Source organism: Rossellomorea sp. YZS02 (assembly GCF_033963925.1).
In the GTDB taxonomy this organism is placed as follows: domain Bacteria; phylum Bacillota; class Bacilli; order Bacillales; family Bacillaceae_B; genus Rossellomorea.
Genome location: NZ_JAXBLY010000002.1, coordinates 56,523 through 171,553, shown reverse-complemented (window position 1 = coordinate 171,553; position 115,031 = coordinate 56,523). Strand labels below are relative to the sequence as shown.

Here is a 115,031-nt window from a genome sequence, read left to right as displayed (position 1 = left end):
GCATTGACTCCGGGACGTCAGCGTGCCTATATTCTTTATATTTCCAAAGCGAAACAGTCGAAGACCCGGGAATCCAGGATTGAGAAGTATGTGCAGCACATTTTGGACGGTAAGGGAATGAATGACGAATAAGGGATGGGGATGAAGCTCTAGTGGGCTTCATCCCTTTTTCATATTCCCATAAAAAGGGCTAGCGGTTTCCACAGCCAGCTTCGACTGGAGCTGTGAGACAGTGAGGAATTCGTACCCTTCCTTTTCAAGCATGGTCAATAATCCTGGCAGTGCATCGGCCGTGGTGGAATGAACATCATGCAGGAGGATGATGGCCCCAGGAGCCATTTCTTTCTGCACCGTGGAATGAATAGCATTTACATTCTTGTTTTTCCAATCAAGTGAATCGACGGACCAGAGGATGAGGGTCGAACCGTTATCATGGGCAAGCGCCTCTACTTCATTATTGATCGCCCCATAAGGCGGACGAAGAACGGTGGGAAGCTGGCCCGTCGTGCTCATGATTTTCCGGCTTGAGGCAAGAACCTCCTGCGTCATTTCCTCTTTCCTGACTTTCGTCAAATCTTTATGATGATCAGAGTGATTGCCGATTTCATGTCCGGCTTCTGCCACTTCCTTCGCGATATCCGGATACTTCTCAGCCTGACTGCCGAGCATGAAAAACGTGGCATGGACGTCATGGTCTTTCAATACCTTAAGAATCCGTGGTGTGACGTCCGGGTCCGGCCCGTCATCAAAGGTGAGGGCGACATATTTTTCTCCAGGTTCAACCGATGTCCCGGCCACTTTCAAAGCACCTGCTGCCTTTTCTTTCAGATAAGGAAGGATCACATGAATCGGAATTTGCACTTCGGTGGGACCCGCTTCATCGATACCATTAAAGTACAGGGTGAGTGCCTCATTGTTGAGGGTCCAATTCCATGATGCCGGGTTCTGAAATGCCTTCTGTACTTTATCTCCCGGATGTTCTGGGAGACGTTTTTGTATCATATTGACGGCCTCTTCACTTGTTTCCATGATGTCAGGAAGAGTGACGATCTTTTTTTCAGCAGTATTAATCGTGAACGTTTTTACATGCTCCTCTCCCCGGACGTCATCAACCAGCTGATAGGAGTGAAGGAGGATGTGAATGGTATCACCTGCAGATTTTCTGCTGTCTGCCTGAATGACAAGATGGGCTCTGGAGCCGCTACCAAACTGACTTTTATTTTCCTTTACTTCTTGCAAAAAGGCTTTCTTCTCATCATTGATCCAACCTTGGATGGGTTTCTTTATGTGTTGATTTTCCATAACCGGAATCTTGATGGACATCGTGTATGTATCCGTATTCTCGTTATCGGTCTTAAAGTCGATGGTCAGAGGAGATCCGCTGTTGGATTCAGGCTCGAACCGAATGGCCTCGACCAGCTGCGTCATGCCATACAGGAACGATAAACCGATGGCTGCCAACACTACCCAACCGGGCCAGCGTATCCTCCGAAAGGGAATCTTCTTGAACATCACGTATCCTCTTTTCTGGTAAAAAAGTCATCCTTCTGGAATGGAGCAATTCCAATTATTTCAAATTATTCGTGATATTTCAACAATTCTTTCAGTATTTTCATAAAAATGGAAAAGAGAGGATATTTGTGAAACTTCTCTCCGGCTATAATCGTCTATTAAAGAAGAATGTTCTTTAGAAAGGCGGGGCTATGGAAACGAGTAAATGGAAGAAGTTCGATCTGGATTTAATGTTTCTTGTGTTTGTGTTTATGATCATCAGCTGCGTGTCGATTTACAGCGCGCAAAAATATTTACCTTACGAAGACAATTTCGCCATGAAGCAGAGTATCTGGTTCATTGGGGGAGCACTATTGACCTCCATCGTGTATTACTTCGATTTTGAGCAGTTGAGGAGACTGTCACCCTATTTATACGGATTTGGCGTTTTACTGCTGGCCTTCCTGATGGTGGCCCCATCGAGCATTGCGCCAATCATTAAAGGAACGAAGGCATGGTTTTCGATCCCAGGCTTCGGTTCCTTGCAGCCTTCGGAATTCATGAAGGTCTTTCTCATTCTCTTCTTGGCCCATGTCATTTCCCGCCACAATGAAAAGGTTGAAGAGAGATCGCTGTCTTCTGATTCTTTCTTATTGATTAAAGTCGTGACTATCACCTTCATCCCATTGGCGTTCATCCTGAAGCAGCCCGATGCAGGAACAGGGATGGTTATCATGTGTATCATGATCGGAATGATTTTTATATCAGGAGTCAATAAATATATTCTCATGCTCTTATCCTTCTTAGGGATATCAAGCATCGCTTCGCTGGTGTGGCTGTTCATGTACCGCCCGGGAGTATTGTTATCGTTCATGGGTCAGTATCAGCTGGATCGAATCTACTCGTGGTTGGACCCATTCGGAAACGGCCAGGGGATAGGCTATCAATTGAGATTATCCATCCTTGCATCAGGATCAGGCAAGATGACGGGAAAAGGCTTCAATGATGGACAGGTTGCCGTCCCTGAAGCACACTCCGATTTCATCTTCACGGTGATAGGGGAGGAATTCGGGTTTGTCGGATCGTCCATCGTCCTGTGTCTGTATTTCGTGTTGATCTATAAAATTGTCACCATCGTGTTACGGAATAAAGGTCAATATGAAATCCTCATCGGTGCCGGCGTCATTTCCATGCTGACCTTTCATATATTCGAAAATGTGGGGATGGTGATTGGACTGGTCCCGATTACGGGGATACCCCTTCCGATGCTCAGTTATGGGGGGAGTTCTGTACTCGGTACGATCTTCGCTTTGAGTATCATCAATAACGTATCGGCCACGACCAATGTGTATATGTTCGGGAGTAAAGAGTAAGGAGGGATACGGTGAAAAAATGGTGGATTCTATGGGTGCTGTCAATTCCCATTTTTCTTATTTCATACGTTTATTCTATCTTCATCACGAGCAAGATTGCTTATTTGTCACAGTCTGAGTGTAAACCGATGTTCATTTTCACCCCTCAGGATGTTCAATACTGCAGTGATATTTACCCGGTGGATGTGTTGCTCATCGCTCTTAAGACCAACCCGTTCACCTACATTTGGCTGCTGAGCGGTTTATATTTGGTTGGATTTATCGTGTATTTGATTATTAAAAAAATAAGGAGCTGAGCGTCATGGCCACATGGATGGTACATTTTAGAATCGCAGAGAATCTGCTGAATAGAGGTTTACAGGTAGCGGAGAAAGAGTTTGTCGTGGGGAATATTGGCCCCGATTGCGGGCTTCCCGATCCAGAGACGGGAATCTTCTATCCTGATAAAATCGCCACTCATTTTAAGGAGGATGGGAGTATAAACCCGGATTTGTTTTTGAAAAAGTACATATATGAGGATGATGATTTCACCGATCCCCGCGCCTCCTTTTATTTAGGTTACTACCTTCATCTCGTGACCGATGTAGAGTGGAGCAGGATGCATCGGGAAAAGAAGGAAGAACCGGTATATCAAACGATACTTGGAACGCCGGAATACACGAAAAAGGTAAAAGGGGACTGGTATGGGGCAGACTTTGTGTATCTACAGGAAAACAAGGATACGATTTTTCATCGGGTTTTTCAGCATATTAAAAGCTTCCCAGATTACCTGGACATCTTTCCGGAAAATCAGATTACCAGACAAATCAAGCGGATTTCGGAGTTTTATTATAGTGATTCCTATGCCTTCGCCTTGGAACCGGATTATCCATTCGACTATTTAACTCCGGATGAGGTGACCCAATTTGTTGACGGAACAACGGAGAAGCTCGTGAATATCCTAGATTCAACCTTTCGGGGAGAGACATTCAGGAAATCATATACTCTAAAGAAATGATAGGAGGAAATCTTATGAATCTACTCACACCGATCGTCGTAACGGGGGCTGTGTTAGTACTGGCCTGGATCGTGGGCAATGATGAAAAGACAAAGAGCGGATGAGAAATAATATATGATGACGCTTTTGCAACTAACTACTTTTATGACGTTCATTGTAATCGGGTATTCATTTGACTTATTACTTTAATTTAGTTGGAATTTCATTGATAATAGCGGTACCACTACATATCGAAAGAGAGGAATCACCATGACCAAAACAGAGCTTGAGTATAAAATAAACGAAGTGAAACTCGATTATATCCGCATCCAGGGGGATCTTGAAAAGCTCGAAACCTTCGGAAGAAACACGGATATTCAACAGAAGAAATTAGATGAACTGGAACAGGAGCTTTCTAACCTTAATAAGGAACTGGACGCCATCGATCCATCCTAATCATTTGTTTCATGAATAATGAGGTTCGGAGGGAAATAGGTATATAGAAAGACATATGGTACAAGTTCTTACTTGTACCAGGGGCTCTTTGATGGGAGCTGATGGCCATGTATCGAAATCGAGACAGGCAGGTCAATATCGTCATCCTGTTGCTCTTTTGCATCCTGATCTTTCACATCATCCGGATCATCCTCCATGTGAGGGTGTATTTCGTTTACAGCATGGGGATGGGGTATCTCCTGTTTCTCTTCCTGATCATTTTTCTTATTTTATTCCTTTTATTTAAAAGGTAAAGAAGCGGGTGCTTTTCTTTCTTAAAGAAAAGGACCTCTTTTTTATGGAGAAACTTCTTTGTCTATCTTCAGGAAAATTATGTTAAAGTTAAGGGGGTAAAGTAGATATAAGGGGAGGTTCACGATGGAAAACGGAAATCGGTTTGCTCTGATTGTATCATTCATCGTTCTAGTCGGTTTTCCCATTCTGTTTCTTATCGTATCCATGTATACGGGACAATGGGGATATTTATTATGGAGTCTGCCACCTTCTTTTACAGCGGGATTTACGGGGATGATTCTTACACTTCATACGGCAAAGAAAGAGAGAAAAGGGGCGTAGTCAATGGACTTATTTTTTATGTTTAATGTGTTCCGGAACATCATTTCGACTTTTTTTCTCGATGGGATTTGGGTGGTCGACTTTTTCTACTTGCTAAATAAGACGTTTGAAAGCGATCGTCTGAAGAAGTTGTCCCTGTATGCAATTGGAATGATATCGGTTTTACTGTTCTTTTATTCTGTCATGGTGAGTATTTGAGTATGTACATTTCGACAATGAGCCGGGGAAGACTTAACCATCAACAGATGGGACATCTATTATTCTCTAATATTGAAGACGATCACAAGAGTGGGGATTGTATCTTCGTGGTGGGCAGCAGCAAGGCTTTACAGTACCGATTGCCGAAAGCAGTGGAGCTTTACAAACAGGGAAGGGCGGGTAAGATCCTGTTTTCCGGTGGTGTGAAGTGGAACGGAAGTGAGTTTACAGAAGCTGAGGAATTAAAGACAGAAGCGATCTCATTAGGGGTTCCGGAACAGGACATTTTAACAGAAAGTCTTTCGGTGCATACCCTTGAGAACGTACTTGCATCCCTTCTTGTCCTTGACAGGGAATTTCATTTGCACAATATACAGCGGCTCCTTGTCGTGACGACTTCATACCATATGAGAAGGCTTCACCTGACGCTTCAAACGTATATGCCTGAATGGATATCGTTCACTTTGTGCCCGGCAGAAGATGACAATACCAATGTCGATAACTGGTTTCAAAGTGAGATAGGGATCAAACGTGTAAGGAATGAATCCGCTAAATTGATCCGATATGTGAGTCAGGGTGCTTTGAGGGATGAAGATATACATATTGATAAAATGGAATGAAAGGAGGCGAAAAAAATGACAAAAGAAAAAGTGTATCCGAAATTCTGGTTGTTTGCCACCTGCTTTACAGGCTTTTGGATTATGTATGGCTGTTTTGTCCTGATCAAGAGTGTTGTCATTGAAGATTCATTTGACTGGCAGCCCCTTTATTTAATAGGAGGGATGGGAATTATGCTCGCCCGGTCAGTGCAGGAATATAAGATGGCAAAGGAGCATTCTTCTACAACTAACACCTGAAACGATCATTATGGAGGGACCCCATGTTCGTCAAAATCTATCATTATCATATCCCAAAAGACAAAACAGAGGAATTCATGAAGATCCAGGAAAGAGCAGGGGAATTGTACGGTCGGTATGTGGAATTTGAAACGATCTTACTAAATGATACGAAGGATGAAACCAAATGGCTGGAAATATCTCGGTATAAGGATGAAGATGCATATCGGAATAGCATGGAGCTATTGGATGAAGAGACAGAGTTACATACGTTGTTTAAAGATTTTAAAGCTCTTTTAACGAGTGAAGTCAAAGAAGAAGAATTACATGAAATGAAGAAAATTACCCATGTGAATGCTGAATGATTTCCACTATAAGGTCAGGGCCAGTTCTGATTTACCATCAACTTCTGCAAAATAACGGATAAGTAGCGGTCCGAGGATTTGGAAATGACAGAGGGTTGATCCCATATATTCCTTACGACCATCAAGATCAACTGTTCCGTAGACGTCCTGCATCCTGTCACCCGGTAGCCTGTCCGGAACATAAATGCTTCATAATCCTGATAAAATTTCTTGAAAGAATGCTGGTCCCTCGATAGTAAACAGGTCATTAGATCAAGCTTTGACATCTTCATGAAAACACACCTCATTTTATATTCATAAGTCCATACCCTTCTTTAACCAAGTGATAACATTTTTTACATGATTTATTGAATAAATTCTTTTTCAAGTGGTATACATACGTTAAAAGGTGGTGCAGACATGTCTTTCAAAACAACTACGGCAGCTCTCCTTCTAGGCAATGTTTTACTCTTTACGGCCTGCAGCGGGGACGGGACTGCCTCAAATCAGAACGAAACCAATCAGTCCACGGACGAAAACCAAACGGATATGAAGGATGAAAACAGTTCAGTGGACAATACCAGTGAAGATATGAACGCCGATGATGGCAGCAGGGAAGATGACGGAGACAGCAGTGGAAAAACGGACAATGATACGAACAGTGAAAACGAGGATATTCAAAAGCAAGAATATGATTCAGCTGGAGAAGCGGCTGCTCAAATCGAAGGATACGAGAGGGTCGATCAGACGAACATCGATCTTGGTCATGGAATCAAAGGACTCCAGGAAGGGGCAGCCGGCCACGAGTATCTTTACTGGAATGAAGGCCGCTGGCTGATCAAAGTCAACTTCCCGACAGATCCGCACTATCGTATTGATGGATATGACGGGGCAGAAGACATGGCGAGAAAAGTCGTGGACTATTTAGAGGAAAATTACTTACCCGCGCCTGACGAAAAAGGCGTGATCCAGATCAACGGATTCAAGGAACATCCCGAAACGGTCGTGAAATGGCAGGAAGGAAAAACCGTCTATACGATCATTTCCAAAGAAAAAGAGCCATTCAACGCCCTTGAAACGGCCGTTGAATCATGAAAAGGTGACCGGGATCCCGGTCACCTTTCTTCTTCAACCATTCATTTCCTGAAGCTTTCTCACGTTATCCGAGTGAAAAGGCGAACCTTCCACCTCGCTCACCACACTGAACGGATTTCCGTCAGGATCAAAGAAATCGAAGAAACGCATCCCCCCGAAGTCGTCGATATCCGTCGTCACAACACCTCTGCCGTTCAATTCTCCATGAACGGCATCCACATCCTCTACAACAAAATTGAAATAGCTGTTCTTCTGCTTCCCTTTAATGACAAACTCCGTGGGCTGAGGTTTTTCAACTTGAATCAATCCGAATTGGGTCGAACCGTTGGGCAGGTAAAAACCTGCACCCCCGTCCCATGAACCAATTTTCTTCACACCTAGATGTTCCTCATACCAGGCGGATGATTTCTCAAGATTCGTCACAGGGACAAATACACTTCCGATTTTAAACATCGTATCCTCTCCTTATAAATGAAATTCCTATGTATAACGAATATAATGAAGAAAAAGTTACAAAAAATGGTGGGGTGATTCACATTATTTTTGAAGAGTTGGAACAAACGATCCACAAACTGTATCGTTATTGCTTGAAACTATCGGGCTCACATTGGCAGGCAGAAGATCTTTTACAGGAAACGTTGCTGAAAATCTACCGTTTGAAAAAGGCCGATCCTGATCGGGAGTTCACTTTCTCTTTTCTATACAAAGTGGCCAAAAACCTTTTTATCGATGAGAAAAGAAAGAAGAAAGAGTTCCTTTCTCATGAAGAGGATATTCGAGAAGTAAGCGACCTTACTGACTTTGACGCTTTGATTGAAATCCTGCTTGCTGCACTGCCCCTACAACAGGCGATGCTTGTCACCCTGAAGGATGTATTCTGCTACACGACAAAGGAAATCGCTGTGATGCTGAGGGTCAGTGACGAATCGGTTAAGACTGCCCTTCATCGAGCCAGAAAAAAGCTGTCAACTATGACGGAAGACGCGCCTGTTGCTGTGTTCAACAATCCCCAACTGATTCTGGGGTTATCGACGGCAATTAAACAGTCCGATCCTTCCCGGATATTTCTATATTATCGCCAATTGGAAACACGCCATTTTAAAGTGCAGAGAAGAGGTATGCGGTCTGTATTTCATCTCATCGATCCGGATGGGAATGTATTGGAGATTGGTTCGAGTGTTCAACTTCATTCTTGAGTTCTCTCGCTTCATTTGAAATAATTGGTAGATAGATAGAATCCCTGTCAGAGGAGGAAGCCATGAACAAAGATCGAGATTTTCTTCAGGTGGCGCTGCAGGAAGCAGAAGAAGCCTTGAGGGAGAATACATACCCAGTGGGAGCTGTCATCGTGGACGAGGACCAGAACATCATTGCCACAGGGAGAAATCGTGTTCACTCAGATCACGATGCCACGGCCCACGCAGAGATGGATGCCATCCGGAATGCGGGTTCATCCATCTTCAAAGCCAAAATAGAGCGAAAGACATATACAATCTACACGACTCTCGAACCGTGTCTCATGTGTACAGGCGGCATTCTTTTTGCCAATATCAAACGAGTGGTGTGGTTACTGAATGACAGTGAAGGATTTGGCGGTTATAAAAAAATCAGCGCAGCAGGCATCTTTGAACGGAAATTCCGGGAGGTCGATGTACAGGAAGAACCGTACGACGATTTAAAGATGAAACAACTTGAGCTAATGCGACAGTGGGAGTCCAATCCCAATCATGTGGTACATTTGCGAAATACATATAAAAAGGGAGGATGACATGGTTTATCTAATCATTGGATTGGGAGTCATAGTGATGGTGATCCTGATGATCTGGGCATCAAGGCCGGAACCATTGCAGGAAAATCGTTATGAAATTACTAGTTACGTGGTGATGGAAGTGGAGGATGAAGAGGTATTTGATGAAGCTGACTTCCCGCTTTGGAACATTGCCGAACGCTACTCCTTTCTTCACCCTGGTCAAATACTGTGCAAGATCGATCGTTCCGACAATCTATTTCAAGAAGAGTGGGACGAAGTAAGAAAGTATTCAAACTTTACAAAAGGAAAAGAACCTTATTACATCTTCTTTGATGAATATCGCGTAGACAAGAAGCGCCCCACCAAGATGCCTTGGGATCATAAAGTATTCGAAACCAATGATATTGAAGAGGTAAAGAAATGGTGTGAGGAATTCGAGGCGGAAATCTTCGAGAAGCATGATGAATACGTGGGGCAGGTGTATCGTCCAAGTGATTAATACAATCCATCAACTCTCCAAAACTATCATGAGTCACTACAAGAAACGATCTTCCCAACACCGTCCTTTCATCGTCGGAGTGGACGGGCTGGGAGGTTCCGGTAAAACAACCCTTGCGGAAGCGTTAAAAGGAGTGTTCAAGAATCATGCTTCTATCCTTCACCTGGACGATTATATAGTAGAAAAGAGCCGCCGGTACGGGACGGGGAACGAAGAATGGCACGAATACTACGCCCTTCAATGGGATATCGCATCCCTCACAACAGACCTGTTTCAAAAGCTGCATCATAACCTCGATATCCTATTACCCTTCTATGATTCTACCACAGACACCATTGTTCAAAAGAACTTCCACTACGCATATGACACCGTCATCCTGATAGAAGGTGTCTTTCTGCAGAGGGTAGAGTGGCGCAATTTCTTTGACTATGTGATCTATCTTGACTGTCCATTGGAAACGCGAATCGAACGAGTCATCAAACGGGATGTCTATCTTGGGGATGAGCAGGCAAGGATCGCCAAGTACGAAAGGAGGTACTGGAAGGCTGAAGACCATTACCTTCTCCAGAATGATCCAGTCGGACGGGCGGATGTTATTTTCAGTGAGCGATAAGGGGGCAACCGGGACATGCAAGCAACGTTTTATACAATGAAGATGCTACTCCTATTCACCGTCCCATTCTTCCTGATTGCACTCGCTTTTGTGACCGTCACCGGCATGTATATCGATAGCGTGGACATTACTCTGCCTGTCTTCTTGATGGAGTCGATCGGGATGTTCCTCTTCTTTTTGCTTATATGTTTTATCATCCACGCAGGTTTTCATCTGCTCAATCGCAGATTCAGCTTCATGAAAGCCGGTCATTATATCGCATTACGTGTAGTAAGCATTATCTGTTTTTTTATTCCTTTGGGTGGGGTCATGATCCTGTTTTTTATCTTATTTCCTTTGAGTTTTCAACTGAGGGAATGAATCTTACTCCTTCTTCTAATTGTTCCTGCAATAGTTGCAACGAAAGAGGAAACGGTCAGCGCCGTTTTCTTTTTTTATGGTTTAAGAGTGTAGGATAAGCGTGGAAATAGGTAGCCTGCTTGGGCTGCAAGCAATGTCACACAACGATTTATATTGAAAGGATTGAGTTTATATCAAAATTTTGGAATAATTGGTAGTGCAACACTCAGTCTTCCAAATCCGTAAAAAGGACCATTTCTTATTAAAGAGTTTCCTATTCTTATTCTTCTATGCTCTACTCATTTTTCTATTAAAAAAGATTTGCGCAGAATCCGAATGATTATAAATTCACCCTTTCACAATTGACCTTCCTGACGGTCATATTGGTCCTGTTTTATACAACTGGATTTTTCGGAATATTCGCCTAAAGGGGGAGCGTCATGCAGATACAGCCACAAAAGAGGATCCTGGACTACGGTGTGAAAATCGGCAAGCTGGAAACAGGCCCGCTCAACTCAATCACAGATATAGAAGGCGTCACGGTCGGTCATGTCACACTCAGCAATGGTGACATGCAGACTGGCGTCACGAGCATCCAGCCTCATCAAGGCAATATATTTAAAGAAAAACTGATTGCTTCTAGTCATGTCATTAATGGATTCGGCAAAACGATGGGTACGATCCAGATCACTGAACTCGGAACCTTGGAATCTCCCATTCTATTAACGAACACATTGAGTATCGGAACAGCTGCTGATGCCCTCATCGATTACATGCTCGAACAGAATCCTGAGATCGGGAGGACCACGGGAACCGTCAATCCAGTGGTATGTGAATGCAATGATATGTTTTTAAACGATATTAGAGCCCGGTTCGTGACAAAGGATCATGTCCGCCAAGCCCTTGAACACACTTCTGTCAAAGTGGAAGAGGGAGCAGTCGGAGCCGGTACCGGCATGCTCTGTTATTCCTTGAAAGGCGGCATCGGAACGGCTTCAAGGATCATGAAAATGAATCACGGTACCTACACAATGGGAGTGCTCGTCTTAACAAACTTCGGGATTCTGAGCGACCTGACCATAAACGGCAGAGCAGTCGGGGAAGAACTGAAAGAAGCTATTCTGGAATCACGTGAGGAACGGGACAAAGGTTCCGTCATTATCATTGCAGGGACGGACCTCCCCGTATCCGAAAGACAGCTCAACCGGATCATCAAGCGGTCGATCACGGGATTATCCCGGACTGGATCCATCATCACAACCGGAAGCGGTGAAGTGGTCATCGGCTTTTCGACGGCAACGAAGATCCCTCATGATCAGACGTCCCAATGCATGTCCGTCCCTATGATTCATGAAGAAGAGATCGACCTTGCCTTCCGGGCGATCGGCGAAGCGACGGAAGAAGCGGTCTTGAATTCATTGATCACAGCGGGGCATGTAGTGGGCCGGGATGGGAATGAAAGGCCGGCATTAAAGGATCTATTGGACTTACATAATATAAAGCTATAAACGCCAGGGAGGAACTATGGAATCTACGTTAATCATCATCCGTGGAAACTCGGGCAGTGGAAAAACCACGACGGCCAAACGTCTTCAACAACATTTTGGCCGGGGCACACTGCTGGTATCACAAGATGTCGTCAGACGCGACATGCTGAAGGTTCAGGACCGTGATGGGAACCTGTCTTTGGATTTGATCAGGCAGATTGCTGAATATGGTAAAGGGAAATGCGAAGTGGTCATTGTAGAGGGGATCTTTTCTCATCAGCGTTACGGTGACATGCTGAAGCAGCTGATCGGCTTGTACAACGGAAACGCCCATATTTATTACTATGATTTATCGTTTCAAGAGACCGTCCGTCGCCATAATGGACGTGCGAAAAAAACAGAATTCGGGGAAGAATCTCTCCGTTCCTGGTGGAATCCAAACGACTACTTAGGTGTGGACGGGGAAGTGGTTTTGACAAATGAGCTGTCGCAGGACGAAGTAGTGGAGAAGATCTTAGTAGACCTCAAAAACAAAAGGAGAGAGCAGCATGTTAGAAGTAAGACCATTAGAAGAACGGGACTATGAACTGATCAAAGAAGCAGAAAGAGTGATCGAAAAGAATTACCGGTACGGTCGTCATCATATTGGTTCCGCAGTCAGAGCCACATCCGGAGAAGTTTACGCTGCCGTTCATGTAGAAGCGAACGTCGGCAGAATCACCGTCTGCGGGGAAGCGATGGCCATCGGGAAATCCATCTCTGAAGGAGACCACGAATTTGAAACCATTGTTGCAGTCGCCCACCCTCATCCACACGAAGATATCGAGAAATGCTGGGTGGTTGCACCATGTGGTATGTGTAGAGAGTTAATCAGTGATTACGGGACACTAACCGATGTCATCCTTTCTTATAGGGGTGAGTTAGTGAAGTGTAATGTGATGCAACTGTTGCCAGAGAAGTATGGGAGTGAGATGGAATAATAAGCGATACAAGGAGGAAGTCATGAAAACACAGGATTTATTTTTTATTAACGAGAAAGAGGGATTCACATCAGAAATCGGAAAACTGGTCTCCATGATGGACTATACGAGGCATACTACGATGGATGAAATCAAAGGGCTGTCACAGGAGGATCTCGATTACCACTTTGATGAGGGTAGCAATTCAATCGGAATGCTTCTATACCATATGGCAAGCCTTGAGAAAGCCTTTCAGATTATGACGTTTGAATCCAGAGACCTCACCGATGAAGAATGGGAAGAATTAAGAGTTGGCATCGTACTAGGTGAAGAGGCTAAGAACGAAATAAAAGGGAAGGACTTGTCATTTTATGAACATTTACTCAAGACTACAAGGTCGGAAACCCTGAATTTCTTTGCCAAAACAAGCGACGATTGGTTACATGAGGTCACCCCTTATGGCTGGGATGATCCTGCCAATAACCACTTCAAATGGTTCCACGTGTTTGAAGATGAATTAAATCATCGTGGACAGATCAGGATGATAACCAAAAGATTGAAGAACAACTAGGAGGCTACCCATGATTCATTACAAAAACGACCATCTGACTGTTTTTCAGAGTTCCTTATATCAAACCACATCGGCCATTGTTGAGACCGACGCCGTGATGATTCTGACGGACCCCAATTGGCTGCCGCATGAAGTGCAGGCCATCCGGGAGTATGTGAATAGAGAGTTAGGAAACAGGCAACTTTATATCATCTACACGCACAGCGATTTTGATCACATCATCGGATCTGGTGCTTTCCCGGAAGCGAAGGTAATCGCAACGGAAGAACTCAAAAATCATAAACATAAAAACGAAATCGTTCAAAAGATTCATCAGTTCGATCAGCGATATTACATAAAAAGAGACTACGAGCCCCACTTTCCTCATGTGGATTACCCAATATCCCGCGATGGTGAAAAGCTCGAGCTGGGTGATCTTTCACTCACGTTTTACAAAGCACCGGGCCACACTCACGATGGTCTCTTCACGGTTGTAGAGCCTTTAGGTATCTTTTTATCGGGGGACTATTTATCTGATGTGGAGTTCCCGTTTATATTCAGCAGTTACATAGATTATAAGAAAACATTGAAGAAGACTGAATCCATCCTGCGAAATCATATGGTCCACGTTCATGTACCAGGTCACGGTTCCGTGACGGAGGACCCTGCAGAAGTGGAACGAAGAATGGAGGAATCGACGTATTATGTAGACAACCTTCTACATGGTAGTGAACTCGTCGAAGCCTTTTGCCGGGAGCGGTATGCTTTTTTTGAAGGAATGAAGAATATACATTCTGAGAACATCGAGATGGCGAAGAAGAATTTATAGAAAGAAAGCAGCAAAAGAGGGGGGATTTCAATGAAACTCGTTTTACTATTCGGACCCCAGGCCGTCGGGAAAATGACGGTGGGGCAGGAGTTAGAAAAGAGAACAGAACTAAAGCTATTTCATAACCATATGACCATCGAATTGCTTCAGCCTTTCTTTGGATTCTCAGAAGAAATGTGGAGAATATGCAATATGCTGAGAGTGAAAATCTTTGAATCCTTCGCCAAAACCGATCAGTACGGAATGATCTTCACCTTCATGTGGGCATTCAATGAAGAAGAGGACTGGAAATGGGTTGAGAAGGTCACAAACATTTTTGAATCCAACGGGGCAGAAGTATATTTCGTTGAACTGGAGTCCGACCTGGAAGTGAGATTACAAAGAAACACGACTCCTAACCGACTGCAGCATAAACCTTCAAAACGAAACATCGAAGACTCCGAAAAGCGATTGCTCGCTTCCCTTGAGAAACTCCGCCTGAATTCGGTTGAAGGGGAAATAGAAAGAGAGAATTATATGAAGATTAATAATACAAACATGAGTCCGGAAGAGGTTGCTGAGAAAATAATCGAGGAATTTCAGTTAGAGAGAGGGACGGACCTACTAAAATGAATCAGGAAAGGTAGGAGGACAAATGAAAAACAATCCATTTCATTCCCCGCCGATAGTAGAAAACGAGAAAATAAAATTGATTCCCCTGGAGGTCAAGCACTCCAAGGCTCTGCTGGAAGCGAATGACCCGGAGATCTGGCGTTATATGCTGCTGGAAATCACAACCCTCGAAGAAATGGAACAATGGGTAACCGCCGCCGTCAAGTTGCGTGACCAACAGACCGCCTTACCTTTTGCCGTGGTGTTAAAGGAACAAAACAAAATCATCGGGTCAACCAGATTGTTCGAAATCAATTTGACACAAAAGTCATGTGAACTCGGCTCTACCTGGTACAGCAAAGATCATCAGAGGTCCTTCGTGAATTCCAACTGTAAGTATCTGATTCTCCAATACTGTTTTGAAGTACTTGGGATGATGCGGGTTCAGCTTAAAACAGATGAACGAAATCTCCGGTCCCAGAAAGCCATTGAAAGAATGGGTGCTGTGAAAGAGGGGGTCCTGAGGAAAGAAAGAATCCTGGCAGGGGGCTATGTCAGAAATGCCGTCGTTTACTCGATCATTGATGAAGAGTGGCCATCCATAAAACAAGGTTTTACTTTCAGGGATTCGAAGTATTGAACGGCGGTGGTGTGAATCAATCCCCTTTTATTAAAGGCAAACAGGTTCTTCTGAGACAGCCGAAAGAAAGTGACATCTTGGACCGGTTTAGTTGCGGATGTCATAAGGAAATTGTCCGCATGTACGGTGGTAATACCAGAAATCTGCAATCCTTTACAATGGAAGAAGCCCGAGCATTTGTGGAAAAGATTTTAACCACCAAATACAACTGGTGTATAGAATACCTCGGTCACTGCATCGGACAGGCAAGACTGACCGTCAATGAGGAAGATCAACGCGCTCGGTACGCCATTGGGATATTCGATCCTTCCGTTTTAGGAAAAGGACTCGGGACAGAAGTCACTCAGCTTCTCCTGTCATACGCGTTTGAAGAACTCCGTTTGCACCGTGTTGATTTAAGGGTGCTGGAATACAATCACAGGGCCATTGCCTGTTATGAAAAGTGCGGGTTTGTGAAAGAAGGGGTTGAACGGGAAGGGGCGTTGATTGAGGGGAAGTTTGAGAGTGATGTTTTTATGAGTATATTGGAAAGGGAGTACAGCGCCTTGAATGACAAAGGTCAAATCTGACTTTTATCATACAGAAAGGAGATGAGGAACTTGGGATTTATGACAGCATTTTTGCTGAAAATCCTTTTTATTATTGGAGTATACATCATTCTCGTTTCCTTGTTTCATCGTGTGGCCAGCAAGCGGTTAGATGTAAAAAAGAGAAAGTTCTTCTCTTTCGATACAGTCAATGAGGAACATGAAAGAGGCGATAAGCTGTTAAGGTATCTTACCTTGGTGATATTGGCAGGCGGGTTCATTCTTCATGTCGTGAAGGACTTTGATAGCGAATACTGGTTTTTTCAGCCATATTTTATCCTAGCCTTCTTTTTCATTATGAGGCATTTATGGAAATCCTTTGTAGAAAGGAAAGCGTTCAGTGATAATAGAGAGTCTATTTACACATTAATGGACACAGGCATCAATCTTTTACTGTTCGCTGTTTTGTTCACGTAGGATTTTTGGTTGTTATGAATAAGGGGGAGAGTGTCATTCAAAAAAACTGGTTAATCAACAAGTTTGCCGAAATAAGAAACAGAATTTTAAAGGCACTCTCACAATTGACGGATGAACAAGTAAATTGGATGCCCGGAGATACCGGTCATAGTGTCTCTACGCTTATTCGTCACATCGATGGCAATATTAAAGAAAGAATCCACAAGGGAATTTGTAATGGAACATTTGTTAGGAATCGTGAAGATGAATTCAAGCCTATGTATCGTTCTAAGGAAGATTTAATACAGACGGTTCGGAGTCAATTCCAATTTGTCATTGATACAATCACTCAAATGTCGGAAGCCTCGTTTCTAAAATCTCAATTAGTCAGAGGCAGAGAACGTACAAATCTAGAAATTTTGCATCAATGCGCTGCACACTTTTCCGAACATATGGGACAAATCTTGTATATTGCTAAACTGAGTTTGAAAGATGACTATATATCTACTTCGATATAAGGAGACATCACCATGCCCAACCTTAAAAACGGTGAATTCAATGTACCTCTGAACGGAATCAATCACTGGGTGAAAATTGAAGGAAGTGAACACAAAACGATTCCTCTTATTATTCTCCACGGGGGACCAGGAGGCAATCATTATGTATTTGAAAGAACGGCTGGCCCATTATTGGGGAAAACCAGGACGGTCGTATATTATGAACAGCGCGGGTGTGGCCGTTCGGATAAGCCGGAATCTGATGGAGACTATACGATTGAGTTATTAATTTCAGATTTCAAAGAACTGAAGAAGTGGCTAGGTGTTGAAAAAATAGACCTCCTGGGATACTCATTTGGGGGAGAGCTCGCTCTTGAGATTACCGATTGCATTCCTGAAGAGGTTCGTAAACTCATTCTGTCAGCTCCGAGTCTTATCAACACGGATATTCAGCAAATGGTACAAATAACCGGTTTTATGTCTATCGGAAATTACGGTCTAAATCATGAAATATCAGAGTGCTTTCAAAAAGGATCGAACCTTGACACCATATACAATCGAGTTTGGGAGCGTGTAAGCCCTGATATCGTGGACTTATTATTATTTGAGGACCAGGAGATTGCCAGAATGAATCGTGCATTATGGGAAGAAAGCAATCTCCTTAATACCGGACTAATGAGCCGTACTCTCCTAAACAACTTAGTAGAAGTCCCCCTTCTTGATCGACTTAAGACTATTCACCAACAAATATTAGTAATCACAGGTGTGTTTGATCGAAACACAGGGATGCCTATTTCGAAATTGATTCATTCCAATCTGCCGAATAGCAAGCTGGTCTTATTCAGAAAGAGTGCTCATTTTCCAGACCTTGAGGAACCTGAGAAGTTTATAAAGGAAATCAACCTGTATTTAAATAGTTAACCACATTAAAGCGAGGTAACCACAATGGAAATTAAAGACCTCAAAATCGTTATCGGAGCAGGACCATATCACAATAACCCCGGCTGGTTACACACGCAGGAAGAAAATCTTAACTTATTGGACGAAACAACGTGGTCCAACATGTTTGAGAAAAGCTCCATTTCCGCTATATTGGCCGAGCATGTGTGGGAGCATCTTACATACGAAGAAGGTTTACAGGCAGCAAAGATTTGCCTGAAGTATTTAAAACCGTCAGGATACATCCGGTGTGCTGTGCCGGATGGGTATTTTCCCGATGAGGAGTATCAAAGAATTGTGCAGATTGGTGGCCCCGGACCGGAAGATCATCCTGCTGCGAGTCATAAGATTGTGTATACTTATCAATTGTTAGTGGAACTATTTGAAACCGCCGGATTCGAAGTAAGACTGCTTGAGTATTTTGACGAGAATGGCCATTTTCATCAAAATGAGTGGGATGGGTCGGACGGCGTCATTTTTCGGTCCAAGAAGTTCGATCCAAGAAATCACGGGGAACGTTTAGCTTTCCCTTCTCTCATCATGGATGCTAAAAAATGTAGATGATTGAAATCATCTTTTTCCTGTGATAATGTATATAAAAATAAGAGGTGGATAAAAATGACACTCATCAACAAACAGATCTCGTTTACACAATTCCATCATCATATCAAGTAACCTTGCTATCCGATTTTAAACAATCGCACATAGGAAGGTTATTTCTCATAGAATCGCATTTGATTAAGTTATTCGCTTATATCAGGTGCGGTTCTTTTTTATACAAAAAAGGAGGAGAAGAAAGATGAAAATGAAGAAGATGGATTATCAAAATGTCAAAGGGACACAAGATTATTTACCTGAGGCGGAAGTGACCAGAAGGGAAGTCAGGAGAACATTGGAGGATGTGTTCATCCAATACGGATGCAAGCCCCTTGAGACCCCCATCCTGAATTATACAGAGCTGCTCGCCTCGAAATATGCGGGTGGAGCTGAGATCCTGGAGGAGATGTACACCCTTACGGACAGGGGAAAAAGAAACATTGCCCTGCGCTATGACCTGACGATTCCCTTTGCCAAGGTGGCAGCCATGAACCCGGCCATCTCCATGCCGTTCAAGCGCTATGAAATCGGAAAAGTGTTCAGGGACGGACCTATCAAAGCGGGAAGGTTCCGTGAGTTCACCCAGTGTGACGTAGATGTTGTGGGCGTTGATTCCCAGGTGGCGGAAGCTGAGCTGATGATGATGGCTTTGGACGCGTTTGGTAGACTCGGGATGAACGTCACAATTCAATACAATAACCGGAAGCTCCTGACCGGGATGCTTAAGGTGTTCGGTGTGGAGGCGGATAAAACCAATCGGGCAGTCCTCATTCTGGATAAACTTGAAAAGGTCGGTGTCAAATCGGTTGTGACAGAGCTTGAGAACATGCAGATAACGGAATCAACCAAAAGCGCCATCGAACAATTTTTAACAGATGAAAACAATGCCAGTTTTGGTTATTTCGAGTCGTATTCCAAAGAGAATACAGATGTCAGGGAAGGATTAGAGGAGGTAAAGGAACTCTCCTCCTATCTTGACTTCCTGGGCATGACAGAACAATGTGTGTTCAATCCCTTTTTAGCAAGAGGACTGGAAATTTACACAGGAACCATCTATGAGATATTTTTAACAGACCAATCCATCACCTCAAGCATCGGGAGCGGCGGACGGTATGATAATGCTATCGGCGGGCTTCTTGGAACAGATGAAGCAATTTCGACAGTCGGTATCTCCTTTGGGCTGGATGTCATTTATGCAGCAATCGCCTCTTCCCAGCAAAACGTGAAGCAGACTTCAGGCATTGACTATTACATTATCCCCCTTGGTACAGAAAAGGAGGCTTTGCGGGTTGCGGCTGATTTAAGAAGAAGTGGTAAGACGGTGGAACTTGAGATGAGCAGAAGGAAATTAGGTAAGCTTCTGGAAAAAGCGAATAGAGAAGGGGTCAGGAATGTGATTGTTATTGGGGAAGAGGAGGTCAGGAAGAAAAAGTATAAAGTGAGGGATATGATGACTGGAGAAGAAAAATTGTGTGATATGTAATTGCTAGTTTTAATCTGGCATCTTAAAAACGATTCCAGGATGCACAGCTTGCAAGTCCCCTTTTCTCCAAGAAAAGGGGACTTGCAAGTATACTTCCGTTATCACCGCGGAATCCAAAGTTTCGAAAAATCAAAATGGCCAAATGAATGAAAGGTCACATCTTTTATCATCGGGTGAAAGGTCCTTGTCTTGATCGGGTGGTGTTGAAAGATTAATAGATTGTTCTCCCGGATATGTTCTTCGATTTCCACCATGATTTCTTCCCGTTGATCAGCTTCTTCCTGTTTAAATATCTCGAGTTTCCTATCAATCCATTTTAATGAACTCGAAGGAAACATCCTCCTGAATAAAAGCGTATCATTATAAAAAGCTCCCAGGAAAGAAAGGTGGGGATCTAAGGAAGATACCTCCCCCATAAAAATCAAATCTGCTTTCTCATCGATTTCCCGTAGATAGAAATCGTTGAAAGTAAATGGGTAGAGTTCGAAGTTGATTCCATATTCTTCTCCTTTTCTCTTAAACCAATCAGCTACTCCGAAAGCTTTTTGATAATACATATGATAAAGCGTGATAGGTTCCCCGCAGTAACCGGCTTCTTTAAGAAGTGATTGGATGGTCTGGGGGTCCTTGACTTGCGGTGTGGAGCGGGAATTCACAAAGCTGCTTGCTTCTATAAATGGTTCCAGTTTGAGGTCCATTGCCATTTGTTTAATATCCATCAGGTGGTACAAGGCTTTTCGCATGGATGGATGCCGGATGACAGTTTTCCTTCTCAAATTGCACATGAGGAATCGAAAGCCCGTTTCAATTTCATGTTTGCTCATCACCTCTTGTGTAGGAGGATGTTGGAGAGTGAAATCCACTATGTGTGCAGCATCCTGACTGACTTTGTAAAAATGGAGTTCATCCAGGAGAGGGCGTTCAAGGAAATAGCGGTCAAATGCTTCAAACACCATTTTATTGTCAGACCGTTCCTTCAATAAAAATGGACCAGTGCCAATCCATTCACTTTCATCAAAAGGTTGATTAGCCGGTAGAATGCAAAAGTTAGGTGAAGCGATATAGCGCAGAAAGAAGGGATTTTCCTTTTTTAACGAAAAGATGACTTTGGAAGGACTTGGACATTCCACACTTTGGATATCTTCTGCTAACCATTGATGGGACGACTCTGCACTGTTCTTCATTCGTTCAACCGTATAAGCAATATCTTTACTTGTCAGTTGCTCGTGGTGATGAAAATAGATGCCCTTACGCAAATGGAACGTCCACTTTTTCCCATCCTCCGTGCTGAAGTGGTGTGCGATATGAGGGAGGATCTGGTCGTTTACAGGATCATATTTTACGAGAGTGTCCCCAAGGTATTCAATTAAATGCGATTCAAATGAAATAGACACCTTTAATGGGTCAAGGGTAGTGATGTCACGTGAAATAAATGCGTGTAATATATCTTTTGATTCTGCCCCTGTCTGATATCCGAACATCTTCCGGATTTCTGAAGACACATTTGCAATCCATGATTTCGGAATCGGGAGTCTTAGGAGCTGAGCCGCTTGATCGAGCTGATCATGGTCCATGCACTCTTTCATGAATTCCTCTACTTCTTTCTGGAAGGTGTTCGTAAACCTCACCCTTGAGAGATTACCTCGTCCAGCTCCTGGTATGTAAGTGAGTCTCCCTAACTCTTCAAACTGTTTCAGAATCCTTTTAACGTTTTTTACTGAACAGAACCACCGTTCTTCAAGTTCCTTTAGTTTAAACGTGCATTCGCCGTTCTCTTCTCGTTCAAAAAAGTGTGCTCTCATGGTGAAATATCGGTCGTTCATTTCTATTCTCCTCCTAAAAGGGGACATTATTTCTCTAATTGTACCCTTTTTACCCCTTTTCTTCTAGCACATAATGGAAATATAGAGGAGATGATACTATGTTTGCAACACTACATCCAAATATCAAGGTTAGGATTTATACGTCATTTTTAAGCCGGATTGTGGGATCAGCCGTTTTCCCATTTATGGCGATTTATTTCACTAAGGAAATCAATGCATCTGTTGCGGGAGTTCTCCTGCTAGTCCAAGTCGCCGTTCAGTTCATAGCCGGTCTGTACGGGGGATATCTTGCTGATGTTATTGGAAGGAAGAGACTGATGGTAACAGGAGAAGCCATGAAAGTCGTTGCGTTTGTCGGATTACTTGTAGTTAATTCACCCCTTTTCACGTCTCCTTGGATCACCTTTATCATGCTGTTGGTGATTGGAGTTTCATCCGGAATCGTTAATCCTGCATCTGAAGCCATGCTCATCGATGTCAGCACAAAAGAAACGAGGGCCTTCATGTATTCCGTCAATTACTGGGCCGTAAACTTATCAATCATGATTGGGCTCATGATAGGGGGCTGGTTCTTTGAACAGCATTTCTTTGAATTGATTGCGGGCCTTCTTCTAATGGGGCTGCTGACACTGTGGATGACCTATTCTCTCATCATTGATACGTATCAAGTCAAAAGTCATAGAGAACAGGGGAACTACGGGATTAAGCCCCTTCTGAAAAGTTATGCCCTGGTAATGAAAGATTGGACGTTTATGGCGTTTACCTTCGGCGGAATTGCAATCCTATCGATTGAATTTCAACGGAATAATTTTATTTCCGTCAGGCTTGAGGAAGACATCATCCCGCAGACAATACACCTTTTTAATCTTTTTTCATTTGAAATGGATGGAATCCGACTATTGAGCATGCTTACCGTCGTCAATACACTTTTAATCGTTTTATTCACTGGAGTTGCCGGCAAATGGATCACTGGAAAAAGAGAGGAGCCAATCATGTACACTGGATTCATCCTCTTCGGACTCGGCTACTTCTTTATGGCCTTCAGCAATCATTTGCTCATCCTCCTCGTATCTGTGGTCGTCCTGACCATTGGTGAGCTGTTATATGTTCCAACACGCCAGTCACTCCTTGCCGACATTGTAGATGACAGCAAACGTGGTGCATATATGGCAATGAATGGACTCGTATTTCAAGTAGGGAAAATGATTGGGGCAGCGGGTCTAGTAATAGGGAATATGGTAGGAGGACTCGCAATGGGGACCGGATTTCTTTTCCTTGTCGTGCTGGGGATCTTCTTTTCCAAAATTGCTTTAGGAAAGATTGTAACCGTTAAGCAAAGAGTTGTAATTGGTAAATAAAAAAGGAGCAAACAGACATGATTGAACTCGCATATTTTCAAAAATAAGAGGTAATGATTAACGGGAAAGATGGCTTTTATACTGAAGATAAGGCTGGACATGATGTGAATTGGAAAGATGGAGCATATTTTTATATTCTAAATTACCAGACTATTGGATTGGGCACAGAAGTGACAATAGAAACAATGATAAACATAGCAGATTCTTTTAAATAAAGATGAGGTCTATCTTATTATCGTAAGCACAATATACTACTTCCCATCATTTTTTTCTTTTATTGTAAAAATTCGTAAGAAAAAAGGTCGAATTTTCTTTACACAACCTTCATCAAGACCAATAGATACCTACATACCCACTCAATACCTCTCTCCTAAAATGTAGTCGAATACATATTTGGGATTGGAGATGAAGAATATGAACAAGAAAGTATTAATCAGTACAGGAATGGCGTTTTCATTGTTATTGAGCCCATTTAGTCAAGCGTTTGCAGAGGAACCGACAACTGGTGAGGCAAAGCAGGTAGAGAATATTGCACACCGCGGGGCAGCTGCCTATGCACCTGAAAACACGATGGCAAGCTATGACCTGGCTGTTGATATGAAGGCCGATTATATCGAGATCGATGTTCAGCGAAGCAAAGATGGTGAATTGGTCGTCATCCATGATACATCAGTGGATCGCACAACCGATGGATCGGGAAAAGTAGGGGATTTGACACTCGAGGAAATGAAGAGTCTTGATGCAGGAAGCTGGAAAGGCGAACAATTTGAAGGAGAAGAGATCCCGACATTTGAAGAGGTTCTGGATCGCTATCATGGAAAAGTAGGGATCTTAATCGAAATGAAGTCCCCGGAGCTTTATCCAGGGATCGAAGAACAAGTGGCTGACGCATTAAAGGAACGACAACTTGATAAACCGCAAAATGAAAAAATCATCCTTCAATCCTTTAACTTTGATTCGATGAAGAAAATGGATCAACTGCTTCCGAAAGTTCCCGTCGGCGTTTTAGCCTGGAGCCAGGCGCAAGCGACACCGGAAGCATTAAAAGAAATCTCTACGTATGCAGAATGGTTCAATCCGAGCTATGGGATTGTAACAGAACAGGTTGTGAAGGACGTTCACTCCCTGGACATGCAAATCGGATCTTGGACAGTGCGCAGTCATGAAGCGGCGGACTTCCTGTTCGATATGGACGTGGACGCGATCATTACGGATTATCCGGATTATATCGATCCTAGAAACGAATAGATTTATAGAAGAGGAGTGGCTTATGCTGCTTCTTTTTTTATTTGTCTATTTACCTAATATAGGAAAAAATGTATAGTTAATGAAAAACTAGAGGAGGGGTCTTGTGGCAAGCTTAAGGGATATTGTTAGACGATTGGATCAGACATTTGAAATAAAAAGTTATGGGAAAGATCCCGCGTTTAGCCGATTCATTCCACAGGTATACGAAGGGAAAATGGATTGGGAGGCCAAATTCGAGCCTGCCTTCACTGAATTATTTAATGGACTCATGATTCAAGGGAAAAGTGAAGTGAAGAATGTGTTCCTCGCCGTTTTCCCGACAGAAGGTGTAATGGACACGTTCATTGAAGAAGGAGAGCCTGGTGATCTCCTGTTCATGCATCACCCGCTATTAATGGAGTGTGGCGACCCGCAAGGAGACTGGGGAAGGGGGTTCGTACCCATCAAGGAATCCCTGATAGACAGAGTGATTAAGAATGAACTTTCCATCTATACGTGCCATGTTCCTCTTGATTACCATCGGACATTAGGAACGAGTCAAGCCATCGCTGAAGCTATGAATGTGAAGATAACTGATCGATTTGTCCATGATGAGAAGCATGGGGATATCGGAATCATCGGTGAAGTGAAAGAGACGGATACAGACGAGATGATACAGAAGCTAAAAGGAATATTTGATATTCCTTACGTGGATTTCGAGGGAAGGAAACGGAAAATAGAAAAAGTCGCCATCGTAGCTGGCTGCGGCGATAAAACGGCATGGATGAAAGAGGCTGAAGACTTAGGGGTGGATGCTTATATATCCGGGGAAATCCATTGCAACATAGACAACGATTACGGAAGAAAAAGATACGAAGAAGTGATCGCATATGCGGAACATACGAAGATGTCTCTTATCGGAGTCTCCCACTCTGCATCGGAGTATCTTGTTCATGAGACATTGATGAGAAGTTGGTTTGAAAAGGAATTTGAGTTTAATAGAATTCGATTGATTCCTCAGAAAGAATGGTGGTTGTAATATGGTAATAAAAGGAGATGGAATCTTAGTTACCGGAGTTACTGGGACGTTGGGAGGAAAAGTGAAGGTAAGCTTCAATAATTCTTCTTTTCTTGGTTACAAGGACCTTGTTTGCCTCTCCCTAAAGAAAATTCCACAAACAGGATTAATTAATCAAACTATGGATTTAATAAGTGTCAAACCGGTTAAATAACAGTTTAGAAGGGAGGAATTATTTAATGAAAAATCGGTAATTCTAAGTTATCATACCCATTGCATTCAATCATTCAACTACATGTATAAACTATTATCCTATATTAAGCAACAGCCCTCTTCGTATTATAGCTCTGATCTGGTTAGCCGGGTAAACCTACGATGTTACGAAACGAGGGCTTTTTCTCTTGGTAAAGAGGGACGGACCTCCAATCCCCCATATCGACATCCCATAAAAAATCTGCTACACTATAATAGTTACCAATGATAACTATTGCCTAAGATAACTATATACAAAGGAGGAAGCAGTGAATGAAGCCGGCACAACAATTTTTTCAGGAGCTCATCAGGCTCTACAGGCCATTCGAAAATCAATTGAACGTCCAGCTGAATGAACATGGTTTGCAGAGGGCGCAGTGGACGATCCTTTACAACCTCTATCACAACGGACCTGCATCCAGTGTGGAAATCTCTCACTATCAAAGTGTGGAAAAACCGACGATTACGAGGACGGTTCATCAATTGGAGGATGCTGGATATATCGAGCGGATACCAGGTAAGGATCGAAGGGAAAAGCGGATGCAGCTTACACAGGCTGGCATTGAAGTTTATGAGGAAGCCCGTAAAACCATCGATCGCTTTGAACAGTCCATCATGGAAGGGGTCAGCGAAGAGAAGCAGCTTGAGATGATTACACTGATGAAAAGGATTAAGGAGAATATGAACAGATAAGGAGTTTTACAGATGAGTCAGACACAATCAAGGCTATGGACGAAGGACTTTACCCTTATGTCCATCGCCAATTTTTTTATCTATTTAATTTTTTACTTATTGCTTGTTACCATGGCGGTTTATGCCGTGGATGAATTCGGGGCGTCTGAGAGTCAGGCGGGTCTCGTAACGGGGATCTTCATTATCGGGACCTTGATTGGAAGACTGTTCCTCGGACGGATGATCACGGCCATCGGGAATAAGAAAATGCTGTTTGTCGGTATGATCGCCTTTATTGCGACATCCTGCCTTTATTTCGTAGAGGGTGGCATCAGTTTCCTGCTGCTCACTCGTTTCCTTCACGGGGTGGCACTCGGCATGGTCAGTACGGCTACGGGTACGATAGTGGCAGAGATTATTCCGGCGAGCCGAAAAGGAGAAGGGATCGGGTACTACAGCATGAGCATCACGCTTGCTACAGCGGTTGGCCCGTTCTTCGGTCTTTTCTTGAGTCAGCATGCAAGCTTCCGGTCGATCTTTGCTTTCTGTCTTGCTCTTGGTGTTATCAGCTATCTCATCACTTTGTTTGTAAAAATACCGGTCGTGAAGAAACCGGCAGGGGAACGAACCGAGAAACAGCGTCTTAGTCTCGCGAGCTTCATTGAACCGAAGGCACTTCCGATTGCACTTGTTGTCCTGTTCGTCTCACTTGCTTATTCAAGTGTTCTTTCGTTCATTAATTTCTATGCCATCGACATCGACCTTGTGGAAGCAGCGAGTGTATTCTTTGTCGTCTACGCCGTAGCGATTCTTGTATCGCGTCCGTTTACAGGAAGGCTCATGGATGCGAAAGGGGCCAAGGCGGTCATGCTTCCGGCTTTCGTTCTGTTCGCTGCAGGCTTATTCCTGTTAAGTGCAGCAGGAAACACGATGATTCTGCTTCTCTCGGGTGTTCTGATCGGTCTCGGATTCGGGAACATGCAATCCGTTACACAGGCAATCGCGGTCAAGGCCGTGCCACCGGAGCGGGTAGGTCTCGCAACCTCCACCTACTATATCTCCCTGGATGCGGGCCTCGGATTTGGACCGTATGCCCTTGGATTCCTGATTCCTTTGACAGGCTACCGTTCCCTCTACATGATCATGGGAATACTGGTTGCGGCAACACTCGTACTCTACTATTTCCAGGAACGAAAACAATCGCGCACCGTACTCGCGCATGAATAAGATTCACTTAAAGGAGTCCGGCCATGTGGCCGGACTCCTTTTTGAGGGACGGACCTCAAAAAGGGATCTTCACTCCGTTGGTTCACCCGATTTAGAGGTCCGTCCCTCACCTGTGTCCCCACCTGTCTATTATGAGCAAGAATGAACAGGAGGGTTTCTAAAATTTCTGATGAGTGCATGTGAGATGAAAGGCGTGAGAGAATGGAATTTGAAGAAGTGGTAAAGGAAGCTTTTGTTGTGGTCGGATATAGTGCTCCGGGAAGCTGGGGCGAAGATTTTGCGTATCCGATACCCGGCCTATGGGAGAAAGCGAAGGAGTTCGTCACAACGAATCAGGTGGATCAGATTGTAGGGGTGTGCCTTCCCCCCAGAAGTGATGACTATTATTATACCTGTGGGTTTGAGATGGACACTGTAACTTTCCGAAGAATGAGAAAGGACTTGACGGTCCACACTTTCCCGAAACAGAAATATGTCGTTTTCAAGCATATCGGCCCCTCCAAGAACATTCCTGCAACCTACCACAAGCTGTGGAAGGTCTTTGACCAGGAAGGATATTTCATTGAAAAAGGAATGCCCGAGATTGAAGTGGTGGACGCGCATTTGTTTGGAAAAGAAGATAGCGATGAATATGAAATGGATATTTGGATTCCGGTTGGAGAGCATCCCCACGAATGAGGGGGTGCTTTTTATTTATCAATAAACATATCAGTAAAAATAATAAAAATTTATTGTAAAACAATAAATAACATGATAAATTCATATTATATTATCAAGTGAGGTGCTATGAATGAAACGGGAAACGCTCTTTTTGAAGATTGCTTTATTTCTTATCGGGACTCCCATTGCTGCATTATGCTTCTACGGGTTACCCCTGCTCGCCATGAATGTGTCTGGCTCGAGCTTTGCCAATATGATTTATGGAATTCTCGCCGTCATGTACGCGTCTGCGATTCCTTTCTACGCCGCATTGTATCAAGCATTCAAACTGTTAACGTTTATTGATCGGAACAATGCGTTCTCGGAATCATCCGTCAAAGCGTTAAAAACGATCAAAACATGTGCCATCGTCATCGGCTCCTTCTACACTGTGGGTATACCGCTCTTTTATATGCTGGCGGAGGCAGATGACGCACCCGGAGTCATCGTGATCGGCATGATCTTTATCTTCGGTTCAATTGTGATCGCCGTCTTTGCAGCGGTCCTTCAGAAGCTTCTGAACAATGCCATTGAAATCAAATCTGAAAATGATTTAACGGTCTGAGGTGAAATTATGGCGATTATAATCAATATTGATGTAATGCTTGCAAAACGGAAAATGAGTGTTACGGAGCTTTCGGAAAAGGTGGGGATCACCATGGCGAACCTGTCAATTTTGAAAAATGGGAAAGCAAAGGCGGTTCGACTATCTACCCTGGAGGCGATCTGTAAGGCACTCGATTGTCAGCCGGGAGATCTATTGGAGTATCAACCTGATGAAGGCGAAGGGGAATCATAAACATGAGAGCCATCAAACAGCTCTGTCGTTTCGGCTGGGAGCAGGCATTGTCCTGCTTGTTTCCGGTGGTCATCTTTGCATCTTTGGCACTGACTCAAATCATACCGCTTCCTCTCCTGCCGAGATATGACTGGCTGCTTCTCATCTGCCTTCTGATGCAGTGGGGGATGGTGAAATCGGGTCTTGAAACCCGTGATGAACTGAAGGTGATCACGCTGTTTCACATCATCGGTCTTTGCCTTGAGCTTTTTAAGGTACATATGGGCTCGTGGTCCTATCCTGACGAAGGTTATTCCAAACTGTTCGGTGTCCCTTTATATAGCGGATTCATGTATGCAAGTGTAGCAAGCTACCTGTGTCAGGCCTGGAGGAGGCTCGATGTGAAACTGATTCAGTGGCCTCCTTTTTGGGTCGTCGTTCCTCTGGCTGCAGCAATTTATCTGAACTTCTTCACCCATCACTACTGGATTGACATTCGCTGGTGGTTGTCGGGACTTGTCATCGTTGTCTTTTGGAAAACGTGGGTCGAATATGTAATCGGTGGCACCCGTTATCACATGCCCCTTGCCCTATCATTTGTCCTCATCGGCTTTTTCATCTGGATCGCCGAGAATATCGCCACGTTCTTCGGTGCCTGGGAGTATCCGAATCAGAGGGATGCCTGGAGCCTCGTTCATCTTGGGAAGGTCAGTTCATGGCTTCTTCTCGTCATCGTGAGTTTCCTGATTGTAGCGACATTGAAGCGGGTGAAAGGACAGGGTGAGATGGCAACGGGAGCAAATCATAATCCTTCCGGACGTCGCCACTTAAGTCAGGAAGGGACACAATGAAGAAAATCGCTGTCGTATTCGTGATGGTTCACTTTATGATTTTCATTCTCTGGATCATGAACTCGGCCTACTTGTTTTCACCAATTGGTATAACGGCTTGGATTGCCTGCGTGGGTGCAGGCTTTGTCATTCAAATGAAGCTCGATAAAGTCATGAAGATAAGAACGGTACTTGCCGTTTCAAATGGCTGGATGGTGTTCTTAATGGTGGCCACAGTGTTTATTTATTTCGCTGTCAGCTCCATGCCTTAATATGTTTGTCACGGACGGGTCCATTGGTGCTCCAAAATTAAGCGCCAGCTGACCTGTCTTTTTATTTTTTTAGGAATAATATGGAACCACCATTAATCTGAATCGTACATATAATTATTCCTGATAAAATGGAGGAATCAATATGGACTACGGCTTATTGATCATCGGTATCGCTTTATTACTGGTTTCATTCTTAGTTGGTGTAAAAAAACAGACATGGCTGCTCGCGGGCTTCAATGAAAAAATGGTCAAGAACAAGTCGCTGCTTGGAACCATCACTGGACTGCTATTCTTCTTGCCGGTGGGACTGATCGTGATCATCAACAGTATCATTGATTATGCCCATGAAGGGACCGTGTTGGTGGTAGCTATCATGGTCCTGCTCACGTCCGTGTATTTATTCATCAATAGGAGGCTGTTGGATTAATGGAAGAAAAGTATCTCAAGATCAATGGAAAGACTCTATTCACTATGCAAAAAGGAGAAGGGGAGCCAATGATTTTCCTGCATGGCGGGCCAGGTGGGAGTCTTGATTATTTCCTCCCACATATGGAGCCCCTGTCAAAGGATTTCCAAATCATTTTATATGATCAAACGGGGTGCGGGAAGTCTGAAGTGAAGAAAGGTCATAAGTATTCGATTGAGGATGAAATCAGCAATCTTGAAGCGCTTAGAAAAGCCTTGAACCTGGAGAAGGTGACGCTGTTCGGCGAGTCATGGGGGAGTATCCTCGCCCTGTCTTATGCAGCAAAGTATCCGGAACACATCGCTAAACTCATACTGACCGCCGCTGTCGGCTTAACCTCTGAGGACTACCGTACGTTCAAACAAAAGCTTTTCCAAAAGCTCGGATTTTACAATAAAGTACTTCTCGGGTGGTATTCTCTTACCTCCCTGTTCAGTGCCCATGCCTCAAAGAAGCTTCAGCAACTGCTGGATCCCTATTATGTGTATTCACTCGATACATTAAGAAAGAAAAAAGAGATTTCATTTAACAAAGTTGCCCTTAATTACATAGGAAAGGAACTCGATCAAGATTACAACCTGCTGCCATCCCTTTCAGAGTTTAGTTCCTTCCCTATTTTAATTGCACAAGGATCACACGATATCTTAACGCCTGAGTACATAAAGAAACACGTCATAAACCACTTACCTAATGCCACACTCACCGAAGTGAAAGAAAGCGGGCACTGGACCATCCTTGAACAGCCCGACCAGATGGTAGCATTAACCCGGTCTTTCATGCGTTCTGAAGAAACGCCTTCCACGGGGACAGGTCCCTTGGCTCAATAAGAGCCGGGGTACCTGTCCCCGTGGCTTTTTTAGCACATCGGTCCCATCCTATTAAAGGATAAAACAACCCTCTCCTCGAATAAAAATAGATAGAGTGGAGGGATGCTCATGAATGGCAAGATCGAAGTGGAGAATTTGACGAAAACGTTTAAAAAGGGAAATGTCCAGGCGGTGAAAGGTGTATCGTTTCAAGTCGAAGAGGGCGAGTTTTTTGCTTTTTTAGGTCCGAATGGTGCAGGGAAGTCAACAACGGTTCAGATTCTGACAACGCTGATTAATGCTTCTTCAGGAAAAGTGGAGGTGGCAGGGTATGATGTCATCAGGGAGCCGGAACACGTCCGCCGCCATATTGGCGTCGCCCTTCAGGAAACCGGGGTCGATCCGGATTTGACAGGTCGCGAAATGGTGGAACTTCAAGCTTACATATTTGGCTTCGGGAAGGATGAAGGGAAGCGTCGCGCACAGGAGCTCCTTGAGATCGTGGATCTGTCGGAAGCATCCGAGCGGAGGATCGGCGGGTATTCCGGGGGGATGAGAAGAAGGCTGGATCTTGCCCTCACCCTCGTCAATGAACCGAATATTCTTTTCCTGGATGAACCGACGACGGGACTGGACCCATCCAGCCGGGCAGCGATCTGGAAAGAACTGCGGAGACTGAATAAGGAGAAGGGAACGACCATTTTCCTCACGACACAGTATCTGGAAGAGGCAGACTCCCTGGCGGACCGGATCGGCATCATCAATAAGGGCGAGATCGTCGCGATGGGATCCCCTAAGGAATTGAAGGCAGAGATCGGTCAAGATCTCATTACCCTCACATTGAAGAATCGTGACGAGATTGATCGCAGTGTGGAACTGATCCGCTCACAATTGGCGGGTGTCGACGTCCTCGCTCAGCAGGACAAGATCCTGGTATATGTAGAAGAAGGGACCAAGCAGCTGCTCGAGGTGGTCCGGATCCTCGATGCAGAGGATATCGGCATCACGGATATTCAGTTGTCTTCCCCTACACTGGATGATATCTTCCTGAAATTGACGACGGAGCCGAAGGAAGGGGTGAAGAGCCGTGGGGAATAATGTATTCAAGGATACGTGGCTCATGACAATCCGGAACATCAAGACTACTCTCCGAAACCCGTTTTCATTCATACCTAACTTGATCATTTCTGCTTTCTTCCTTCTCATATATGAGGGGGGATTGAGTGGAATATCTCAATTGCCGACCTTTGAAGGAGCCGATTATCTGGCTTTCATCCTTCCCGTGTCCATCGTATCTGCTGCCATCGGGGGAGCAGGGGGAGCGGGTCAAAGTATCGTGAAAGATATTGAGACAGGGTTTTTCTCGAGACTTCTTTTGACCCCGGCGTCAAGGCTTGCCATTGTCCTTGGCCCAATCATTGCAGGAATGCTGCAGCTCTTGGTCCAGACTTTGCTCATCATCGGGATGGCCTTTTTACTTGGGCTTGACGTTAAGACAGGATTTGCCGGCGTGTTATTCGTCCTGTTGATTGCCATCGGCTGGGGACTTGCGTTTGCAGGTTATTCCGTTGGGATCGCCCTGCGGACAAGGAACGCCCAGGACGCACAGGCAGGCACCTTTATCTTTTTCCCTCTGATCTTTTTGAGTACGACATTCGTTCCATATGAATTGATCGAAGCCCAGTGGTTGAAAATCGCTGCCACGATCAACCCGACCACGTATGTATTTGAAAGTATGCGTACAGCCCTCATCGACGGGTGGGTGTTCTGGGATCTGATGCAGGGCGTGATTGCGATTGTGATTGTCTGCGCCATCACCATTACATTCGCTGCCGTTTCTGCCAAAGGTGCGGTTTCAAGAAAATAGAGTGGTATTAGGGATTCTTCTCTTGTTGGGGAAGAATTCTTCTTTTTATAAGCTTCTTGTCGAAAAAAATTCAAATGCGTTTTCAAGTTTATCAATTTAGTATAGCGGGTAAGGAATAACAACATAGTATTCAAAAAGTATTCATAAAAAAGGTTGACATCCCTAACTGTAAATATTATTATTACAGTGTGCCCGGAAGAAGGGTAATATTTTTTAAATTATAACTGTTACTTTTTTTATTACATTTAACGAGGAGTGTGTAAACACATGGTCAATCTATTTCTGACACCAAGCTGTACGTCCTGCCGGAAAGCGAGAGCGTGGCTTGAGGAGCATTCAATCGAATACGTGGAGCGTAACATGCTGACAGAACCGTTGACACCTGATGAGATCAAATCGATTCTGCGCCTGACCGAAAATGGGACAGAGGACATCATTTCCAAACAATCAAAGGCGTACCAGGAGTTAAAGGTCGACATTGATTCGTTGCCACTCCAGGATTTATATACATTGATTAAAGAAAATCCACTTATTTTGAAAAGACCGATCATGCTGGATGAGAAAAGACTGCAGATTGGCTATAATGATGAAGAAATTCGTAGTTTTCTTCCAAGGAAAATACGTAATTTCGAATACAATGAGCTGCAAAAACTGGCCAATTAACCAAATCCGGATTCTTGACAGTCTAAACTGTAAAAGTTACCATTACAGTAATATCCGTGAAGGAGGCAGGCCATGAATAGCGACTTTACATTAGCCATCCATAGTTTAACGTACCTGGCCCTGCAAACGGACCGCATGTCGACAAGCGATGCAATTTCGGAAAGTGCAGGAGTCCATCCCGTCCGAATTCGCAAAGTCCTTAGTCTCTTGAAGAAGCAGGGATTCATCGCATCCAAAGAAGGCACAGGCGGGGGATTCATCTTTGCCAGGGAACTCAGTGACATCAATCTTTGGGATATTTATAAAATCACGTCAGAAGGTGCCCTGCAGCCTAAATGCACGGCTTCAAATGACAAGTGTCTCGTAGGGGCAAACATGAAAAATGTCTTATTTCAGATTTTCCTTGGGGCAGAAGAAAAGCTTGGGGACTATCTAAAAGACTACACGATCAAAGATATCATTGAAATGATCAATCAGGAGAAAGCGTAAAAGCTTTCTGGCCATATAAATGTAACAAATAACATTACAGTTGAAAGGGTGAAAAGATATGTCAAACGAACAAGGTATCCTACAAGTGGGAGATTGGATTAAAGGAACATTGCTTACGGGTGAACTGATCATCGGCTATGTCGAGAACCTTGACAATCAGGGTGGCGGCGTAAAAGCGAAGATCGTAACCAGTGATAATAAGACAATCGAAGGAAGAAGTCTTCCCCTACTAAACAGGCAGGTCAATAAAATCCCGGATACACATGTGAAAAATAAAGAACAAATTCAATTCCTGATCGACCTGGCACTTGAAACAGGGGATCAAGAGTGGTTCCTGGAACTGACAGCTAAATTGAACGCTATGCGGGAACTTGCCGAGAGTGTTAAATGAATATTTTATATGAAAGCTGAAGAGGTGGATTCTTCAGCTTTTTTTCTATATGTGAAAAAATGTCAGGTCCGGGATCTGCTATCCCTGCTTGAAGAAAATCATCCCCACTACCCACATCACAACGATGGTACAGCCTGCAAACTGACCTGCATGAACGTAAGGCATAATGAGGTCACCCAGATCTCGAATTGGTTCGGGAGGAAATAAAGAAATTCCAAAGGATGCAAATGTAAAATATAACAATCCTGTAATAACTGAAACCATTAGAATTTCTACTCCACCCCATTTCCTCTTGATTCCCCAGAATAGAAAAACAGCAGTGGTGATCAAGAGTGAACAGGCAAAGGATACCCATAATCCGGCTACCATCCGAGTGGCCATAAAAGCAGATAATGAGAGTAAACTGAACGACAATCCCCGAAGAAGATTCTCCATCATGATCCCTTTCTTTCTTTAAAGATTTTTACCACTGAGCCTGAAAGAAAAGCCAGAGAAGTGTAAACAAAAACCCATATCAGAAATGAATCATTGAATACAGTATACGTGGCAAAAAGCGACCCAAGAAAGACAATCAAAGGTGGCACGAATATATTTTTAAAGAGGAAATAACCAACGATACCAATGAGCAGTGAGAGAACCGGAAATCCAATTAGAACCATGAACATAATATCCATAAGGAGTCACCAACCTTTTAGTGTAATTTTACACATAAAGGATATATTTATCAATTATTTCTTTTAGATCATTTTAGGGATACTCTGACTAACAACCGTAAGTATCTGTTTGAAGCAAGCACAAAATGACAGGTAGTTTCCTATTAGGAAGGATATGATGGAATCCTGGGAGGTTTTTATATGTCTACATTTAATGTAAGGATCCTTCAACTAAGGGGGAGTTCCTTTCAAATCGGGTTACAGACAGGGGTAGAGCTTAAAAACACCGGAATTCTACACGTGTTGAATTCCATAACGAAGCAGGAGATCGACTACCTTAGCATGAAATCGATCTATACCTCCTTTGCTCCGCATTTGCTGGAGGAGCTGGAAGGTCTGGCTGAAGGATTAGGGATATCCTCAAAAAGGGCGGCTGCTTTACTGAGTGGTTACGATGTGCCAAAGACAGAGGCAATGGGTTGCTCAACGCTTATGACAAGCGACTACTATGTGAGGAATTATGATTTTTCCCCTGATTTTTATGATGGGATTTTTAGCTGTGTTCAATCGGATACCGCTTTAGCATCTGCGGGTTACAATCTTCAAGTCCTGGGAAGGCATGATGGAGTGAATGAGAAGGGGCTTTCGATGGGCTTACACTTCGTCAGCCACCAGGGGTATAGAAAAGGAGTCTCACCTTGGGCGGCCATACGGATGGTTCTGGAAACCTGCTCTTCCGTTGAAGAAGCGGTTACCATGTTGAAAGAAATCCCTCACAGTGCCTGTTATAATTTTTCCCTTGGAGATTGTGATGGAAAGATGGCCAAAGTGGAGGCGATTCCAGAGCGGGTGACGGTCCGGTCCGGTGAATACTTCCTCTCTTGCGTGAACCACTTCCAGGAGGATCAAATGACGAGCAATAATCGTCCATCCATTGAAGGTTCCATTCAGAGAAATAAGCATCTGCTGAGCTTGAAAGGGAAGAGGTGGTCTCATGATCAAATGTTCCACCATTTCAAGAGTGAGGAATCGCCTATATTCTTTACGGATTATGAACAACTTTTTGGAACACTTCACACCTTCTCTTATTCCTATCGGGATTCTAGAATCCTTACAGGCATTGCAGGGGGCAGGGACATTCTTGATGTGAACTTTCAGGACTGGGTGAATGGAAAGGACATTCTTGAAGAGAGACTCAGTGGTTTTATTAAATGAATGAAAAAAGATGATCCCAAATCAAAACGGGATCATCTTTTTTTCATTCAAAAGTCGTAGAATCCTTCTATCCAAAGGGCGGAAGATGGGAATGGAGATGGTGAATATACTGATAGTATAACGACTATTTCATGAATTCAAATTATAGTGAATATTTTCATTGGTTGGTATAAAATAGAATTTTGTGAGGGGGTTCAACATGAACTTATTAAAAACAACTTTAAACCATTTTAAACCCTATTGGAAAAAGCTATTGGTGGCAGTTCTGTTTTCCGTTATAGGCGGGCTTTTTACGATTGTGCCTTCGATTCTCGTGAAGAGGCTTGTCGATGACGTCATTGTCGGCGGGGACTTGAATTTCTTGGTGTGGGTCGTATCCGGAATTCTTGGTGCGTATCTCGGAAAATCCCTGTTCGAGACGATGCAGGAATACGTGCAGGTGAAAATCGGGCTCGATGTGATCACGGATATGCAGATCCGGGCGTTCCGAAAGCTTCACCGGACACCGATGTCCTTCTTCTCGAAGACTCCGAGGGGGGATATGCTCTTCCGTCTGACCCATGACGTGGAGTCGATCCAAAACCTGAATAATACAGTCGTTCCACGTATTCTGCAGCAGGTTGTGGGGGCGATTGCTGCTTTTTCTACGGTATTTGTTTTATTTTGGCCGGCTGCCATCGTGATGTTCTCCGTGTTTGCCATATACATCGTACCTTCCTTTACCCTGGGCAAAAAGATGCGGAAGATGAGCGCCGTCCAGCGGGAGATGAGTGCGGATATGTATCAGCACTTGCAGGAGAGTATTGAAAGTGTGAGATTGGTGCGGACCTACCAAACACAGGATGTGGAAGTGGGAACCCAGGAGAAGAAGCTTTCAGATTGGAAACAATTCTCGATTCGGGCTGCCCTGATTGGAAAGGTGAACTGGCGCCTGGGGAATCTCTTTAATATCGCTGCACCCGGTGTGGTGATGCTGGTCGGTGGTTGGGCAATCTGGGACGGGACCATCACAGTTGGTACTCTCGTTGCCTGCTTGAGCTTCATTCCAATCATGTTTTTGCCGGTAAGATCCATGGCAGAGCATGCCTTGACGATTCAGCAGGCGATTCCTGCCCTGCAGCGAATCTATGAATATTTCGATCTGCCGGAGGAACATGAGGAGGAGCTTCCTTCTTTTGGTGCAGTCAAAGGAAAGATAGACTTAGAGAATTTATGGTTTTCATATCCCGGGAGTGATAAACAGGTCCTGAAAGGGGTTTCCTTATCCCTTGATCAGGGGAATCACATCGGGATTGTCGGAACAAGCGGAGGAGGGAAGAGTACGCTGGTCCAGCTGTTACTCGGTCTCTATGAACCGCAGCAGGGTTCGGTGATGATTGATGATAAGAATTTATTTGAATATAACCGGAACAGCTTCCGTCAGCAGGTGGGTGTCGTGTCTCAGGAAACGTTTCTGTTAAATAGTACGCTGCGTCAGAATCTGTTGTACGGTAAACCTGATGCTTCAACAGAAGAACTGAATCAAGCTGTTCAGGCAGCGGGATTGAAAGAGTTGATTGATTCTCTTGATGAGGGGTACGAAACAATCGTCGGAGAGCGTGGATTGAAGCTTTCGGGCGGTCAGCGGCAGAGGGTTGCCCTTGCTCGTGCAATCCTGAGACAGCCCCCAGTATTGATCTTCGATGAAGCGACTTCATCCCTGGACGGGGAAACGGAAGAACGGGTGCAGGCTTCCTTGGAAAAGCTGATTCCCGGCAGAACAACCATCACCATCGCCCACCGTCTCGTAACGGTGAGAAATGCCGATGTGATCATTCTCCTCGATGGAGGCGTTGTAGCTGAAAAAGGGACCCATGAAGAGCTGCTTCTCTTGAATGGCAAGTATTATGAATTATACAGGGCTCAATATAGCGAGCTTGAAAAGGAGATGATCGGATGACGGCCACGACAAGTAAGAATCGTGACGGAAGAAGGGTATTAAGCTTTCTTCGTCCATATAAAAAATGGGTCATCGCAGACTCCGTCGTCATTGCCATCAGCCAGGTGTTCTCGGCACTGATCCCGACACTCGCCCTCAGCTGGCTCGTGGATACGATCATCCCGAACGAACACTATAACTGGCTTTGGGGACTTATGTGGCTTCTGATTTTATCTGCGGTACTGGATCTGGTCATGATGGTCATCGACGAGTATTTCTGCCATCAGACTGCGAAGACCGTGACGAACTGGCAAAAGCTGCGTCTGTTCCGGCATTTGCAGGTTGTTCCATATTCGTTTTATCATCATAATTCCACAGGGGAAATGCTTGCGAGGGTGTCCGATGATCCGGATACACTTCATAATTTCCTTGCTTGGGAAGGGTCGACCTTTATGGCAAGCGTGCAGGGAGTATTCATCTACAGTTTGGTGCTGTTATGGATTCATCCTTACTTGATGATTACTAGCGTCGTCCTCGGTGTGATTTTCTATTGGACTTCTAATATGGTAGGGGCAAGGACCCGGTTGGCTTCAGCGGATGCCCGTCAAGAAGCATCGAGATATCTTGAAAGATTGAGAGAATCGGTGACAGGCATTCATCTGTCACGGGTCATGGGGGTGTCGGACAGTGAAGTGGACAGTGTCATCTCCATCCGGGACAGCTTCGTAAAGCATTCGGTCAAAGAATTGAAAGCAAGGATGCAGTCGGTGGTAGTGATCGCCAGCTATAACGGATTTGCCCTTGGATTAGTCTATTTAATCAGTACATTATTAATCTGGAATCAAGGTTTAACCAGCGGACAGATGTTGACAGCAGGAGGTCTTGTAACGATTGCGGCGAATGAAATGCAGCGTCTTCTCAGGAACTGGTTGTCCGTGAGACGAACGGGTCCTGCACTGGATCGTTCTGAGATTCTGCTTGCAGAAGAAGTGTCAGAAGCAGAGGTGTCTAAGGGCATACGGGGTGAACGGGCAAGTGGAAGCATCCGACTCCAGGATGTAGCGTTCGCTTATCCGGGGAAAGAAGAAAATGTGTTAAAAGGCGTGTCCTTTACAGTGGGTGCCGGTGAGAAGTGGGCACTGGTCGGGCCGAGTGGGTCCGGAAAATCCACAATTGTCGATCTGTTATTCAAGCTCTACGATACGGGAGTCGGACGGATTGAAGTGGATGGCCGGGATATCCGTGAGTGGGATACGGCATGGCTTCGTTCACAAATGGCGATCGTGACCCAGGACGTCATGCTCCGCAGCGGAACATTAGCAGATAACCTGCGGATCGGGAAGCGGGATGCGACGGATGAAGAACTTCTGAAAGCACTGGCGGACAGTGGACTCGGTGAACTCATCGACACGTTACCAGAAGGACTCAATACTTCCGTAGGTGAAAGGGGAAGCCTGCTTTCAGGTGGACAGAAGCAGCGTTTGTCCCTGGCGAGGGCGCTATTAAAAAATGCCCCGATTTTAATCCTTGATGAAGCGAGCTCGGCCCTTGACCCCATCACGGAAACAAAGATCAATGAAGCCGTGCTACGGGCAGGGAAGAACCAAACGATCATCATTGTTTCTCATCGCCTATCAACGGTGCTGTCTGCAGATCAAATTGTCGTGCTTGAGGATGGCCGAATTGTCGAGCAAGGGAAGCATGGGGATCTGTTACAAAATCAATCCGGTGTGTACTCCCGACTATTTGGCAGGGAAGCGGAGATCGGCGGAGCGACGATTGATTATGTATCATAATGTGAAGTGCCTAAAAGGGTGCCCAGTGGGAGCGGGCATCAGGATGTAACTAAAACATAAAAAGGACAACAATCCTGCTAAACAAAGCAAGAGAGTTGTCCTTTTTTTATTCAAATGAATTTAATTATCCCGCATTCTGAATCTGCTTTAATTCCTCCGTCAAGCGCAGGAACTCTTTTTTATTTCGTTTGTGTAATGCCTGGTCAATACCTTGCGCGATTTGCTCTTTCCGAAATGTTAGCAATGCCTCGTCCAATATCATTTCTGCAAATAGGGAATCCATGTGATTTACATCAGACTGTGGTGAGTTAAGCAAATACTTCTTCATGAAAATCAGCTCCTTGACCTTTTTTCTATTATACTAACCATTTATAGAATATTCAAACATTTTATCAAAAAAATATTCTTGCCCTCAACCTTGGTTCAGGGTGTATTCTTCATTTATAATCACAAAAACGAATTAAATGGAGGAAAGACATATGACAAAATATGCTTTGGTAACAGGGGCGAATAAAGGAATTGGATATGAGGTCGTTCGACAGCTGGCGGAGAATGGGTTTGAAGTTTTCTTAGGAGCACGGAACGAGGAGCTGGGGAAGAAAGCGGTGGAGTCCCTTGGCAAATCGAATGTAACATTCGTTCAATTGGATATCGCTAGTTCACAATCCATTCAGGACTCAGTCCGTACTATTGAGGGAGTGACGGATCACCTTGATGTATTAATTAATAATGCCGGTATTGCACTTGATTTCAACATTCAACCGAGTGAAGTGGAAGTCGGGATGCTTCGTGACATCTTTGATGTGAACTTCTTTGGGACATTTCAAATGATGCAAGCGTATCTGCCCTTATTGAAAAAAGCCGAGGGAAGTAAAATGGTGAACGTCACAACGGATATGGCGTCACAGACCATGTTCGACAATGGGGATGTCCATCCACTCAATATCCTCGGATATAATTCTTCCAAGACGGCTGTGAACTCATTGACATTATCCTTCAGTAAAGAACTGGGCAGCGAAGGTCCTGATGTCTTCGGTGTGACACCTGGTTTCACTTCTACTGATTTAAACGGAAATGCCCCTGGCGGGAAAACGACGGCCGAAGGGGCAGAAGTCATAGTGAAATACGCTTTGAGTGAGACTAACTATCATGGTAAAATCCTTAATAACAACGGGGTTATTCCTTGGTAGAAGGAAGGAAGACAATGGACTATTCGATTGGGCAAGTTGCAAAGATGAACAATATGACGATCTCTCAGCTTCATTACTACGATCGGCAAGGGCTGTTACCCTTTATAAACCGGACGGAAAATGGCGATCGGACTTTCGATGAAGGTTCCCTTAAGTTCCTCGAGATGATCCTCTGTCTGAAAAATACGGGGATGCCGATCAAAATGATAAGGGAATTTGTTCAGTGGACGATGGATGGGGAGCAAACTCTGCCTGAACGTATGGAGATGATGCTCGAGCAGGAACAAAACGTCCGTCAGCAGATAAGGGACATGGAAGCAAATCTTGAGAAGATCCAAATGAAAATCAGAAGATACGAAAATGAAATGAACTAACTGGAAAACCCCGACTCTATTTAAGAATCGGGGTTTTCCGTCACTCTATTTATCAAAGAAAAGTAAGGACTTAAGAGGATTTTTGAACGTCTTCTTCGTTGCTTCATAATCGAACACGCCGCTGTTACATTCCTCTACTTCTCCAAATCCGATGAAATTCATCCTCATGTCCCTGGAGAGATTCCGTGCGTATTCCCATTCTCCCCATTTTTCAAATAGGTTCACTTGCAGTTCATGGGCCTTCAATTGGCTTTTGAGTGTTAGCGTGCTATCATCCTGTTCCTTTGTGAATTCTTCCACTTCCCCGAACTTGTTCAGGATGAAATCGATCTCTTCCTGCAGCTTATCCGGTGCGTTCTCGTATTCTTCTGATAAGTTGATTTGACAGTTAATGCGGATTTTCATTTTACCCATTCATATTCCTCCATTCTCGTTTCTCCTTATCTACTTTTACGGATGAGGGACAGTAGAGGTTTCAATCGTTTCTGCCATTCATCATAAATAAGTGTCGGAATGAATTCCAATGATATCCATTTTCATTTGTCGACCGGTGATTCGTCCGGGACAGGGGACCTGTCCCTTTGTCCCGTCTTCACCAGGTAATAGGCTGTAATGGCGGAGGTGACGGGGATTGCCAGGGCCACTCCGAGTCCGGCTGAGCCGATGAAAATCATTTCAGAGGTGAACACTTTGGAGTTGACGATGTCCCCGATGGAATAAGAAAGATCTTTGAACCAGATCAGGAGTCCCATGTATCCCCCGAAGAAGGCGAAGAATAGCGTATTGGCGCTTGTACCCAAGATATCTCTTCCAAGCTTGATTCCTGATGTGAATAAATCCTTCCGGCTGATCCCGGGATTGTGATAGGCGATTTCCCTCATGGGAGAGGAAATGGATATCGTGACATCGATGATCGCCCCAATCGTGCTCATGATGATCATGGACGCACCGATCTTGACGAAGTCCACTCCGACATACAGGGAGAAGGCGCCGATCTCTTCGGTTTCTTCCTCACTGAAACCCTGAATCATGGCGGCATCGGTCAACTCCAGTATGAAGAAGATCAAAGCACCTGTCGTCACGATCGTAGAGATGAAAGCAGTCACGGTCTTGATGTTGATTTCACTGATATAAAACAAGGAAATACAGCTGATCAAGATGCACGCGATCAACGTCAAGATGATCGGATTCATGTCCGGATCATTCATCATGATGATGGTGAGCAGGAGCACTCCTGTATTCAGGAATAATGCCACAAAGGACCTTGCTCCTTTCTTCCCGCCGACTGCGACCATCAGTGTGAATAGAATGATGGTAAGCCATACTTGGACGGTCATGCTTTCACCCGCTTTCTGTTCACAAAGAAAATGGCTGTATAAATGCCGATCGGAATGGCCAGCACAATCCCGATGCCTCCTGTGAGGGCCCTCGTCATTTCGAGGGAAAGATTCATGGAAAGGGTGAACCCGAGCGGTGAGGCATTTTTAAAATATAGGATAAGCATGGGAATCCCGCCGCTGATATAGACGAAGAACAGGATGTTGGTCATCGTCCCCATAATATCCTTTCCAATATCAAAGCCTGACGTTCTCAGTGCTTTAGTCGAAATGTCCGGATTTTTTTCGTAAAGTCCGAAGATCGAGGAAGATAAGGTGATTGCGACATCCATCACCGCCCCGAGGCATCCGACAAGTATGCCCGCCATGAATACTAGTTGATAAGGTCGGGTGAGGTACTGCATTTCCTCATACCGGAGTCCGTCCCCTGCTGTGAAACGGATGACAATATAGCTGATAAGAAGCGTCAGGAACGTACCGATCAGAGTGGCAACCACCGCTGCATACGTCTTCTCATTGAATCCATTCACGAACAGGAGGGAGACGAGGGTGAAGGCAATCACCCCAACGCTGCAAGCGAGCAGCAAGCCCACTTTTTCTGAGTTTAGGTAAACATCCAATGCATAAGAAAGAATTAGTGCATTGACCCCGAGGGTGATCAGGGAGAACAGACCTTGTTTTTTTCCTACAATCAAGAGGAACACGATGAATGCCCAGGTCATGATCATGAGATATTGATCACGCTTCACATCTTCTATATGCCCATTCAATGCTTTATTCTTTTTTCCTCCGGGATCGATGGAGACGAATAATTCATTCCCCGGTTCGTATCGCTGATCGTTGGCACCGGACATGGAGTATTTATTCGATAAAAGGATCGTCTCCCCTTTATACTGGCCGTTTTTCATTACAGCTTCCAGCTGTTGTATGTATACCCGGTCCTTATTACCGGTCGTATCTTCCATATCTGTTGTTTCTATTATCGTTGAGTCCGTCACTTCCGCAATAGGTCGGTCATACAGACCCTGATTGTGGTTGACGAAGTACAATGAAGCGAAAACACAGACTGCCAGGAAGGGAAATAATAGCAGTGTCCTATATTTTTTAATGATTATCACGTTTCATCCTCCAACTCCTGGATGAATATTTCATCCAAATCGTAATCATTATTCCATATCGGCAGGGATTACGCAAAGGTGGACATGAAAAAAAGTGTCCATATAATATGAACACTTCAGGAGAAGATTGTCACGCCGCATTACATGCGTTACGCCAATCATATGAATGTGATTTCTCACCTTCTATTTCAATATAAAGTATGAAACGGGTTTCAGAACAAGGGGAAATCAAAAAAATCGTCTTGAAGAAAAGGGAATCCGGTATGTAGGGGGACGGATCTCCTTTGATACAGGTAATGATTACAGCTTTTTAGCAAAAACGAAAGTTCCTACAACAGGTGGAACGAGCCACATACACGGAAAAAAAATCAGAACAACCTCAGCTGTTTCCGTAAAAGGGGGCAAGAACAGAAAGACGATTCCGGCAAGGAATAAAGGGACGGACCATACGATCATCTGCAAGGCCCCATACCGATTAACCTTATACCAGGCTTCATCAGATTCGAATGATTTTGAAATCCTGATACCATAATACGTATTCATCTTGATTTTTCCTAAAAGTAATGGGATGCTGATACCGATAAACAGGAGGGAAGCACTCATATTTGTGAGCGATACGCCAATATTACTCATTTAAAAAAGCCTCTCTATCTTTGGAGGCGGCACTCATGATCTGCCTCCACCAACCCATCCAAAAATCTGCGGATTTCTTCGTTAGCCCGCATTTCATTCTTTTTCTTAGAAAAACCATGACCTTCGTCATGAAACACAAGATACTCAACAGCGACCCCTTTGTTTTTTAATTCATTCACAATTCTCTCAGACTCCTCAGTCTTCACCCTCGGATCGTTCTCGCCGTGGATGATGAACATCGGAGAATTCATATGGTCGATATAAGTAATAGGTGAATCTCTTACAAGCTTCTCATAGTCTGATTCGGGATTTCCCACCATTTGATCCATCAGGGTTCTCCAACTAGCCGGGACATTGTTCAGGAAGGTTAATAGATTCGATATGCCGAATAAGTCGACAATTCCACAGAAATACTCAGGATGTCGTCCAGCGAGAAGCAGACTCATATAACCGCCATAGCTTCCACCCATCGCCACGATCTTGCCCTTTTCAGCGATACCCTCCTGTATAAGCCATTCCATCCCAGCCACACAGTCGTGTCGAGGTCCGTCCCCCCAGTCCTGTTCGACCATCTTCTCGAATGTTGCTCCGTAGCATTTACTGCCCCTGAAATTGGGGGCGAAGAAGGTGTAGCCGCTTTGGACGAGGTACTGAATGACAGGTCTGTATATCATACGCTCTGCTTTCTGGGGTCCCCCATGCGGCCAGAGGATGGTGACTCCATTCCCATTCTTCGGTTTGTACAGCAGGGCTTCGATTTCCAGGCCATCATGGCTTTCGTAGTGAACGATTTCCGGTTTAATCATGTTTCCTTCAGGAACGCCAAGCACTTTGGTATTCGTCACCTGTGTCCAGCTTCCGTTCGTATCCCTTTTGAAAATGGTATCCGTTTTGTCAGCTGAAATTCCAAGCACAAAGAGGTTTCCGTTTTTAGTGACCATAATTTTTTTGACGACATCGCAGGGGGTATCGAGTCTCTCTCCCTCACCTGTCGACAAATCATAGACATAAAGATGATCCTTTACGCCTTTTTCCGACGTCATGACAATCGTATTCGATTGTTGATGGAACTGGATTGAAGTGATTTCTTCTTTATCTAATGTAAAAAGGGGGTGGAATTCATAGGTTGAAAGGTTAAAAGAAGCCAGGTATGAAAATTCTCTTCCATAGTTCGTTGTGAAATAAATAACATCCTTGGTCATGTGTACATCCTTGATTGTATGTGTGGTCTTAGTATCTGGTACCAGGGGCAATTTCGTTTCACCAGTCTGGTAAAAAGCAGTGGCATGGGTGTTGGAGTAGGTCTCTGTAAATACATAAGATCCATCCGACGAGGCAGCGGCCACGACAATCGGAACTTTTTTACCTTGTTGGATAAGGGAGGTGTGGCCCGTTTGTAAATCGGTTTTGTAGATATTCAACAAAGGGTTTTCATGATTGGAAGAGTAATACATTTCCTGATCTGTAAAACAGGCGTGATAACACGTTGAACCAGATTCCTCCTCGTGGAAGGGGATAGGGGTTCCGCCTGATTTGGGCAAATGATGCAATTGGTGATTTTCATCACCATCCTTCTCGAATGTGGCGACGATTTGATTTTGATGGATATGGATGAGACTGCTATTCTGATTGATGGTCGTTAACCGGTAAGGGAACAGGTGGGGAAGATCCATGGCCCAAAGATTAAAGGTCCCGTTAAGGTTCGTGCTGAACACGAGGATGTCTTCGTGTTCATTAATGGTGAAGGTGCTGATTTCAGTAGTGTGGAAATAATGTTCGACTTCAGTTGCAGTGCGGATAGGTCATTCCTCCTTGGAAATTCATTTAGTTATAGGTATATTATTCCATTTGGTGAGGAGGTAGGCAAGATAAAATAAATGAGGGAATGAATCAACCCTGTTACAAATAGTCTGGCTGGACATTCGATGATCAAAAATCTTACATACTTCTACAACTATTTCCCCGGAAATTGATAAATACTTATACAATTCGACGCATCTTCAGCTCCAATGAACAGAAAAAGGAGCCAGGGGACCTGTCCCATGGCTCCTCCAGATTATATCGCCACTTTAATGCTGTACTCTTTCAACCACCCATTTACTTGGATTAAATAATCCAGTAAACCTTTTGCACTGGAATCAGGAAGGCTGCTTTCTCCTGCCGCAATTGTTCTGACTGCCTCTTCATCGATCAACTGGAGAATCGGCGAGGTTGAATCATTCAATATGGAGGTCATCCACTTCTGGACTCCCGCGAGATACGCATCATCCTTTGTACTAGGATAGGCGCTCTTCCGTCTGTTCCGCACATCATCCGGCAAATATCCTTCGAATGCCCGGCGGAGGATACCCTTCTCGACGTCATCGATATTTTTCATCTCGAACGGGATATTCCATAGATATTCGACGAGTCGGTAATCACAGAATGGTACGCGCACTTCAAAGCCCGTCATCATACTCGCACGGTCTTTCCGGTCGAGCATGAACGGAAGGAAGCGGGTGATGAACATATACGACATCCGCCTTTGCTTTGCTTCAACATCAGTTTCGCCTTTTAACAAAGGTAGCTCTGCGAGTGCTTCCTGATAGCGCTGCTTTTGATATTCCTTGATATTCAGTTTATCTTTCAGGTCTTCCTTCAGGACGGCGGCGATTCCTCCGATATTCAGGAGCCATGGGAATACATCGGCATCGAGGAACTCCTGCTGATGGAACCATGGATAACCTGAGAACACTTCATCTGCGGATTCCCCCGACAATGCGACGGTGGCGTCCTTTTTCATTTCCTTAAACAAAAGGTAGAGGGAGGTCTCGATTTCGCCGACTCCCGGCAGGTCCCTTGCACGCATAGGGGTGAGGAGGTTATCCACGAGTTTCTCCGCATCAAATACAATCGAAGTATGATCCGTTCCGACATGTTCGGATACCCGCTTAACCCATGGTTCATCAAGGTCACGTCTCAGGAAATCTTCCTTGAAGCTTTCTTCATTGTTCACGAAATCGATGGAGTAGGTTGGAAGCACCTTGTTTTCCTCCTGGAACTCCTTTCCTGCAATCGCCGTGAGTCCACTTGAATCAAGGCCGCCAGACAGCATGGATACGAGTGGCTTATCCGCGATCAGCTGTCTCTTGACCGTATCTTCAAGTAGTCCGCGAATGGTTTGTACAGTCGTTTCGACATCCTCCGTATGCTCTTTGCTTTCAAGTTTCCAATACTGAACGGTTTCTCGATCATTTCTCGAGACGGTCATGTAATGGCCGGCGCGAACTTCATGTATATCTTTGAAAATGGCTTTCCCAGGTGTCTTCATCGGTCCGAGCCCGAATACTTCAGATAAGCCTTCTGTATCGATTTCTGCCTGGACTTCAGGGTGGGCAAGTAAGGCTTTGATTTCGGAGCCGAACAAAACCTGGTCCTCTTTTATCGTATAAAATAAAGGTTTTACCCCCAAATGGTCACGACCGAGCATAAGCCTTTCTTTTTCCTCATCCCAGATCCCGAAAGCAAAGATGCCGTTGAAATGACGGACACAGTCTTCGCCCCATTCAAGGTAGGCATGCAGTAGCACTTCTGTATCGGAGCTCGTTGTAAATTGATGATTCCTCTCCGTCAGCTCTTTACGGAGCTCCAGATAGTTATAAAGCTCTCCATTATACGTTAAAGCAATCGTGTTCTTACCGTTTTGATAGAGCATGGGCTGTTTACCGCCGTTGGGATCGATGACAATTAATCTGCGATGTCCTAAAGCAGCATGTCCCTTGAGCCAGCTACCCTCTGCATCCGGTCCACGATGTTCAATGGCATCAGTCATATTCTTCAAGGTCCGTCCCTCATTGGTAAGGTCTCTTGTCCAGTCAATCCAGCCTGCAATTCCACACATAATTCATACGCCTTCTTTCTTAGAATAGATTCATGTTGAGCGCTCAACCATGAATTGGGTTTGATGTGTTTGTTTTATGATCCCTGTTACGGGTTCACGTTAAATGGTAAATCTCTTTTCTGGGGAACGTCAAAGAATTATGGTTGGTTTCTGAGAAAAAATGTAAAAGGTCGTTCTTCCTTTCCAGTGAACTCCTAAAAAGACATGTCCTTTGCCTTATTAAAATTGAAGTGGACTTTAGAGCATACTTTTTTCTTTCTTTTATAGGAGGGACATAGTACATTACTCGTATAAGGATAAAAATGATGACTTAAGAGCGGACTATTAAACTATTGAACATCCTTAAAAGAGAGTAGGTCGAATATGCAAGTATCGGAAGAGTTTTATAATTTTATGAGCGAACGAACGTGGCAGTTGACGGAGAATTGGTACGAATCATTGGATAAAAGCGATCCCACTGGCGTATATGCCTCCCAAGATCTTAAAGTGATCCAGACATTGAAGGAACAGAATCATGCGTTCCACGAACGATTCTGTAACCTTTTTAAAGATGTGGATCAGGATACACTATGTAACTTTGAACACTGGATCGAAGAGATTGCCAAGGACGAAGAACACTTGCAAACTCCTACACATTTCATTCTGAGGGAGTTTTTCAGGACCCAGGATCAATATTTAGATATTTTAAAGGAATTCATTCGTTTGCATGGCAATGATTATTCACTTGATGAACTTGAGTCATTAAGAAATATCATCATCAAAACCTTCAGTCTTGTCATCTCCAAATTTGCAGAAGAAAATTACGAGTATTCCCAAAGACGGTTGAATGCCCAGCAGGAAATGATCAGAGAATTGAGTTCTCCGGTCATTTTGTTGAATAAAAAAACCGGTGTCCTGCCTTTGATCGGTGACATTGATACGGGAAGGGCAAGGTACATCCTTGAGAATACTCTGGCAGAGTGTCTCGATAAAAATGTCGAACATCTCTTCATTGATCTATCCGGGGTCATTATGGTAGACACGATGGTTGCCCATCAGCTGTTTCAAATCATCGAAAGCCTGAATTTAATCGGAGTGAAGAGTACGATTTCAGGAATCCGTCCTGAAATTGCCCAAACGGCCATTCAATTGGGGATCTCTTTTGAAAATATTTCCGTGACCTCCACACTTGAACGAGCGTTGAACGAGCAGGGATAGGGAAAGGAACGAGGGACTACATTCCCTCGTTTCTTTCTTTTTTTATTCTTTTTTAGTTTGAAAGCAATTTATATAGGGAATTACCACCATTATAGAGTGAATTTGGTAAGGTAGTCCCTTAGAGGAATTCACCCCAGAAGGAGGGGACACCCATGAAATACGTTAAAGTGATCAGGTATCATCACTATGGGTTTAAATGTGGATCACCGAAATCTGACTGCGTGGATGAACAAAGAAACCCGTTTTTTATCAACCGCGAGGTGCAAAACCTCTTTCATACGGATCAACCGGTTTACACAACCGAAATAGTGCTGCCCAAAGATGCCGACATGGAGTGGTCCGGCTGTTTCTGTTATTTAGAGGAATACAAAACGCCGACTACAGAGAAGCGGAACATCGGTTTTTTGCCCGAGGAGAGTGTCATATGGGTGAGGAACATGAGCCATATGGATGGAGGAACCCCTTACTACAGCCGATCCGTCCATCCTCTTGTGATGGAAGAACAAGGGGATGAAGGGAGCATGATGACGGATACCTGGGTGAAGATGCGTGTAAAAGATGCATTGGAGCGAACCCGTCTATGGAAGGAGAAGAATACCAAACTACCTGATTGGGTCACAGAATGTTACCTGTTAGAAGATCAGGTAAAGAACCTGATCTACCCTTCTGTACAAGAGAAAGCCATGGAATTTTGGTTGACTAAAAATTAGCACACCGAATTGTCTACCTGAATCACTTTTTTGTTATACTACATAGTAGGGAATCTTATAGTTAAGATAAGATCGAAGTGTAACATACATGTACACTTTCAATGTAAAAGGGGAATTCACTTGAAATTTGAAGAATTGAATCCAGAACTCGTGACACTATGTCAGACAGCCGACCACTTTCATATGGCTGAAACCGTTATCGGCAGTCCCCTGAGAGGCTTGGACATCCTCTCCCTGAAAGGGATCGAGCGCAAGAACGCCCTTCCGACTGATGTGACCAATCTATTGATCATCTACTTCTTCTCAGAGGTGAAGGGAACGGTCTACCACCGTAATGCATTGTCTAAATTATATAATCACTGGGTATCCAATGAGGTGTTTACCTTTACCAAAGCACAACAAATGGTGGAACTGGATATGCAGTCACAGCTGGGTGAAATTGATCGTATATAAAACCGGAAAGAGGTCGGGATCCAAATCGGATCCTGACCTCTTTTGATTATTGACTTGTGCTGATGCTGTATCCAAGCCCCTTCAAAGCTTGAATCAGGGTAGAGTGGATGTTTAGGGTGCCAAGTGGGATGCCAAGCTGAACAGCAGTTTGGGCGATGGCCGGCCGGATTCCCGTGATCACTGGATGGACGCCGATTAATGTGAGAGTATTCATCAATTCAAAGATTTTCTGTGCGACCATGGTGTCAATGACAGGAACGGCTGACAGGTCCACCACCAGATGATGGATTTCTTTTTGTACACATTCCTCGAGGGCATGTTCCATAATATATTTGGCCCGGGTTGTATCGATGTCCCCGACAATGGGAAGGATGGCAATGGTTTCAGACAACGATATGATGGGCGAACTTAACTCATTGATCAATCCCATTTGGTCCTTCAGCCTATTTTCATAATGGGTTTTGTAAGAAAGGACGAACGTCTTGATTACTTCATCAAAGATAGAATGATAGGCTCCAATCAATTCATATTGTTCATCCAGATGGAGATCTCCATGATCCATCAGCCAAGTTTTCATAGATTGGTAATAGAGGGACCTGAACCGCTGGAACTGATCGAGCACTTTATCGATACTTGTTCCATCATTCACCCGATCTTTTGCAATTGCTTCCGACCAATCCAACAATTTTTGGGAAATCCTCTTATCACTCTGGATCAATGCTTCTGTTATACATAGGATGAAACTTCCCGACTCTTTCTTTAGCTTATCCTCTGTCTCTTGTGACCCATTCACATTGAAAATCGAAAAGGGATCGACTTCACGCATATCCAGCCATTCCCGGATGATCTCATCCGACTGCAGACGAACGTAATCCATCAACTTGTCTTTTGTTTTCATTTCCACGCCTCTTTCACATCCTAATAAATGACACTTCAGTAAAAAATTATAGATGAGTCTGAAGAGATCCGTCAATCAGATTTCAGAGATTCAATGTGGAATTTTATAGAAAAGGATTGTGGATTTTTGGGAATTTTGAAATAATTAATAGTAGGTAAATGGTAGGGGGGAGAGACAGCTATGGCAAAAGTAGAAACCAGTACCGTAACGGCCAAAGTGATCAACGACAGGGAACTGGAAACGACCCTTGCCCGTGTTGAAGGGGAGAAGCATTCATTGTATGCTCTGGGTCGGGTGTATCTTCAACATCAACAGGAAATAGAAGATGTATTCTACCGAACAATCATCCGATTGTTGAAGGAATCAAAGAAACGTAAGAAGAACCACTCTACCACATCCATCTTTATCGAGGAATGTCTGGAGATGACAGCGGATGCATCGAGTACGAAAGATGATCAGCCCTTTCACATTTTTCAACAGCTTAAGGGGGCGGATAGAGATGCTGTGGCATTGGTGTATGTAAAAGGATGTTCCAAGGAAGAAGCTGCCAATATCCTTGACATCACGGTTGATGAGGTGGAATCCCGCTTATTCTCAGGTATACGGAAGCTTCGGGGGATAATGGGGTTTGGCACGGGATTTTCAGGCTGTGCCAACTATCAGAAGGATTATCTTGATTACTTAGGGAAATCGATGGAACGCCCTGATAAGGTCGAATTTGAAATACATATTTATCACTGCCCGGAGTGTCAAGAGGACCTTGCCTCGTTCCAGGAAGTGACTCTTGCACTTACCGGATTGGCAGAAGGTGAGCATGCTCCTGGAGTGCTTATGGAAAGAGTGAGATCGAGGCTTAAAGAAAGGGAGGAGCGCAGCCAGAAACGTAAGAAGAAACGGAAATCGATCCTGCTTTCCTTTGCAGGTGTATTCTTCCTCCTCATTATGACAGGATTCGTGACTGGAGGGTTTGCCCGCCTCTATTATTCTTATACGGAAGAGAATGAACAGCTTCGCACCTATCTTCAGGAAGGCATAGGGGAAAGGTTGAACCTGGAGGCGGAGAGCGATGGTGTGAAGATCACGATTAAGAGTGTTGTGGCTGATGATGTGCAGACGCTGGTGTTTTATGAAGTGGAGAATGAGAAGAAAGATGAACGATATATGATGAATGCGTATGAAGGCATATACATCGAAAATGAGCGTGACGTTTTGGATATGGATTCGAATACCCAATATTATTCCCCTCCAATTGATCAGAATGACATACATAATGACGAAGAAAATGTGTATAGAGGAACGATGAGCTTAATGCCGGTTTCCATAGACAAGGGAACCATTAAGCTTAATGTGGCAAGGCTCATGCAAGTGCCAAGCGAACCCGAAGAGGGAATGGCCGGAAGGATGGAGTTGAGATTTGCCGAGGGGGATTGGAGTTTCGAGATTCCATTTGAAAAGCAATCATCCCGGGTCCATCAGCTCGATCAGGTGGTGGAAGTAGGCGGGATTCCTGTCCGTTTGGATCAATTGACGATCGCACCCACCACTACTGTCCTGCAATACAGCATTCAAAATGGTAGGAAGAAAGAACGGATAGACAGAATTAACTTCGACTCCATTTCTGTAGACGGAGAAAAGAAAAAAGCAGATATCTTTGGAGCGAATATGTATGTTGAATCCTATGAGCAACAAGAGTGGAACTCCTTTACTTCAAGCTTTGATACTCTCTATTTTGAAAATCCAGGGGAAGTGACTGTTCATTTCGACTCCATACATCTTACAGTCGACGACCGAAAAACGATCGAATTAGGATCTGTCAACGAACTTCCACAAACCTTTCAGTATCAAGGGAACACCGTTACCATCGATAAAATCCAGGTTGGGAATCCTGCACATGTGGAATTGACCCACGATATAAACAAGGAACGGACATATGAAAATATTCAGTACGGATTCTCTAATTTTAATGAAAGAGCTGATGACAATATCTCCGTCGGTATAAGCGGGGGAGACGGTATGCTGATGGACAAGGAAGGGAACTTCCACAAGCCTGAGGAATTTGTCTTCGATCAAGAGGAACAACCCCGCTATTTTGATACAGAACAGACGATTGAATTTTATAATCAGGCTTCCGACGAAGACATCGTGCCGAAACAGCTTGTCATCGAAGGGTACAGCACTACGAAATACGTAGACGATTCGGCTAATGTGGACCTTGAGAAGGATTAATGGTGAAATCGCCTTGCAATCTCTACGAAGGTGAAATTTCCGATGATGAATTCTATCTCAAAGATCAGCCCAAAAAGATACCGTACAAAGAGAACAGTGACATGCTGTTCTCTTTTTATCGTGCGCTTCATCATTGGAATATCTGTCAGCAACAGAGAAACAATAGGTTTGTCGCCACCAGGGTGACAAAGTTAGTTTTCATCATGATTGAATCCCACATGCTTTAAGGCCTATCATTAACATAAGAAATCATTATCTATTTATGAAAGGGATGAGAGAAGTGGCGCAATCCAATATGAAAGTTGCGGTACAAAAGTTTGGTAACTTCCTCAGTTCTATGGTTCTGCCGAATATCGGTGCATTTATCGCTTGGGGTTTAATTACAGCGTTGTTTATACCAACTGGGTTCTTTCCAAATGAAAGCCTTGCCAAACTGGTAGGGCCGATGGTTACGTACCTATTACCATTATTGATCGGGTATACAGGAGGTAAGCTCGTACACGACCAGCGTGGTGGGGTCGTGGGTGCCATCGCGACAATGGGTGTCATTGTCGGTGCACCGGATACACCGATGTTCTTAGGGGCCATGGTCATGGGACCACTTGGAGCATATGTCATCAAGAAATTCGACGGAATGATCGAAGGGAAAATCAGAGCAGGATTTGAAATGCTTGTGAATAACTTCTCGGCAGGTATCCTAGGTGGAATCCTTGCGATTCTGGCATTTTTAGGTGTCGGGCCTGCAGTGGATGCATTCACTAGTCTACTTGTGGAAGGTGTTGACTGGCTCGTAGCAGCAGGACTGCTTCCTTTAACCAGTATCCTGATCGAACCGGCAAAGATTCTATTTTTAAATAATGCCATTAACCATGGTGTCCTTTCACCAATCGGACTGGAACAGGTTCAACAGGGTGGAAAATCGATTCTTTTCCTATTAGAAGCTAACCCGGGACCAGGTTTCGGTGTACTCCTTGCCTTCATGTTGTTTGGAAGAGGAACAGCGAAACAATCGGCACCAGGAGCAGCCATCATTCATTTCCTAGGTGGGATTCATGAGATTTACTTCCCATATGTACTAATGAAGCCGAAGTTATTCATCTCCGTTATCCTTGGTGGAATGAGTGGGGTCTTTACCCTTGTATTATTAGGCGGCGGACTGGTATCACCAGCATCACCAGGAAGTATCATCGCGATTACAGCGGTTACCCCTCCTGAAGGAATGGCGTATCTGGCAAACTATGCAGCGATCCTTGTGGCAACAGTTGTGTCCTTCATCGTGTCTGCCATCATCTTGAAATCAAGTAAAGCGACAGACGATGATATTGAAGGTGCAACAAAGAAAATGCAGGAAATGAAAGGCAAGAAGAGTTCTGTTGCCGGTCATGTGAGCAATGGAACACTGCCTGAAGAAGTAAACAAAATCGTCTTTGCCTGTGATGCAGGTATGGGCTCAAGTGCCATGGGTGCTTCCCTTCTGCGTAAGAAAGTGAAAGCGGCAAATCTCGATGTCAGTGTGACGAATACATCGATCAGTAATCTTCCATCAGATGCCCAAGTTGTCATCACTCAGGAAGAACTGACGCCTCGTGCGAAAAATAAACTTCCGAATGCGTATCACATCTCTGTGGATAACTTCCTATCCAGTCCTGAGTACGACAAGCTGATTGCGAGTCTTCAAGACGGAATCACGGATGAACAGGCAGAGGTTGTGGAAGAAGCAGAAGAGGAAGCCGTTAACGCTGAACCGAATGCAGATCACGAAGATGACCTTCTACTTGAAGAGAACATCTTCATGAATCAGTCATTCTCCACAAAAGAAGAGGCAATCCGTTTTGCCGGAGAAGCTCTTGTCAAAGCAGGATACGTGGAAGAAAGCTATGTAGATGCTATGATTGACAGAGAAGGAATCACATCTACGTATATGGGCAATAATGTAGCCATTCCACACGGTACGGAAGACGCGAAGAAAGCCGTCATCAAATCCGGTTTCACGGTCGTTCAAGTTCCGGACGGTGTAGACTTCAACGGTGAAAAGGCGAAGATGATCTTCGGTATTGCCGGTAAGGATGGAACACATCTTGAAATCCTTTCAGGTATCGCCGTTGTCTGCTCCGAGCAGGAAAACGTCGACCATATGGTTCAGGCGAAAACGGCCAAAGAACTGAAAGACATCATCAACAGCAACTAGAACAATACTTCAGAAAGGCGGGATCCCTGCCTTTCTGTTCTACTTTGTATAAATAAAAGTTATGTAAGGGAAAGAGGGGAAAGGATGTTTATTACTTCAAGAGAAAAATCCATTATTGAATTGATTGTAAAAACATCGGGAAAGCACACCGTATACTCTCTTTCCTCATTTTTGAATGTGAGCGGCAGGACCGTTCAGCGTAATCTGAAATCCATTGAAAGCATATTAAAGGAATATCATTTAGAACTGAAGCGGACGGCCAATGAAGGGCTGTTCATTGACGGAAAGAATGAACATATTTATAGGTTAATCCAGAACCTGGCGGAAGTGAGTCCAACAGACGAAACACCCGAGGAGCGAAAGTTGAATCTCTTGATCATTCTCCTTCATGAAGGACCTTCGTTTAAAAAACAGGTACTGGCAAACCAGCTGGGAATCAGTGTTACCACTCTCACTTCTTATTTGGATGAGCTTGCCGATTGGCTGCAGAAATACGGTATCATCCTCACACGGAAGAGGGGAGTCGGAGTGGAGATCGAAGCGGATGAGGCGGATAAACGACATGCTTTGGCCAGCTTCTTCCTTGTTTATTTTTATGAAGATATCATCGAGACTCTGTATGGGATGCAAACGGGGAATCAACCTGATGAACAGGTGCTCGGGTATTTCAATCCGGATTATCTAATCGCAGTCGACCAGGTGGCCAGTCACTATCTGGCCCTCGAGCAGACCACGCTCACGGACAGTGATTATATCGGGCTTGTCGTATATACCTGCCTGTCCTTCCAAAGAACGGAAGCAGGCTACAGGCTTCTGTCGTATGATTCTTTGGAGAATCATGAAGCCAATGAATACAAGTTGATGGACTCGATTTGCACGGAGCTGAAGGAAAGACTGTCGGTTCAGATATTCAGTAGCGACGTCCAATTTTTGACGGTCATTCTGAAAGGCTCCAAGGTGCAGGACCCAGATGCCGTATATTATGACAGCATCCTCCTTGGTCATCTCATCAAGAATGTCATCAGAGATGTATCGGAGGATCTCCATGTGGATCTGTCCGATGACTTTTCTCTGTTCCAGGGCCTGCTTGCCCATATGGGACCGTCCATCTTCCGCTTGCAGCAGGAGCTGGATCTGTTCAATCCATTAACGGATGAGATTAAGAAAAAGTATCCCGTCTTATTTTTAGCTGTGAAAAAGAGTCTGGAAAAAGAATTCAAGGATATTTCGTTTCCCGATGATGAAGTTGCATTCATCGTTCTGCATTTCGGTTCGGCCATGCTCATGAATGAAGAAAAGGTCCATATCCAGGCCGTTGTCGTCTGTCCGACGGGAATCGGGACGTCCAAGATGCTCGCAAGCCGGATCCAGCGGGAGCTGACCATGATCAACAAGGTTGAAATCCTGTCGATCAAGGACTTTCAGACGGCGGATCTGGATGAGTATGATATTGTCATCTCAACTGTCAGGCTTCCATTTACGGAAGTGGAGTATATCCTTGTCAGTCCGTTATTAAGTGAAAAGGACATCGGTTTCATCCAAAGCTATCTGCAGAGCAATGTAGAAAAGCTGACGAGGAAGAAATACTTGAAACCTACACAGAAGCAATCGGGAACCGAAGTCAGGGTACTCCTTCAGGAAATCAAGGACGTTCACGCTAGCATGGAAGCCATTCTCACCAATTTCAAGGTGCATCGGAAGCACTCAGCAGGTACTCATGTCAAGATCCTCACTGAAATGGTGGAAGAGGCTGAACGGGATGGCCTCCTTCAACATACTAAAGAAGTTGTGCACAAGCTGATGGAAAGGGAAGAAAAGGGCGGACTTGGAATTCCGAACACGAATATGGGTCTCTTCCATTGTCGGGATGACAAGGTGAAGAAACTGATCTTCCAAGTGGCCCATCTTGATGAACCTTGTAAGATCAAAGGCATGGACGGTGAGGAAATGGAGATGAAAAGCCTCCTCCTCATGCTCGCCCCTGAAGAATTGAGCAGGCGGGAACAGGAAATCCTGAGCCTGATCTCGACAAGCTTAATCGAAGATCACCGGTCGATGATGATCTATTCGTCCACGAACGAAGCGGTCATTTTAAAGAAATTAGAAGAAATTTTTCTGGACTACTTACAAACTAATTTGATAAAGGAATGATGATGGTGAAACAAACCGTACATTTTGGAGCAGGAAACATAGGCAGAGGGTTTATCGGAGCATTATTCTCACAATCAGGTTACCACGTGACCTTCGTGGACATCGCCGAGCAGGTGATCAACAAGCTGAATGAAGAAGGACGCTACGAGGTGAAACTTGCAACGGAAACGAAGGAAACGGAAACAATCGAACATGTATCAGGTCTCAACAACCTTCATCAGGAAGAGGAAGTCATTGAGACGATCGGACAATCCACCTATCTGACGACTGCGATCGGACCGAATATCCTCCCACGGATCGCTCCCCTGATCGCCAAAGGGATTGAAAAACGCGTGGCATCTTCGGATGAACCGTTATACGTAATCGCATGTGAAAATCAGATCGGCGCAACGGATATTTTGAAAAAACATATTATGGACAATCTTAAACAAGAAACGATAGGTCAACTTGAAGGGAAAGTCTACTTCTTCAATTCAGCCGTCGACCGCATTGTGCCGATGCAGGATCAAGGTTCATTGGACGTTCTCGTTGAACCGTACTATGAGTGGGTGGTAGAGACGACGGAAGATATCCCTCATGTTCAAGGAATGACGATTGTCGAAGACCTTGCACCGTTCATTGAGCGTAAGCTGTTCACGGTGAATACAGGTCATGCGGTCATTGCCTACCTCGGTTATTTAGGAGGGAAATCAACGATTGACCAGACATTAGCCGATGAGAACATCGCTGCTCAAGTGAAGGAAACCTTGAAAGAAACAGGGGCTTATCTTGTGAAGCAATATGGTCTTGATGAGAAAGAACATCTGGCTTATATTGAGAAAAACATCGGTCGGTTCAAAAATGCGTACCTGAACGATGATGTGACTCGTGTCGGCCGTGCGCCGATCCGTAAGCTTGGTCCGGATGACCGTTTGATCCGCCCGACGACTGAAGCTCAAAAAGTGGGACTTTCTTATTCATATCTTGCTAAAGCGATTGCCGCAGCCCTGTTGTTCGACAATCCGGAAGACGAGCAGGCTATGGAAATCCAGGGCATGATCAAGGAAAACGGACCTGCATATGTGTTGAAAGAAGTGAGTGGCCTTCCTGTGGATAGTGAAATCGTGAAGGAAGTATTGGATCAGTACGAAGGATTGAAGAAATAATATGGTGGACTGCCGAGTGGGATTCGGCAGTCTTTTTTTATGGAGAAACATACGTGTCCTTTCTGTGACACCTCCGAAAAGCACGCCAATCCTACAGTTATCGCGGGTCCCGTCAACTCCCTTATTTTTCATCATGAAAATGTGAAAATAAAGATAGAATTCCCCACATCCCGGGTGTAAAATAGGTAAAAATAGATTCTCATATTTTGACATGCAGGAGGACACAACCGAATAAAATCTACAGTTATGCCGATTGTTGCTATCGTTTTTTCTAGTTTGGAAGAGTGCATGGATGCTTCCACCAATAAAAGAATTCAGAATGTTAAAAATACGATAAGAGGTTGATGAAAGTTGGCAATGGATACTACTGAAATAGCTGTAAAGGAACAAACGATTTTCCACCATACAGGGAATAAGATCAAGACGGAAGACAGGGAGATCCAGATCATCGCAAAAATGGAAGAGCCACTGGTTGTCGTGCTTGGCAATGTGCTGAGCCATGAAGAATGCGATGAACTCATTCAATTGTCTATGGACCGGGTCGAGCGTTCGAAAATTGGAAATACACGTACAGTCGATGGATTGAGAACGAGCAGCTCTGTTTTTCTGGAAGAAAGTCACGATGTTGTGACACGCGTTGAAAAGCGAGTCTCTCAAATTATGAATATACCTGTCGAGCACGGGGAAGGCTTGCAGATCCTGAACTATAAACCAGGTCAGGAATACAAGGCCCACTTCGATTTCTTCTCGGCATCGGCAAGACCGGTGAAGAACCCGAGGATCAGCACCCTCGTCATGTACTTGAACGACGTAGAGGAAGGCGGAGAAACGTATTTCCCGAAACTCGGTCTGTCCGTCTCCCCGCAAAAAGGGATGGCCGTTTACTTTGAATATTTCTATGATAATCAGGAACTGAACGAGTTGACGCTGCATGGCGGAGCACCGGTTGTCATCGGGGATAAATGGGCTGCGACTCAGTGGATGAGAAGGCAGGTATTTAAATAAGTGAAAAAGGAGGAGTGTCCCAGAGGTGGGGTGCTCCTCCTTTTTAGCTTGCCGATTTTACTTTGTTCATCAAGCTGGTATTCATCCGTTTCACATTTAGGGTATGAAGGATCATCCCTGTGATGATCAGGAGAATGCCAAGCAGGGCGGACCCTGATGGAAAAGGAACAGAAAGGATCGAAGCTTCTCCGATGATGACGAACAGAATCTGGGTGGATTGAGTTGCTTCCACTGCTGCAAGCTTCCCAGGATGCTGTCTCGCCATGTTCGTCGCAAGAAAAAAGAGCGAGGTCGCAATCACGCCGGAGCAAATGGCCACGATAAAGGACTGTGTCACTTGAGACGAATCGGGTGCGCCCGTTTTGAAAAGGGCAAAGCATCCGAGGATCAGCCAGAACGGGGTAGTGGCAATGGTCATGCCCAATACCCGTTGAAACGTATCCAGCCTGCCGCCGCAAACCTCCATCATTTTACGGTTGCCGAGGGGGTAAGCGAACGCTGCGATGATGACAGGAAAGATCCCCGTGAGCATTTCTGTAAGAGACGAGTCGTAAGCATTCTGAAGTTGGATGAACAACACGCCGATAAGAATGATCGAAGAAATGGCGAGAGCCTTTCTTTGAATGGATTGCCTCTTTTTGTTCGGCCCCGTTGTGTAAAAGAGGGGAGCGAGAAGGATCCCCGCCACGATCGTAAATTGCCACGTCCCGGCTACGAGCCAACCCGGTCCGTAAGCAGCCGCATAGGTAAGAGGACCATAAAAAAGAACAAAACCAACAAAGCTCCACATCAGCCATTCAATCGGCTTCTTCTTCATCTCAATCCACACTTGATTTATATTCTTCCTAAAACCTACAATAAGGAAAAGGAAGGGAATCATGAATAGAAATCTCAGAGAGGAACTCCACATCCAGCTTCCCCCGGCCAGTTCCATGGAGCGGTTCAGGATAAAAGTGACAGCAAAAAACATCGATGAAATGATACCTAGAGTCAGTTCTTTCATGAGAAGCACTCCTTTCTGTTGAATATACTATATTTTATTTTATATATATTATAATATACTTTAAATCGTGTTTTATAGAAAGAGGTAGAAAGATGAACAATGATGGTTTATCGTGGCAGGACCCTGAAAAATTAGCGCAGCATGTTGGATTGACATTAAGGAATATACGCAAAGATCGTGGTCTTCATTTACAGGATCTGGCCGCGATCACTGGTGTCAGCACCTTGACTCTTGGAAAGATTGAAAGAGGGGAGGCCAATCCTTCTTTAACGATCATCTGGAAGATTGCGAACGGCCTATCGATTCCGATTTCTGCTCTGCTTGTGGAGAAACAAGAAGTACAGATTTCAAGGGTGAATGAAGGAAGCAAAGTAATCAGTGCCAATGACGCACTGACCCTTGAGCCCATGTTCACTTCCTCTGGATATAGCTCATTAGAAACACATCGTGCGTTTTTGAAGCCTGAAAGTGAATACTGTGCCGATGCACATCAGCCTGGTGTGATTGAGTTTGTCACGGTCATGGAAGGGAGTGTTTGTGTGAAGGTGCAGGAGGAACGATTCGAGCTTGGTCAATACGATTCGATTAAGTTCCATAGTGATAAGGAACACAGTTATATCAATAAAGGTGATACGGAAGCGGTGCTCCATTTTGTGATGATCTATACAGGACGGGTAGATTGAAGCTTATCGATTGGCGATAAGCTTCTTTTTTAGAGGAAGATGATGAATATTTTAGAGGAAGATGATGAATATTGTTTTTACATGTTTTATTTTAGTAGCATTTGGTACCAGGATTCCTTGCACTTTTAAGGAATTGCGTCATTTTTCATGGGTGATTGCGTCATTTTTCAAATAATTGCGTCATTTATGCCTGGGATTGCGTCATTTTAACGATAATCGCGTCATTTTCCCCCTTGATTGCGTCTCTTTGAAAAAAATGTAATTTCCTCATACGGCCACCCCACTCCAAAAATTCTCTTGAAACTTTTCCCACCCCACCCGACTCTAATGAATGACAGGAGGTTAACCAATGGATGTAAAACTCGTGAAAAAAGCCATCAAAGGGAATGAACAAGCATTCGAAAAGCTGATCCACGCAGAAAGCGAGAAGCTTTACCGGACGGCATTCCTATATGTAAGAAATAAAGAGGATGCACTCGATGTGGTGCAGGAGACGGTTTGTAAAGCCTTCACTTCCATATCCCGGTTGAAGAATCCGGAGTACTTCAGCACCTGGCTCATCAAGATTCTGATTCATACAGCGTACGCCACGCTGAAGAAGAAAAAGAGAATCGTCCTTACGGGTGATGAATTTCTCGACAGTGCCATCACTTCAGCTGAAGAATCGGATATAGAAGGCCGGATCGATCTGGTTACAGCAGTGGCGTCCTTGAACAATCACTACCAAACCGTCATTATCTTATTCTATTTCCAGGGGCAGTCCATTAAGACCATTTCGGAAACAATGGGTACGCCGGAGGGCACGGTAAAGACGTACCTTCGCCGGGCAAAATTAGAGCTGAAAAAACTGTTGGAAGGAGTGAATCAGGTTGGACAGAAAATGGTTTGAGGAAGAATTGGATAAGATCGAAGTGCCGAAAGACGACCTGTACAGGTCCATTTCTACAGGTATTCAAAAAGGCAGGAAGCATAAGGTACGTAGAAAAAGGCTCAAGGTGAGTGCCGGCATGACCACAGCTGCTGCCTCTATGATTCTCGTCTCTGGATTTCTCTTCTCCCCGGTGAATAATGCATTAGCCAAGCTTCCGGTACTTGGTGGGATCTATGAAAAAGTCGGATCCGGAGTCGGGAAAGAACTTTATTCAAGTGATAAAGTCACCGAGGTCAACCAGGCAGCCACTTCCAATGGTGTTGATATCACGATCACAAGCACCTATTACGATGGGAACGTTATTGGGGTCACGTTTAAGGCGAAGGGAGATGACCTTTCCATCGAACATATGGATGAAGGCAATCGTCCCGTGAGTGGTTACAGCTATCATCTTTTTGATGGGAAAGATCAGAATCAATGGGGTGCAGGAAGCTCGGGTCTGAAAAAAGAGGGAGAAGAATTCATAGGTTCCATCGAATTTTATAAGGATGGAAAAGAACTGCCGGAGGACTTCACCCTTCCATTGACGTTCACCCATATGGCCGATGTGAACGGCACATGGTCCTTTGATGTACCAGTGAAGAGGATTCCTTCCGAAACCATTCAAACAGATGCAAGGACAGTATCACCGGATGGGGAATTTGAGCTGCAGATGACTTCTGTTACGAAAGGAAAAGCGACGACGATACTGGAATATACGTATACGGTAGAGTCCGAGAAGGATAGCTTAGATCTGATCGTGTTTGATGACCTTGGGAACAGGTTGTCGAAGTCGAGTGCGGAGGTACTTCAAACCAAAGAAGTCCATGGGAAAGTAGAAAAGACGGTAAGGGAGCTCTTTACGAGTAAACTCAATGATAAGGCCCATTCGCTGAAAGTACAGGCAGACATGAAGCGAGTGGATGATGATGCCCTCCACTCATTGAAATCAACCATTCCATTTCACATAAAGAGTCCACGTTTCGGTTATCAAATCACAGTAGAAGATATCCAAAACACTAAGGGGAAGGTGACAGTCAATTTCACCATAGACGATATCAAAGAAAAACAATTTCGATATGACATTCTAGAGAATATTGCTCAATTCGTTCAGATGATACCATCTAGCGATATTCACAGAGATGACAAAGATGAACTAGACTATAATAAGATGTTGAATCATATGATCAGAAGTACTGAAACGAAAACAATTGATAAGGCTGCTCTCCGTTATCAAATCACTTTTGACTTACATAAGGATGCCGATCTGGATGACTATTCATTAATCGTTCCATTCGAAAGCTTAAGCCGAAACGATAAGCCGATTGAAATGGCGCCCTTCGAAATTAAATTGAAGTAAACTGAATCCCTGGATACAATTCCAGGGAGTTTCTACTAAAACCAATTGACAACCATTTCAACAGAATGATATAGTTATGCCAATCAAATAAACAGTCACTCTCTGATAATAGAGGCGCGAGTATGAAGAGTACCTTCTTTGAGAATATTGGATTCCGGGATAAGTAGGGAAAGGCAGATCGCCGAAGCAGAAAATAGCCAATTCTATTTTTTGTTGGGCCAGCATTGAAGAAATGTTGGACTGTCACAATGCAAAGGTTGTGGAGCACTATTGAAGAGATGTTAATACAGAGTCTTCATCATGTTTCCGTTAACTTTGGTGAAAAACCGTATGAGCATCTGCTTCATACGGTTTTTTTGTGTTTTTTTAGAGAGTCTAAAGGAGTAAAGGATATGAGTACAGTTGATGTGAATGTTCAAGGTGATTTAACCATCGGTGGGATGGGTACAGGTGAGCTGGTCGAAAGATACGGCACGCCGTTGATGGTGTACGATGAAGGGATGATCCGCGGGAATGCCAAGTTGTTTCGGGATGCGTTCAATGAAAGTGGTATGAAATATCAAGTTGCCTATGCGAGTAAAGCGTTCCTTTGTAAAGAGATGGTGCGACTTGCAGCACAGGAAAATCTTTCACTGGACGTCGTGTCTGGCGGGGAATTGTATACGGCCCTTGAGGCGGGATTCCCTGCTGACCGGATTCATTTCCATGGGAACAACAAATCCGAAGAAGAGCTCCTTATGGCTCTTGAAGCGGAAATCGGCTGCTTTGTTGTCGACAGTTTCCTTGAGCTTGAATTGCTGCATGACCTTGCAAAAGAGCGTGAACAGCAGGTTCAAATCCTGATCAGGGTCACCCCAGGAGTGGAAGCCCATACCCATGAGTACATCACAACAGGACAGGAAGATTCGAAATTCGGATTCAGCATTTCGAATGGACAGGCAAGTACAGCGATTCAACTAGCCATGAGAAAACCGTACTTCACCTTACTTGGGCTTCACTCTCATATCGGATCCCAAATTTTCGAACAGGATGGATTCGATCAGGCGATTAAGGTACTTGCTGATTTCATGCAGCGGATGCGCATCGAATTCGATATGACGATGCCGGTGTTGAATATTGGTGGAGGGTTTGGTGTCCGCTATACGGAAGAAGATCGCCCACTGCCGATTCCGACGTATGTAAAGGGCATTACGGATAGTGTGAAAACGTACTTTTCGAAGAATGAATATCCACTTCCGGAAGTTTGGGTGGAGCCGGGCCGAAGCATAGTGGCTGAGGCAGGTACGACGTTGTACAAAGTGGGATCAAAGAAAATCATTCCAGACGTGCGGACATATGTGGCGATTGACGGAGGGATGACGGACAATATCAGACCTGCACTGTATCAGGCAAAGTATCATGCGATGCTAGCCAACCGTCCTAATGAGGAATGCACGGAGCTTGTGAGCATTGCCGGGAAGTGCTGCGAGTCAGGGGACATGCTGATCTGGGATTTGATGCTCCCACCGACGAATTACGGGGATATTCTGGCAGTGTTCAGTACTGGTGCTTATGGGTATTCCATGGCGAGTAATTATAACCGGATCCCAAGGCCGGCTGTCGTGTTTGTGAAAGACGGTGAATCCCGTGTCGTGATCGAGCGGGAGACATACGCGGATCTTGTACGGAAAGACCGATAGGCAATGGAGAGTGGAATCCTTAGGGTTCCACTTTTTTATATGGGATTTTATGGTTTATTATGGTAATCTGGTAGAAATATGTTTTCTATTTCTTGGGAGGATCAATCTATGTATCTCGAATCTATCGGTTCAATGGTGTTGAAATTTCTCTTCGTTCTGGTCGGCATCATCCTGTTGACCGGCCTCATCGGGCTGTTCAATGAGGGAGTGGATCTTAGCTTGAAGCAATATCTGATGAACCTTAAGGATATTACAAGCTCTCTGCTTCATTCAAATGCAATGACGATCACCAATGAAGTGAACAACTCGTATCCGATGTTCCCTGCTTTCTGGGAACCATATTTCTATTCAGTTTCCATCTTCATCTCTGCTATTCTACTATCTGTTGTCATGGGTATCCTCCTTGCATACCTCACACATTTACTGCCGAGTGCCTGGTCGAAGTTCATCACCCGGGCCACCAACCTGCTGGAGTCCACACCCGATATCTTCATTTTGATCGTCATTCAATACAGCGTCATTTTGGTGTTGAAAGAGACGGGGATTTTATTGTTTCCCATCGTCGGATCACAGGAGAAGGTGTATCTGATCCCTGTCCTGACATTGTCCATCTTACCGACGATCATGTTGTTCAGAATTACCTATCTGCTGGTGAACGATGAGTACGGCAAGCCCTATGTAGATCTGATCAGAGGAAAGGGAATGTCCAGGCATTTCATTTTCTTTGTCCATATCCTGCGGAATATCACGTTCAGTTTATTGAATCACTCCAAGTCCATCATTCTCTTTCTCTTGTCATCTCTTATCGTATTTGAGAGATTGTTCAATATCTATGGGATCACTCATTTTATCCTGTCATTTTCCCAAATGGATGTGATTTGTTTTAGTCTGATTATGTTCTATGTGCCGGTATTCCTGCTGCTCATCCTGATCCGGCTAATCATTGTTAAAAAAACCGGACAAAGGGTGGTCATATGATGCTGAAGAAATTAATGAAAAATCCGGCCTTTTTAACAGGTTTTCTTTTTCTGTTTGGTATGTTTGCTGTAAGTTTGATTTATTACGTGGTATGGGGAAATGAAGTGCCAAAACTCGACCTTTTGAAAAATGAAGAGGGGGATTTTCTTAGCCCTCCATACTCCCCGTTAGAGTATCCCCCGCTTGGGACGGATAATTTTAACCGGAATGTCCTTCTCCTTATCATCGTTGGTGCGAAATATACGATAGGCGCGGCTCTTGTCATCATGTTATGCAGAGTGCTGCCTTCGGTTGTCCTTGGACTGGTGGTTCATTTTTATTTCAAGCCGTTCAGGAAAATCATCGATAACATAGTGGATGCCGCCAATTATTTTCCTCCCACTTTACTATCGTTCTTATTATTGAATTGGATGCTGCTTGAGGGGCCTTTATACAATCCCGATCATTTCCCCTATGACTTTTCAGATAAAACGATTTTTTACCTGGTCATTCTCATCGGCATCTCGATCCCGAGTTTGACCCTGTTATTTTCAAACGAATATGACAAGATCATGAAAGAAGAATTCATCGATAGCTCCAAAGTGTTGGGGGCTACAAAGCGCCATTATATTCTGAATCATATCAGGCCTTTCATTCTGCCCCAGATCCTTCTTGTATCGATCCGTGAATTCATGATTATCATGTTGTTGATTGCGCATCTTGGGGTGTTGAAGATTTTTATCGGTGGTGCTGTGATTGATGAGGACATTTTTCAAAACGCGGTGCTTGTGTCACTTTCTTACGAATGGTCGGGCCTTCTTGGAGGGTGGTGGCAATATCTGTGGACCACCTATCCGTGGATCTCCTTCATTCCAGTAGTGTTCTTCACGTTGACGATTCTGTCTGCGAAGCTGATGCTGATCGGTGCGACACGTGTCCTGGAATCGGTGGGGCAGGATAAGCGGGAGACTCATAAAGATGAGGTTCATACTTTTGAAGGAAAAGAATCATTTGATTTCGTGCATAGGGCTTGATGATAGGGTAAAGAAGCTGCTTCGGAGTATCCGGGGCAGCTTTTTTGGATGGAGGTATAACGTTTGATTATACCTCCATTCCTTTTTGGTCATATGCAGGAACGGCATCGCCCCTTACACTTTACTTATGAAAAATTTGTTTCAGGACGTCCAGAGTATGCTGGTCCCGGGTGAATAAATACATTTCCCTTTTCAAGGGGGTGTTTTGCAGGGGGATGAATACGACCCCTTTGTAATCGACTTTCTTGACCATGATGGACGGAAGGTAGGATACACCCTGGTTCTGTGCGACATACCCGATGAGTGCATGGTAAGGAAGTTCTTTGATAACAGGAGGAGTGACTCCATGCTGCGTCATCAGTGCCCTTATTTTCTTACTGAGAGGGGTCGTGGCATCAGGCAGTAATTGTGTATAAGGGAAACAGTCCTGTATCTCAATGGTTTCACGTATGGCAAGCCGATGGGTGACGGGTACGGCCGCATAGAATTCATCACTGAATAAATGGCTGCTGAAGCATCCTTTTTGATTAGGGTGGTCCTGGATGATGGCCGCATCAATATCACCTTTTTCTAATAAAGGAAGAAGGTCGATTGTGTCATCCCGTATCATTGTCAAATGAATTTGAAAGGGATCGATCCCTTCAATATAGTCCGGAAAGAAATAAGAAGCCAGCAAGGGGTCACTTCCCATGCGGATTACGCTATTCGTGGTGTATTTCTCCATTACCAGGTGCAGCTGACTAAGGATTGGTTCAAGCTCCTCTTGCAGATCTTTGCCCTTATTGGTCAGGGTCATTCCACTGGCCGAGCGGATGAAAAGGGGAAAGCCCATCGTGTCTTCGAGCTTCTTCATTTGTTTACTCAATGCTGGTTGGGATATGAAAAGGGATTGGGCAGCCCTTGATAGGCTTTTCTCCCTGGCTACCGCCATGAAATATTCAAATCGTTGAAGGTTCATCGTGATCACGTCCAATTCAAGGAGGGGTATATATGCTGAAATATTATCTTTTATTAAGTTTAGCGATTATTCTCGAGGTAATCGGAGCCTCATTTATGAAGCTTTCCGATGGGTTCAGCGAGCCCGTTTCTACGTTGATTGTATTATTTTCCTATAGTGTAGCACTTGGGAGCTATATATGGCTAACGAAGGAGCATGAGATCGGGATTGTCAATGCACTATGGGCAGGTGGAGGGACGGTATTAGTATCGGTCATGGGACTATTCCTCTTTCAAGAATCCCTTTCTGCACTTAAACTATTCGGGCTCTTATGCATCATTGCAGGAGTCATTGGGCTGAACCTGCCTGAACAAAAGAAGGAGGTGGAAGCATAAATGGGAACCCTATTCCTCCTCATCAGTCTGCTCTTCGCAGTGGCGGGAAATACATCCGTTAAATTATCCAAAGGTTTTCAGAAAAGGATGGCGAGTATCGCCTCATTCCTTCTTTATGGGGTTTGTTTATATTTCTTGACTTTGAGTGTTCGATACATGGCTATAAGCATTGCCTATGCGATTTGGTCAGGTGTGACCATTGCTTCAACCACATTGATCGGAGTTCTATTTTTTCAAGAAAAGATAAGTAAAGGAAAAATAGGATCGATTGTATTGATTATCGTTGGGGTTATCATAGTAAAGCTGTGACAGTCATCACGGGTTATATGGGATCCTATGTCCCGTGCGATTCGAACTATAAGGGGGGAGGTAATTAGAATTGAAAAAAGAAATGCATCTGAGTATAAGAAAAATCTGGACTATCGATCTGATTGCTTTCGCGCTGAACCGGTCATAATGATCGATTATGCCGGTTCTCTTTATTTGTTCCTGAGAAGATTAGATTTTCTTAGTGGACATTTTTTTATGAAATATGTCAGGTGCTTCAGAAGGGAATATCAATGTTTACGAGGCTGATCATTCACTGTATACATCTGAACTGTGTCCAATGACATATGTATATTTCCCGTACCCTCTTTCCTCCAACTATATCGGGACTCCTTTCCTATAATATAACCCCCATTGAGAAGGGGATATGCAGAGCCTTACAATGCAAGTAACCACATAATCTTTCAAACTTCCAAGAGCAAGTCTTCAAAACTGGGACAACTCAGAATCTCTTTAACAGGAGGTGTAGACCGAACTACAAGTAGTGCTGTGAAGGACTACATACCATCTTCCATTATTTCATCCCTACAACTTAATAGAATAGGAGAATGTTCATGAAAAAGCTAAATGTGAAACCCCTGCTCGTCGGTTCAATCGCTGCAACGATGATATCAGGCTCTATGGTTCAGGTCGGAGCACAGGGGGTCCCTGGTAAAGAAGTTAATGCGGAACCGTCATCAGTAGATGTAAATGCGGCCATCAAGGGAGAGCATACGATCACCCTTATTACAGGTGATGTAGTGAAAGTCTCTATGCTCGACAATGGAAAACAGATCATCAATGTAGAGCAGGCAGATAAAAACGGTGATGGCGTCAGGGTGATGAAGATCAAGGATGAAACCTTCGTCTTCCCGAATTCAGCGATGCCTTATATGGCAGCCGGTAAGCTGGATGAGGATTTGTTTAATATTACAAAATTAATCGAATATGGCTATGATGACAAAAACACCGATTCCGTACCGGTCATCGTCGAGTACCAGGAAACGAAGGCGAGATCCATCTCGGCTGCTCCAAAGGGGTCAAAGAAAGTACGGGAGCTGGAAAGCATTAAGGGAGCTGCACTGGCAGCAGAGAAAAAGCAGGCAGACGTTTTCTGGAATGACGTGACGGTTCAAAGTGATGAAAAGCAAGCGGCATTAGAATTTAAAAACGGTGTAGACAAAATTTGGCTTGACGGCCGGGTAGAAGCGGCGCTCGATCAGAGTGTGCCGCAAATCGGTGCAGATGAGGCTTGGGAACAAGGGTATACGGGAGAAGGTGTCAAGGTGGCGGTCCTGGATACAGGGATCGATTCGGAACATCCGGATATTGACGGCCAAGTAGATGAGGCCATCAGCTTTGTACCTGGAGAAGAAGTAAAGGATGCCAACGGTCATGGAACCCATGTGGCCTCTACGGTGCTCGGGACTGGAGCGGGCGACGGGAAGCATAAAGGGGTTGCACCAGATGCCCGTTTGTTAGTAGGTAAGGTGTTGAGTGATCAAGGATATGGACAGGATTCCTGGATCATCGACGGTATGGAATGGGCATCCGATCATGCCAAGATCGTTAACATGAGTCTTGGAAGTGATATGCCGAGTGACGGTACGGATCCGATGGCGGAAGCCGTGAATCGACTGTCAGAAGAAAATGGAACCCTATTCGTTATTGCTGCCGGTAATAGAGGGGGAGAAGGGACGATCGGTTCTCCAGGAGCGGCAGATTCAGCATTAACGGTTGGAGCTGTGGATAAATCGGACAAATTGGCATATTTCTCTTCCAAGGGGCCAAGATATGGAGATATGGGATTGAAGCCGGATCTTTCAGCGCCTGGTGTCGGAATTGTAGCTGCACGCTCTCAATATTCAAGCGGGGAGGGATTGTATAAAAGCTTAAATGGTACATCAATGGCTACACCCCATGTTGCGGGTGCTGCTGCGATATTAGCAGAGAAACATCCTGAATGGGATGGGGAAACATTGAAACAGGCTTTAATGAATACGACCAAGAAACTTGATGGGTATCAGCCTTATCACGTGGGAACAGGGCGTGTGGACCTACCGGCAGCACTTGATGCGGATGTAAGAGCGACAGAATCCGTATCATTCGGCTTCTTCAAATGGCCGCATGATGAGGCTCAACCTGTTGAAAAGGTGGTCACTTACACTAACGACAGCGAGGAGGAAGTGACGCTCGCATTAGAGGCCACTTTTACGAATGCGGAAGGAAAAGAAGCTCCTGGCGGTATGCTGACTCTATCTCAGGATACAGTGACGATACCAGCAGGTGGAAAAATGGATGTCAACGTGACCCTCGATTCCACACTTGGTGAAGCGGGCTCCCGCTACCAGGGGTTCCTGACAGCGAAGGCAGACGGAACAGAGCTTGTCCGGACGACGATGGCCATGATCAAGGAGGAAGAGCGTTATCCACTTACCCTGAATGCAACCGATCGTGATGGGGAGAAAGGACTTGCTTATGTAGTGCTGTTTAGTGAAAAGATGGAGCCTGAAGCGGTTGCTGTCGATGGAACTCTCGAGCTTCGCTTGCCGCCTGGCACGTATTCGGCTATGTCATTGATGGATGTGGATGTCGATACAGATCATGCTGGTGTGGCTCTTGTCGGAGATCCGGAAGTGAAACTGGATGGACCGAGGACGGTTGAGCTTGATGCACGTAAAGCCAAGGAAATCAAAGCGGTCGTGCCGAAGAAAACCGAAGCGAACTATACGCGACTGGAATATCATCAAACCATTGGAGATATGCCGATGACAAGTCTTTATTTAATGCCTGTCTGGATTGATAAAATGTATGCTGTACCAACGAAAAAACCGAAAAGTGGGTATTTTGAGCAGCTGACCCGCTGGCGTCTGACGAAACCGGCATTGACGATTGATTTCAAAGGGAAGGAATTGGATGATATCCCATTTGCGGGTAGTACGAGGTTGGATGGGAAGTATAATCTGTCCACAGTTTATGCTGGTAAAGGGAGCGCTACTGACTTTGACCGCCTCAAAGCGAAAGGGAAAGCTGTGGTGGTCGATCGTAATGCAGAAGTGAGCGTGTCCCAGCAGGCGACGAATGCTGCCGCTGCGGAAGCGAAACTCTTGATCGTGGTAAACAGTGAAGACAAGGAATTCAGTGTGTATGCTGGAACGGCAGACTATACGGATAACCCGGTAGCCGTTGCAGGTATTAGTAAAAGTGAAGGAGACAGGCTTGTTAAAGCGGTTCGCTCAGGAAACGTAAAATTGAAGGTAGAAGGAACAGTCGATTCCCCATACCTCTATGATTTAATGGATGTGCATGAAGGCTCGATCCCGAAAGATTTGACCTATGAGCCAAAAGGAAAAGAACTGGCGAAGATCGAAACAAACTACACATCACCTGTTGAAACCGATGGAGGGGAATTCCGTTATGATCTCCGTCCACATACCTTTAGAGCTGTAGGTTTCTTACAAAAAGTATCATTGCCAAGCGCCCGTACTGAATACGTATCTGCGATCGAAGGTACAGGTTGGTATCATCAGGCAAACGTCCTCGATGAGACCTGGCAGGTGAGACAACCGCTGATGACATATGATGGAGGAGAGAAAATCTCTGAGAACTGGTTCTCACCAGTCGTTCGTCCAAGTCTTGGAGATGGATACTGGCCTCCGAGAAGACAGGGTAACTCGCTTCAAATCAATGTTCCTGCATGGGCTGACGGTGGGAAAGGGAACACCGGCGGGACGGATTGGGATGTTTCAAACGAAAACCAAACCACCCAGTTATATAAAGGAGATACGTTACTGAAAGAAGGGAAAGGGCAGGCCTTGAATGTTTGGGATATCTTACCGCAAGAACGCACTCAATACCGATTCGTCACAGATGCGAAACGGGATGAGAACCGCTGGAATACCTCCACACGCACACACACGGAGTGGACGTTCTGGACTGAAGCAACAGAGAATTGGATGGAAGACCTGCCATTCCTGATCCTTAATTATAAGGTGGATACAGATGTGAACGGAGACGCCCTTTTGAATCGTCCAACCGAACTCGAACTTACTGTTGATAAAGTTGAGGGCGCAATTGGTTATGGAAATGTAAAAGGTGCAGCTTTAGAAGTGTCCTTTAATGAAGGGAAGTCATGGAAGAAAGTGAAGCTTGAGCGGGACGGAGATACGTTCAAAGCTGTCATCCATAATCCTAAAAATGCCAAGAGTGTCTCATTGAAAGCAAGTGCCTGGGATGATGAGGGGAATAAGATCAGTCAGGAGATTGTGAAGGCTTATGGATTGAGATAGCGAGAATGATAGGAGAAGATGCCGGGGGTATGGGCATCTTCTTTTTTTATAGCATTAAATGGCTATGCCTCTAAGAACATTTCTTCCAGAGAAGGTTCTTCCACTTCTACCCTCAATATATCTACTTTTATTATATTTAAAGCTCGGATAATATCCGCAATCTTTTTCTCAGAAGAAACACACATTGTGAAATGATTGTCGGCTGATTCTAAATCGGTGCCGGTCGAATCAAGCCATTGATAGAGATTCGTTTTTTCATCGACTGGAATAGCGGAGTGCTTTACTTTTACTGTAATCGTTGATCGGTAATATGCTCTTAATTCATCGATGGTGCCGATTTGAACGATTTCTCCTTCCTTCATGATGGCCATTCTAGTGCAAATCTTTTCTACTTCGTCTAAATTATGGGACGTCATAAAAATGGTCTTTCCACACGATTGCAATTGTTGTATCAGTTTTTGGATCATAATGACGGATTCGGCATCCAGTCCTGACGTGGGTTCATCCAGGAAGATCAATTCCGGGTCGTGAATGATAGCCAGGGCAATGCCGAGCTTCTTCTTCATTCCAAAAGAAAACTTAGAGGTTTTTTTATTGGCGTGCTTTTCCAGCCCCACTTTCTTCAAGGTGTCCATGCACTGTGATTTCGTTACAGGTTTTCCTGACAGAGCAGACAATAGTCGTAAATGCCTGATTGGGGATAGGGAAGAATAAAACGTTACATAATCAGGCATTACCCCAATCCGCTGCTTTACTTTATCATGGGTTCCTTTCTCTCCGAAAAGGAAGTACTCCCCCGAAGTAGGGTGTATGATTCCGGTGAGAGTATTGATGAACGTGGATTTACCTGCCCCGTTCTTTCCTAAGAAACCAAATACCTCCCCTCTCTTTACATCCAGGGTAATACCTTTTACTACATCATTTTTTCCATAAGATTTCGTTATTTGATGTGTTTCGATGACATTCATTTAACATTCCCTCTTTCTAAACAGTAAGTGAGTAAATCCGACCAACATTCCAGCAAGCAACAGGATGACGAGAAATGTCAGGTCTTCCCGGTTTAGATAATAATAAGGATTGAAGAACTTCATCCAGCTGAACCAATCATTGGATGTGAGGGTGAGCCAGAACGATAGTGCCGGGAACAATAATCCCAGGATGACTCCAAGAAACATCGTTAAAGCGGGTTTCGGGATCAGAATGGAAATGAAAAGGGTTAATGCGATTTGATAAGCAAGCAAGCTCATCATCTGAGAGAATATAAACAGATCGAATCGATGAGAAAAAATCAGGATAATGATGTGAGATACCGTTATACATACAAACCAAAATGAAAAGATGCCTATGAATTTCCCTATAACGATCGAGGTCCTTGATGTTCGTGAAACGAGGAATCTCATCGTGCGTTCATGTAATTCCCTGTTTAATGAATCGTGAGAAAGTCCCATGATGAATAACTGCCCAAACAATACGACAAGCACCAATAATCCAAAGACATGGATGTCTTCGGTTTCCTTTGCTGTGAGATCTATCCCACTTACCAACAAGGTTGAAAATTTCGCTGAATAATAGGATGTAATCAAGAGTAGAGCGATAATAATCAGCGACTTCACTCCTGTAAACAATTGAAGAAATTCTTTCTTAGCTATTACGTACATTTATTTCCCCATCCTTTTTATGTGTCATTTCTTTCTTCCGTTCTATCGACCATTATAACGCTCAAATCTTAATCTCAATGAAAGACAACCTTAATTTTTCCTTAATTATTAAAATTTGTTAAATGGGGTGATATGATATGAGGGAGAACAGAGAGAACAGGAGATAGAACATGAATGAACCGAGACTTTTGATTGTGGATGATGAATCTGCCCTTATCCATATGCTTGAAACCATTTTGAAGAAAGAGGGTTTCAAGCATATTGATACTTCACATTCAGCTGAGGGTGCCCTGGACCTATGTAAAAAAAATACATACGATCTTCTATTATTGGATGTCATGCTTCCGAATCGGAGCGGCTTTGATATTTGTCCATTACTAAGGGAGTATACGGATGCCGCCATCATTTTTCTGACAGCCAGATCTTCTGATTTGGATAAATTATCGGGGTTCGCGCTGGGAGCGGATGATTATATTACGAAACCTTTCAACCCGCTCGAGGTCGTTGCTAGAGTTAAAGTTCATTTAAGGCGGCAAAATGCTACGCCACCAAGTTCAGATCAGAACACATACCGATGTGGACCGATTGTAATCAATACTGGTTCAGGAGAAGTATCGGTGAACGGGAAGAGAGCTGATTTACCGGCACAGGTATACCAGTTATTGTTATTCTTCTGTAAACATCCGAATCAGCTATTCAGTAAAGGCCAGCTTTATGAAAATGTGTGGGGGAGTGACTACCTTGGGGAAGAAAACACTGTAATGGTCCATATCCGCAAACTTCGTGAAAAGATTGAAAGCAATCCGAGCAATCCCAAGCATCTTGTTACTGTGAGAGGGCTCGGGTATAAGCTGCTATCAAACGGAGACAGTCATGAACATTCATAAGCGGTTTATGGTCCATTTCTTCGGACAACTTCTATTATCGGTATCGTTGTTGGGAGCATTCGCCTGTACCTTGTTCGCAACAATTGGTTTTGTTGTTATGGAAGAAGAAATAAAGGATGATCTCTCCAGCGCAGAAAGTCATTTTTTTGCAGGTGAAATAGAGGTGAAAGAGGGAAAACTACTTTTAAAAGAGGAGTTAAAGTCATTGGTGCGTAAGCAAAACGGGTGGCTGGTCGTCTATAATTCCGCTGGAGATCCGGTAGCCTCCTATTTAACTCCAAAATTTACGGAGAAAGAGATTCTCAAACAAGAGTCAAGCGATGACTACCATTATTGGAATACTGAACTGTCGGACTCACAGTCGTATACGCTTTTGTTTGGAAAGCATCATCCAACCGAGAAATTGATTCAACAAGCAAAAGAAAATATAGAATGGAGTCGGGGAATGCTTTCTTTCTCAGCAAACACCATTCAAATAATGGAGAAAGAAAAAGGGTGGTCACAGCTAGTCGACTCCAATGGGAAGGTAATCGATGCATTCAATGCTGAAGATGAACCAGCCTCCTATTCATATAGAAATCTGATCAGGATGAAAAATAATAAAAATGTCTCTACATTCACAGACGAAAGTTCAGATAGGACGCTGCTTGTTGGTACCCAAATCCCTCATCCATCCCCGACACCGGATGCTAAAACCCTAAGTGCATTTAGTAATGGTGGTTTTATAGTATTATTGATCATTCTTTCTTTTTTACTTATCGCCACGCTATTACATGCGAGGAAGTTTGGAGTGCCTTTGCTTACTATGATGAAATGGATTCAGAACTTAAGTGACGGGATATATGAAGAGCCGCTTGATGGTTACGACCGCCCGATTATGTCGAGGAAGAATGGAAGGCTCAAGCGGAAATATAGATTTTACAAAGATTTCATCGCCAATCTTAGCTATTTGACAGAAATTCTCCGACAAAATAAGCATCATGAGAAACAAATGGTTGTTACACGGGAAGAATGGATCAGTGGAATTTCACATGACTTGAAGACCCCTCTCTCCTCCATATCGGGGTATGCACATATGCTTCGATCAGATACATATAGTTGGACGGAAGATGAAATAAGGAAGTTTGCAGCCATAATCACTGAGAAATCGGAATTTATGAAAGAACTTCTAGACGATTTAACCTTGACATATCGCCTGAAAAACCATGCACTTCCCATTTCAAAGGAAAGAACTGAAATGAATGAAGTCCTGCGCAGGACAGTCATACAGTTTATCAACAATCAAGACAACAAGGATAAGCAATTATCATACAAGCCGTTAGGTACTATGTTATATGCTGAAGTCGATCGGAAATGGTTTCAGCGCATCCTTGATAATGTTCTGTCCAATGCCGTCAAATACAATCCAGTTGGTACGGAAATCGTCGTGTCACTTCGCTCCATAGAAAATCAGCTGATGGTCATCACGATCAAGGATGATGGTAAGGGGATGGATAATGAATCCCTGAATAAACTGTTTCAACGGTACTATCGTGGAACTAGTACCACAGAAAGGACCAGTGGATCGGGGTTGGGAATGGCGATCACCAAGCAGTTAATCGAGTTGCATGGTGGCTCCATCAACGTCACCAGTGTTCCTGGGAGGGGTACGAAGGTAAGGATTATGGTTCCGATGTGATATGAGGTTTGAAGGTTATGGGGAATGGGAGAATTATTGAAACTTTTTCTATTTTAATCAGTATAAAAGGGTTGACTATATGTATTTATGGAGGTGTGGAATAATTGAAGGTTAGTATAGTTAGAAGCTTGTCAGAGACAGGTTTAAATAAAAAAGTAAATCAACTTTTGGGGGATAAGAAGGTCTAAGTCATAGATATTAAATTTTCACTGACTATTTTCGACTGTGAAGCGCTCGTTATGTATAATGAGAAGGATTCAGTGGGGTGAGTAGCTTTACTGTCTTAATGGGACTCTATTGATGGAAAGAGGGTTTAGATGAATAACCGGTTCAGTCGTATTTTCTTCTTTCCGGCTTTGGTGGGGAAATGGATTCAGAAAAGGCTGGGAAAAGGGAGAAAAGGAATGATCAGTTATATAATCTTCTATTTTATAGTAACAGGTCTTCTTTTTATCATAACGAATAAAGCAGATACTTTTTTTGTTGATCAACTGTTTTATTTCTTCAATACCTATTTACTTTTGGGTATGTATTACGTCATTTTTTATTATTGGAAGATATAAAAAATGATGAAAAAGAAAGAGAAATCATTGATGAAAATATAGCTCTTATAACTTACCATGCTCAAGGAGGAGAAAATGCTTAATGAAATCTGAAATTGTAAAGATCCAATCCAAAAAGTTACTCGGAAAATCCAAAGTCATGTCCCTCTCGGAGGATTCGACGAAGGAACTCTGGCAAAGCTTCATGCCACACCGGAAGGCTATTTCTCATCGTGTAGATGAGATGCTTTATAATATGAAAATATTTGAACCAGGTTTCGATGTAAAGCAATTAAGCCCTGTGACTCCATTTCGTAAATGGGCAGCAGTAGAGGTGGAGTCATTTGAAAGCAGACTCGAAGGAATGGAGATTCACACCCTGAAAGGCGGACTATACGCAAAATTCCTTCACCATGGACCCGCCAGCACCTTCCACAAAACCCTGGAATACATCCACACCGAGTGGATGCCAGAATCAGAATATCAACTCGACGACCGCGAACACTTCGAACGCTTCGACGAACACTACAACCCTGCCGATCCCAGCTCCGTAGAAGAGGTATGGATCCCAATCCGAAGAGGGACGGACCTATGATTTTGAGGTGAAACCCAGTAGGGACGGGCCTTCATTTGCGAAAATGAAGGTCCGTCCCTTTAAAGTTGAGTCAGTTTCATGCCAATGGTGCGGAAGTAGTTGAGCATGAATGGGTGGAATTGTTTGGCGGTTTTGGTGAAGTGTCTTCTTTTGGAGTAGCCGAGTCCGATGGTGCGTTGACAGGTTGGCGTGTTGATCCTGATTTTGTGTGGGAAGGGTGTTCGGCGGTTCATCCATGAGATGGCGGGAATGAAGGCGATGCCAAGACCTTGCCTGACCAGGTCCCCGATGACGCCGGGTTCATCTCCTTCGAAGGAAATCAGGGGTGAGAACCCTGCCTGCAGACAGATTTCATCTGTCAGGTTTCTCAGGCCGTAGCCGGTGTTCATGCTGATGAACGCTTCATCCTTCACTTCGATCAGATCGATTTCCTCTCTGTCCTCCAGCCAATGACCAGGAGGGACGATGAGGAAGATCTCCTCCGTCATCAACGGCTCCCAAACAATTTCATCATCCCCTTGATCCACTGGAATGGAGGAAATGCAGTAATCCACTTCACCATTCTTTAACTGCTCCTTCATTTTCGACATGGAGTGGACAAATTGTTGGAACCGGACGTGGGGATTTTCCTTCAAGAACGATCCGACGAGTTCTGGAAGGACCCTTGGGATCGTCACAGCCATCCGGATGGTATTCTCCTCGAGGTTGATCGCTTCCCTAATCTCTCTTTTTCCTTCATAGATTTCCATGAATATGCGCTCCACCCGGTTAAGGAACAATTCCCCGAAGCGATTCAGTTTGATCTGTCGATGTTGTCTCTCAAATAAAGGGACTCCCAGGTCTTCTTCCAAGCGGGCAATCGTTTTGCTTAGGGAGGGTTGAGCAATCCTTAGTTCCTCCGCAGCCCTGGTCATATGCTCTAAACGGGCGACGGTCTGGAAGTAATGCAACTGTTGCAACTCCATATCATCCTATCCTTTCATAGACTGAAAGCTATATGTGTATAACCTATTATATATTATACATTATCATTTTAACCACGTATGATAATTGAATGTAAATGATTAAAAGAAGGAGTTTGTTTATGAAAGGATTCGCACTAATACTACAAGATTTAAAGGCGATGGTTAGCCATAAGCACAGAAGAATCGCCCTCGGGTTTCTTCTTTTAGTTCCATTAATCTATTCTGGATTATTCCTGTCAGGCTACTGGAATCCATACGGCAAGCTTGAACAATTACCTGTTGCCATCGTCAATGAAGATGAGGGAGCCATCATGGAGGATGAACCGATAGAGGCGGGGAAAGATTTTGTAAAGGAACTGAAAAAGTCAGAAGATCTGAATTTCAAGTTCGTTTCCACTGCTAAAGCCAAAGAAGGTCTTAAAGAAGGAACATACTATATGATCGTTACGATTCCAGAAGACTTCTCGGAAAAGGTGAGCACCCTGATGGACGAACATCCCGAGCCTGCCGAACTTCTGTATAAGGACAACCCTGGTAAAAACTTCGTAGCCTCTCAAATTAGTTCCAGTGCTACAGAAAAAATGAAGAGTAAGCTGTCAGATACCATTTCCAAATCCTACGCGGACGGCGTTTTTTCCAAGTTTGAAGAAATGGGGAAGGGATTAACGAAAGCAAGTGACGGGGCAAGTAGTCTGCATAATGGAATTAAAGATGAAAAGGCAGGAATGAATACTCTTTCAGCTGGGATCAACGGACTCGGAGAAGGTTCCGAAAAGCTTCAAGCTGGAAGTGAAAAACTGTCAGCCGGAGCAGGTTCCCTTGAGAGTGGCCTCCAGCATCTACATTCAAGTTCTGTGCAATTAGCCGGTGGAATGAAGAGCCTCACGCAAGCAGGTGAGCAAATGAATACGGGCACTGAACAACTCACGGATAAAACAAACAAGCTCGCTGGTGCAGAGGTTCAGCTCCAACAGCAACAATCAGAAGCAAATGTTACGGCGGAGAAGCTGTCGAGTCAGATTCAAACGTATAAGGAATCCCATCCAGAGGTGAAAGATGATCCTGAATTCAAACGCATTCAAGAGCTTTCGGATAAACTAACAGCTTCTACATCGGAGCTTGAAAACGGACAATCGGAACTTCATCAGCAAACAGAACAGCTAGCGGGTGGACAGAGTCAGCTGTATGCAGGGTTCTCCCGGTTCACAGACAAACTGAACCAGGCATCCGAAGGAGCTTCTGAACTAGCTACAGGTTCCAAAGCGGTCTCTTCAGGCTTTACTGACTGGAACAAGGGATTCACAACCCTGACTGCCGGGATCGATTCTTTATCAACTGGAAGTGACAAGCTTTCTTCAGGGGTCAGTGCTTTAAATCAGGGACTGACAGATCTTGAATCCGGTTCAGGGGAATTATCGACGAAGCTCGCCGATGCAGCAGAAAAAACATCAGAGGTTCATTCAACGAATGAGTTATCGTCCATGTTCTCAGATCCAGTACATCTCGTGAAATCCAATGTATCCAAGGTGCCGAACTATGGAACCGGAATCGCACCATACTTCTTGTCATTAGCCCTTTACGTAGGTGGGATCATGGCGGCGAATATACTGCCCCTTGGCAGACGTAATGATCTTCGCGTGAATGGTACAACTCATTTCATCAATAAATTGGGATTGGTGTTTGCCATCGGATCTATCCAGGCACTCATCGTCGACGCGGTCCTTCTCTTTGGATTCCATTTAGAAGTCGTGAATATACCGTTGTTTATTCTATCGAGTATCATTGTTTCTTTCACATTCATGACCTTTATCTTCATGTTGATTACCGTATTCGGATTCGTCGGGAAGTTTCTGGCTGTTACCTTCCTCGTCCTGCAGCTGGCGACATGTGGAGGGACATTCCCTAGGGACTTGAATACGCCGATACTGCGCATCATCGGGGAGAATTTACCGATGGCCCATTCGTTAAGCAGCTTCCAGGAGGTCATTACATTAGGTGACTTCACTCAGCTTGCGCATCAGTTATGGGTATTGTTTGCCTATTTGGCTGTGGCTGGCGGAATCGCCTGGTTCACCACTCATATGCAGCATGCGAAAACGGTTGAAGTAGCAAAATGATCATAAAAATGCCTGTCTCCCTTTTGAATGGGGGACAGGCATTTTTTTATGATAGGGCATCTGTTACATATTTCTTCGTCACGGCCTGATAAAACCCTGCCTGGACCGTCAGCACCGACACAATCATGACATTTAGGACTTTACTTACATTCTCTTCCATGATTCCGTCAAACGTCGAAAGCATGTCCCGGCACTCATCTTTGATGAACCCGTCGATATGCTCGTTTACCGAACCATCAGCTGTCTTTATGGAAGGTAAGGATTGGTGATGAATCTGATCGAAGACGGATGCATACGCAAGGTAAAGGTCCATGGGGTTGATGATATCATCCGTACGGTCATCGATATTGTTGAACACGAGTGTAAGGATTTTCCGGATGGAATCGAAATCAAGTGTTGCCTTGAGGTCTTCCACGATAAACAGCATGGCAGCCTGTTCAGTGGTGTATTTTTTTCCTAGCTGGGGGGAACCGATCAAGCCTCTGACATCCCGCTTCACCCAATTCTGAACGGTGCTCTGCGGAAAGTTGGTGAATTCAATCAGATTTCCCAAGGAGACGATCTCATTGAGTGAAAAACCGATTTCGCCCTTGGCGGGTTTGAGTATTTTTTGAATGATTGGTGGAAGTTCATCCTCTTTATGTAAATCACCCCACGCATCGTGAAGCGCACCTTGTGGGGTCCTGCTGTTTATGCCGTTCAGTGAGAGCAGGAGGTGGGCCATATGTTTGCGCGTCAATTTAATCGTTTCCATCGTGATTACCCCGTCCCTTTTACAATTATCTTCTTCTATACTACTGGTTCGTCAGGTCCTCGTCAATTTCACCTTTTGCTTGTATTTCAGTCTAAAAGGAATTATAATATATTCAGATACAGGTTCATATGAACTTGAAATAGGAGTGAGGAAACAAGATGGGGAAACGTATATTTTACTTCCTGTTAACGAACGTTTTAGTATTACTGACGATTAGTATCATTTTTTCCGTCACAGGAGCGGGGAACTACATCACGGCTTCAGGCGGGCTGGATTTAGGTGCACTACTCGTATTCAGTGCCATTATCGGTTTTTCCGGGTCATTCATCTCTCTGGCGATGTCACGCTGGATGGCGAAGCGGATGATGGGTGTCCAAGTGCTGAACCCGGATGGAGCCCTGTCTTCTGAGGAACGTGCGGTTGTGGAGAAAGTCCATCGTCTTTCAAGAGCGGCAGGACTCACACATATGCCGGAAGTGGGAATTTATCATTCTCCTGAAGTCAACGCATTCGCAACAGGTCCTTCGAAGAAACGCTCACTTGTGGCCGTTTCAACTGGATTGCTACGTGAAATGGATGACGATGCAGTGGAAGGCGTTATCGCCCATGAAGTGGCCCACGTAGCGAACGGGGATATGGTGACAATGACCTTACTTCAAGGTGTGGTCAACACATTCGTTGTCTTCCTGGCACGGATTGCAGCATGGATCGCGTCGCGTTTTGCAAGGGAAGAAATGGCACCGATCGTGCATTTCATTGCCGTGATTGTATTCCAGATCGTATTCTCGATCTTAGGTAGTCTGGTTGTCTTCGCTTATTCCCGTCATCGTGAGTACCACGCTGACAGAGGCGGAGCGGACCTTGCCGGTAAGGATAAAATGGTTCATGCCCTACAGATGCTGAAAGCTTACTCAAGCCGCATGAAGGGTGAAGATGATACGGCCATTTCTACATTGAAAATCAATGGACGACGTAAATCGGCGATGTTTTCGACTCACCCTGATTTGGATGAGCGGATCAGTCGTTTGCAAGCGAAATAATAGAAGATTTAAAAGGTGTCTGACTCCGTTAAGGGGAGTCGGGCACTTTTTTTATGGACTTTTTTAAGCATCTCAAATCATCCTAATCCCTGTCCTTTACATCAAATTAACATTATTTCAGAATAGTTTAACGTTTGATTAATCTCTTATTTACTTTGGTTTCCTATGATGAATGTGTGAAACAAAAGAAAACAAAAATGATTCAAAACTAGGAGGAGACATCCATGAAGAAGAATGCATTGTTGAAGGTATTAACTGTTGGGGTGACTTCCGCTTTCCTTATGGCGGGCTGTTCAGGGAACGATAACGCAGAAGAAAGCAAAATCGATACTAGTAATCTATCATTGGATCAAATAGAAAAGAAAGCAAAAGAAGAAGGGGAAGTGAACTCAGTCGGAATGCCGGACTCATGGGCGAACTGGGGACAGACTTGGAAGGATATCACTGAGAAATATGATATCAAGCATACAGATACAGATATGTCGAGTGCTGAGGAGCTTGCTAAGTTTGAAACCGGAGATGCCGATGTAGGGGATGTTGGTGTGGCATTCGGACCTCTTGCAGAAGAGAAGGAACTGACTCTTCCGTATAAACCATCGCACTGGGATGAAATCCCTGATTGGGCAAAGGACGACAATGGAGACTGGGTGGTTGGTTATACAGGAACACTTGCTTTCATTACCGACAAAAATAATGTGAAAAACCCTCCTACTTCATGGAGTGACCTGTTGAACGGTGACTATAAGGTGGATGTAGGTGACGTGATGAAGGCCAATCAAGCACAATTCGCAGTGCTTGCAGCTGCTTTTGCCAACGGCGGGGACGAGAAAAATATTGAGCCGGGAATCGAGTTCTTCCAGAAGCTTGCGAAACAGGATCGCCTGCAGACGACGGATCCTTCCCTGACAGCTCTTGAAAAAGGGGAGACTGATGTTGCCATTGTATGGGATTTCAATGCATTGAACTACCGTGATCAAATTGATAAAGATCGCTTTGAAGTGGTCATTCCATCTGATTCATCGGTTGTTTCCGGGTATGCGAATGTCATCAATAAGAATGCCAAGGATCCACACGCAGCGATGCTGACACGTGAGTACATCCTATCAGATGAAGGTCAGGCAAATCTTGCACGTGGTTATGCAAGACCGATCCGTGAAGATGTGAAACTTCCAGAAGATGCGAAGGCAAAGCTTCTGCCTGATAGCATGTATAAGAACGCAAGACCGGTCGAGGATGCCAAAGCATGGGAAGAGGCAACAAAATCTCTTCCACAAAAATGGCAAGAGGAAGTGTTAGTCCATGTCAACTAACGACAAGCTGATTTTCATCATGATTGATGGACTGCGCTTTGACACGGCCGTCGATAACATGGGGTATCTGCATCACTTGGTGGAAAAGGGACAGGCTTCAAGATTCAAGGTGATTTCAGAGATGCCGAGCATGTCCCGGCCCCTGTACGAAGTCTTGTTGACGGGAACGCCTCCCTATCAAAACGGAATCACGTCCAATCAGATTGTACGTGGTTCAAAGGAAGAGAGCATCTTTCATTTGACAAGTAAAAATGGGTTGAAGAATGCAACGGCAAGCTACCACTGGGTGAGTGAACTCTATCATTCTGCCCCTTTCAATCCCATGACGGATCGCATAAAGCTTGATGGGAATGGTGCCATTCAGAACGGTATGTTTTACTGGGAGGATCACTATCCCGATACGCATCTTTTTGCCGATGCCAACTATTTGAAAACGACGAAAGATCCTGACTTTCTCTATATTCACAGCATGAATATAGATGATGATGGACACAAATATACCGCAGATTCTGCCGGTTACAGAAATCGTGTGATTGCTGTCGACGTTATGCTTGCTTCCATTCTGCCGGACTGGATCGAGGAAGGTTATCAAATCATCATCTCAGCCGATCATGGAATGAACAAGGATGGTCAGCATGGAGGGACGACGAAGGAAGACCGGGAAGTCCCGTTATTTGTGATCAGTTCGAAACTAGAGGCGGGAATCTATGAACAGGAAGTCCCGCAGCTTCAAATCGCACCATTACTTTGCAAACTATTAAACATTCAACCGTCACCTGCCATGCAGGAGTTAACGATTCCAGGCCTCACTGAGGGTTTATAGTCCTTCTCAGGGTGGATGGGCGTATATCCCCTTCACCCTGAACATGAGGACAATGGTGTAAAAGGAGTGAATACTCATGAAAAAGAGGAAATCCGGTATATTTCTTACGATGGTTCCTTTAGTGGTCTTTATTCTATTATTCTTAATCGTTCCATTGGTATCGATGATTCATGCAAGTTTTACAAAAGGTGGGGAAGGGTCATTCTCCCTGGCTAACTACATGGAGATCTTTACGAATCCCTATTACTATCAATCATTCGAGAATAGTATCATCATTTCGGTTTCGTCTACCGTTGTGGCGATGATCCTGGCGCTTTTTGCCTCATACGCCATTACGTTTTTTCACAAGAGAACACAGGACCGGATTCTCGTACTGGCAAATTTAACGTCAAACTTCGCCGGAATTCCGTTATCCTTCGCATTTATCGTCTTATTGGGGAATAGCGGCGTGTTTACGATTTTAGCGGAAAAACTGGATGTCGCGCTGTTGAATCATTTTAACCTGTATTCTTGGACAGGTCTCATTCTTATTTATATTTACTTTCAATTGCCCTTGGCCGTCATGCTTATGTTCCCTGCGTTTCATGGCATCAAGGAGCAGTGGCGGGAATCGGCTTATCTTCTTGGTGCGTCCCCGCTAACATTCTGGAAACGGATCGGCATTCCGATCCTCCTGCCGAGCGTCGCAGGTACAGCGAGTATTCTGTTTGCGAATTCAATGGGAGCCTATGCCTCGGCCTATGCCCTGACAGGAAGTACGTATAATCTGGCTACGATCAGGATTGGAGCCTTGATCTCAGGTGATATCTATGCCCAACCGGAACTTGGAAGCGCCCTTGCTGTGCTACTGGGAGTAACGCTGATTGTCTCGATGCTGATCAATGAATGGCTCACAAGAAAGGTAAGGAGGGATGTCGGATGAAGAAAAGTCGGTTATCGTTCGTCCCCTTGGTCATTGTGTTTGCTTATCTTATTGTTCCATTAGTAGCGACGTTCTTATATTCGGTCTCGACTAAATGGAATCAAACGGTTCTGCCGGAAGGAATCACCTTTAAGTGGTATACGGAGCTATTCAGTGATGGAGCGTTTACTTCAGCTGTCCTCCGTTCCCTTGTGCTTTCAGGAGGGGCAACCGTTCTTTCAGCCCTCTTCATGGTGCCAGCGATCTTTGCCATTGTAGTCTATGCCCCGCGTTTGGAAAAAGGGCTGCAGGCGATTGTGCTCCTTACCTATGCCATGCCGGGAGTTATTATGGCAGTGGGACTGTTAAGAGCCTATTCGAAAGTCGGAGTTCCCATGGTACTGGTCACGGTCGGTGCATATTTCATCGGAATCATGCCTTATATGTATCAGGGTACACGCAATAGTCTCAGAAACATTCATGCTGTGTCCCTGATGGAATCGGCTGAACTATTGGGGGCATCTAAAGTATCGGCCTTCAGGAAAATCATCGTTCCCAATATCATGACGGGCATACTGGTGTCAGCCCTCCTTTCATTCTCGATTCTCTTTGGAGAATTCGTCCTGGCGAACTTATTGGTCGGTGGCAGTTATGAAACCGTACAAATTTACTTGTATCAGCAATTAAAGAAAAGTGGTCACTTCTCCAGTGCCATCGTTGTGTGTTATTTCGTATTCATCAGTATCCTATCAAGCTTGGTTGTGAAATTTGCCCAGCGTAAAAAGGAGTCGTTCTAACATGAGCTTTATCACATTGAATCAAATCCAGAAATCCTTTGAAGGCCAGACGGTCATTCAAGACATGAACCTTGAAATCGAGAAAGGGGAGCTTGTGACGTTCCTGGGTCCGAGTGGGTGCGGGAAAAGTACGCTCCTCAGGATGATTGCAGGTCTTGTCACACCGGAAGAAGGCTCCATTTTGATTGATGGAAGAGATGTGACCAATGTCTCACCGAAGGACAGAGGAGTGGGAATGGTGTTTCAATCGTATGCTCTGTTTCCCAATATGAATGTGTATGAAAATGTCGCTTTCGGATTGAAGATGAAGAAAATGGAGAAGAGCGAAATCCATGACAAAGTGATGACTATCATTGAACTGGTAGGACTGACAGGGAAAGAAAAGGCCTTTCCACATGAATTATCGGGCGGTCAGCAGCAGAGGGTCGCTTTGGCAAGAAGTGTCGTCGTGGAACCGAAAGTTCTTCTGTTGGATGAACCATTAAGTGCCCTTGATGCACAAATCCGTAAAAATCTTCAAAAGCTGTTACGTTCGATTCAGCAAAGACTTGGGATCACGATGATCCTTGTGACTCACGATCAGGAAGAAGCCATGGTGGTCAGTGATCGAATTGTCTTGCTGAACAAAGGTGAAATGGTTCAAAGCGGTCATCCTCACGATATCTATATGAATCCGTCTACGGAATTTGCCGCCAGATTCATCGGTCATTACAATGTCCTGGAGGCAGATGAGCTCGATGCCTTACTTGGGCCGACAGCCCTTCCTGAACACAGTCTGTACGCCATCCGTCCTGAAGCGTTTCAGAGAACGGAATCAGGACATTCTTCTGCGGTTACAGCCGTGGTGAAAGACATCGCTGTATTGGGAAGCATCGTACGCTATACGTTGGAGTCGAACTCTGTGACTTTTTCTGCCGATTTGCTGCAGCAAAGAGAGACAGGACTGAAACCTGATGGTGAAGTCATTCTATATATTCAAAAAGAGGATGTGATTCCACTGACATGAGTGCATTTGCAGCTGACCGGCACAGATTAATAGAAGACATCCTTCATGAGGATGAGAAAATATACGTCACACAGTTAGCAGAAAAAATGAATGTGACACCTGAAACCATTCGGAAGGACCTGGCAATCCTAGAGAAAGAAAATCGCCTCACCCGCGTCCATGGAGGAGCGGTGAAATACGTTCCGCCCGTGCAGGAGCCATTGTTCCGACAAAAGATGAATGTCCACCTCGAGGCCAAGCGGACAATCGGGAAACTTGCTTCCCGCTATATTCAGGACGGGGATACGATCATGCTTGACGTCGGCACCACAACCTATCAACTGGCCTATGCTCTGGCAGGACTTCAGCGCCTCACGATTGTCACCAATTCCCTGGCTTCAGCAGAAATCATCAATAAGAATCTTGAAGCAAAGATCTTTGATGGAAAGCTTGTCATGCTTGGCGGGATGAGCAACCCTGAACAGAAATCCGTGTCAGGGGCCATGACCATTCAGATGCTCCGGCATTTTCAATTTGACAAAGTGTTTCTGTCTTGCGGAGGAGTCACAATCACAGATATATTCGATTATGATTTGGAAGAATCCCTCGTTTCTGAAACCGTCATGAAGCAGGGAAGGGAGACCTATCTGCTGGTTGATTCCTCTAAATTGAACCGGACCTCCTTTTGCAGGATTGGTTCAATGACAGAACTTAACTATGTGGTATGCGATGCACCGATGCCGAGGGAGTGGCAGAAGAGTAAACGCACCACATTTAAAAAATGGATTTCGCCATAAGGAGGAGACACCATGACTGTCGATTATCACGTACATCTGGAAGAAGGGCCCTATTCATTTCGCTGGCTTGAACGCACAAGCCGCGCATTGCAGCACTTTCAACCGCTTAGTGAGGGGTTCCATCATAGAGAGTGGATTCAAGCCAGCCACAACCTGCTGATTGAGCGGCTAGAAAAAGGTCCATATTCATCCCAATGGCTGGATCTATACTTACAGAAAGCCAAAGAGAGAAATCTCAAGGAAGTCGGTATTGTCGATCATTTATATCGTTTCAGGGAAACCAGAGACTATTTCGAGAAGCACATGGATATCAGTGAGTCAGACTTGGGGAAAAAGCAGCATCAATGGTTGAAGCAGGTGATGACCGAAAACATGGGGGACTTTGTCGACTTCATTGAAAGTCAGAAAACAAAATGGGCGGAACATGGTATCAAGTTACGGCTTGGGATGGAAGCTGACTTCTTTCCGGGTTGCCATGATCAGCTAAAGGAATTGTTATCCACTCATCAATGGGATTATGTGATTGGTTCGGTTCATTTCATTGATGGATGGGGTTTTGACAACCCTGAAACGAAAGGGCGATTTGAACAATATGATCTGCAAGATTTATATGGACGCTTCTTTCAAATCGTCGAAGAGGCCATCCGCAGCGGCTTGTTTGACTTCGTCGCCCACCTTGATAATTTGAAAGTTTTTAATTATAGACCGGATGAAGAAACTCTTAGGCCTCATTACCATAAGATTGCACGTGCATTAGTGGAAACGAATACAGAAACGGAAGTGAATGCGGGTTTATTTTATCGTTACCCGATCAAGGAAATGTGCCCAAGCACAAGCTTTCTGAAAGTGCTTGCTGAAGCAGGGGTGAAATTCACCACCTCGTCGGATTCTCACTTTCCGGATGATATTGGATGTTATGTGGAGGAGAATACAGAGAGATTAAAGGAACTTGGTATCCTGCATGTGGCCACATTTTAAGATCGAAATTGGGAAAGGATCCATATTGGGACACCCTTATTAATAGTAAACTAATATTATTATTTCTGATTTAATAGATGGAGTGTCTGCCTAACGATTTTATGATCGTGTATGGCGGGCACATTTTTCTTCTGTTGCCGTGACCAATTCTCTTATCTATGAATATTTTACTAGTGAAGGAGGATACAAAATATGGTAAAAGCTAGTGATTATTTAATAGCATTAGATGATGGTCATGGTCTTGGAACAGCTGGTAAACGAACACCTTATATTCCGTCGATTGGAAGACAGATCAGGGAGAATGAGTTCAATGAAAGAGTGACTTACTTTTTGAAGCTTGAATTGGAAAGGTGTGGATTCCGGACCCTTCTCACGGCACCGACAGATGCAGATACTCCGTTGAAGGCAAGGACGGATGCAGCGAATTCCCTGGGGGCGGACGCATTGGTGTCCAATCATTATAACGCCTTCGATGGAAGGTTTGATGGTCCCGGAAAGGATGCTGAAGGACATTCGCTACATGTTTATTTCAATGATGCACAAGACAGACGTCTCGCAGAAAATATCGCGAAGTATTTGAAGCAGGGAACAAAGCAAGTGTACCGTGGGATCATTGAACAAAATCTTCATATGACAAGGGAGTTCAATGGACCTGCCGTCCTCGTGGAGAATGGTTTCATGGACAATGAGAGAGAAGCGTTACTCATGATCAATGAGGATTTTCAACGTGAGACAGCTAGGGAGCAGGCCCTGGGGATCTGTGATTTCTTCGGAGTGCCATATGTAGCCGCAGGGAGTGGCGGGCAGGTGGGAACGCCGCCGGTTTCAGGTGGGACAAGCGGTGATAGTGTTGCGGGCAAGCGTGTTGAGAGCATCTATAAAGGGGCGGAAGGTCTCGATTTTTACAGCCGTCCGACATTCGATGATAAGTACCGGGCAGGGACATTGAAATTTGGTTATGGATTTCCGACGATTGTCAGGAAGTTAAAAGTAGAGGGAGCAGAGATGTATGAGGTGAAGAACTCCAGAGGATATGCTTACTACGTCACGGCCTCTCCGCAATTTGTGAAGGTGGAAGGAAGTGGACAACCATCGGGTGGATCTGCATCACCTCCACCTGTATCAGGAGGCCCGATTGCCATCGGTGAAATCACGATCATAGGGGTGGCGAATGCTGCCATCATACAAGATCGTCCGGATCGTCTCGCATCTCAAAACCTCGGGACTATCAGAAAAGGCAGGACCATTCCTGTCACCGGATCTGTAAGGGGCAGAAACAGCAGCTCAGGCTATTGGGAAGTTGTTTATAATGGCAAAAGAGCGTATATCACAGGAGATTATGGCCGGTACAAGGCCTATTAAAGTGGGACAGAGGGACAGGTCCACTGTTCCGTTTTCAGGATTAATCACGTAAGGAGCCTTGATATTAAGGCTTCTTTGTTGCGTCTCAATCCCTAGATCCTTGTTGCATTCCGCCTTCATTTTTAATAAAGTATAGAGTTAGAGAGCATTTTGAAGGAGGACGTAGATAGTGTCGAATATAAAACCAGAAACAATGGTTGCTACTATAGAAGAATTAGATCAAAAAGGATCGGGACAGGCTGTCATTTGGCGTGAAAATGAGCTTGGGAATCCGAAGAAACTGAGACTTACGATCCCTCAGACCCTGCTCGGGGAAAAGGTGAAAGTGACAGTCGACCAGCCGGACCGCAGAAGGCGGAAGGCGATGGCTGATGAAATCCTGGAGGAGAACCCTGAACGTGTTGCCCCGCCCTGCCCGCATTTTGAGCGATGCGGAGGATGTGTGTGGCAGCATTGGGATTACGAAGGTCAGTTGAAGCACAAGACCGATCATGTAAAAGAAGCGTTGATAGGGCAGGGATTTGATCCTGAACTCGTCCGTGACACGTTGGGGATGGACAACCCGTGGCGTTACCGGAATAAGATGGAGTTTACGTTTTCACCTGAAGGAGAGCTTGGTTTGCATGAACAGGGGAACTTCCGTAAAATCATCTCTCTTGAAACGTGTCTGATCGCAAGTGAAGAGATGGTCGAAGCGACCATGGAAGTCGCTGATTGGGCGAAGGATCATGCCTTGCAGGGGTATGACAAGGATAAGCATGAAGGATTGTTACGCCATTTAATGGTCCGTCAATCGTTTGCAACAGGCGAATTGATGCTTGCCGTATTCTCTACGGAAGCACCTGATGCCCATCCAAAAGCTGTCGATGATCTAGTGAACCGTGTCAGCGAGAAATTTCCGCACGTTAAGAGTCTCTTATGGCTTGAGAACACGGCATGGGCTGACCGTACACAGGCAGAAGAAATTCATCTGCTTTCCGGCCGTGACTTCATTTATGACGAGATGGACGGCTATCGTTTCCGCCTTTGGTTTGATACGTTCTTCCAGACGAATCCGACTCAGGCACAGAAACTTGTAGATTTGGCGATTGAAATGGGACAGCCTAAGGAGACGGAAAAAATGATCGATCTTTTCTGTGGAGTAGGGACGTTCTCCCTTCCGTTTGCTAGCCGTGTTGGAGAGCTTTCCGGTATTGAAATCGTCGAAAGCTCCATTGAATCTGCGAAACGGAACGCCAGTGATAATGGCATAGCCAACACGACATTCCTTGCAAAGGATGCACGTAAAGGAATCGATCAGATGCTCGAGAGCTTCGGTCATCCCCAGCTGTTGATGCTGGATCCTCCGCGTTCCGGCGCCGGCGGGAAAGTGATGAGACGGATCGGGCGTGCGAAACCGGAGCGCATTGTGTACGTTTCATGTAACCCGGATACATTCGCGACGGATATCAAGGAGCTCGAACCATTCGGGTACACACTTGATGCCGTTCAACCTGTCGACCTGTTCCCTCATACCGTTCACGTAGAATGCGTAGCGACATTGACATTAAATGCATAACAAGGACTGAACCGGTTTCATACCCATATGAAAATCCCTGCCCATCATGAATGGGGCAGGGATTTTTTTGAGGGACGGACCTCAAATTCACACTCCAATATAAATTTTTAGTCCAGTTTAGAGGTCCGTCCCTCAAGTTATTTTAATGGCCTTGATTTTTTGGGGATGTTGGTGAGGTTCCACTTGGCACCGTCTCCGTTTGGGTCTGAGATGCTGACGATCGGGGCGATGAGGATCATTCCAGATACGGTGTTTTCGTTGTGTTCAAAGTCAAGGTATCCGATGTTGAATGCGATGTCCTCGCCCCAAAAACCATAGATTTCCTGGATTTTTGATTTTTGGATGGCGGGGTTGAAAAGGACTTCGAGCTTGTAGCGGGAGTCCGGATTGATCCGATTCAGTTTGATCGTAAAGTTGCCTTTTTCGTCCACTACCCCTGTACTTTCAGTGACGTATTCTTCACTTTCTTCCCCCTGCCAGTTGATCACCCTTGCGTAGGGCTCGAATTCCCCGTAATCCTTGAGCCCGGCAAACATGATACTATCTTCTGGCAGGTTGGATTTTCCTTCAACGATAAGTTCATCCCCTTGCAGAAGGACGTTACCAGATAAGTCAATCCTGACCCCTGAAGGAGTAGCCGATTTTTGAGGGAGTTCGGTTGCCATTTCAACACGGCAACCGGTCAGTAAGATAAGACATACAGACAAAATGAACATCAGCCGATTTCTCAATGGAACCCCTCCTTTGAGTGGTTCGTGAACGTAAATGGATCTTCCAGCCTAGAAGGAGGTGCCGGCTTGTCAGGAGAGGTCCGTCCCTCACTGACAGGGATTGTATCTTCCAACAGAACTTCCTTCAAAAACCTGGTGATTTCATTGATGCAAAAGATTGAAACGGCGAAAAAGGCTAGAGGTGTCAGCACGAGCCATGTATGAAGAAAGACCATCTGAATATTGATGCTCATCGTCGCCGCCCATTCATTCGTAAAAGAGAAGTATTCTGGTACATGCTCCATGATCCCGAATTCCACTGTTTTCAGTCCGCCGAGGCAGATGTGAAGAACCCCGAGTTGAATGAGTAAGTATAAAGTCTGGGATACCTGTTCAGAAAACATGACCAGGGCATGGCGGCTGAATTGAGGGCGCAGGTGCCGTTTGATGATATGGAACCTGGTTGCCCCGATTTGCCTGGAGACAGAAATAAAATCATTCTTCAAATATTCCTTCATTTCCTCTCCCAGATACATTCCGAGTGATGGGATGACAATGATGGCAATTACTATGACCTCAATGATCAAAAATTGAAACGAATACATCGCTCCTGCTTCAAATGCAAGCTGAAGGGGAGTGAGGAGAACGAAGGCAATGATGGCTAGGGGGATGAAATTGAATGTATCCCCGACTCCCTTGATGATCTGTCTCACCCAATTTGGAAGAAACGCGTAGAGTATCCCGAACAGAAAGCCGCCGACCATGCGGAGAAGCGCAATGACGATTGCCGATAAGAGTGTATATTTCGCTCCTGCGAGAAGTAAATAAAATAAATTCCTCCCAAGTTTATCACTGCCAAGAGGAGACATTTGCTCCATTGTATAAGGAGGATCCGCGTAAACCCTGCCGGAATCATCCTTTAAATACGCGGGACCGGGCTCAAGGAGATCCGGGAAAAGGTAAGGTATGATGAAGCTTGATGAAAGCATGACAAGCAGAAAGCCCAGTGGCAGCCAAAATCTGATTGATCTCAAGACCCTCATGAACCGACCTCCTCTCCGGACAGCCATTTCTTCAGAATGACCGATCCTAATGTAAACACGACGAAAAACGGTATGTAAATCATCATCATCCCGATGAAGAACGCAATGGGAGTATTGATCGACATATCCAGAAGTACATTCATAAATCCGTTGATATTAAAAAGGATTTCAATGATCAACAGATTCGAAAGCATCAGCAGGAAGATTGGCTTGATATGATAATAGAAATGGACCCATACATTTCGGAACAGATGAACCCATATCGTATAAGCTTTTGAAAATCCTTTAGAATAAGAATACTCTACATATGGTTTCTCTTCCTCTTCCCTAAGCTGAAACAAGAAATTCTTTGTTAAAAAAGCAATCGGCATGATCGCAAGACAAACAATGGGGAGCAGATAGATCTTTTCATCGCCAAGGGTATAAATGTCGAATAACAAAATATCGGTCTTCTTGAAAAACCAGACAATGAACAGCTGAATGAAAACGATGATCATGACATCCGGCAGTGAGTCCAGGGAATCCAGTAGTCGAAAGCATATGCGATAGACTTTCCTTGGCAGAAACATAAACAAGTAGCTCAACAGAGAAGACGCGATGGCAGCAAGGAAGAAGGAAAGTAGCAAGAGAGAAAATGAATAACCAAACAGTTGAAAGAATATCGGATAAATCGGATAGCTTTTGAAGTCCATGGGATCGCCTATCCTGATGATGATGGAGCCGGGATCCAGTAGTTCAAGACCCATATTCTGCAGGGTTTGAAGATATTTTCCCAGCATGATCACTAATTCATCATCGTAATCGAGCAATGAACCTGCTCCGCTGAAAAGGAATAACCCGATGCATGTGAGCACAAATTGCATGGGAAGACCGATAAAATGAAGTTTTCTCAGTAGAGACACCCCCAACCTCTTTTAGATTTAGTATAACTTTATGTTACAAAAATTTCAAAATAATTTTAATTTTTACAATAATGTTAATTGACTGGGAGGTGGCTGGTTGCATAGTTATTCGGGTCAATGAAAACCCTATGAGTATGTGAATCATATGAAAGGGTGATGGAATGAAAGACGAGCATTTATTGACCCAGACCGTTGCACATCATCAACACAAAAAGCGTAAGAGACGGGAGGGGACCAAGTTAAGCTGGTGGCAGCTTTCCCTGATCGGCATCGGGTCGGTCATCGGGGCCGGATTCTTCCTTGGAACGGGATTATCAATCAAGACAGCCGGACCTTCCATCCTGATCGATTATGTCATCGCCGGTGTAACGGCTTATTTTGTGTTCAGTGCCCTGGCGGAAATGATTACAAATGATCCCCAAAAAGGGACATTTCGTATCTATGCAAAGAAAGCATTTGGTCATTCCTTCGGGTTTGTATCGGGATGGATGTACTGGATTTCCGGCATCCTGATCATGTCCAGTGAAATCGTGGCATTATCGACGTTTACTCAATTTTGGTTTCCGCACATTCCGTTATGGATTTTTTCCATCATGTATGCTGTCCTGGGATTTGGTATCAACCTCTTGGGTGCAAGTAACTTTGGGAGAATAGAATCGGTTTTTGCTGTGATTAAATTATCCACGTTGCTGATTTTTATTGTGTTCGGTGCCCTGCTATTATTACATATCATTTCGCCATCCGAGCTTGCTTCCGCTAAGAACGCAGGCATCTCTCCTTTTATGCCCGAGGGGATTAAAGGCACGTGGGCTGCGTTGATATTTGTATTCTTCTCCTTTGGGGGGATTGCGGTCCTCGGGATTGCGTCCAATGAATTGAGGGAGAAAAATGACGTCCCGAAGGCAGGGAAGGGGACACTCTTTTCACTTGTGACGGTCTATGTACTTTCGTTGTTTTTTGTCATGAGCATGGTGTCCTGGACGAAGATCAACGAAACGGAAAGTCCTTTTGTAACGGCACTTTCGGCTTATCATATCCCGTTCCTCGATTCGATTTTCAATATCATCATCATCAGTGCAGCATTCTCGACGATGGTGGGGGCGCTTTTTTCAATCACGAATGTGATGATATCCCTTGCTGTAGATGGGGATGCACCGAAAGGATTTGCTGAAAAAAATGATCGGGGAGTGGCGGTGAAATCCCTGATGATCACAGCGATCGGACTTGGCGTATCGATTCTGTTTTCATTCCTCTTGCCCAATGAAGTGTATGAATATATCACCACAGCGGCAGGGGTCATGCTGATCCTGAACTGGGTGATTATCCTTGTGTCCCATATAAAGCTTCATCCTTCCTATGATGCTTCGAATGGGAAATTCAAGATGTTCGGCTATCCTTTTACATCATATATTGGCATCGGTCTGATTCTTCTTGCGATTTCAGGAGCTATGGTCCATGCTAATCAACGAATCGGATTGTTCATATCATTAGGGTTGATCCTTGTGATCTATCTGTCTTATTGGGGCATTTTCCGCAAGGGTCATAAAGGACATTAAAGGATAGTAGCAGTATAATGGAGGAGAGAAAAGAGAGCTTCACAGAAAATCATAGAAGGTCTATGATTTTCTGTTTTATTTACGAATAGGAGGAGATGACACGATGGAAAATGAAGCAGGTTGGAATCTCGAAAACAGTTTTACCAGTCTTCCAGGGGCATTATTTACCCGTCAGGATCCGACTCCTGTGCGTTCACCTGAGCTATTGGTGTTGAACGAGGAGGTGGCGGAATCGTTAGGGTTGGATGCAACGAAGCTTGAAGCCGGTGTATTATCAGGCAATGATATCCCAACGGGTGCGGACCCCCTTGCCCAAGCCTACGCCGGGCATCAATTTGGTCACTTTAACATGCTGGGGGACGGGCGTGCGGTCCTGATTGGTGAACAGATTACGCCGAGTGGTGGGCGGTTCGATATCCAGTTGAAGGGTGGGGGAAGCACCCCCTATTCCCGTGGTGGTGACGGTCGCGCAGGACTCGGTCCCATGCTCCGGGAGCACATCATCAGTGAAGCCATGCATGGCCTTGGTATCCCTACAACCCGCAGTTTAGGGGTGGTGACGACGGGAGAGCCGATCTATCGTGAAACGCAACAGCGGGGAGCGATTCTGACAAGGGTTGCAGCCAGTCATCTCCGTGTCGGGACATTCCAGTTCGCTTCAAGATTTGGGGACGTGGAGGATTTGCGTGCACTGGCGGATTATGCCTTGGAGCGTCATTATCCTGAAGGTTTGGATGCGGAGAATCCTTATCTCTATCTGCTGGAGGGAGTCATCAAACGCCAGGCTGCCCTTATTGCTAAATGGCAGATGGCCGGGTTCATCCACGGCGTCATGAATACGGATAACATGACAATCAGCGGGGAGACGATCGATTATGGCCCATGTGCCTTCATGGATACGTACAATCCGAAGACGGTCTTCAGCTCGATTGATCGAGAGGGAAGATATGCATACGGAAATCAGCCGCCGATCGCCGGCTGGAATCTCGCCCGATTTGCCGAGAGCCTGCTGCCAATCCTTCATGATGAACAGGAAGAATCCCTGAAGCTTGCGCAGGATGCAGTCCTTGAATTTCCGAAGCTTTATGAGGAGCACTGGCTGAACGGCATGAGAACCAAGCTTGGATTATTCAATCGTGAAGAAGGGGACCGTGCACTTGCGGAAGAATTACTGCATCTATTGAAAGAAAATCAAGCAGACTATACCAATACGTTTCGCAGTTTGACCTTGGGGCATGAAGACGCTGCCCTTTTCAAGGACCCTGAATTTGCCCAATGGAAAATGCGATGGAATACAAGAAGGGACAGGCAGGAAGAATCGGGGGACGATTCACTTGAGCTGATGAAGAATAGCAATCCCTCGGTCATCCCAAGGAATCACCGGGTGGAAGAAGCTTTACAGGCTGCTGTCGATCATGATGATCTCAGCGTAATGGACCGGTTCCTTGCAGTGTTGAAAAATCCGTACGCCTACTCACCGGAACAGGATGAATATTGTTCACTTCCTGTCCCATCCGGTCGACCATATCGCACGTATTGTGGAACGTGATCAGCTAAGAAACTACAATAAAGGAAGATGATGACCAATGAAGGCAGTTCAAGTGACAGGTTATGGAGATGTCGACAAGCTCTCAGTTGTGGATATTCCATGTCCAATCCCAAAAAGGGGGGAGGTCCTAGTCAAAGTAAAGGCATGTGCCATCAACAATACCGAGATCTGGATGAGAGAAGGGGCTTATGGAACCGAAGAGAAGTCGGGCTGGCGTCCCGAGGGAGTTCAATTCCCTAGAATCCCCGGATCGGATATCACTGGTGAAATCATTGAAGTAGGTGAAGATGTTCCTGAAACCATGGTGGGTAAGGCGATTGTTCTTTTCCCTTTTACTTCAAGCGGTGGTGAAGGCAGTGAACACATCTCAGATGATATGTCATTCATTGGTTCAGAATATGACGGAGGATATGCAGAGTATGTCGTCTGGCCCTCTGAACTCTGTTATGACATGCCTCTGTCTACATTTGAAGAAAGTGCTGTGTTTTCCGTCAGCGGATTGACGGCGTGGCATATGGTGGAACAGATTCAGGCGAAACCCTCCGAAACGATCGTCGTTACGGGCGCCAATGGTGGTGTAGGGTCTTTGAATGTTCAGATCGCTTCAAACGTATTCGGTTCAAAGGTCATTGCAATCGTTGGGGATCTGGAGTTAGAAGATAAAATGAAAGAACTTGGCGCCAACCATGTACTGTCCTATAAGTCACCAAACCTTGCCGAAGAGATTCTTGAAGTGAATGATGGTCCGGTAGACTCCGTCTTGGATGTTGTCGGAGATGCGCTGTTTTCAACGTCCCTCGAAGTTTTGAAAAAAGGCGGTAAGTTCTGCATATCGGGGTCTGCCGGTGGTCAGAAAACCGAACTCGACTTCAGGATCCTCTATTTGAAGCACATCACGTTTTATGGCTCGGTCCTTGGCACGAGAGAAGAGTTCAAACAGATGCTTGAAGCGATTTCTGAAGGCAAGATCAAGCCGGTCATCGATCGGACATTTCCCCTGGAAAAAGCAGGGGAAGCACAAACGTATTTTAAACATTCAGGAAAACTGGGGAAGATCTTATTACTTCCGTGAATTTTAACTGAAATCCGGAGTCTTTATGGCTCCGGGTTTTTTTATGGTTTTTCAGCGGGGGATAAAGGATTGTATATGTGCTAAGACGAACTATAAGGAAGTAGTACTTAAAAGGGGGCGGTTCATGATGAAAAAGATGAAGGATCGACGACCAGATGACAGAGGACTAAAATCGTAAAGGGGTTTTTCAACGTGAAGCAGGCATTACTTGTTATTGATGTTCAGCAGGAATTAGTGGAAGGAAATGAAAAGGAACAGGCGGTCTTTCAAAAGGAGAGGCTGATAGAAACGATCAACGGAGTGATTGAAAAAGCGAAGGAAGCGGATGCCCACATTGTCTTCATCAGGGATAAAGATGTCGCAGGCGGTACCGGTGAAGGGTTCCAAGTGCACCGGGACCTTGTGATTCCGGATCATGCAGAGGTTTTTGATAAGCTTGCCACCAACTCGTTTTACGGGACGCCGTTACTCTCATTTTTAAAAGATAAAGAGGTGGAGCATGTCGTGATTGCAGGTTGTCAGACCGAGTACTGCATCGACACAGCGGTCAGGTATGCCACCGTCAGCGGCTTTGACGTTACACTGGTGGCTGACGGTCACTCCACCAAGGACTCGCCGGTGTTAAAAGCGGAACAAATCATTGCCCATCATAATGGTGCCCTCAGAGGCCATTATAATGTGGATCATTTTTCCGACGTTCGGCCATCTGAAGAGGATCTGTTCCAGCCGAAGCATGATGAGTATCGAAAGGAATATGGTATGTAATACGTGTAAGCCCATTTCATTGACTGAAATGGGCTTTTTTGTGGGCAAACCTCATTTGACAATCAATTATTTTCCAGTTAAAATATGAATGTATTCATAAATGAACGCGTTCATATTTTTGCAAGTAGAGGAGTAAGCGATATGGCAGGATTACGTGAAGATAAGAAACGGCAAACACAGCTGAACATCATGGAATCAGCGAAGAACATCTTCTCCGAGAAGGGATTTGAATCGGCTTCCATGGCTGAAATTGCGAAGGATGCAGGGGTTGGGACCGGTACCATCTATAATTATTTCCCCTCTAAGGGAGCCTTACTGCTCCGGATCTTTACTGAAGAAGCGGAGGAGATGAAAAGCGCACTTCAAGACCCGTTTTCTGTAAAAAAAGATGGAGATCTCGTAGGAAGTGTGGTTGGGGCCATGCATGGTTTTGCGGAGTTTTTTCAGCATTACCCGAAACCATTTTGGCGTGAACTGTTTCACGTGATGACCGCAGAGGTGGAGGAGAGTATCCGGCTGAGGCAGGGCTTATTCGGCATTGATGAAGAAATGATGAAGTGGGTCATGTATATGATCGAAAGCCATTCAGACAGATTTCTTGTCAGCGTTGATCCACAGGAAGCCGCCTATGCCATCTATAGTGCAGCCATGTCCGATACGATGTTCTATATGTATAACGAGGATATGAGTCACAAAGCATACAAGGATCAGCTATCGAGGCATATACGATTTCTGTTTGAGGGGAAAATGAAAACTGGAAAGAAGGAATGAACATGAGCATCTTGCGTATAGAAGGAGTTCATAAATCCTATGAGAGTAGCCAAACGACATTTCAAGCCCTCACGGATATACAGGTGAAAGTGGAGAGAGGAGAAATTGTCGTTATTCTTGGTCCATCGGGTTCCGGGAAATCAACGCTATTAAATGCGATCGGTGGGATAGATGTCGTTGATTCCGGAAGTATCATCGTCAATGACCATGATATCACTCAATTGAATGACCGGAAGCTTGTGGATTATCGCCGGGAGGAAGTTGGATTTGTCTTTCAAATGTATAATTTGATCCCAAATCTCACAGTCTACGAAAACATTGAATTGACGGCAAGCATCAGCCCCAATGCATTATCTATTTCAGAGGTGATCGATGCTGTAGGTTTATCGGGTATGGAAGACCGCTTCCCCCGTGAATTAAGCGGTGGGCAGCAACAGCGTGTCTCCATCGCCCGTGCTGTTGTGAAGGCTCCGAAACTATTGCTGTGCGATGAGCCTACCGGCGCACTGGACTCCGCCACTTCGAAAGAAATTCTGCAATTGATTGAGAAAGTGAACGAAGAATTTGATACGACTGTCCTCATCATTACCCATAATCAGGCGATTCAAAGCATGGCGAACCGTGTCATTACGTTAAAAGATGGAAAGATTGAATCTGACCAGGTCAACAAACATCAAACCTCTGCAGAAGGGGTTGAGTGGTGATGCCCCTGCGAAAAAAACTTTTGCGGACCATAATGGAAAAGAAGGCACAGTTTTTTTCTGCCTGGTTACTCATCGTGATCAGTTCCACCGTGTTTTACTCGTTCACGGCAGCGGGAGCGAATCTCATCGACAATCTGAACATTTTTTATAGTGAGAATAAGGTGGAGGATGCCCAATTCGTTACACAGGAACCATTGAAGGATGTAGAGGGGATTGAGAGTGCGACCGGCACGGAATTGGAGGAACGATATCTATCGGATGTTCCTTACGGGAGCGATGCGACACTCCGGGTTTTGGATGCCACTCAGGACGTCAATCTCTATTCCATCGTGGAGGGTGAAAGGCTGAGTTCAGATCAAGATATTATGGTGGATAAAGGGTTTGCCGGAGCACATGATATTTCCATTGGAGAGGATGTTCAGCTGTATGGCAGAACGTTTCTTGTTTCTGGATTCATGGCCATACCGGATTATATTTATCCACTAAAAGACGAATCGGGATTCCTAAAGAATCCTGATGCATTCGGGGTTGCGGTCGTGAACCAGGATGTCTTAGAAAAGTGGGATACGCAACAGGTATACTATAGCGTTCGATTTTCAGGTGAGTCACGAGATGAACTGAAGAAACAGCTGAATCAAATCACTCAGATCATCAAATGGACGGACAAAAAGGAAAACAATCGGATATCGTTCATTAAAGGAGACATTGCCGGAGTCAAAAAAATGGGTGAATTCCTCCCAATCGGCATATTGCTGATCAGTATGGTCATCATCCTGATATTGTTGTGGAGATTAATGAAAAAGGAATATGTCCAAATCGGTACTTTGTACGCACTGGGGTTTCGAAAAGGAGAGATCATACGTCATTATCTATCCTATGCCGGGTTGCTGGCCGTCTCAGGTAGCTTCGCAGGTACCGTTCTTGGATGGGCATTACTGCACCCATTATTATCGACGTTTGCTGCATATTATAATTTACCGGTATTAGAAGTGGACCCACATGGGGCGTACTTGCTCACGAGCCTGCTGCTGCCACTGGTCCTCTTCATCCCATTCACGTACTACTTGGTGCAGCGTGTATTGAAAACCCCTCCTGTTAGTTTAATAAAGGGCGGGGAACTTAAGGTGAAAGTAAGCAGGCTGGAACGATTGTTTAAATTAAAGAAGATCACGTTCAAGCGGAAATTCGTGATCAGGGAAATCGTAAGAAACGTCCCGAGAGTTCTGTTTCTGCTCACTGGAGTGGTGTTTGCCACTGTATTATTATTGTTTGGCTTTGTCACGAAAAACTCCATGGAATATCTGGTGAGTGATCATTTTCAACAGGTGTATAACTATGAATATAGTTATTTGCTAAAAGCTCCCGAGACCGATCCACCTGAATCGGGGCAGGTCGGATCGACGGCTCCTTTTACCATCGAAGGGAAAACGGGTGAGGAGATGGCTACGATTACAGGTTTGAAAGCAGAAAATACGGCTATCCAATTAAAGGACTCAAAGGGGAATAAATTGACATTCACTTCAGTGATCATGAACCAATCCTTATCCGATAAGATGGGGATTGAAGAAGGGGATACCATTGAAGTGACGAATGAATTGTCCGGCCGCTCCTTTGAAGTGACCGTTGATCATATCGCAGTATCATATCTTGGAAATATGATCTATATGCCCCTTAAGGAATACAACCAATTAAACGGGTACCCTGCTGGAAGCTATACGGAGATATATTCTAATAAGGAACTCACAATGCCTGAAGAAAATATCGTAGCGACGACTAAATTATCGGAGACTGTTTCAGGATTCAAGGAAATGATCAAGCCATTGAACTATGGGGTAGCGGCGATCGCCTTTGTCGCAGCGATCATTGCCGTTATCATTATTTACATTTTGATCTCGTTATTGATTGAGGAGAATTCATTTAAAATCTCCCTTATGAAGGTGATCGGTTATCCTGAGAAGTCGATTGCGGGAATGATGATCGGATATAATAGGTGGTTTATTATCCTTGGATTTCTCATCGGGATCCCTGTTACGCTTCTTTCGATCTCATCGTTTATGAATTCGATTACGGCTGAGATGAATGTGACGATCCCCGTCCAGCTCGATTGGATGAGTGTCCTGATCTGTTTTGTCATCATCATGGCTTCGTATTATGTCTCCCTATGGCTGAATCGGAGGAAATTAAACGGAATCTCCATGACGGAAGCGATCAATCGCAGTACGGAATAGAATGAAATGAAAAGGTGTCTGACCCGCAAACGGTCAGACACCTTTTTTGTCAGGAAGTGCCTGACATACCGGACAGAAATACAGCCGCCTTGAAGCTGCAACGGTCTTCTCGATTTCACTTCCGCATATGAAGCATGATGCCTCTTCACGATTAAATACCCAGTGCCGATAACGGGAACGCTTTACACCTTCTGCTTTCAACTTCTTTGCAAGCTCAAGATCATTCGTGATCCCGCCCGTTTCATACGACTGCTTCGCTAAGTGGATGATGCTTTCAGCCGCTATCTTTAACTGATCCGGTGGGCAATCGATTGGTCGAAGGGAAGGGTGGATACCTGAGGTGAACATGATCTCGGATCTCAAATAATTTCCGATTCCGGCTACGAAGCCTTGGTCCAATAATAGAATTGCCCATTTTCGGTTTCGAAATCTCTTGTCCTTCATACGCTCGAACAGATCATCGACTGTTACCTTTTCGCTTAATAGATCAGGGCCCACCTTAGAAATGAAGGGATGTTCCGGCACTTCTTCATCCCGTAGGACTTCAATATCCGATGCACTGTAGAGAAGAGCCGATTTCTTCTCGTTGTGAAGTGCGAGGCGGAGCTGTCGGTTGGTTTTTGGATAGTTGTAAAGGTTCCGGATATACCATTTTCCGTAAAGTTGATTGTGGGAGTAAATCGTGAAACCATTATCAAATTTAATGAGCATGGCTTTGCCCTTCGTATCGACACGTGTCACGATGGCCCCCCTTAACAGATCTTCGTACCCTTCTAAATGAGGGAAGGCAAAATAGATATCCTGTACGGTTTTATTTCTAAGAGCACTCTCAATGTTATCGGCTGCTCTTCTGATTTCGGGACCCTCTGGCATGATACTATACTCCTTTTTTACTTTGGCTGTTTTCGTAAACATTGTTGCTTTTGGATGTAGCGAGTGGCGGTTGATTTCCGCTACAGGTGCTCGCTTTCCGCGGGGCTGGCGGTGAGCCTCCTCGGCTACGCCTGCGGGGTCTCACCTGCCCAGCGTTTCCCGCAGGAGTCGAGCACCTTCCGCTCCAATCAACTATCCAGAAGAAGTGTTTTACAAACACAAAGGAAATGTGAAGATCGCGTATGCCACTGCTTTTTATTCTTTGCAATGACTGATTTAATTTAGTAGTCCGTTACTCTTTTTAAACTGTTGGTCACAAACCATTTTGCTCTGTCAACTACTTACTACGTTAGAGGGTGAAGGGAACTACGTAGACTCCTACGGAAAACGGGCGTGCCGAGACCCCGGAAGCGGTATTTGCTGAGGAGGCTCGGCCGAACGTCCGTGGAAAGCGAAGTAGTTCCCTTCACCCTCCTGCACCACAACTTAAATGACGGAGCATCGTAAATCTTAGTTTGTAACCGAATAGCAACAATCTTTGTGAAAACAGCGTTTACTTTAGATGTTCCCTGATTGAAGGCGATGTAATCGTTGGAACTGTTTGTGCTTTGGATAAAGTAAAAAGTCCAAGCAATATCGCTTGGACTTACAGTGTTTTTACAGGACCTATTTTATAGAAAATGTTTCTTTTATCAACAGATCCTCTGGTGATTTTCCTATAGAATCTTTGTGGAAGTAATCCCTGATGACTCCATCCTTTAAGTAGTTGACGATTGAGATCATTGTCATCCCTTGATCTAACGCAAGATAGGCATTGGTCACTTCTCCCGTTTCTACGTTAACGGAATCAAGGAATCCGTATTTGCCGTACATATCGAAACGTTTCAACGCCTGAATGTTTTTAAATGCTTCCATCGGGGCGTACTCCAGTGCCAGGAAAGTGGCATGTGGAGTGACCGTACCATCTGACTTATAGCCATCCATCCCAAGTGGTGTAGCGGCGAATTCAGAGTAATTATCCGGTGTCGCAGCTGGTGACATGCCCCAAGCAGCATAGCCCTGCTCTTTGGCATATTGAATCTGAATATCGACATGACGCTTATTATTCAATCCGAGTGCATTTTTTCCGAGTTCCTTTTCCTTCAGTACAAGCTGTGGCATCAAAGCTTCGAACATGCTTCCACCCCAGCTCGGCACATACTTGGTGCCCTTGTAGCTGTAATGTCCTTCGAAGACATCTACACCATCATACGTTTCAGTGTGACCTTCAGGAATCTGTGCCTGCCAATCCCAGCTTTCAGGCATGGTGCGGAACATTCTCCACCAATGCTCTCTCGGCACATCTTCTTTCCCGATGGCGATATAGCTCGCCACCCTTGGTTCTGTATAGAAAGCACCATAATGGTGAGCGGTATAGCTTCCGGCCGCTACATCATATCCGCCCCTCATTTGTCCTACTTCAGGAGTGTACAGGGTCGAATAATCCATCTCTTTAACAAGAGCATGGGTCCGGTCATAGAGTTCAGGATAAGCCTGACCGACTACAATCAATCCGGCAGATAGCCATCCATTGTCGACGGTAGAAATGAATTGTCCCCAATCCGTCATGAGGGACGCATCCTCCGTATAATACCAGTTGTAAAATAGTCCGTTCCATTTCTCCATGCCCTCTAAGGATGTCAACGTTTTATTAATATTCTTGACAGCTGTTTCTCTTGAAATGATGCCCACTTCCGCTGCTGAAATAGTACTCATCATATACATCGAAATGTTGGTTGGTGAAGTGAATTGCTGGGAAGTGATTTCCCCATTCTCCATTCGTACCGCATCGTACGTAAGGCCGGTTTGTTTATCGGTGAAATCTTCGAAGTATCGGTAGGTATTTTTTGAAATCGCTTTCAATTGTTTGGATATAGCGATCTCTTTTCCTTTGGTTTGATACTTGGCTGAAGCGGCCGCTGGAAGGGCGGAACTGACAACCAGAGCAATGAGGAGAAGCAGTGACATTATTTTTTTCAATATCCTTCACGTCCTTTCAATTTAGTGAAACGTTTCGATTAAAGTATACAAAAGGAAAAGGAAAACGTATATCACTCAATAGTAACAATTGTCTGAAAAATATATTGTCTCAAATGATAAATACTCATTCTTTGGAACTAGTACTTCTGTTGGTTTGGAATGGGAAGTTGAGGAAACATCATAACCATATGAAGAATCTCGAATAAAGTCTATTCAATGATTAGAGGAGGATTAACCCTAGAGGGAAAAAGGGGAAGGGAGAGGGACAGTGAATACGTCCCTTTGTCCCAACTACTCAATCATGCCAACAATTCGTTCGCAAATCTCATGGGTAATCAATGAGTCCTCAATGGAGGGGGCAGGTTCTTTCCCAGTTTCCACACACTCAATGAAGTGATCGACAAGATCATAAAATCCCCGCTTGAATAGAGTAGGTTCCCAATCCCCAAAAGAAGAAATGCTCTTTTCCTTGTTATGATAATGGGTCGTCTCCACGAGGCTGTTGACGACATATTTGTGATGATCCGCAGAGTATTCGATGATTTCTTCCGTCACACCGCCATCACGGTTCATGATCCCGACAGCCGTACAGTCCTCACCAATGAGCTGGATGATGAGATGATGAAGGAGGTCCCCTTTTTTCAAGGACTGAACCTGTACATCCTTCACCTTTGAATCCATCAGGAAACGGAGTGTATCGACTACATGAATGAAATCTTCAACGACGAATCTTCTTGGCTCGTCGGGAGCAGCAAATCTATTTTTTTGCATTAATAGGAAGCTCGGTTTTCCATGTTTTTTAAGTTCCTTCACCTTCGGAATGAAGCGTCGGTTGAATCCAACCATGGCAATCTTCCCGCTGTCTTTCGCGAGTTGAACGATTCGCTCGGTTTCTTGTAAGTTAAGGGAAATCGGTTTGTCTATGTACACATGTATGCCGTTTTCTATGAGCTTTTCCGCTATCTCAAAATGGGCCTCTGTAGCCGTACTCACGAAGGCTGCGTCGATATCCAGGGCAATCAATTCTTCCACTTGTTGAACCCGGTGTTCGATTCGATATTGCTCAGCCAGTTTATGAAGTGTTTCTTCGTTTCTAGTACACAGAACCAGCTCGACACCTTCTTTTTCTGAAAGGACGGGCAGGTACGCTTTTCTTGCAATATCACCTAATCCGATAAGTCCGATTTTCATATTTTGCACCTCATCGTTTTTCTTTCATTATAGTATTCTGTCTTTAGATTTCAAATGATTGGCTTAACTTGCAAAAGTAAGAGAAAACACAAAACACGAACATTAAAAATAAAATTTAAAATAAAATTCGTATTTTTGTTGAATTGGTAAATGGGGTTTGTTATAGTAACACCGTAGCACAATTACATAGTGTCACTCGTATATCCTCGGTAATATGGTCTGAGCGTTTCTACCTGGTTCCCATTATAAGAACTAGACTACGAGTTAAGGTGTTCGGTTTTTGGCGTGTTTTGCCATTTACTTATACTTTGACTTCGGGAGGTCTGGAAGGTAGGATTCACTCTATCATTTCAGGTCTTTTTCTTTGGACCAAGACAGACTAGGGATTCCAACTAGAAAAGGGAGAGATTCAAATGAAAAAGAAAATGGCCTCATTTGCAGCATTATCTGTACTTGCACTATCTGTATTCACTGGCTGCAGTTCAGCCCCAACGGAAGCAAAGGAAAAAAAGGAAGAGCAACCGATCATCATACAAGGTCCAATGCCGATTGAAGCTGAAAAGTTCGCAGGTAAACTTGAACATGTGAAAGAAGAAACATCCGGATCGTTCGTTTTTTACAAAGGAACGCTGGATGGCTACCCTGTCATCGTGACGAAGACAGGAAAAGGAATGGAAAATACGGCAGCGGCAACGGCTGTAGCCATTGAAAGATATAACCCCATCGCCATCATCAATCAAGGGACATCCGGCGGTCATGACCCGGAACTGAACGTGTTTGATATCGTTTTAGGTGAAAGAACCGTGAATCTTGGTTCGTTAAAAACAGGCAATCTGGCAGATGAAGAAGGGATCGAGCCGACTGCCTGGAAGCCGATGGATCTGATGGCATCTGAGGGTAGTGCAGGGGAAGATCCGAATGCTGAAAAAATCCGTTACTTCGATGGAGATGAAGAGTTACTTGCTGCGGCCAAAGCCGTAAAGGACATGTACAAAAAAGGGAAAGTCGTGGAAGGGACGATCGGTTCTGCCGACGTGTGGAATAACGAAGTCGATCGAATCCAATGGTTTCATGAGAAATATGGTACGTCTGTAGAAGAAATGGAAGGCGCATCGGCAGCACAAATCGCCGGTGCCTATGAAGTCCCATTCCTTGGAATCCGCGTATTGTCCAACAACAAAACGAACGGTGGAGCATACAACCCGGACACCGCCGCTGCTAATCAGGAATACGTATTTGAAGTAGTGAAAGAGTATATTTCAGAAATGAAGTAATACATTCTAGAGGGACGGACCTCCGAAACGGAGGTCCGTCCCTCTTTTATGATACAATGGTGAGGTGCAATAGTTGAACATCATACGGAGTTGATCATAATCGAAACGAAAAACTATTTATATACGTATTCATGGGAACCGAATGAAGCCTCCCTATGTGCTTTGGAGAGACGCATCCTGTTTGGTGAGGATTCTGAATCTAGCATTCTCGAAAGCAGTATTGAAATCGATCCGAGTAGAAGTCCTTTCATTCGTGAAAGACTTGAAATCATATGTGAAGCTGGCGAGTTCGTTGAATTACTGAATCATATACATCAATTAGAAGCAGTGGATGGATTCAAGGTTGTATTCGTCCAGAATCCTGATGCAGAGAAAGTAGGCTTTAAGAAGCTGCGCAAAATCGAAAAGGAAGTCGGTCTGCACCTGAAAGGGGAGGCAGAGCTAGTCGAGCCGCATATCTGGTACGGGATCATCCAGGCTCATGACCGATGGGTGTTTGGAAAGTATGTAAGAAATGAAGCCGTATGGCTGCACCATGTGAAAAAGCCCCATAGTTACTCAACGGCACTGAGTACCCGTGTTGCCAGGGCTGTCGTAAACATTGCGGCTCCTGAAACGAGTGGAGTGAAAATGATTGATCCTTGCTGTGGAATCGGGACGGTCCTTGTTGAGGCTTTATCCATGGGAATCGATATCGTCGGCAGTGATCGCAATCCGCTGATCCTCGATGGGGTCAGGGAGAATATCGCTCACTTTGGATTGGAAGGAGATGTGTCATTAAGGGACATCAATGATATAACAGGAAGCTATGATGTAGCCGTCATTGACCTTCCTTATAACCTTTGCTCCGTCATTTCAGATGATGAGCAGCTGGAAATGCTAAGGAGTGCGAGACGATTTGCTGATAAGGTCGTCATCGTGACCCTTGAAGATGTGGATGCCAATGTGACCAAAGCGGGCTTCGATATTATCGACCGCTGTGAAGTGAGTAAAGGAAGATTCGTCAGACAGATATTGGTATGTGCGTAAAGAGTGTGGAAGAGAGTTTCCACGCTCTTTTTTTATTATAGTCATCCACTCAGTTACTTCAAGGTGCCTATCCCACAAATAAGTGCCTACTTCTCAAGTTCCCGATCATGGTTCATACTGGGTACATGTTTCTTCAAGAAGCATATTACTTTCATGTAAAAGGAGAGGATAGGTATGACCATCAAATCTATCACTTTAAATAATGATATAGAAATGCCCGAAGTAGGATATGGTGTATTCCGTGTCGAAGACGGTCCTGCCTTGGAGCAAGCGGTGCAAACAGCAATCAAAATCGGCTACCGCAGCATTGATACAGCGGCCATTTACGAAAATGAAGCAGCTGTAGGAAAAGGAATCAAGAGTGCTATTGAAGCCGGTCTCGTCACACGTGAAGAATTGTTCGTCACTTCCAAGGTATGGAACAATGGTTTGACGTATGATGAAACGATTGCCGCCTATGAAGAAAGCCTGGAGAAAATGGGTCTTGATTATCTTGATCTCTATTTGATTCACTGGCCAGGGAATGACAAGTACATGGAACCATGGAAAGCACTTGAATCCCTATATAAAGATGCTCGTGTAAAATCGATTGGAGTGAGTAATTTCCAGGTGAATCACTTGGAGAGGTTACTAAGTGAAGCGGATATCAAACCAGTCATCAATCAAATCGAGTTCCATCCAAAGCTGACTCAATCAGAGGTTCGAGCGTTTTGTGAGAAGCATGACATCCATGTGGAAGCCTGGTCTCCATTGATGAATGCGGAACTATTGAACAATGAAACAATCAAGGGAATCGCTGATGATCACAATAAATCAGCGGCCCAAGTGATCCTTCGTTGGGATTTGCAGCACGGTGTCATCACCATCCCTAAATCCATGACCGAGTCGAGAATTCTTGAGAACATTCAATTGTATGATTTCACATTATCTGAAGAGGAAATGAACCGATTGGATGAACTGAATGAGAATCTGCGCAGTGGTCCGGATCCGGATGAATTTAATTTTTAACTGAAAATATCTTCAATTGGTTTGAGGATCTAAGTGTGAGCTTCGGTTTATTCCGGAGCTCCTATTTTTATGCTTTTTTTCAGGGGAATAAGAATATTTTTCATTTCTTCAAAAATAATAATACCGATTGAAATGGAACTAGTTGTTCAAAGAAGTGAGTGATATCAAGGATTCCCCTTAATGAAAGCGCATGACAATTTCTCCCTTATGACATTTGTCATGCCCAGCATATGACACCTACTACTAACACGTTGAACACACCTATCCTATAATGAATTCAACGCCTTAAACGAAGGGAATAATGACATGACAAATATAAAAACGTTGAAAAAAGAAGTGGCTCCTTATGAAAAGTCAACCACGAAGGAAAGTATCTGGCAGATGATCAACACGCTTGGGCCGTTCTTTCTATTATGGTTCCTTGCCTATCAAAGTTTATCTGTGTCGTATTGGCTGGCACTCGTTCCAATCGTGATAGCAGCAGGATTCTTAACGAGGATCTTCATTATCTTTCATGATTGTACCCATTTTTCTTTCTTTAAAAGCCGTAAAGCCAACCGGGCAGTCGGAACGGCCATGGGTGTCCTGACACTGTTCCCGTTTGATCAGTGGGGGCATGATCATGCTGTGCATCATGCGACAAGTGGAAATCTGGATAAACGTGGGACGGGTGATATTTGGACCCTTACCATTGATGAATATGTAGCAGCACCTTTGAAAACTCGTTTAGCGTATCGCTTTTACCGTAATCCGTTTGTTATGTTTGTACTAGGACCGATTTATGTATTTCTTTTAAAGAATCGTTTCAATCGCAAGAATGCACGGAAGAAAGAGCGCAATAACACATATTTAGTGAACGCGATCATCGTCGTTCTTATCACCCTCCTTTGTCTTCTGCTTGGATGGCAGGAATTCTTGCTCGTGCAAGGTTCGATCTTCATGGTATCAGGCTCAATCGGAATCTGGTTGTTCTATGTTCAGCATACATTTGAAGACTCTTATTTCGAGGAAGACAAAGAGTGGCAGTATGTACTGGCAGCGGTGGAAGGAAGTTCTTACTATAAGCTTCCGAAAATCATGCAGTTTTTGACAGGAAACATCGGATATCACCACGTTCATCATTTAAGTCCGAGGGTACCGAACTACAAGTTGGAAGAAGCTCATAACAATACAGAGCCATTACAAAATGTGCCGACCATCTCGTTATGGACCAGCTTAAAATCGCTCCGCTTCAAGTTGTGGGACGAAGAGAATAAGACATTCGTAAGCTTCAGAGGCGTCAAGTCCTCAGCGAAATCAAATTCCCGCATCTCAGCAGAAGCCAAACCTGAATTATAAAAACACAGCGACTCTCCTTATGCAGAATTCATATAAGGAGAGTCTTTACTTGATAAGGAGAGAACCTACATGATCCGCATAGTGATGACTCAAGATGAAGAATTATTACTGGGGACAATCGCCACTCTTCTCAATCTCGAAGAAGACATGGAAGTCGTAGGAAGAGCCACGAACAGGGAACACACACTTGAGCTCATTCGAAAGCACCAGCCCGACCTCCTCATCCTCGACATTGAAAACCTCTTGAGGGACGGACCTCTTGAGGTTGAAGATTGCCGTATCCTCGTCCTTGCGACATTTGCGAAAGAAGGATATCTCGATAAGGTGCGCGAAAGCAGGGCAGATGGTTATGTATTGAAGGACAGTCCGAGTGATGAATTAACTTTCACGATACGCAGGATCTTAGAAGGGAACCAGATCTATTCCCCGAACCTTCTCGGGGGAAGACATGAAGCTGCTAATGATATTCCCCTTGACCCAGGGCCGGTGAAGAAGAATTATTTTACGATGATCTTGGACAAAATGAAGCACCCGACAGGCTGATCCCCCTTTAGTCTGGCCCGATCCAAAACAGTGTACCTGTTTCTGATCGGGCCTATTTGTGTCATCTATTTCATCAATCCCACATAATGGT

The 115,031-nt window shown here is 44.6% G+C and carries 122 protein-coding genes and 2 riboswitches (1 of these 124 only partly in view); of the genes, 96 read left to right on the top strand and 26 right to left on the bottom strand.

Features of this window, described 5'->3' with window-relative positions:
• Positions 1-132, top strand: partial view of a YdeI family protein gene (locus SLH55_RS03135; protein ID WP_320322608.1) — the final stretch only. Its footprint begins 465 nt before the window's first position; the window shows 132 of its 597 coding nt (coding positions 466-597); its start codon lies off the left edge, out of view; its stop codon occupies positions 130-132.
• A 27-nt stretch (positions 133-159) separates the two neighbouring features.
• On the opposite strand, the gene SLH55_RS03130 is transcribed toward SLH55_RS03135, so the two are convergent.
• Positions 160-1,512 carry a polysaccharide deacetylase family protein gene (locus SLH55_RS03130; protein WP_320322607.1) on the bottom strand — a complete coding sequence of 451 codons (1,353 nt, stop codon included), beginning with the start codon at positions 1,510-1,512 and terminating at the stop codon, positions 160-162.
• Between the two features lie 191 nt (positions 1,513-1,703).
• On the opposite strand from SLH55_RS03130, the gene SLH55_RS03125 reads away from it, so the two are divergent.
• From SLH55_RS03125 to SLH55_RS03080, 10 genes are all read left to right on the top strand, one after another.
• Positions 1,704-2,864, top strand: coding sequence for an FtsW/RodA/SpoVE family cell cycle protein (locus tag SLH55_RS03125; RefSeq protein ID WP_320322606.1), 1,161 nt, complete (start codon positions 1,704-1,706; stop codon positions 2,862-2,864).
• Between the two features lie 11 nt (positions 2,865-2,875).
• Complete coding sequence (locus tag SLH55_RS03120; protein ID WP_320322605.1) at positions 2,876-3,160, top strand: DUF4306 domain-containing protein; 285 nt, start codon at positions 2,876-2,878, stop codon at positions 3,158-3,160.
• 5 nt (positions 3,161-3,165) lie between these two features.
• Complete coding sequence (locus SLH55_RS03115) at positions 3,166-3,861, top strand: zinc dependent phospholipase C family protein (protein ID WP_320322604.1); 696 nt, start codon at positions 3,166-3,168, stop codon at positions 3,859-3,861.
• A gap of 249 nt (positions 3,862-4,110) precedes the next feature.
• Positions 4,111-4,296, top strand: coding sequence for an SE1832 family protein (locus SLH55_RS03110; RefSeq protein WP_320322603.1), 186 nt, complete (start codon positions 4,111-4,113; stop codon positions 4,294-4,296).
• Positions 4,297-4,403: 107 nt separating this feature from the next.
• Complete coding sequence (locus SLH55_RS03105) at positions 4,404-4,589, top strand: hypothetical protein (protein WP_226672362.1); 186 nt, start codon at positions 4,404-4,406, stop codon at positions 4,587-4,589.
• 124 nt (positions 4,590-4,713) lie between these two features.
• On the top strand, positions 4,714-4,911 hold the full coding sequence (locus tag SLH55_RS03100) for a hypothetical protein (RefSeq protein ID WP_320322602.1): 198 nt from the start codon (positions 4,714-4,716) through the stop codon (positions 4,909-4,911).
• 3 nt (positions 4,912-4,914) lie between these two features.
• Entirely contained in the window at positions 4,915-5,109 is a 195-nt protein-coding gene (locus SLH55_RS03095) for a hypothetical protein (RefSeq protein ID WP_320322601.1), read from the top strand.
• Between the two features lie 2 nt (positions 5,110-5,111).
• On the top strand, positions 5,112-5,729 hold the full coding sequence (locus tag SLH55_RS03090) for a YdcF family protein (protein ID WP_320322600.1): 618 nt from the start codon (positions 5,112-5,114) through the stop codon (positions 5,727-5,729).
• Positions 5,730-5,744: 15 nt separating this feature from the next.
• A complete protein-coding gene (locus SLH55_RS03085; protein WP_320322599.1) occupies positions 5,745-5,966 on the top strand; it encodes a hypothetical protein in 222 nt (73 codons plus the stop codon).
• A gap of 23 nt (positions 5,967-5,989) precedes the next feature.
• Positions 5,990-6,310, top strand: coding sequence for a hypothetical protein (locus SLH55_RS03080; protein ID WP_320322598.1), 321 nt, complete (start codon positions 5,990-5,992; stop codon positions 6,308-6,310).
• A 14-nt stretch (positions 6,311-6,324) separates the two neighbouring features.
• On the opposite strand, the gene SLH55_RS03075 is transcribed toward SLH55_RS03080, so the two are convergent.
• Positions 6,325-6,582 carry a hypothetical protein gene (locus tag SLH55_RS03075; protein ID WP_320322597.1) on the bottom strand — a complete coding sequence of 86 codons (258 nt, stop codon included), beginning with the start codon at positions 6,580-6,582 and terminating at the stop codon, positions 6,325-6,327.
• Positions 6,583-6,709: 127 nt separating this feature from the next.
• On the opposite strand from SLH55_RS03075, the gene SLH55_RS03070 reads away from it, so the two are divergent.
• A complete protein-coding gene (locus tag SLH55_RS03070; protein WP_320322596.1) occupies positions 6,710-7,384 on the top strand; it encodes a hypothetical protein in 675 nt (224 codons plus the stop codon).
• Positions 7,385-7,417: 33 nt separating this feature from the next.
• Here SLH55_RS03070 and SLH55_RS03065 read toward each other — a convergent pair whose 3' ends face one another.
• On the bottom strand, positions 7,418-7,837 hold the full coding sequence (locus tag SLH55_RS03065; protein WP_320322595.1) for a VOC family protein: 420 nt from the start codon (positions 7,835-7,837) through the stop codon (positions 7,418-7,420).
• A gap of 74 nt (positions 7,838-7,911) precedes the next feature.
• Between SLH55_RS03065 and SLH55_RS03060 the strand changes: the two genes are divergently transcribed.
• The 18 genes from SLH55_RS03060 to SLH55_RS02975 all read left to right on the top strand — a co-directional run bounded on the left by SLH55_RS03060 (position 7,912) and on the right by SLH55_RS02975 (position 20,140).
• On the top strand, positions 7,912-8,580 hold the full coding sequence (locus SLH55_RS03060; protein WP_320322594.1) for an RNA polymerase sigma factor: 669 nt from the start codon (positions 7,912-7,914) through the stop codon (positions 8,578-8,580).
• Between the two features lie 62 nt (positions 8,581-8,642).
• Complete coding sequence (locus SLH55_RS03055) at positions 8,643-9,152, top strand: nucleoside deaminase (protein WP_320322593.1); 510 nt, start codon at positions 8,643-8,645, stop codon at positions 9,150-9,152.
• A 1-nt stretch (position 9,153) separates the two neighbouring features.
• Positions 9,154-9,633, top strand: coding sequence for a hypothetical protein (locus tag SLH55_RS03050; protein ID WP_320322592.1), 480 nt, complete (start codon positions 9,154-9,156; stop codon positions 9,631-9,633).
• Positions 9,626-10,246 (top strand): kinase, encoded by a 621-nt coding sequence (locus SLH55_RS03045; protein WP_320322591.1) that lies wholly within the window; start codon positions 9,626-9,628, stop codon positions 10,244-10,246. The genes SLH55_RS03050 and SLH55_RS03045 overlap by 8 nt, the downstream gene beginning before the upstream one ends.
• A gap of 15 nt (positions 10,247-10,261) precedes the next feature.
• Complete coding sequence (locus SLH55_RS03040) at positions 10,262-10,606, top strand: hypothetical protein (protein ID WP_320322590.1); 345 nt, start codon at positions 10,262-10,264, stop codon at positions 10,604-10,606.
• A gap of 419 nt (positions 10,607-11,025) precedes the next feature.
• A complete protein-coding gene (locus tag SLH55_RS03035; protein WP_413787077.1) occupies positions 11,026-12,093 on the top strand; it encodes a P1 family peptidase in 1,068 nt (355 codons plus the stop codon).
• A gap of 16 nt (positions 12,094-12,109) precedes the next feature.
• On the top strand, positions 12,110-12,658 hold the full coding sequence (locus SLH55_RS03030) for a kinase (RefSeq protein WP_320322589.1): 549 nt from the start codon (positions 12,110-12,112) through the stop codon (positions 12,656-12,658).
• Positions 12,621-13,052 (top strand): cytidine deaminase, encoded by a 432-nt coding sequence (locus SLH55_RS03025; RefSeq protein WP_320322588.1) that lies wholly within the window; start codon positions 12,621-12,623, stop codon positions 13,050-13,052. The genes SLH55_RS03030 and SLH55_RS03025 overlap by 38 nt, the downstream gene beginning before the upstream one ends.
• A gap of 22 nt (positions 13,053-13,074) precedes the next feature.
• Positions 13,075-13,602, top strand: coding sequence for a DinB family protein (locus SLH55_RS03020; RefSeq protein WP_226672391.1), 528 nt, complete (start codon positions 13,075-13,077; stop codon positions 13,600-13,602).
• Between the two features lie 10 nt (positions 13,603-13,612).
• Positions 13,613-14,410, top strand: a complete 798-nt coding sequence (locus SLH55_RS03015; protein ID WP_320322587.1) for an MBL fold metallo-hydrolase — start codon at positions 13,613-13,615, stop codon at positions 14,408-14,410.
• A 30-nt stretch (positions 14,411-14,440) separates the two neighbouring features.
• Positions 14,441-15,022 (top strand): AAA family ATPase, encoded by a 582-nt coding sequence (locus SLH55_RS03010; RefSeq protein WP_320322586.1) that lies wholly within the window; start codon positions 14,441-14,443, stop codon positions 15,020-15,022.
• Positions 15,023-15,044: 22 nt separating this feature from the next.
• Positions 15,045-15,641, top strand: coding sequence for a GNAT family protein (locus SLH55_RS03005; protein WP_320322585.1), 597 nt, complete (start codon positions 15,045-15,047; stop codon positions 15,639-15,641).
• The gene (locus tag SLH55_RS03000) at positions 15,638-16,210 is read left to right on the top strand and encodes a GNAT family protein (RefSeq protein WP_320322584.1); all 573 of its coding nucleotides are present in this window, start codon (positions 15,638-15,640) and stop codon (positions 16,208-16,210) included. The genes SLH55_RS03005 and SLH55_RS03000 overlap by 4 nt, the downstream gene beginning before the upstream one ends.
• Positions 16,211-16,249: 39 nt before the next feature.
• Positions 16,250-16,645, top strand: a complete 396-nt coding sequence (locus SLH55_RS02995; RefSeq protein WP_320322743.1) for a DUF4181 domain-containing protein — start codon at positions 16,250-16,252, stop codon at positions 16,643-16,645.
• A gap of 14 nt (positions 16,646-16,659) precedes the next feature.
• Positions 16,660-17,142, top strand: coding sequence for a DinB family protein (locus SLH55_RS02990; RefSeq protein WP_320322583.1), 483 nt, complete (start codon positions 16,660-16,662; stop codon positions 17,140-17,142).
• A gap of 12 nt (positions 17,143-17,154) precedes the next feature.
• Entirely contained in the window at positions 17,155-18,042 is an 888-nt protein-coding gene (locus SLH55_RS02985) for an alpha/beta fold hydrolase (RefSeq protein WP_320322582.1), read from the top strand.
• A gap of 24 nt (positions 18,043-18,066) precedes the next feature.
• Positions 18,067-18,624 carry an SAM-dependent methyltransferase gene (locus SLH55_RS02980; RefSeq protein WP_320322581.1) on the top strand — a complete coding sequence of 186 codons (558 nt, stop codon included), beginning with the start codon at positions 18,067-18,069 and terminating at the stop codon, positions 18,622-18,624.
• Positions 18,625-18,865: 241 nt separating this feature from the next.
• Complete coding sequence (locus tag SLH55_RS02975) at positions 18,866-20,140, top strand: histidine--tRNA ligase (RefSeq protein WP_320322742.1); 1,275 nt, start codon at positions 18,866-18,868, stop codon at positions 20,138-20,140.
• A gap of 101 nt (positions 20,141-20,241) precedes the next feature.
• Here SLH55_RS02975 and SLH55_RS02970 read toward each other — a convergent pair whose 3' ends face one another.
• Positions 20,242-21,963: an ABC transporter substrate-binding protein gene (locus tag SLH55_RS02970; protein ID WP_320322580.1), complete on the bottom strand. Its 1,722-nt coding sequence runs from the start codon at positions 21,961-21,963 to the stop codon at positions 20,242-20,244.
• 98 nt (positions 21,964-22,061) lie between these two features.
• On the opposite strand from SLH55_RS02970, the gene SLH55_RS02965 reads away from it, so the two are divergent.
• From SLH55_RS02965 to SLH55_RS02880, 18 genes are all read left to right on the top strand, one after another.
• Positions 22,062-23,321, top strand: a complete 1,260-nt coding sequence (locus tag SLH55_RS02965) for an MFS transporter (protein WP_320322579.1) — start codon at positions 22,062-22,064, stop codon at positions 23,319-23,321.
• A 414-nt stretch (positions 23,322-23,735) separates the two neighbouring features.
• Entirely contained in the window at positions 23,736-24,569 is an 834-nt protein-coding gene (locus SLH55_RS02960) for a glycerophosphodiester phosphodiesterase (RefSeq protein WP_320322578.1), read from the top strand.
• 103 nt (positions 24,570-24,672) lie between these two features.
• A complete protein-coding gene (locus tag SLH55_RS02955; RefSeq protein WP_320322577.1) occupies positions 24,673-25,587 on the top strand; it encodes a Nif3-like dinuclear metal center hexameric protein in 915 nt (304 codons plus the stop codon).
• 1 nt (position 25,588) lies between these two features.
• Complete coding sequence (locus SLH55_RS02950) at positions 25,589-25,780, top strand: hypothetical protein (RefSeq protein WP_320322576.1); 192 nt, start codon at positions 25,589-25,591, stop codon at positions 25,778-25,780.
• Between the two features lie 311 nt (positions 25,781-26,091).
• Positions 26,092-26,511, top strand: a complete 420-nt coding sequence (locus SLH55_RS02945; RefSeq protein WP_320322575.1) for a MarR family transcriptional regulator — start codon at positions 26,092-26,094, stop codon at positions 26,509-26,511.
• 12 nt (positions 26,512-26,523) lie between these two features.
• Positions 26,524-27,717 (top strand): MFS transporter, encoded by a 1,194-nt coding sequence (locus tag SLH55_RS02940; protein WP_320322574.1) that lies wholly within the window; start codon positions 26,524-26,526, stop codon positions 27,715-27,717.
• A gap of 201 nt (positions 27,718-27,918) precedes the next feature.
• Complete coding sequence (locus SLH55_RS02935; protein ID WP_320322573.1) at positions 27,919-28,395, top strand: GyrI-like domain-containing protein; 477 nt, start codon at positions 27,919-27,921, stop codon at positions 28,393-28,395.
• Positions 28,396-28,507: 112 nt separating this feature from the next.
• Positions 28,508-28,981 carry a DUF2975 domain-containing protein gene (locus SLH55_RS02930; RefSeq protein WP_320322572.1) on the top strand — a complete coding sequence of 158 codons (474 nt, stop codon included), beginning with the start codon at positions 28,508-28,510 and terminating at the stop codon, positions 28,979-28,981.
• 9 nt (positions 28,982-28,990) lie between these two features.
• Entirely contained in the window at positions 28,991-29,215 is a 225-nt protein-coding gene (locus tag SLH55_RS02925) for a helix-turn-helix domain-containing protein (RefSeq protein WP_219167222.1), read from the top strand.
• Between the two features lie 2 nt (positions 29,216-29,217).
• Positions 29,218-30,045 carry a DUF817 domain-containing protein gene (locus SLH55_RS02920; protein WP_320322571.1) on the top strand — a complete coding sequence of 276 codons (828 nt, stop codon included), beginning with the start codon at positions 29,218-29,220 and terminating at the stop codon, positions 30,043-30,045.
• Positions 30,042-30,296 carry a hypothetical protein gene (locus SLH55_RS02915; RefSeq protein WP_320322570.1) on the top strand — a complete coding sequence of 85 codons (255 nt, stop codon included), beginning with the start codon at positions 30,042-30,044 and terminating at the stop codon, positions 30,294-30,296. The genes SLH55_RS02920 and SLH55_RS02915 overlap by 4 nt, the downstream gene beginning before the upstream one ends.
• 142 nt (positions 30,297-30,438) lie before the next feature.
• Complete coding sequence (locus SLH55_RS02910) at positions 30,439-30,723, top strand: DUF3784 domain-containing protein (RefSeq protein ID WP_320322569.1); 285 nt, start codon at positions 30,439-30,441, stop codon at positions 30,721-30,723.
• Positions 30,723-31,589, top strand: a complete 867-nt coding sequence (locus SLH55_RS02905) for an alpha/beta hydrolase (RefSeq protein WP_320322568.1) — start codon at positions 30,723-30,725, stop codon at positions 31,587-31,589. Before SLH55_RS02910 ends, SLH55_RS02905 begins: the two co-directional genes overlap by 1 nt.
• A gap of 108 nt (positions 31,590-31,697) precedes the next feature.
• Positions 31,698-32,666 carry an ATP-binding cassette domain-containing protein gene (locus SLH55_RS02900; protein ID WP_320322567.1) on the top strand — a complete coding sequence of 323 codons (969 nt, stop codon included), beginning with the start codon at positions 31,698-31,700 and terminating at the stop codon, positions 32,664-32,666.
• The gene (locus SLH55_RS02895; protein WP_320322566.1) at positions 32,656-33,435 is read left to right on the top strand and encodes an ABC transporter permease; all 780 of its coding nucleotides are present in this window, start codon (positions 32,656-32,658) and stop codon (positions 33,433-33,435) included. The genes SLH55_RS02900 and SLH55_RS02895 overlap by 11 nt, the downstream gene beginning before the upstream one ends.
• Before the next feature lie 267 nt (positions 33,436-33,702).
• On the top strand, positions 33,703-34,098 hold the full coding sequence (spxA, locus tag SLH55_RS02890; RefSeq protein ID WP_219167215.1) for a transcriptional regulator SpxA: 396 nt from the start codon (positions 33,703-33,705) through the stop codon (positions 34,096-34,098).
• Positions 34,099-34,170: 72 nt separating this feature from the next.
• A complete protein-coding gene (locus SLH55_RS02885; RefSeq protein WP_219167214.1) occupies positions 34,171-34,587 on the top strand; it encodes an RrF2 family transcriptional regulator in 417 nt (138 codons plus the stop codon).
• A 58-nt stretch (positions 34,588-34,645) separates the two neighbouring features.
• Positions 34,646-34,978 carry an IDEAL domain-containing protein gene (locus SLH55_RS02880; protein ID WP_219167213.1) on the top strand — a complete coding sequence of 111 codons (333 nt, stop codon included), beginning with the start codon at positions 34,646-34,648 and terminating at the stop codon, positions 34,976-34,978.
• Positions 34,979-35,056: 78 nt separating this feature from the next.
• Here SLH55_RS02880 and SLH55_RS02875 read toward each other — a convergent pair whose 3' ends face one another.
• Both SLH55_RS02875 and SLH55_RS02870 read right to left on the bottom strand, forming a co-directional pair.
• Entirely contained in the window at positions 35,057-35,413 is a 357-nt protein-coding gene (locus SLH55_RS02875) for a hypothetical protein (RefSeq protein ID WP_320322565.1), read from the bottom strand.
• Positions 35,413-35,637, bottom strand: a complete 225-nt coding sequence (locus SLH55_RS02870; protein ID WP_320322741.1) for a DUF2651 family protein — start codon at positions 35,635-35,637, stop codon at positions 35,413-35,415. The genes SLH55_RS02875 and SLH55_RS02870 overlap by 1 nt, the downstream gene beginning before the upstream one ends.
• Before the next feature lie 195 nt (positions 35,638-35,832).
• Between SLH55_RS02870 and SLH55_RS02865 the strand changes: the two genes are divergently transcribed.
• The 3 genes from SLH55_RS02865 (at position 35,833) to SLH55_RS02855 (ending at position 40,560) form a co-directional block, all read left to right on the top strand.
• Entirely contained in the window at positions 35,833-36,846 is a 1,014-nt protein-coding gene (locus tag SLH55_RS02865) for a C45 family peptidase (RefSeq protein ID WP_320322564.1), read from the top strand.
• Between the two features lie 199 nt (positions 36,847-37,045).
• Entirely contained in the window at positions 37,046-38,785 is a 1,740-nt protein-coding gene (locus SLH55_RS02860; protein ID WP_320322563.1) for an ABC transporter ATP-binding protein, read from the top strand.
• Entirely contained in the window at positions 38,782-40,560 is a 1,779-nt protein-coding gene (locus SLH55_RS02855; protein WP_320322562.1) for an ABC transporter ATP-binding protein, read from the top strand. The genes SLH55_RS02860 and SLH55_RS02855 overlap by 4 nt, the downstream gene beginning before the upstream one ends.
• Positions 40,561-40,684: 124 nt before the next feature.
• Here SLH55_RS02855 and SLH55_RS02850 read toward each other — a convergent pair whose 3' ends face one another.
• Positions 40,685-40,888: an IDEAL domain-containing protein gene (locus SLH55_RS02850; RefSeq protein ID WP_320322561.1), complete on the bottom strand. Its 204-nt coding sequence runs from the start codon at positions 40,886-40,888 to the stop codon at positions 40,685-40,687.
• Between the two features lie 151 nt (positions 40,889-41,039).
• On the opposite strand from SLH55_RS02850, the gene SLH55_RS02845 reads away from it, so the two are divergent.
• On the top strand, positions 41,040-41,750 hold the full coding sequence (locus SLH55_RS02845; protein ID WP_320322560.1) for an SDR family NAD(P)-dependent oxidoreductase: 711 nt from the start codon (positions 41,040-41,042) through the stop codon (positions 41,748-41,750).
• A gap of 14 nt (positions 41,751-41,764) precedes the next feature.
• A complete protein-coding gene (locus SLH55_RS02840) occupies positions 41,765-42,124 on the top strand; it encodes a MerR family transcriptional regulator (protein WP_320322559.1) in 360 nt (119 codons plus the stop codon).
• Positions 42,125-42,169: 45 nt separating this feature from the next.
• Here the strand turns inward: SLH55_RS02840 and SLH55_RS02835 are convergent, their stop codons facing one another.
• The 6 genes from SLH55_RS02835 to asnB form a co-directional block, all read right to left on the bottom strand.
• The gene (locus SLH55_RS02835; protein ID WP_219167206.1) at positions 42,170-42,538 is read right to left on the bottom strand and encodes a hypothetical protein; all 369 of its coding nucleotides are present in this window, start codon (positions 42,536-42,538) and stop codon (positions 42,170-42,172) included.
• Positions 42,539-42,660: 122 nt separating this feature from the next.
• The gene (locus SLH55_RS02830; RefSeq protein WP_219167205.1) at positions 42,661-43,461 is read right to left on the bottom strand and encodes a YibE/F family protein; all 801 of its coding nucleotides are present in this window, start codon (positions 43,459-43,461) and stop codon (positions 42,661-42,663) included.
• A complete protein-coding gene (locus tag SLH55_RS02825; RefSeq protein WP_320322558.1) occupies positions 43,458-44,579 on the bottom strand; it encodes a YibE/F family protein in 1,122 nt (373 codons plus the stop codon). Before SLH55_RS02825 ends, SLH55_RS02830 begins: the two co-directional genes overlap by 4 nt.
• Before the next feature lie 300 nt (positions 44,580-44,879).
• The gene (locus tag SLH55_RS02820; protein WP_320322557.1) at positions 44,880-45,212 is read right to left on the bottom strand and encodes an SdpI family protein; all 333 of its coding nucleotides are present in this window, start codon (positions 45,210-45,212) and stop codon (positions 44,880-44,882) included.
• 14 nt (positions 45,213-45,226) lie between these two features.
• Entirely contained in the window at positions 45,227-46,927 is a 1,701-nt protein-coding gene (locus SLH55_RS02815) for an alpha/beta fold hydrolase (protein WP_320322556.1), read from the bottom strand.
• 341 nt (positions 46,928-47,268) lie between these two features.
• Positions 47,269-49,092 carry an asparagine synthase (glutamine-hydrolyzing) gene (gene asnB / locus SLH55_RS02810; protein WP_320322555.1) on the bottom strand — a complete coding sequence of 608 codons (1,824 nt, stop codon included), beginning with the start codon at positions 49,090-49,092 and terminating at the stop codon, positions 47,269-47,271.
• Positions 49,093-49,485: 393 nt separating this feature from the next.
• Between asnB and SLH55_RS02805 the strand changes: the two genes are divergently transcribed.
• The 3 genes from SLH55_RS02805 to SLH55_RS02795 all read left to right on the top strand — a co-directional run bounded on the left by SLH55_RS02805 (position 49,486) and on the right by SLH55_RS02795 (position 51,452).
• Positions 49,486-50,289: an STAS domain-containing protein gene (locus SLH55_RS02805; protein ID WP_307513799.1), complete on the top strand. Its 804-nt coding sequence runs from the start codon at positions 49,486-49,488 to the stop codon at positions 50,287-50,289.
• Between the two features lie 152 nt (positions 50,290-50,441).
• A complete protein-coding gene (locus tag SLH55_RS02800) occupies positions 50,442-50,999 on the top strand; it encodes a hypothetical protein (RefSeq protein WP_320322554.1) in 558 nt (185 codons plus the stop codon).
• Between the two features lie 120 nt (positions 51,000-51,119).
• A complete protein-coding gene (locus SLH55_RS02795; protein WP_219167198.1) occupies positions 51,120-51,452 on the top strand; it encodes a hypothetical protein in 333 nt (110 codons plus the stop codon).
• A gap of 46 nt (positions 51,453-51,498) precedes the next feature.
• Here SLH55_RS02795 and SLH55_RS02790 read toward each other — a convergent pair whose 3' ends face one another.
• The gene (locus SLH55_RS02790; protein WP_320322553.1) at positions 51,499-52,350 is read right to left on the bottom strand and encodes an STAS domain-containing protein; all 852 of its coding nucleotides are present in this window, start codon (positions 52,348-52,350) and stop codon (positions 51,499-51,501) included.
• A 180-nt stretch (positions 52,351-52,530) separates the two neighbouring features.
• On the opposite strand from SLH55_RS02790, the gene SLH55_RS02785 reads away from it, so the two are divergent.
• From SLH55_RS02785 to SLH55_RS02765, 5 genes are all read left to right on the top strand, one after another.
• Complete coding sequence (locus tag SLH55_RS02785) at positions 52,531-54,576, top strand: DUF4179 domain-containing protein (protein WP_320322552.1); 2,046 nt, start codon at positions 52,531-52,533, stop codon at positions 54,574-54,576.
• 280 nt (positions 54,577-54,856) lie between these two features.
• Entirely contained in the window at positions 54,857-56,764 is a 1,908-nt protein-coding gene (locus SLH55_RS02780) for a PTS mannitol transporter subunit IICBA (RefSeq protein WP_320322551.1), read from the top strand.
• An 84-nt stretch (positions 56,765-56,848) separates the two neighbouring features.
• On the top strand, positions 56,849-58,915 hold the full coding sequence (locus tag SLH55_RS02775) for a BglG family transcription antiterminator (RefSeq protein WP_320322550.1): 2,067 nt from the start codon (positions 56,849-56,851) through the stop codon (positions 58,913-58,915).
• A gap of 5 nt (positions 58,916-58,920) precedes the next feature.
• Complete coding sequence (locus SLH55_RS02770) at positions 58,921-60,060, top strand: mannitol-1-phosphate 5-dehydrogenase (protein ID WP_320322549.1); 1,140 nt, start codon at positions 58,921-58,923, stop codon at positions 60,058-60,060.
• A gap of 357 nt (positions 60,061-60,417) precedes the next feature.
• Entirely contained in the window at positions 60,418-61,065 is a 648-nt protein-coding gene (locus SLH55_RS02765; RefSeq protein WP_320322740.1) for a 2OG-Fe(II) oxygenase, read from the top strand.
• Positions 61,066-61,108: 43 nt separating this feature from the next.
• On the opposite strand, the gene SLH55_RS02760 is transcribed toward SLH55_RS02765, so the two are convergent.
• Positions 61,109-62,068: a multidrug resistance efflux transporter family protein gene (locus SLH55_RS02760; protein WP_320322548.1), complete on the bottom strand. Its 960-nt coding sequence runs from the start codon at positions 62,066-62,068 to the stop codon at positions 61,109-61,111.
• A 92-nt stretch (positions 62,069-62,160) separates the two neighbouring features.
• On the opposite strand from SLH55_RS02760, the gene SLH55_RS02755 reads away from it, so the two are divergent.
• The 6 genes from SLH55_RS02755 (at position 62,161) to SLH55_RS02730 (ending at position 68,691) form a co-directional block, all read left to right on the top strand.
• On the top strand, positions 62,161-62,751 hold the full coding sequence (locus SLH55_RS02755) for an XRE family transcriptional regulator (RefSeq protein WP_320322547.1): 591 nt from the start codon (positions 62,161-62,163) through the stop codon (positions 62,749-62,751).
• Positions 62,752-63,100: 349 nt separating this feature from the next.
• Positions 63,101-63,640, top strand: coding sequence for a sigma-70 family RNA polymerase sigma factor (locus tag SLH55_RS02750; RefSeq protein WP_320322546.1), 540 nt, complete (start codon positions 63,101-63,103; stop codon positions 63,638-63,640).
• Entirely contained in the window at positions 63,621-65,021 is a 1,401-nt protein-coding gene (locus tag SLH55_RS02745; protein WP_320322545.1) for a DUF4179 domain-containing protein, read from the top strand. Before SLH55_RS02750 ends, SLH55_RS02745 begins: the two co-directional genes overlap by 20 nt.
• Before the next feature lie 101 nt (positions 65,022-65,122).
• Positions 65,123-65,299, top strand: a riboswitch (Lysine riboswitch).
• A 114-nt stretch (positions 65,300-65,413) separates the two neighbouring features.
• Complete coding sequence (lysA, locus tag SLH55_RS02740) at positions 65,414-66,700, top strand: diaminopimelate decarboxylase (RefSeq protein WP_320322544.1); 1,287 nt, start codon at positions 65,414-65,416, stop codon at positions 66,698-66,700.
• A gap of 108 nt (positions 66,701-66,808) precedes the next feature.
• Positions 66,809-67,678: an ABC transporter permease subunit gene (locus tag SLH55_RS02735; RefSeq protein WP_320322543.1), complete on the top strand. Its 870-nt coding sequence runs from the start codon at positions 66,809-66,811 to the stop codon at positions 67,676-67,678.
• A complete protein-coding gene (locus SLH55_RS02730; protein WP_320322542.1) occupies positions 67,678-68,691 on the top strand; it encodes an ABC transporter permease subunit in 1,014 nt (337 codons plus the stop codon). The genes SLH55_RS02735 and SLH55_RS02730 overlap by 1 nt, the downstream gene beginning before the upstream one ends.
• Positions 68,692-68,812: 121 nt before the next feature.
• Here SLH55_RS02730 and SLH55_RS02725 read toward each other — a convergent pair whose 3' ends face one another.
• Positions 68,813-69,649 (bottom strand): LysR family transcriptional regulator, encoded by an 837-nt coding sequence (locus SLH55_RS02725; RefSeq protein WP_320322541.1) that lies wholly within the window; start codon positions 69,647-69,649, stop codon positions 68,813-68,815.
• Between the two features lie 32 nt (positions 69,650-69,681).
• On the opposite strand from SLH55_RS02725, the gene SLH55_RS02720 reads away from it, so the two are divergent.
• From SLH55_RS02720 to SLH55_RS02710, 3 genes are all read left to right on the top strand, one after another.
• Complete coding sequence (locus SLH55_RS02720) at positions 69,682-70,023, top strand: multidrug efflux SMR transporter (RefSeq protein ID WP_320322540.1); 342 nt, start codon at positions 69,682-69,684, stop codon at positions 70,021-70,023.
• Positions 70,024-70,332, top strand: coding sequence for a DMT family transporter (locus tag SLH55_RS02715; RefSeq protein ID WP_320322539.1), 309 nt, complete (start codon positions 70,024-70,026; stop codon positions 70,330-70,332).
• Positions 70,333-70,904: 572 nt separating this feature from the next.
• A complete protein-coding gene (locus SLH55_RS02710) occupies positions 70,905-74,618 on the top strand; it encodes a S8 family peptidase (protein WP_320322538.1) in 3,714 nt (1,237 codons plus the stop codon).
• Between the two features lie 62 nt (positions 74,619-74,680).
• Here SLH55_RS02710 and SLH55_RS02705 read toward each other — a convergent pair whose 3' ends face one another.
• Together SLH55_RS02705 and SLH55_RS02700 are read right to left on the bottom strand one after the other, a co-directional pair.
• On the bottom strand, positions 74,681-75,586 hold the full coding sequence (locus SLH55_RS02705) for an ABC transporter ATP-binding protein (RefSeq protein ID WP_320322537.1): 906 nt from the start codon (positions 75,584-75,586) through the stop codon (positions 74,681-74,683).
• The gene (locus tag SLH55_RS02700) at positions 75,587-76,276 is read right to left on the bottom strand and encodes an ABC transporter permease subunit (protein ID WP_320322536.1); all 690 of its coding nucleotides are present in this window, start codon (positions 76,274-76,276) and stop codon (positions 75,587-75,589) included.
• Between the two features lie 170 nt (positions 76,277-76,446).
• Here SLH55_RS02700 and SLH55_RS02695 point away from each other — a divergent pair, with 170 nt between their 5' ends.
• The 3 genes from SLH55_RS02695 (at position 76,447) to SLH55_RS02685 (ending at position 79,978) form a co-directional block, all read left to right on the top strand.
• Complete coding sequence (locus tag SLH55_RS02695) at positions 76,447-77,163, top strand: response regulator transcription factor (RefSeq protein ID WP_320322535.1); 717 nt, start codon at positions 76,447-76,449, stop codon at positions 77,161-77,163.
• Positions 77,150-78,841 carry a HAMP domain-containing sensor histidine kinase gene (locus SLH55_RS02690; RefSeq protein ID WP_320322534.1) on the top strand — a complete coding sequence of 564 codons (1,692 nt, stop codon included), beginning with the start codon at positions 77,150-77,152 and terminating at the stop codon, positions 78,839-78,841. The genes SLH55_RS02695 and SLH55_RS02690 overlap by 14 nt, the downstream gene beginning before the upstream one ends.
• A gap of 645 nt (positions 78,842-79,486) precedes the next feature.
• A complete protein-coding gene (locus SLH55_RS02685) occupies positions 79,487-79,978 on the top strand; it encodes a GyrI-like domain-containing protein (RefSeq protein ID WP_320322533.1) in 492 nt (163 codons plus the stop codon).
• 59 nt (positions 79,979-80,037) lie between these two features.
• Here the strand turns inward: SLH55_RS02685 and SLH55_RS02680 are convergent, their stop codons facing one another.
• Positions 80,038-80,943: a LysR family transcriptional regulator gene (locus tag SLH55_RS02680; RefSeq protein WP_320322532.1), complete on the bottom strand. Its 906-nt coding sequence runs from the start codon at positions 80,941-80,943 to the stop codon at positions 80,038-80,040.
• Positions 80,944-81,062: 119 nt separating this feature from the next.
• Here SLH55_RS02680 and SLH55_RS02675 point away from each other — a divergent pair, with 119 nt between their 5' ends.
• Complete coding sequence (locus SLH55_RS02675) at positions 81,063-83,060, top strand: YhgE/Pip domain-containing protein (RefSeq protein ID WP_320322531.1); 1,998 nt, start codon at positions 81,063-81,065, stop codon at positions 83,058-83,060.
• 46 nt (positions 83,061-83,106) lie between these two features.
• Here the strand turns inward: SLH55_RS02675 and SLH55_RS02670 are convergent, their stop codons facing one another.
• Complete coding sequence (locus tag SLH55_RS02670) at positions 83,107-83,814, bottom strand: DUF1836 domain-containing protein (protein ID WP_320322530.1); 708 nt, start codon at positions 83,812-83,814, stop codon at positions 83,107-83,109.
• 158 nt (positions 83,815-83,972) lie between these two features.
• Between SLH55_RS02670 and htpX the strand changes: the two genes are divergently transcribed.
• The 10 genes from htpX (at position 83,973) to rlmD (ending at position 94,365) form a co-directional block, all read left to right on the top strand.
• Positions 83,973-84,854: a protease HtpX gene (gene htpX, locus SLH55_RS02665; RefSeq protein WP_229593269.1), complete on the top strand. Its 882-nt coding sequence runs from the start codon at positions 83,973-83,975 to the stop codon at positions 84,852-84,854.
• Positions 84,855-85,078: 224 nt separating this feature from the next.
• Positions 85,079-86,164, top strand: coding sequence for an ABC transporter substrate-binding protein (locus tag SLH55_RS02660; protein ID WP_320322529.1), 1,086 nt, complete (start codon positions 85,079-85,081; stop codon positions 86,162-86,164).
• Positions 86,154-86,987, top strand: a complete 834-nt coding sequence (locus SLH55_RS02655) for an alkaline phosphatase family protein (protein WP_320322528.1) — start codon at positions 86,154-86,156, stop codon at positions 86,985-86,987. Before SLH55_RS02660 ends, SLH55_RS02655 begins: the two co-directional genes overlap by 11 nt.
• 76 nt (positions 86,988-87,063) lie before the next feature.
• Positions 87,064-87,909 (top strand): ABC transporter permease, encoded by an 846-nt coding sequence (locus SLH55_RS02650; RefSeq protein WP_320322527.1) that lies wholly within the window; start codon positions 87,064-87,066, stop codon positions 87,907-87,909.
• Positions 87,906-88,685 carry an ABC transporter permease gene (locus SLH55_RS02645; RefSeq protein WP_219167178.1) on the top strand — a complete coding sequence of 260 codons (780 nt, stop codon included), beginning with the start codon at positions 87,906-87,908 and terminating at the stop codon, positions 88,683-88,685. The genes SLH55_RS02650 and SLH55_RS02645 overlap by 4 nt, the downstream gene beginning before the upstream one ends.
• A gap of 1 nt (position 88,686) precedes the next feature.
• Positions 88,687-89,691 carry an ABC transporter ATP-binding protein gene (locus SLH55_RS02640; protein ID WP_320322526.1) on the top strand — a complete coding sequence of 335 codons (1,005 nt, stop codon included), beginning with the start codon at positions 88,687-88,689 and terminating at the stop codon, positions 89,689-89,691.
• Positions 89,688-90,467: a DeoR/GlpR family DNA-binding transcription regulator gene (locus SLH55_RS02635; protein ID WP_320322525.1), complete on the top strand. Its 780-nt coding sequence runs from the start codon at positions 89,688-89,690 to the stop codon at positions 90,465-90,467. Before SLH55_RS02640 ends, SLH55_RS02635 begins: the two co-directional genes overlap by 4 nt.
• Before the next feature lie 12 nt (positions 90,468-90,479).
• On the top strand, positions 90,480-91,445 hold the full coding sequence (locus tag SLH55_RS02630; protein WP_320322524.1) for a histidinol phosphate phosphatase domain-containing protein: 966 nt from the start codon (positions 90,480-90,482) through the stop codon (positions 91,443-91,445).
• Between the two features lie 192 nt (positions 91,446-91,637).
• Positions 91,638-92,807: an N-acetylmuramoyl-L-alanine amidase gene (locus tag SLH55_RS02625; protein ID WP_320322523.1), complete on the top strand. Its 1,170-nt coding sequence runs from the start codon at positions 91,638-91,640 to the stop codon at positions 92,805-92,807.
• A gap of 193 nt (positions 92,808-93,000) precedes the next feature.
• Positions 93,001-94,365 carry a 23S rRNA (uracil(1939)-C(5))-methyltransferase RlmD gene (rlmD, locus tag SLH55_RS02620; protein ID WP_413787078.1) on the top strand — a complete coding sequence of 455 codons (1,365 nt, stop codon included), beginning with the start codon at positions 93,001-93,003 and terminating at the stop codon, positions 94,363-94,365.
• A 137-nt stretch (positions 94,366-94,502) separates the two neighbouring features.
• Here rlmD and SLH55_RS02615 read toward each other — a convergent pair whose 3' ends face one another.
• Genes SLH55_RS02615 through SLH55_RS02605 form a run of 3 tightly spaced genes read right to left on the bottom strand, consistent with a single transcriptional unit; the run spans position 94,503 to position 97,020 of the window.
• Positions 94,503-95,096, bottom strand: a complete 594-nt coding sequence (locus SLH55_RS02615) for a hypothetical protein (protein WP_320322521.1) — start codon at positions 95,094-95,096, stop codon at positions 94,503-94,505.
• Complete coding sequence (locus tag SLH55_RS02610) at positions 95,093-96,118, bottom strand: ABC transporter permease subunit (protein WP_219167171.1); 1,026 nt, start codon at positions 96,116-96,118, stop codon at positions 95,093-95,095. Before SLH55_RS02610 ends, SLH55_RS02615 begins: the two co-directional genes overlap by 4 nt.
• Entirely contained in the window at positions 96,115-97,020 is a 906-nt protein-coding gene (locus SLH55_RS02605) for an ABC transporter permease subunit (protein WP_320322520.1), read from the bottom strand. The genes SLH55_RS02610 and SLH55_RS02605 overlap by 4 nt, the downstream gene beginning before the upstream one ends.
• Before the next feature lie 161 nt (positions 97,021-97,181).
• Here SLH55_RS02605 and SLH55_RS02600 point away from each other — a divergent pair, with 161 nt between their 5' ends.
• The 7 genes from SLH55_RS02600 (at position 97,182) to SLH55_RS02570 (ending at position 105,665) form a co-directional block, all read left to right on the top strand.
• Positions 97,182-98,576, top strand: a complete 1,395-nt coding sequence (locus tag SLH55_RS02600; RefSeq protein WP_320322519.1) for an amino acid permease — start codon at positions 97,182-97,184, stop codon at positions 98,574-98,576.
• A 103-nt stretch (positions 98,577-98,679) separates the two neighbouring features.
• Positions 98,680-100,125 (top strand): protein adenylyltransferase SelO, encoded by a 1,446-nt coding sequence (locus SLH55_RS02595; protein ID WP_320322518.1) that lies wholly within the window; start codon positions 98,680-98,682, stop codon positions 100,123-100,125.
• A gap of 37 nt (positions 100,126-100,162) precedes the next feature.
• Positions 100,163-101,197, top strand: coding sequence for a zinc-binding dehydrogenase (locus SLH55_RS02590; protein ID WP_320322517.1), 1,035 nt, complete (start codon positions 100,163-100,165; stop codon positions 101,195-101,197).
• Positions 101,198-101,389: 192 nt separating this feature from the next.
• The gene (locus tag SLH55_RS02585; RefSeq protein ID WP_320322516.1) at positions 101,390-101,962 is read left to right on the top strand and encodes a cysteine hydrolase family protein; all 573 of its coding nucleotides are present in this window, start codon (positions 101,390-101,392) and stop codon (positions 101,960-101,962) included.
• 141 nt (positions 101,963-102,103) lie between these two features.
• A complete protein-coding gene (locus SLH55_RS02580) occupies positions 102,104-102,733 on the top strand; it encodes a TetR/AcrR family transcriptional regulator (protein WP_219167165.1) in 630 nt (209 codons plus the stop codon).
• Positions 102,734-102,735: 2 nt separating this feature from the next.
• Positions 102,736-103,437, top strand: coding sequence for an ABC transporter ATP-binding protein (locus SLH55_RS02575; RefSeq protein WP_320322515.1), 702 nt, complete (start codon positions 102,736-102,738; stop codon positions 103,435-103,437).
• Entirely contained in the window at positions 103,437-105,665 is a 2,229-nt protein-coding gene (locus SLH55_RS02570) for an ABC transporter permease (protein WP_320322514.1), read from the top strand. Before SLH55_RS02575 ends, SLH55_RS02570 begins: the two co-directional genes overlap by 1 nt.
• Before the next feature lie 33 nt (positions 105,666-105,698).
• On the opposite strand, the gene nei is transcribed toward SLH55_RS02570, so the two are convergent.
• From nei to SLH55_RS02555, 3 genes are all read right to left on the bottom strand, one after another.
• Positions 105,699-106,538: an endonuclease VIII gene (gene nei / locus SLH55_RS02565; RefSeq protein ID WP_320322513.1), complete on the bottom strand. Its 840-nt coding sequence runs from the start codon at positions 106,536-106,538 to the stop codon at positions 105,699-105,701.
• 666 nt (positions 106,539-107,204) lie between these two features.
• Entirely contained in the window at positions 107,205-108,557 is a 1,353-nt protein-coding gene (locus SLH55_RS02560) for a glucoamylase family protein (RefSeq protein WP_320322512.1), read from the bottom strand.
• Positions 108,558-108,848: 291 nt separating this feature from the next.
• The gene (locus SLH55_RS02555; protein ID WP_320322511.1) at positions 108,849-109,748 is read right to left on the bottom strand and encodes a Gfo/Idh/MocA family oxidoreductase; all 900 of its coding nucleotides are present in this window, start codon (positions 109,746-109,748) and stop codon (positions 108,849-108,851) included.
• A gap of 176 nt (positions 109,749-109,924) precedes the next feature.
• A riboswitch (purine riboswitch) is annotated at positions 109,925-110,028 on the top strand.
• A gap of 133 nt (positions 110,029-110,161) precedes the next feature.
• Between SLH55_RS02555 and SLH55_RS02550 the strand changes: the two genes are divergently transcribed.
• From SLH55_RS02550 to SLH55_RS02530, 5 genes are all read left to right on the top strand, one after another.
• The gene (locus SLH55_RS02550) at positions 110,162-111,022 is read left to right on the top strand and encodes a 5'-methylthioadenosine/S-adenosylhomocysteine nucleosidase (RefSeq protein ID WP_219167160.1); all 861 of its coding nucleotides are present in this window, start codon (positions 110,162-110,164) and stop codon (positions 111,020-111,022) included.
• A gap of 90 nt (positions 111,023-111,112) precedes the next feature.
• Positions 111,113-112,051: a TRM11 family SAM-dependent methyltransferase gene (locus SLH55_RS02545; protein WP_320322510.1), complete on the top strand. Its 939-nt coding sequence runs from the start codon at positions 111,113-111,115 to the stop codon at positions 112,049-112,051.
• A gap of 174 nt (positions 112,052-112,225) precedes the next feature.
• The gene (locus SLH55_RS02540; RefSeq protein WP_226672526.1) at positions 112,226-113,059 is read left to right on the top strand and encodes an aldo/keto reductase; all 834 of its coding nucleotides are present in this window, start codon (positions 112,226-112,228) and stop codon (positions 113,057-113,059) included.
• 306 nt (positions 113,060-113,365) lie between these two features.
• Positions 113,366-114,397: a fatty acid desaturase gene (locus SLH55_RS02535; protein WP_219167158.1), complete on the top strand. Its 1,032-nt coding sequence runs from the start codon at positions 113,366-113,368 to the stop codon at positions 114,395-114,397.
• Positions 114,398-114,466: 69 nt separating this feature from the next.
• The gene (locus tag SLH55_RS02530) at positions 114,467-114,940 is read left to right on the top strand and encodes a response regulator (protein ID WP_219167157.1); all 474 of its coding nucleotides are present in this window, start codon (positions 114,467-114,469) and stop codon (positions 114,938-114,940) included.
• Positions 114,941-115,031: the final 91 nt, after the last annotated feature.

What these genes read in the sequence shown, in the direction of transcription:
- SLH55_RS03130 (WP_320322607.1), bottom strand. Translation starts at nt 1,512, where the DNA reads ATGTTCAAGAAGATTCCCTTTCGGAGGATACGCTGGCCCGGTTGGGTA.
- SLH55_RS03125 (WP_320322606.1), top strand. Translation starts at nt 1,704, where the DNA reads ATGGAAACGAGTAAATGGAAGAAGTTCGATCTGGATTTAATGTTTCTT.
- SLH55_RS03115 (WP_320322604.1), top strand. Translation starts at nt 3,166, where the DNA reads ATGGCCACATGGATGGTACATTTTAGAATCGCAGAGAATCTGCTGAAT.
- SLH55_RS03110 (WP_320322603.1), top strand. Translation starts at nt 4,111, where the DNA reads ATGACCAAAACAGAGCTTGAGTATAAAATAAACGAAGTGAAACTCGAT.
- SLH55_RS03105 (WP_226672362.1), top strand. Translation starts at nt 4,404, where the DNA reads ATGTATCGAAATCGAGACAGGCAGGTCAATATCGTCATCCTGTTGCTC.
- SLH55_RS03100 (WP_320322602.1), top strand. Translation starts at nt 4,714, where the DNA reads ATGGAAAACGGAAATCGGTTTGCTCTGATTGTATCATTCATCGTTCTA.
- SLH55_RS03095 (WP_320322601.1), top strand. Translation starts at nt 4,915, where the DNA reads ATGGACTTATTTTTTATGTTTAATGTGTTCCGGAACATCATTTCGACT.
- SLH55_RS03090 (WP_320322600.1), top strand. Translation starts at nt 5,112, where the DNA reads ATGTACATTTCGACAATGAGCCGGGGAAGACTTAACCATCAACAGATG.
- SLH55_RS03085 (WP_320322599.1), top strand. Translation starts at nt 5,745, where the DNA reads ATGACAAAAGAAAAAGTGTATCCGAAATTCTGGTTGTTTGCCACCTGC.
- SLH55_RS03080 (WP_320322598.1), top strand. Translation starts at nt 5,990, where the DNA reads ATGTTCGTCAAAATCTATCATTATCATATCCCAAAAGACAAAACAGAG.
- SLH55_RS03075 (WP_320322597.1), bottom strand. Translation starts at nt 6,582, where the DNA reads ATGAAGATGTCAAAGCTTGATCTAATGACCTGTTTACTATCGAGGGAC.
- SLH55_RS03070 (WP_320322596.1), top strand. Translation starts at nt 6,710, where the DNA reads ATGTCTTTCAAAACAACTACGGCAGCTCTCCTTCTAGGCAATGTTTTA.
- SLH55_RS03065 (WP_320322595.1), bottom strand. Translation starts at nt 7,837, where the DNA reads ATGTTTAAAATCGGAAGTGTATTTGTCCCTGTGACGAATCTTGAGAAA.
- SLH55_RS03055 (WP_320322593.1), top strand. Translation starts at nt 8,643, where the DNA reads ATGAACAAAGATCGAGATTTTCTTCAGGTGGCGCTGCAGGAAGCAGAA.
- SLH55_RS03050 (WP_320322592.1), top strand. Translation starts at nt 9,154, where the DNA reads ATGGTTTATCTAATCATTGGATTGGGAGTCATAGTGATGGTGATCCTG.
- SLH55_RS03040 (WP_320322590.1), top strand. Translation starts at nt 10,262, where the DNA reads ATGCAAGCAACGTTTTATACAATGAAGATGCTACTCCTATTCACCGTC.
- SLH55_RS03035 (WP_413787077.1), top strand. Translation starts at nt 11,026, where the DNA reads ATGCAGATACAGCCACAAAAGAGGATCCTGGACTACGGTGTGAAAATC.
- SLH55_RS03030 (WP_320322589.1), top strand. Translation starts at nt 12,110, where the DNA reads ATGGAATCTACGTTAATCATCATCCGTGGAAACTCGGGCAGTGGAAAA.
- SLH55_RS03025 (WP_320322588.1), top strand. Translation starts at nt 12,621, where the DNA reads ATGTTAGAAGTAAGACCATTAGAAGAACGGGACTATGAACTGATCAAA.
- SLH55_RS03020 (WP_226672391.1), top strand. Translation starts at nt 13,075, where the DNA reads ATGAAAACACAGGATTTATTTTTTATTAACGAGAAAGAGGGATTCACA.
- SLH55_RS03015 (WP_320322587.1), top strand. Translation starts at nt 13,613, where the DNA reads ATGATTCATTACAAAAACGACCATCTGACTGTTTTTCAGAGTTCCTTA.
- SLH55_RS03010 (WP_320322586.1), top strand. Translation starts at nt 14,441, where the DNA reads ATGAAACTCGTTTTACTATTCGGACCCCAGGCCGTCGGGAAAATGACG.
- SLH55_RS03005 (WP_320322585.1), top strand. Translation starts at nt 15,045, where the DNA reads ATGAAAAACAATCCATTTCATTCCCCGCCGATAGTAGAAAACGAGAAA.
- SLH55_RS02995 (WP_320322743.1), top strand. Translation starts at nt 16,250, where the DNA reads ATGACAGCATTTTTGCTGAAAATCCTTTTTATTATTGGAGTATACATC.
- SLH55_RS02990 (WP_320322583.1), top strand. Translation starts at nt 16,660, where the DNA reads ATGAATAAGGGGGAGAGTGTCATTCAAAAAAACTGGTTAATCAACAAG.
- SLH55_RS02985 (WP_320322582.1), top strand. Translation starts at nt 17,155, where the DNA reads ATGCCCAACCTTAAAAACGGTGAATTCAATGTACCTCTGAACGGAATC.
- SLH55_RS02980 (WP_320322581.1), top strand. Translation starts at nt 18,067, where the DNA reads ATGGAAATTAAAGACCTCAAAATCGTTATCGGAGCAGGACCATATCAC.
- SLH55_RS02975 (WP_320322742.1), top strand. Translation starts at nt 18,866, where the DNA reads ATGAAGAAGATGGATTATCAAAATGTCAAAGGGACACAAGATTATTTA.
- SLH55_RS02970 (WP_320322580.1), bottom strand. Translation starts at nt 21,963, where the DNA reads ATGAACGACCGATATTTCACCATGAGAGCACACTTTTTTGAACGAGAA.
- SLH55_RS02965 (WP_320322579.1), top strand. Translation starts at nt 22,062, where the DNA reads ATGTTTGCAACACTACATCCAAATATCAAGGTTAGGATTTATACGTCA.
- SLH55_RS02960 (WP_320322578.1), top strand. Translation starts at nt 23,736, where the DNA reads ATGAACAAGAAAGTATTAATCAGTACAGGAATGGCGTTTTCATTGTTA.
- SLH55_RS02950 (WP_320322576.1), top strand. Translation starts at nt 25,589, where the DNA reads ATGGTAATAAAAGGAGATGGAATCTTAGTTACCGGAGTTACTGGGACG.
- SLH55_RS02945 (WP_320322575.1), top strand. Translation starts at nt 26,092, where the DNA reads ATGAAGCCGGCACAACAATTTTTTCAGGAGCTCATCAGGCTCTACAGG.
- SLH55_RS02940 (WP_320322574.1), top strand. Translation starts at nt 26,524, where the DNA reads ATGAGTCAGACACAATCAAGGCTATGGACGAAGGACTTTACCCTTATG.
- SLH55_RS02935 (WP_320322573.1), top strand. Translation starts at nt 27,919, where the DNA reads ATGGAATTTGAAGAAGTGGTAAAGGAAGCTTTTGTTGTGGTCGGATAT.
- SLH55_RS02930 (WP_320322572.1), top strand. Translation starts at nt 28,508, where the DNA reads ATGAAACGGGAAACGCTCTTTTTGAAGATTGCTTTATTTCTTATCGGG.
- SLH55_RS02925 (WP_219167222.1), top strand. Translation starts at nt 28,991, where the DNA reads ATGGCGATTATAATCAATATTGATGTAATGCTTGCAAAACGGAAAATG.
- SLH55_RS02920 (WP_320322571.1), top strand. Translation starts at nt 29,218, where the DNA reads ATGAGAGCCATCAAACAGCTCTGTCGTTTCGGCTGGGAGCAGGCATTG.
- SLH55_RS02915 (WP_320322570.1), top strand. Translation starts at nt 30,042, where the DNA reads ATGAAGAAAATCGCTGTCGTATTCGTGATGGTTCACTTTATGATTTTC.
- SLH55_RS02910 (WP_320322569.1), top strand. Translation starts at nt 30,439, where the DNA reads ATGGACTACGGCTTATTGATCATCGGTATCGCTTTATTACTGGTTTCA.
- SLH55_RS02905 (WP_320322568.1), top strand. Translation starts at nt 30,723, where the DNA reads ATGGAAGAAAAGTATCTCAAGATCAATGGAAAGACTCTATTCACTATG.
- SLH55_RS02900 (WP_320322567.1), top strand. Translation starts at nt 31,698, where the DNA reads ATGAATGGCAAGATCGAAGTGGAGAATTTGACGAAAACGTTTAAAAAG.
- spxA (WP_219167215.1), top strand. Translation starts at nt 33,703, where the DNA reads ATGGTCAATCTATTTCTGACACCAAGCTGTACGTCCTGCCGGAAAGCG.
- SLH55_RS02885 (WP_219167214.1), top strand. Translation starts at nt 34,171, where the DNA reads ATGAATAGCGACTTTACATTAGCCATCCATAGTTTAACGTACCTGGCC.
- SLH55_RS02880 (WP_219167213.1), top strand. Translation starts at nt 34,646, where the DNA reads ATGTCAAACGAACAAGGTATCCTACAAGTGGGAGATTGGATTAAAGGA.
- SLH55_RS02875 (WP_320322565.1), bottom strand. Translation starts at nt 35,413, where the DNA reads ATGGAGAATCTTCTTCGGGGATTGTCGTTCAGTTTACTCTCATTATCT.
- SLH55_RS02870 (WP_320322741.1), bottom strand. Translation starts at nt 35,637, where the DNA reads ATGGTTCTAATTGGATTTCCGGTTCTCTCACTGCTCATTGGTATCGTT.
- SLH55_RS02865 (WP_320322564.1), top strand. Translation starts at nt 35,833, where the DNA reads ATGTCTACATTTAATGTAAGGATCCTTCAACTAAGGGGGAGTTCCTTT.
- SLH55_RS02860 (WP_320322563.1), top strand. Translation starts at nt 37,046, where the DNA reads ATGAACTTATTAAAAACAACTTTAAACCATTTTAAACCCTATTGGAAA.
- SLH55_RS02855 (WP_320322562.1), top strand. Translation starts at nt 38,782, where the DNA reads ATGACGGCCACGACAAGTAAGAATCGTGACGGAAGAAGGGTATTAAGC.
- SLH55_RS02850 (WP_320322561.1), bottom strand. Translation starts at nt 40,888, where the DNA reads ATGAAGAAGTATTTGCTTAACTCACCACAGTCTGATGTAAATCACATG.
- SLH55_RS02845 (WP_320322560.1), top strand. Translation starts at nt 41,040, where the DNA reads ATGACAAAATATGCTTTGGTAACAGGGGCGAATAAAGGAATTGGATAT.
- SLH55_RS02840 (WP_320322559.1), top strand. Translation starts at nt 41,765, where the DNA reads ATGGACTATTCGATTGGGCAAGTTGCAAAGATGAACAATATGACGATC.
- SLH55_RS02835 (WP_219167206.1), bottom strand. Translation starts at nt 42,538, where the DNA reads ATGGGTAAAATGAAAATCCGCATTAACTGTCAAATCAACTTATCAGAA.
- SLH55_RS02830 (WP_219167205.1), bottom strand. Translation starts at nt 43,461, where the DNA reads ATGACCGTCCAAGTATGGCTTACCATCATTCTATTCACACTGATGGTC.
- SLH55_RS02820 (WP_320322557.1), bottom strand. Translation starts at nt 45,212, where the DNA reads ATGAGTAATATTGGCGTATCGCTCACAAATATGAGTGCTTCCCTCCTG.
- asnB (WP_320322555.1), bottom strand. Translation starts at nt 49,092, where the DNA reads ATGTGTGGAATTGCAGGCTGGATTGACTGGACAAGAGACCTTACCAAT.
- SLH55_RS02805 (WP_307513799.1), top strand. Translation starts at nt 49,486, where the DNA reads ATGAGCGAACGAACGTGGCAGTTGACGGAGAATTGGTACGAATCATTG.
- SLH55_RS02800 (WP_320322554.1), top strand. Translation starts at nt 50,442, where the DNA reads ATGAAATACGTTAAAGTGATCAGGTATCATCACTATGGGTTTAAATGT.
- SLH55_RS02790 (WP_320322553.1), bottom strand. Translation starts at nt 52,350, where the DNA reads ATGAAAACAAAAGACAAGTTGATGGATTACGTTCGTCTGCAGTCGGAT.
- SLH55_RS02785 (WP_320322552.1), top strand. Translation starts at nt 52,531, where the DNA reads ATGGCAAAAGTAGAAACCAGTACCGTAACGGCCAAAGTGATCAACGAC.
- SLH55_RS02775 (WP_320322550.1), top strand. Translation starts at nt 56,849, where the DNA reads ATGTTTATTACTTCAAGAGAAAAATCCATTATTGAATTGATTGTAAAA.
- SLH55_RS02765 (WP_320322740.1), top strand. Translation starts at nt 60,418, where the DNA reads ATGGATACTACTGAAATAGCTGTAAAGGAACAAACGATTTTCCACCAT.
- SLH55_RS02760 (WP_320322548.1), bottom strand. Translation starts at nt 62,068, where the DNA reads ATGAAAGAACTGACTCTAGGTATCATTTCATCGATGTTTTTTGCTGTC.
- SLH55_RS02755 (WP_320322547.1), top strand. Translation starts at nt 62,161, where the DNA reads ATGAACAATGATGGTTTATCGTGGCAGGACCCTGAAAAATTAGCGCAG.
- SLH55_RS02750 (WP_320322546.1), top strand. Translation starts at nt 63,101, where the DNA reads ATGGATGTAAAACTCGTGAAAAAAGCCATCAAAGGGAATGAACAAGCA.
- lysA (WP_320322544.1), top strand. Translation starts at nt 65,414, where the DNA reads ATGAGTACAGTTGATGTGAATGTTCAAGGTGATTTAACCATCGGTGGG.
- SLH55_RS02735 (WP_320322543.1), top strand. Translation starts at nt 66,809, where the DNA reads ATGTATCTCGAATCTATCGGTTCAATGGTGTTGAAATTTCTCTTCGTT.
- SLH55_RS02730 (WP_320322542.1), top strand. Translation starts at nt 67,678, where the DNA reads ATGCTGAAGAAATTAATGAAAAATCCGGCCTTTTTAACAGGTTTTCTT.
- SLH55_RS02725 (WP_320322541.1), bottom strand. Translation starts at nt 69,649, where the DNA reads ATGAACCTTCAACGATTTGAATATTTCATGGCGGTAGCCAGGGAGAAA.
- SLH55_RS02720 (WP_320322540.1), top strand. Translation starts at nt 69,682, where the DNA reads ATGCTGAAATATTATCTTTTATTAAGTTTAGCGATTATTCTCGAGGTA.
- SLH55_RS02715 (WP_320322539.1), top strand. Translation starts at nt 70,024, where the DNA reads ATGGGAACCCTATTCCTCCTCATCAGTCTGCTCTTCGCAGTGGCGGGA.
- SLH55_RS02710 (WP_320322538.1), top strand. Translation starts at nt 70,905, where the DNA reads ATGAAAAAGCTAAATGTGAAACCCCTGCTCGTCGGTTCAATCGCTGCA.
- SLH55_RS02705 (WP_320322537.1), bottom strand. Translation starts at nt 75,586, where the DNA reads ATGAATGTCATCGAAACACATCAAATAACGAAATCTTATGGAAAAAAT.
- SLH55_RS02700 (WP_320322536.1), bottom strand. Translation starts at nt 76,276, where the DNA reads ATGTACGTAATAGCTAAGAAAGAATTTCTTCAATTGTTTACAGGAGTG.
- SLH55_RS02695 (WP_320322535.1), top strand. Translation starts at nt 76,447, where the DNA reads ATGAATGAACCGAGACTTTTGATTGTGGATGATGAATCTGCCCTTATC.
- SLH55_RS02690 (WP_320322534.1), top strand. Translation starts at nt 77,150, where the DNA reads ATGAACATTCATAAGCGGTTTATGGTCCATTTCTTCGGACAACTTCTA.
- SLH55_RS02685 (WP_320322533.1), top strand. Translation starts at nt 79,487, where the DNA reads ATGAAATCTGAAATTGTAAAGATCCAATCCAAAAAGTTACTCGGAAAA.
- SLH55_RS02680 (WP_320322532.1), bottom strand. Translation starts at nt 80,943, where the DNA reads ATGGAGTTGCAACAGTTGCATTACTTCCAGACCGTCGCCCGTTTAGAG.
- SLH55_RS02675 (WP_320322531.1), top strand. Translation starts at nt 81,063, where the DNA reads ATGAAAGGATTCGCACTAATACTACAAGATTTAAAGGCGATGGTTAGC.
- SLH55_RS02670 (WP_320322530.1), bottom strand. Translation starts at nt 83,814, where the DNA reads ATGGAAACGATTAAATTGACGCGCAAACATATGGCCCACCTCCTGCTC.
- htpX (WP_229593269.1), top strand. Translation starts at nt 83,973, where the DNA reads ATGGGGAAACGTATATTTTACTTCCTGTTAACGAACGTTTTAGTATTA.
- SLH55_RS02660 (WP_320322529.1), top strand. Translation starts at nt 85,079, where the DNA reads ATGAAGAAGAATGCATTGTTGAAGGTATTAACTGTTGGGGTGACTTCC.
- SLH55_RS02655 (WP_320322528.1), top strand. Translation starts at nt 86,154, where the DNA reads ATGTCAACTAACGACAAGCTGATTTTCATCATGATTGATGGACTGCGC.
- SLH55_RS02650 (WP_320322527.1), top strand. Translation starts at nt 87,064, where the DNA reads ATGAAAAAGAGGAAATCCGGTATATTTCTTACGATGGTTCCTTTAGTG.
- SLH55_RS02645 (WP_219167178.1), top strand. Translation starts at nt 87,906, where the DNA reads ATGAAGAAAAGTCGGTTATCGTTCGTCCCCTTGGTCATTGTGTTTGCT.
- SLH55_RS02640 (WP_320322526.1), top strand. Translation starts at nt 88,687, where the DNA reads ATGAGCTTTATCACATTGAATCAAATCCAGAAATCCTTTGAAGGCCAG.
- SLH55_RS02635 (WP_320322525.1), top strand. Translation starts at nt 89,688, where the DNA reads ATGAGTGCATTTGCAGCTGACCGGCACAGATTAATAGAAGACATCCTT.
- SLH55_RS02630 (WP_320322524.1), top strand. Translation starts at nt 90,480, where the DNA reads ATGACTGTCGATTATCACGTACATCTGGAAGAAGGGCCCTATTCATTT.
- SLH55_RS02625 (WP_320322523.1), top strand. Translation starts at nt 91,638, where the DNA reads ATGGTAAAAGCTAGTGATTATTTAATAGCATTAGATGATGGTCATGGT.
- rlmD (WP_413787078.1), top strand. Translation starts at nt 93,001, where the DNA reads ATGGTTGCTACTATAGAAGAATTAGATCAAAAAGGATCGGGACAGGCT.
- SLH55_RS02610 (WP_219167171.1), bottom strand. Translation starts at nt 96,118, where the DNA reads ATGAGGGTCTTGAGATCAATCAGATTTTGGCTGCCACTGGGCTTTCTG.
- SLH55_RS02600 (WP_320322519.1), top strand. Translation starts at nt 97,182, where the DNA reads ATGAAAGACGAGCATTTATTGACCCAGACCGTTGCACATCATCAACAC.
- SLH55_RS02595 (WP_320322518.1), top strand. Translation starts at nt 98,680, where the DNA reads ATGGAAAATGAAGCAGGTTGGAATCTCGAAAACAGTTTTACCAGTCTT.
- SLH55_RS02590 (WP_320322517.1), top strand. Translation starts at nt 100,163, where the DNA reads ATGAAGGCAGTTCAAGTGACAGGTTATGGAGATGTCGACAAGCTCTCA.
- SLH55_RS02580 (WP_219167165.1), top strand. Translation starts at nt 102,104, where the DNA reads ATGGCAGGATTACGTGAAGATAAGAAACGGCAAACACAGCTGAACATC.
- SLH55_RS02575 (WP_320322515.1), top strand. Translation starts at nt 102,736, where the DNA reads ATGAGCATCTTGCGTATAGAAGGAGTTCATAAATCCTATGAGAGTAGC.
- SLH55_RS02570 (WP_320322514.1), top strand. Translation starts at nt 103,437, where the DNA reads ATGCCCCTGCGAAAAAAACTTTTGCGGACCATAATGGAAAAGAAGGCA.
- nei (WP_320322513.1), bottom strand. Translation starts at nt 106,538, where the DNA reads ATGCCAGAGGGTCCCGAAATCAGAAGAGCAGCCGATAACATTGAGAGT.
- SLH55_RS02555 (WP_320322511.1), bottom strand. Translation starts at nt 109,748, where the DNA reads ATGAAAATCGGACTTATCGGATTAGGTGATATTGCAAGAAAAGCGTAC.
- SLH55_RS02550 (WP_219167160.1), top strand. Translation starts at nt 110,162, where the DNA reads ATGAAAAAGAAAATGGCCTCATTTGCAGCATTATCTGTACTTGCACTA.
- SLH55_RS02540 (WP_226672526.1), top strand. Translation starts at nt 112,226, where the DNA reads ATGACCATCAAATCTATCACTTTAAATAATGATATAGAAATGCCCGAA.
- SLH55_RS02535 (WP_219167158.1), top strand. Translation starts at nt 113,366, where the DNA reads ATGACAAATATAAAAACGTTGAAAAAAGAAGTGGCTCCTTATGAAAAG.
- SLH55_RS02530 (WP_219167157.1), top strand. Translation starts at nt 114,467, where the DNA reads ATGATCCGCATAGTGATGACTCAAGATGAAGAATTATTACTGGGGACA.